Raw genomic sequence first — 115,343 nt, forward strand, 5'->3', positions numbered from 1 at the left:
GTCAACTCCTAATCTTTATCCGATTATTTTTAAAATCTTTTTTTTCAAAGACTCCCTTTGTTTATAAGGGTTTATCATCAATCAATACCAGTGTGAACGTCTGCTCTAATGCGGGTGCAAAAGTAGCACTTCTTTCCCCTTTTCCAAACTTTAAGCAACCTTTTTTTAATGTTTTTTTAACGATTTATCCTAACTCGCTGATATAACCGTTTTTGAGAACGAAAGTTTTTTACTTAAAAACTGCACCAACAAACGCTGAAATTACAAAATCCGCAAAAACACAATCTACCGTAGTTTTCATTTTGAAAAATATGTAATGTAATTCTGATTTCGATGTATTGTTTTCAAGAAACGTAAATCTCCATTTTCTACTATATAGTATCTAAAAATATCTTTTTCACTATTCAACAGATCTTTCTCACCTCATTATATAAGCACCGCTAGCCAAACCTATATATATAGCATATTGTTTTTACCGCTGTGCAACCTTATTATATTATAGCATCTTCCTTATTACTACATCTGCAATTCGGTATATCTATAATTAAAAATCTTGTGCGTAGTACTTACAGGATTTTGCATATATAATAAGGAGAGAAATCACGCCAAGTAGGGTATTTGCATTTACGGTTGTTACTTATCAAACAAAACATAAACTAACTTTTTAACGAACCCTCAAAACAAACATTATGAAAAATAGGATTTTACTCTTGTTTACGCTTTCTATGTTTTCAATTTTTACAGCATGCGATTACGAGAGACCGGAGCTACTACCCGTTCGCAACACACCTGTAACTCCCGAAGTACCCGAAACCCCCGAACCTACTGATACTCCTACCGCGCAGGAATTTGATGCACTGCACACTGCTGCGCTTGAAAACCTTAAACAGCTGTTTACGTTTGACGCTGCCGCCGGCACCGTAACGTTTACTTCTGAAAAAGGTGTTTCACTAACCTTAAATACCGGATGCCTTTCTAAAAATGGGAATCCGGTTACGGGTAGTGTACAATTAGAGTATGTAGAGCTTTTTAACCGCGGGAATATGCTTACCGCAAACAAGCCCACTATGGGACTTATGCCAAATGGCGACAAAGCACTACTGATTTCCGGCGGTGAATTTTACATTAATGCAACCCAGGACGGAACCCAACTTACTATGAGCTGTGGATTACAACTGATGGTTCCAACCAATTTAACCGGCGGACAGGATAATGACATGACGCTTTGGTACGGACTTGTTGATGAAGATGACAATATTGTTTGGGATGCCGATGCGGTAAACGAAAACCCAAACCAGGAAGCAGGCGTTGGCGCCGAGGGAGAAAACTATTACTGCTACTTTAACCACTTTGGGTGGACTAACGTGGATAAGTTTTATAGCGACCCGCGCCCAAAGACAACCATATATGTGGACGTACCTGACGGATATGACAATAATAACAGCGCTGTTTACCTTGCTTATGCAGGCGAAGGAAATGCACTTGCCCTTTTAGACACCTATGATCCGGCTACAGGATTGTTCAGTGAACATTATGGACAGATACCCATTGGCCTTGAATGCTATGTGATCTTTGTATCTGAAGATAATGGCCAATGGACTTATGCAATTAAAGCTGTCACTATAGCAGCCGACCAGATTATTACGATTACCGATGCAGATCTTGCCAGCATTACCGAAGCCCAGCTTATTGCAGCAATAGATGCACTACCATAAACTGAATTAGTTAATTGAAAGCAGAAGAGCCCCAACCAATCAAGGGGCTTTTCGTTTTTTTGCCTATCCCTAAAAAACAGGTAAAAGTACGTGGTTTTTGCAACCTTATAATGCTTACATTTCCAATCAGAAAACAGACATACTATAATATATCCCGTGTTTTTCTATTCTTTTGAAAACCAAATAACCAGTTATATTACCAACAAAGAAAAACCCCACTCAATGAGCGGGGTTTTTTCAATTTTATACAAAACCTGAAACTATAGTTCAAGTGCCTTTTTAGGATTGTTGTCCATAAGCAGTTCTACCGGATTTTCTAATCCTTCTTTTACCGCTACAAGGAAACCTACTGACTCACGTCCGTCGATGATCCTGTGATCATACGATAAAGCCACATACATCATTGGGTGAATTTCAACCTTACCGTTTACAGCAATAGGACGCTCGATGATGTTGTGCATACCAAGGATACCAGACTGCGGAGGGTTGATGATAGGTGTTGAAAGCATACTCCCGAATACACCACCATTTGTAATAGTAAATGTACCACCTGTCATATCGTCTACAGTGATCTGGCCGTCACGTGCACGGATAGCAAGACGTTTGATCTCTGCTTCAATACCACGGAAAGTTAGTCCTTCTGCATTTCTCACTACAGGAACCATAAGCCCTTTAGGCCCTGATACCGCAATAGAAACGTCTACGAAATCAAAGGCTACTTTATAGTCGCCATCCATCATTGAGTTAACATCAGGAAAAAGCTGCAGTGCTCTTACAACTGCTTTTGTAAAGAATGACATGTAACCAAGACCTACACCACCGTGTTTTGCCTTGAATGCATCTTTATACTCATTCCTTACATTGTTTACAGGCGTCATGTTTACTTCATTAAATGTAGTAAGCATTGCTGTTTCATTTTTAGCCGAAACAAGACGTTCTGCCACTTTCCTGCGAAGCATAGAAAGTTTAGTACGCTCAGATCCACGGTTACCACCAGTAGGTGTTCCCATAGATGGCACAGCGTTTACAGCATCATCTTTAGTAACTCTTCCGCCTTTACCAGTACCGGCAACGCTTGAAGAATCAATGTTTTTCTCGTCTAATATTTTTTTAGCCGCCGGAGAAGGTGTACCCGCTGCATAGCTTGCCGGAGCAGGAGCTGCTTTTGGTTCTTCTTTTTTAGGCTCTTCTTTCTTAGGTTCCTCTTTTTTCTCTTCAGCTTTTGGAGCTTCAGGAGCTTTTTCTGCAGCAGGAGCAGCAGCGCCTTCCGGTTTAGCTCCGTCAGTATCAATAAGGCAAACTACCTGCCCTACTTTTACCGCGTCACCTTCTTCTGCTTTAAGGGTAATAATACCACTTACTTCAGCAGGAAGTTCAAGGGTTGCTTTATCTGAATCAACTTCGGCAATTGCCTGGTCTTTTTCTACATAATCTCCGTCTTTTACAAGCCATGTTGCAATTTCAACTTCTGTAATAGACTCCCCCGGTGAAGGGACTTTCATTTCTAAAATCATGTCAGTATAATTTTATTGGTGTTCCTATCTTGTTTTGAATATCAAAAGTACGATAATTAATTAAATAAGTTTTTATCAAAAACCATGGCTATAGCAGCTGCATGACGTTTTTTAGAACGTGTGTAGCTACCTGCCGCAGGTGCGCTGTATGCTTTTAATGCAGCCAGTCTTAGTTTCACCTCGGTAAAGTTCATAAGCATATAGCTGTATGCACCCATATTTCTTGGTTCTTCCTGTGCCCACACATAATCATCGGCATTAGGATATTTAGCGATAACCGCCTTAAGCTGCTCTACAGGTAACGGGAACAGTTGTTCTATCCTTACAAAAGCCACATCGTCACGCTTAAGGTTTTCTCTTTCGGCCACAAGGTCGTAGTAGAATTTACCTGTAACAAATACCAGTGTTTTTACTTTTTCAGCATCAACAGCAGTATCGTCAAGCACTTCCTGGAAGCTTGCGTTTGCAAACTCATCTACGGTAGAAACTACCAATGGGTGGCGCAGTAGGCTCTTAGGTGTAAACACTATAAGCGGTTTGCGGAAGGTTGTCTTCATCTGCCTTCTTAAAAGGTGGAAGAAGTTAGCCGGCGTAGTACAGTCTGCCACATACATATTGTGGTTAGCACAAAGCTGAAGATAACGTTCCATACGGGCAGAAGAGTGCTCTGCTCCCTGGCCTTCATAACCGTGAGGCAGTAACATTACAAGTCCGTTCTGGTTGTTCCATTTATCTTCGGCAGCCGAGATGTACTGGTCAAGCATAATTTGTGCACCATTAGAAAAATCTCCAAACTGGGCTTCCCAAATGGTAAGTGTTTTAGGGCTGGCAAGGGCATAACCATAGTCAAAACCTACAACACCATATTCTGAAAGCAGCGAGTTGTAAATATGGAATTTACCTTTCTGGTCTTTCAGGTTATTTAAAAGGATTACTTCTTCTTCAGAATCTTCTACCTTAACAACAGCGTGACGGTGAGAGAAAGTACCCCTCTCTACATCCTGGCCAGACATACGTACATCATACCCTTCTACAAGCAATGAGCCGTAAGCAAGCAGTTCGGCCATAGCCCAATCCAGCTTGTCAGTATCAAAATACATTGTTTTTCTGTCGTTGATAAGCTTCTGTATCTTGTTGATGAATTTCTTATCAGTAGGAAGTTCTGTAATAACTTTAGCAATATCAGTAAGCATGTCTTTAGAGAAAGTCGTGTTTACCTTTTTAAGCATTTCGTCAGCGTCTGCCTGCGCGTAGCCTTCCCACTCATTCTGCATGAATGGCGTAATGATGGTAAGGTCTTTTTTCCTTGATGCCTCAAGGTTTTCCTCCATCACTGCTTTGTATTCTTTTTCAAGTCCGCTTACATAATCTGCCCCAATTACGCCGTCAGCAATAAGCTTTTCAGCATAAATATCTCTTGGATTTTTATGTTTAGCGATGATCTTGTATAGTTTAGGCTGTGTAAAACGAGGCTCATCACCTTCGTTGTGGCCGTATTTCCTGTATCCTAAAAGGTCAATAAATACATCAGTACCAAATTCCATCCTGTAGTCAAGTGCAAAAAGCATTGCGTGTACCACAGCTTCCGCATCATCTGCATTTACGTGAAGTACCGGAGACAGGGTTACCTTAGCAACATCTGTACAATAGGTAGACGAACGTGCGTCAAGATAGTTTGTTGTAAAACCTACCTGGTTGTTCACTACAAGGTGAATAGTACCACCTGTTTTGTATCCGTCAAGCTTAGCCATCTGAACGATCTCATAAACGATACCCTGACCTGCAACAGCGGCATCACCGTGAAGCGCGATAGGAAGCACTTTAGAGAAATCATCGGCATAGTGCCTGTCCTGTTTAGCCCTGGCAATACCCTCTATAACTGCACCTACAGTTTCAAGGTGCGAAGGATTTGGCGCAAGGTTAATGTTTATTTGTTTACCGTTCCTTGTTTTTTTATCTGCCGTAAGGCCAAGGTGGTATTTTACGTCGCCATCAAAAAGGGCATCGTCGTCGTAGTCTTTACCGTCAAACTCGCTGAAGATATCAGAGGTAGACTTTCCAAACACATTAGCAAGCACGTTAAGGCGGCCACGGTGAGCCATACCCATTACAAACTGCTCAACACCTTTATCTGCCGCAGCTTCAATAAGCGCGTCAAGTGCAGGAATAAGCGATTCGCCACCCTCAAGAGAGAAACGTTTCTGGCCTACATATTTAGTGTGAAGGAAATTTTCAAACGAAACCGCGTCATTCAGCTTACCAAGAATGTTTTTCTTCTGGTCTGCCGAGAAATCCGGCTGGTTGTTGTTAGCCGAAAGTTTATTCTGGATCCACTTTCTTACTTCCGGGTCACGGATGTACATATACTCAATACCAATATGCTGGCAGTATACCTTACGAAGGTGGTCTATTATTTGAGAAAGCGTAGCGTTTTGAAGCCCTACTTCTTTACCGGCATCAAACACAGTGTTAAGATCGGCATCAGAAAGGCCGAAGTTATCAAGGGCTAAAGAGGGTGTAAAAATCCTCCTGTCCCTTACCGGGTTTGTTTTAGTAAAAAGATGGCCGCGTGTACGGTAGCCCTCAATAAGGTTAAGCACCTTAAATTCTTTTTGAAGTTTTTCGGGAATGCCCGAATAATCAGAAACCGGCTGGGTAGCTGCTGCAGCATCCTGCCTTGGCACATCTAGAGTTTCAAATCCTGAACCGTACTCGGCAAGGCCGAAATCAAACCCCTGGAAAAAACTTCTCCAGCTTGGTTCAACACTGTCGGGATTCTCAATATATTGATCGTATAAATCTGCAAAAAAAGCAGTATGTGCTGCGTTTAAAAAGGAAAACCTGTCCATACTTATGTCTTTATGACCTTGTTTTTAAAAAATTCAATGCAAAAGTACAATAATTGTAATAATCTTTCAGTGTTTTTTATACATTTATATTTCCAACTATTTATCTTACGCGACATGAAATCAGGTATTTTCAGTTTTTTAACAAAACAGGGCCTGACAGTATGTTTTTTACTGTCAATTATGGCTGCAAATGCACAGGACGGCGATTTTTGGAGCAGGGTACGTTTTGGCGGCGGACTAGGACTTGGTTTTGGAAGCGGCTATACCGATGTTACCGTTGCACCGCAGGCCATCTACCAGTTTAACGACTATGTTGCACTGGGTGCAGGCGTACAGTTTAGCTATGTTGACCAGCGAAACTGGTATTCTGCCATGATGTATGGCCCAAACGCCATAGTGCTTTTTAACCCCATCCCACAGGTACAGCTTTCGGCAGAGGTAGAACAGCTAAGGGTTAACCTTGATGTAGATGCCGGCCGATACGGAACTGAGCAGGCATACAGCAGGGATTTCTGGAATACAGGATTGTTCCTGGGCGCAGGCTACAGCATGCAAAATGTTACAGTAGGCGTTCGTTATAACGTACTATATAATGATAATGATTTTGTATACAGCCAGGCTTGGATGCCCTTTGTAAGGGTTTATTTTTAAGACTTAGACTAACTGATAAATGTTATTATAGCTTCATTCCTTTCAGCAGCTTTTAAATAAATACCTTTGAGTACTTCGAAAGATTGGAGCACGTTTTTAAATCGACTTTCGTCCCAAACTCCCCCTGGATACACTTTTTCTTCATTCATCGCTATAGGATCAAACCGACCCATTAATTCTTTATTACTTATTTTAGCAATTTCTGCACACACTTCCTTTACCTGCTCAGGATCCAAATAATCAGCCATTTCATAATGTGAATCCGGTCCTTTAGCCGTAATTTTTTGTCCACTGAACAAAACTTTAGCCAAAGGGTGTTCATATGAATTTAAGCCACCACCTGTCAACATAAATAAGATTCCGCCCCATGATTTATCTATGTCCACCCAAGCATCATCATTTTCATTATTGAATATTGCATCCAGCTTATAGTCAAACAAAAAGGTATCACGTAAACAATCTTTAAGTTCTTCCTTAGAGACACGTACTATATTAAAAATCATCCCCATATGAACATTTTTTAATATTTATTCCTAAACCACACCTTTTGCCATTCCCTTTTTAAAACAAGAAAAGCCACCTGCTCGGCAAGCTCACCAATATCGCTGCCGTTTAAGGCTTTGATGTCTTTTTCAGGCACGTCTATAATGTACAGCAGGTTAAGGTACTCAGCAAATTTATGTTGAATAAGGTTGTAAATCTTATCTTGTACCCCAAGCTTCAAATTGATTGGCGTAATATCTGTATTGAAATCTACCGATTCATTAGCCAGCGTAAAGTCCTTGTTAAGCTGCTCTACAAGCTTAATGTACAGCAGTTCTTTTTGGGCTTCAGATAATAGAAGGTCGGTATTAAGGGGCGCTACAAACGTCATTATACATTTCTTTGCATAAGGCTTTCGCCAAAGTTCTTCAGGAGTGCTTTTTTGTCGTCGCTTATATCCAGCTTTTCCAGTGTTGCAAAAGCCTTATAGGTATATTCTTCTATCGCTTGTTTTGTTGCTGCATCGGCACCCGTATGCCTAAAAATATTCTTTACAGCCACCACTTTATCAGCATGGTCTTCCGGCTGAACCGAAAACCACTGGATAAGGTTTTGTTTTTCAAAATCATTAGAGTGTGCCAATGCCTTAAGATAAAGGTATGTTTTTTTATTCTCTATAATGTCGCCACCTATCTGTTTGCCAAAAGTAGCAGGATCACCAAAGGCATCCAGGTAATCGTCCTGAAGCTGGAAGGCAATACCAAGGTTGAGTCCGAAATCATATATCAGGTTGCAGTTCTCCTCAGATGTTTCGGCAACTATAGCACCCATTTTCATGGCTGCACCTACGAGCACCGCAGTTTTGTACTCAATCATTTTAAGATATTCGGGCTCGGTAACATCGTTACGCTGCTCAAAATCCACATCCCATTGCTGGCCTTCGCAAACCTCAAGTGCCGTTTTGCTGAACAATTTTGCCAGCGAACGGAAAATTAAAGGCTCGTACTCTTCAAAATATTGATATGCCAATATCAGCATCGCATCACCAGAAAGAATACCTGTATTAAGGTTCCATTTTTCATGCACCGTCTGGTTACCACGCCTAAGCGGGGCATCGTCCATAATATCGTCATGCACCAGCGAAAAGTTATGAAACATCTCTACCGCAATAGCTGCAGGAAGGGCTTCCCGGCAGTCGGCGCCAAAAATATCGGCAGCCATAAGTGTGAGAACCGGCCTCATGCGCTTACCGCCAAGCGATAATATATAGTGCACGGGGCGGTAAAGATTTACAGGTTCTTTTTCTATTGTGGTATTTGTAAAATAATCAGAAACGATCTGCTGGTAGTGCACTATGGGCTGCATGTAGTATTTTTTTTTGCTAAAGTACCCCTTTTCTTTTTCCTGACAAAAGTTTATTACGCCCTAAAAAGCATAAAAAAACTTTGGAAACTTTTTTGGTTTTAAAAGTTTCCTGACTTACTTTTGCTACCGATATTATGATAATGAAAGAGACAATTTTACAGAAAGCCACCGATATGTTCCTGACTTTGGGATATAAGAGTGTGACCATGGACGATATTGCCAACGAAATGGGAATATCTAAAAAAACCATTTACCTGCATTATGCCAACAAGAACGAATTAGTTGAGGCCAGTACAACCTCGCTTTTTATTACCATCGCTGAAGGCATAGATGAGATCTGCACGCTGGGATACAACTCCATCGAGGAAATTTTTATCATCAGGAAGTTTTTAATGAAACATCTTAATAACGAAACGGCATCGCCTTTCTTTCAGCTTCAGAAATTTTTTCCGCAGACATTTTCGGCACTACGCCAAAAACAATTTGAAAAGATGCATACCTGCATGACAGAAAGCATTGAAAAAGGGATAAGGGATGGACTATACAGAACAGACCTTGACGTTGATTTTACATCAAGGATATATTTTACAGGGTTAACAGGCATTAAAGATTCAGATATATTTCCTCATAGCGTATATGATATAAATGCAGTGACAAGGCAGTTTCTGGAGTATCACTTACGAGCCATTACCACAGAATCTGGCCAATCACAATTAAAAGAGGTACTGAAAAAATATTAACAAAAATTTAACATTTACCGGTTTCAAAAAGTTGCTAAATTTGCATTGACAAAAATGTCAAACAAAATAGTTAAACAAATATGTCAGCAAAATTAGCAGATCAGGATACTGAAAAACTGATTAAAGATACAGCCAAGCGATTATTTTTTGGCGAAGGCCGCTTTAACGCGACCACACAAGAGATTGCAGATGCCGCAGGAGTTAACCGTACACTGATAAATTATTATTTCAGGTCAAGGGATAAGTTATTTCAGATCGTATTTGATGATGCACAGTTAAACGAGCAGCAGTTAACAGAACAGATAGTGTTTTCTGACCTTCCGTTCAAAGAAAAAATTGCCCGCCACCTTGATGTGTTTCTTGAACAGGCCAAACAATATCCTTACCTTGAAATATACATGGTAACACAAATGAACCAGGGATGCATCTGGAAAGACCATGAAAAAATGTCGCTCCTGCTTGATAAATTCTATCTGGAGATAGGCCTTGAAATGGAGAAAGGAACAATAGACAGAATGAGGCCTGAGCAATTTTTACTGAATTTTATATCGCTGCTGTCCTTTCCGCTATCCATGAGGCCGCTGCTTCAGGAAACAATGGGAATAACAACAGAACATTACGACACACTTCTTGAGGAACGCAAAGAAATTATACTTAGAACACTTTTTAAACAATAATTAATCATCAATCAAATTAACACAGTTAGACCCATGAGGATCATACATGATTTCAGAAGCTTTTCTGCAAAGGGAATTGCAGTGCTGGTGGTGTTTTTAATGGCTTCGCGGCTACATGCACAAACAGTGCCGGCGCAGGAAGTTACTCTAAAAGACGCTATTAACTATGCCCTGCAAAATAAAGCCGATGCAAAAAAAGCACAGCTTCAGGTAGAGAACAGCCAGTACCAGATTGAAGAGGTGCGCGCCAGGGCCCTGCCTACAATTACCGCTAACGGAAGCTTAACCTACAACCCTATCTTACAACAAAATGCCATTGATGCAGGTGCGTTCTCTGGCGGGCCGTCTATGATTACACTAGTTGCCCTTGGCCAGAAATGGAATTCTGTTGCAGGTTTAAACCTTACGCAAAACCTGTTTGACCAGTCGGTTTTTACAGGGCTTAAAGCGGCAAAGACTACACGTGAGTTCTATAAGATAAACCAGCAGTTAACCGAAGAGCAGGTTATAGAGCGTGTTGCTAACAATTACTACCAGGTATATGTACAGCGCCAAAAGCTTGTGGTTATAGACAGCAACTTTGTAAACACAACAAAAATAAGGGATATCATTAAAGGCCAGTATGATAATGGCCTTGCTAAAAAGATTGACCTTGACAGGATGAACGTTAACCTGACCAACATAAGCACACAGCGCCAAACGCTTATTAACCAGGTGCAGTTACAGGAAAACACTCTTAAATTTTACATGGGTATGCCTATAGAAACGCCTATCACGCTTCCGAAAACAGATTTTCAGGTTACGCCTGTTGCTGTTAACGATGCTGTAGATGTTACTAAACACACGCAATACCTTCTGCTTAAAAAACAGGAAGAGCTGAACATTTTTAATAAGAAGGCAAAAATTGCAGAGTATTACCCTAAGCTTACGCTTACGGCGGGTTATAACTATTTAGGACAGGGGCCAACAATGCCATGGTTCAAGAAACCGGCGGACGAGGTATACTGGACAGATTATTCGGCAATAGGGCTTAACCTGAGCGTGCCTATATTCAATGGCTTTGGCACAAGGGCTAAGGTAAGACAGGCTGATGTTGACATAAGAAAAACACAGGAAGATATTAAGGATGCAAAATTATCGCTTGACATGGCATATCAAAATGCTACGATCCAGATAAAGAACAGCCTTATAACCATCAATAACCAAAAGGAAAATGCTAAGCTAGCCCAGGAAGTACTGGATGATACCCAGAACAACTACCAAAACGGCCTTGCTACCCTTACCGACCTGCTTGATGCAGAAAACTCTTATATAGAAGCACAAAACAATTATACATCTGCCCTGCTTGACTTTAAGCTTGCAGAAATACAACTGATAAAAGCAAAAGGAGAACTTAAAACCCTAACAAACTAATCATTATGAAAAAAGTATTATATATAGTAGTAGGTATTGCCGTTGTAGGACTTATCGCTTTTATACTGACAAACAATAAAAAGAAGAACGAGAACGAAACTGCACAAATATCTAAAACAAACAGTACTGTTGCAGTACGTATAGACACCGTTAAGACCGAAGTGCCTAATCTTGATTATGTGGCTAACGGTAACTTTGCACCATCTCAGGAGCTTGAATTCCCCGCTGAAAACTCAGGAAGGGTTGTAAAAGTACTTGTAGACGAAGGAAGCCCTGTGCGCATAGGTCAAACCCTTGCCATTATAAAAGGTGACCAGCTTTCTATTGAGGTGGCAAACACAAAAGCTGCTTACCAAAATGCGGTTACTAACAACCAGCGTTATGAAAACGCTTTCAAAACCGGTGGTGTTACTAAACAGCAATTAGACCAGGCTAAACTTGACCTGGTAAATGCAAAAGCAAGATTAGACCAGGCTAACATTAACTATGGCGATGCTACCATAAAATCAAGTATAAACGGTATTGTGAACAAACGTAATATTGAACCGGGAAGTGTTGTAGCTCCGGGAACTGTATTGTTTGAACTTGTTAATGTATCTACGCTTAAACTAAAGGTTAATGTAGACGAGCAGCATGTTGCAGGCCTTAAACTAGGCAATTCCATTACCGTAAAAGCAAGCGTATACCCTGATAAAGAGTTTAAAGGTAAAGTAACCTTTATCGCCCCAAAGGCAGACGGTTCCTTAAACTTTCCTGTGGAAATAGAAGTTGCAAACAACCCTGACAGCGAAATCAAAGCAGGTATGTATGGTACTGCAACCTTTGGCTCTGGCGCTGCACAAAAAACACCTATCAAAACTATACCACGCATTGCATTCGTAGGCGGTGTGGCAAGCAACCAGGTGTTTGTCGTTAAAGACAGTGTTGTAACTCTTAAGAAGATTGTTGCAGGAAGGATTCTGGGCGAGCAGGTAGAGATACTTGACGGCCTTGCAACAGGTGACATTGTTGTAACCAGCGGACAGATTAACCTAACTAACGGGTCTAAAGTAACTCCTATAAAATAAGTGCAGCATGATGTTGTAACGACATCATACTATGCTTTAAAAATATAATAATGAAAATAGCAGAAATATCCATAAAACGGCCAACACTTGTTATAGTGTTGTTCATTATACTTACGCTTGGTGGGCTTTTTAGCTACAGCAACCTGAGTTACGAGCTTATCCCTAAGTTCGAGATAAACGTGGTTACCATATCTACGGTATACCCTGGTGCTTCGCCGGGAGAGGTAGAAAATACAGTGACCAAGAAAATTGAAGATGCGGTATCGTCGCTGGAACTTGTAAAAAAGGTAGAATCTAAATCTTACGAAAGCCTTTCTGTAGTAATGGTTACGCTTCAGCCAGAAGCTGATGCCGATTACTCGCTTAACGATGCACAGCGTAAAATTAATGCCATAGAAAAAGATTTACCTGAAGACGTTGACCCGCCTTCGCTAAGTAAATTCTCCCTGAGCGACTTACCTATTATTACCATTGGTGCGACTGCAAAAATGGACGAAGTAGCTTTTTATGACCTTCTTGACAAAAAGATTGAACCTATTCTTGCTCGTGTAAACGGTGTTGCACAGGTAAACCTTGTGGGTGGTGAAGAGCGTGAAATTCAGGTAAGCCTTGACCAGGAAAAGCTTAAAGGTTACGGCCTTTCTATTCCAGAGGTTCAGTCTGCTATACTAAGTTCAAACCTTGATTTCCCTACAGGTAACATCCAGACAAGGGAAAACTCTATGCTTGTACGTCTTTCGGGTAAATACCGCGACGTTAAAGAGATGCGTAACCTGGTTATATCTAATAAAAACGGTATCCAGATACGCCTTGGCGAAATAGCCGATGTACAGGATTCACAAAAAGAAGTTGAAAAAATTTCGCGTGTAGACCGTAGGAATGCTATTGTAGTACAAATCATTAAACAGACGGATGCGAATGCAGTATCTGTAAGTGAGGAAACAAAAGCAGCCGTAGCTAAAATTGAAAAAGACTATGCAAATTACGGCCTTAAACTGGAAATTGCCGATGACAGCAGTGACTTTACACTTGAAGCTGCCGATGGTGTAATACACGATTTATTTATTGCGGTATTCCTGGTGGCATTTGTAATGTTGTTCTTCCTTCACAGTTTGCGTAATGCTCTTATTGTAATGGTATCTATACCTGCATCGCTTATTGCTACCTTTATTGGTATTTACCTTATGGGGTATACATTAAACTTAATGAGTTTACTTGGGCTTTCGCTTGTGGTAGGTATCCTTGTGGATGATGCCATTGTGGTACTTGAAAATATTTACCGCCACATGGAGATGGGTAAGAACAGGGTGCGTGCTGCATATGATGGTACTGCTGAAATTGGCTTTACCGTAACGGCGATTACCATTGTAATTATAGTGGTGTTCCTGCCTATTGCAATGAGTACGGGCCTTGTATCTAACATCATTTCGCAGTTCTGTGTTACGGTGGTAATTGCCACTGCCCTATCTCTATTATCATCATTTACCCTAATACCATGGTTGTCATCACGTTTTGGTAAACTGGAGCATTTAACAGGTAAAAATCTATTTGAAAAAGTTATCCTTTCGTTTGAAAGAGGATTAGAGAAATTTACACACTGGGTAACAGGTATCCTTAAATGGTGTCTTGGCCATAAAAGATGGACTCTACTTATTGTTGTTGCATTGTTCTTTACTTCAATAGGATTGTTAGTTGCAGGATTCATAGGTGGTGAATTCTTCCCAAAAATGGACAGGGGCCAGTTCCTTGTACAAATGGAGCTGCCTAAAGATGCCTCTGTAGAACAATCTAACCTGTTGGCTCAAAAAGCTGAAGAATACCTAAACAAAAGAAAAGAAGTTGAAGGTGTTATTACAACGGTAGGCCAAACCAGTGAAGGTATGGGGGCTACACAGTCTACCGCTTACAAAGGTGAGATAAAAGTAACGTTAGTAGACCGTGAAGAACGCGACGAAAACACATTCATATTTGCCGCAGAGGTTAAAAGGGATCTTGAAAAAATCCTTGTTGGCGCTAAAATCAAAACAGTACCGGTAAGTATTATGGGTGGTGCCGATGAAGCGCCTATCGCCTTAACGATTACCGGACCTGACTTAGACAGCGCCATGAAGTTTGCAAAAGAAGCTTCGGCAAAACTGGCTGCAATTAATGGTGCTACGGCAATCAAGCTAACATCTGAAGGTGGTAGCCCTGAGGTAAATGTTCAGGTAGACAGGGACAAAATGTCTGCTCTTGGCTTATCATTACAAACTGTGGGTATGACCATGCAGACAGCCTTTAACGGTAATACCGATGGTAAATTCCGTGCAGGAGAGTATGAATATGACATCAACATCCGTTTTAACGAGTACAACCGTTCAAGTATCAACGATGTAAAAGACCTTGTATTTATCAACGATCAGGGGCAGCAGATAAAACTATCGCAGTTTGCATCGGTAACCGAAAGTTCAGGGCCAAGCTTCCTTGAGCGTAGGGATAAAAGTGCATCTGTAACGATACAGGCTCAGGCTGCCGGTGTACCTAGTGGCACCGTGGCTGACAACTGGGAAACAGAATTCTCTAAAATGCCGCGCCCTACAGGTGTAAACTATGTATGGGGCGGTGATAAAGAAAACCAGGCAGAAGGTTTTGGTACGCTTGGTATTGCACTGCTTGCAGGTATTATATTGGTTTACCTTGTAATGGTGGGCCTTTACAACAGTTTTGTATATCCGTTTGTGGTATTGTTCTCAATTCCGCTATCGTTTATCGGGGCATTGCTTGCATTGGCACTTACTAACAATACACTGAATATATTTACCATATTAGGGGTTATCATGCTTATCGGTCTTGTGTGTAAGAATGCAATCTTACTTGTAGACTTTACCAATCACCGTAAAGAACAGGGAGAAAGCACATTTAACGCACTGGTACAGGCTAACCACGCCCGTCTCCGCCCTATTCTTATGACAACGATCGCGATGGTGTTTGGTATGCTTCCTATTGCATTAGCAACAGGTGCAGCGGCTGCCATGAATAACGGGCTTGCTTGGGTAATTATAGGTGGACTTACGAGTTCGCTTTTCCTTACCCTGATCATTGTTCCTGTAGTATATATGATATTTGACATCATCATTGCTAAAGTATCTAAAGGAACACCTGTAGATTACGAAAAAGAAATGGTTGCCGATTATGAGCACAGGGAACTGAGCGAGGATGGCTTCACTACAAAACACTAATTCGTAAATTAATCTTACTCATCTAAATCCCGCAGGCAGCTGCGGGATTTTTGGTTTTATGGCATTTTACTAAATTAAAAATACCATCATCCGATCATTTTAATAGTAAAAAGTGTATTTTCCCACTATTACATTAATTAAATTCAATATGAAAAAGCACATTAGCGTTGTTTTTATCATTATGCTCATTTCACTCTTTAATTTATGGGAGTGTTCAGGAAAACGACAGATAAGTAAAAACGAAAAACTTCTCACACACAATGACTCCTTAAAGATAAAAGCAGATTCGTTATTGCGTATTTCAAGACCGGTTTCAGGTTACCGTTTTAAGATTACAGGCGATTTTGACGGTGACCATAAACAGGATATACTGCAAGAACGCTACACCGATTCCTTGTATAAAAATGAAACAGCTAAATACTATACCAGTACTGATACCATGTTTGAGTATGGTGATGTTTCTTTCCTGAACCGTTATTATAAAAACCAATCATTTCTTGAATGGAAGGAAAAAAAACTAAAACTTGCAGGTGGACAGCTTGGATTTCACTATGTAGAAAATTGCGGGGATGTAAATGAAGATGGAAAGGATGAAATTATGCTGGTTAAACAATGGGATGATTTTTCCAGCGTAAACACAGTTTATTTTTACACCTTTAACAATGGAAAATGGGATGAAATATATACAACACCTGTATGGGAATGGCAATTTCCACCAACCCCTTCAGGAAGCATGATTCCGGGGCTTTTTGGAAATTTCGAATACGAAACCACAGAAGATAAAGATGATAATGCCGCGTTGGAAGAGCAACTAAAGGATTACAAATTCATAATTTATTATCCGGACAAATCGGTTGAGTTTAGAGGCAGAAATGCAATAGGCGTTTTTGATGACGATATCGCTTTACAGGAACTGGAAAAAATTGGCGATCGAAATTATATAAAAAAATACTTTAAAAATGTAGTGCTAAACGACTCTCTGTATTTTAGCCCTCTTAAAAATCAGTCAATCTACTATAAGGCACTTGAAGGCGCTACATTGCTGGACAGTACCTCTTACCTTTTACCGTTGGATGACGGAGCCAGTGGAGTAACCACACGTATTTTAATAAGCCATCCGAAATCACCTTTTAAAAAAGGGTTAAAGTAGCTTAAGCTTAGTTCTATTTTAGTTTGTACCGAACAAACTAATTTTATAGATTAAATCTTACTCATCTAAATCCCGCAGGCACCTGCGGGATTTTTTTATACCAAAATAAACGTAAAATGTTATAAAATTGATTTTTAGCAAAATCTTAATTATTCAAAAATATGTGTTGTAAAACAGGATTTAATTTTCATTATCCTGAAGAATAGAGCAGTAAGACTAAGCATGCATCATTTTTTGTAGGATATTATTCTTATTTAGAACAAGTAAAAATAATTTGCATAGATGGATATTGCGAATTACTTTTGCCCCCGAAAAATAACACCAAACAAAATGAACACAATTATCTTTAAAAGACTGATGCTATGCCTTCTGTTCTTAAGCTCTCTTACAATGTGGGCTCAGGAACGCGGTAAAGTAACCGGTAAAGTTACACTAAGCGGCAATACACCTGCCGAAAACATCTCTGTTGCCTTAAAGGGTACTCCTTATGGCGCAGTAACTAATGAGCAGGGCGAATATGAAATTAAAAATGTTAAACCGGGTAACTATGCGCTTCGTGTATCTGCAGTTGGTATCAAACCTGTAGAAGAAAACATTACTGTTGCTGCCGGCCAAACGGTAACAAAAGATTTTACGCTATCTGAAAGCCAGGAAGAGCTTAATGAACTTGTCATTGAATCTAACACTAATAAATTTGCCAGAAAGCAAAGTGATATTGTATCAAAACTGCCTTTAAAAGATATCGAAAACCCACAGGTTTACAATACTATAAGCAATGAGCTACTTAAAGAACAAGTAGTTACAAATTTTGACGATGCTCTTAAAAATGCACCGGGACTTACTAAACTTTGGGAGTCTACAGGTCGTGGCGGCGACGGTGCCGGCTATTTCTCACTAAGAGGATTTGCGGTACAGCCTACAATGATTAATGGTGTAGCAGGGTTAACTAATGGTAGCCCTGACCCTGCAAATGTTGAGAGAATTGATGTAATAAAAGGCCCTTCAGGAACTCTGTTTGGCAGCAGCCTTATTTCTTATGGCGGTTTAATAAACGTTACTACAAAAAGACCTTATGAAACCTTTGGAGGTACAATATCATACACTGGAGGTACTTACGGACTTAACAGATATACTGTTGATGTTAACACTCCTCTCGGCACTGAAAAGAAAGCCTTTTTTAGGCTTAATGCTGCTTATCATACGGAAGACAGCTTCCAGGATGCCGGATTTAAAAAATCACTTTTTGTAGCACCTTCGCTTTCTTATAAGGTTAACGATAATTTATCATTCCTTATCAATACAGAATTTTACAATGGAAGAAGCACAAATGCAACTATGCTATTCCTTGACAGAGATGCTCCACTAAGAGTACACAATATGCATGATCTTGGGTATGACAATAAACGTTCTTACACAAGCAATGATCTTTATGTTGACACTCCTACTTTTAACCTTCAGGGGGTAATGAACTACAAAATTTCGAACAACTGGACGTCACAGACAATCTTATCTAGATCATCTGCAAAATCTGATGGTTATTATTCATATCTCTATGAAGCAACCTCCAGAGTAGAAGCTGCTGTGGGAATGACATTTGACAAAGGAATTATACTTTTACGTTCTACAAGTAAACAGAACTCTGAAACTATAGGTACAGATATTCAGCAGAACTTTATTGGTGAGTTTAATCTTGGGTCTGTTAAAAATAAATTCATAGGAGGTCTTGACTATTTTAATAGACAACTAAAAGATAACAGCACCGGTTACGGAGCGCAAGGTTTTATAAACATAGGAGTAGACGCTGCTACTTTTAGTGCTATTGCACCACAGCTTAATGCGGCATACGGTATACCAATGGGCACAAGCTTTGGTGATGACTCCGGGGTACTTACACAAGCCGGTGCTGATGCTGGCATAGGTACACAAGGACCCTATTTTAGCGTAACAAAACAAGAAGTATTTAGTGCTTATGTATCTGATATTGCGTATGTACTACCTAATCTTTCGGTTATGGCAAGCTTAAGGGTTGACCATTTTTCTAATGACAACAACAACCAGACTGCACTTTCTCCTAAATTTGGTGCAGTATATCAGCCAATACCAGAAAAACTGTCAATATTTGCCAACTACATGAATGGCTTTACTAACACAAACCCTACAACAAACACTCTTAATGGAGCTCAGGTAGCTGTAAGTTTTGATCCGGAGCATGCTAATCAGTTTGAGGTTGGTACTAAGGTAAACTTCTTAAACAATAGAATGAGTGGATCTGTAAGCTACTACAAAACTAAAGTTAGTGATATGGTTTACACAAGAGTTGAAGATGGTTTCTTTAACAGCTATCAGGGTGGTGCACAAGAAAACAAAGGTGTAGAATTTAGCCTTACAGCTAACCCACTGCCAGGACTTAATATTATTGCAGGATATAGTTATAACGAAAGTGTACTTACTAAAGGCGATGAAAGCTTTGTAGGCAGACGTCCGGAAAGTGCAGGACCACAAAACATGGGTAATCTTTGGGCTAGTTATAAATTCACAGGTGGTAAACTAAACGGTTTTGGACTAGGCTTTGGTGGTAATACTGCCAGCACAAACAAAATTTTCAGTAGAAACCAGGTAGGAACATTTGTTGTTCCATCATACACAGTGTTAAACGCTTCTGTATTTTATAATGTAGATGCTTTTGCAATAACACTTAAAGTAGACAATCTTACAAATGTAGAATACTACAATGGATGGTCTACAATAAACCCACAAAAACCTAGACTTTTTGCTGCTAACATAGCATACAATTTCTAAAAAATACAAAAGCATCTTTTTCTTTGCCGGAAAAGATGCTTTACTTTAGCGCCCGAAAGACAAATTTGGGATACTTTACCTGAAATATATTATTTATCCGGTATCTAATGTTATCGGAAAATTTAACTTTTAATGACAAAACCTAAAAAGAAAAAGACATTTAAGCAATGGATAGGCACAGCCCATCTTTGGCTCGGACTAACATCCGGGCTTATTGTTTTATTTCTAAGCATAACAGGATGCATTTATGTGTTTAGTGAAGAAATTTTAGAATGGCAGCGATCTGAAGCTATCTATGTTCCTGAAGTTAAGCCAACCAGAATACCTTTAAGCACTGTGTGGAAAGACACTAAAAAAGCATTGGGCGATACTATTGTATTTAACGATGTGCATGTGTACAGAAACCCTAAAAAATCGCTGGAATTTCACTGTTACAAAGCTGCAGAAAATCACGAAGATGCATTTTGGTACTCTGACGCTATAGACTATTACTATAAAGTATATGTAGATCCTTACTCTGGAAAAGTACTTGCCATATATGATGAAGAAAGAGATTTCTTTAACATCATAAAAATGCTGCACTGGAGTTTTTTGATCAATCACCCTGTAGGACAGCAAATAACGGGCTGGGCAACCTTTATATTTGTTATAATGCTTATTACGGGTATTGTATTATGGTGGCCAAAAAACAAGGCGGCGCGTAAGCAGCGTTTTTGGTTCAAGTGGAAAGACAGCACAAAATGGAGGCGAAAAAACTACGACCTGCATAACATCTTTGGTTTTTATGTAGCCTCGGTAGCTATTATAATGGCTTTTACAGGAATGGTATGGGCATTTACATGGTTTCAGGCAATAGTATATGTGGCAGGTGCGCAAAGCATAACACCACCTGTACCGTTAGCAGAAAAATCTGTTGTTATACAAAGCGACAAAGACGCGGCATTTGACAAAGCATACGACTTTACAAAAGCGAGGTACAGTGATGCAGATGCATTTAGTATTGGTAAACCGGCAGATACCGCAAAGACGGGCGTTATAGATGTTTACGTACAGCAATATCCGGGCAGGTATTATGTGTACCACAGTGCGCAATTTGACCAGTATACAGGTAAATTTCTTAAAGAAAAACTGCATAAGGACAAAAACTTTGGCGAAAAGCTTATTACGGCAAACTATGATATTCATGTAGGGGCAATACTTGGCCTGCCCGGTAAGATACTGGTGTTTATAGCAAGTTTTATATGTATGCTGCTGCCAATATCAGGCTTCCTGATATGGTGGGGCCGAACCAATAAAAAGAAGGCACCTGCAAAAGCATAAATAAAAAAAGGCTGTAAGATTACTACTTACAGCCTTTTCTAAATAAAATAGTAGTGTGTACTATTTATTTACTACAACAGCATCCTGCGACCATTTTTTAACTTCAGCTACTCTGCTGTCGGCAAAATCCACTTCATTAAGAACTGCGCCTGACCAAAAAAACCATTTCCCGGTTTTTTGTCCGTTTGCATATTCTCCCTGAGATTGTTTTGTACCATTTTCGTTAAAAGCGGTCCAGCTGCCATGCAGTTTACCATCTTTGTAAAAGCCTTCTTGTTTTACATTACCATTATCATAATAATAAACAGCTTTTACTATATTGTTCTCTACTGAGAAATCGTGATCTTTAGTTTGGGCAGATAACACACCTGCTGACAACAGCAATCCGGCAAATAATATCTTTTTCATATCAGTTTTTGTGTTTTGGGTTATAGTAACTTATAATCTCTTTATCAAAAGTATAAAATTAATTTACACAAAAAACACATTTACTTAACAATTACGTAACATAACGCAAAACTTAACATTGGAAATTCTTAATATCTCACGAATCACCTTATTTTACTGGTGTTTACGCATTTGATAAAAAAAATGCATTTTTGCAAAAACAATGTTAAACCATATTGAAAGCATATCTTGACATAAAAAAACCATTCGCAAGCGAATGGTTTAGTAACATTAAGATAACATTGAAACTTACTTAAGCAATGTATCAAGCTGAGCCTGTAATGCGGGATCTGACGGACGCTTAGCATCAGCATCAATAACTTTACCGTCTGGGCCTATAAGAATAAACCTTGGTATAGAGTTAACGCCATAAGCCTGCGCAAAAGCAGAGCTCCAGTCTTTATCTGCAAATAACTGAACACCGCCAAGGGTTTTGTCAGTTACCATTTTTTTCCATTTTTCGTGGTCTTTTACCTGGTCAATAGAAATACTTACAAATTCTATCTTTTTGCCGTGGTATTTCTCCTCTACTTTTTGAAGGAAAGGAATCTCCTGACGGCATGGCCCGCACCATGTAGCCCACATATCTATGTATACATATTTACCTTTAAAATCTTCAAGCTTAGTAGTACCGCCTTTAAAGTTCTCGTAGGCAAAGGATGGAGACTGCTGCCCTATCATTTTTGCAATTTTTGCATCCTGTTCTGCCTGAGCTGCCATTTGCTGCTTTTGAGCAGCTAACTGCTGTGTAAGCACAGTACGGAAAGTTTCGTCCAAAGCAGGATCTTTAAGTCCGTTTTCTGTTTTATTAAGCAGATCATTTATCATTTTTGTTTGCTCTCCAGGATCGGTAACTTTTGCAAGTTTTTCACCAAAGGTTTCCTGCTCAAGTGCCATCTTAGCTAAAAAGTTGTTTTCTTTTTCGCCTTTACCTTTATATACTATTGTTTCATCAAACATTTTTGCATCCATTGTAAGCGCAAGGTCAAAACCGGGCTTAAGGTAAAGCGACGTAGTTTCGGCACCATCACCTAACTGGTAAAATCCAGGCTCTGCCGGAAATTCTCCTTTAAAGTTACCTTTAGCATCAGCCTTCATAACTTTAACAATAGCTCTCTGGCTTCTTATAAAAATAGAATCGGTATTACGGTTCTTAATTACAGCAGCAAATTTTACCTGCTCTGTTTGTGCATATGCTCCAGTTATAGCAATCAGGAACAGCAGTGCAAATTTTTTCATAGTTTAAGATTTATTTATCGTAAAAGTAAACTTTATTCTAATACCATAAATAGGTGCCATTTATTTTTTGAGGGTGCTTTTCTTACTTTAACACAATCATAAATTAAAACAAACCAGTTAGTATTAATGCAATTATGCTTAAATTGCTGTTTATGTGGCTAAATCTTTTTATAAACATAAATACACCGGTATGAAAACATTTTACTATTACAGATACTCAAAAACCATTTGCCTGCTGCTAACGCTTTTTCTTTTGGCATCGTGCAATAGAAATTATTCTACTGTAAACATAAAAGACCAATACCAGCTGGATGTACCGTCTAATTTTAAAAAAGTAAACGACCTTAATAAAGAAGCCTCTCTGCAATACCAGAATGATTTTGAAAAACTTTACCTGATAGTGATAGATGAACCTAAAACAGTGTTTACAAAAGCCATTATCGACAATGGCCTTCAGGACAGGTACACCGACGATCTTAAAGGATATGCCGACCTGATTACCGATGGAATGGAAAATTCTATAGCAGTAAAAGAAATGCCTCCGTTTGAGGAACTAAGTATAGGCGGTAACAAGGCTCGAGAACTCTCTTTTGATGGTGTATCATCGGGCAATCATGTGTACTGGAAACTGGCTTTTATAGAAGGGCAGAACCATTATTACCAGATCATGGTGTGGACAGAGGCTGATAATAAAGGCAAATACGAAAAGAAAATGAACACTATCGTGAACTCATTTAAAGAGACTGACAGAAGCAGTAAAAGATAGTGTCATGTTTTTGTGCTTTGTAAACATTAGTTGCTAAATTTGCATTCGTAAAAATTTATCAAGTTAAATAATGTATAGAAGCCATAATTGTGGAGAGCTCAACGCTTCACATATCAACCAGGAAGTAACATTAGCCGGATGGGTGCAAAAATCACGTAACAAAGGATTCCTTATATGGGTAGACCTTAGAGACCGTTACGGTATAACACAATTAATCTTTGATGAGGCGCGTACACAAAAAGATGTTTTTGAAAAAGCAGCTACATTAGGACGTGAATTTGTTATTCAGGTAAAAGGTACAGTTATAGAGCGCGAATCTAAAAACGCAGCTATGGCTACCGGCGATATCGAGATCCTGGTAAATGAGCTTACTATCCTTAACGCATCAATAATCCCTCCTTTCACTATAGAAGATGAAACCGATGGCGGAGAAGATATCCGTATGAAATACCGTTATCTTGATATTCGCCGTAACCCGGTTAAGAACAGCCTTATGTTTCGTCACAAAGTGGGAATGGAAGTAAGGAACTTTCTTTCTAACCAGGGATTTGTAGAGGTAGAAACTCCTGTACTTATAAAATCTACACCGGAAGGCGCACGTGACTTTGTGGTACCTTCACGTATGAACCCAGGTCAGTTTTATGCTCTTCCGCAATCACCGCAAACTTTTAAGCAGCTGCTTATGGTAGGGGGTATGGATAAATATTTCCAGATCGTAAAATGTTTTCGTGACGAAGACCTTCGTGCTGACCGCCAGCCGGAATTTACACAGATTGACTGTGAGATGGCTTTTGTAGAGCAGGAAGACATTATAGGAGTTTTTGAAGGGCTTGCCAGCCACCTGCTAAAACAGGTTAAGGGTATTGACACAGGTAAATTCCCAAGGATGACCTACGACGAAGCCATGAAAAAATATGGTAACGACAAACCGGATATCCGTTTCGGGATGGAGTTTGGCGAACTTAACGAAGTAACACAGCATAAAGAATTTGCAGTATTTAATAGCTCTGAACTTGTTGTAGGTATCGCCGTTCCGGGTGCTGCTGCCTATACACGCAAACACATCGACGAACTTATCGAGTGGGTAAAACGCCCTCAGGTAGGTGCCAGCGGTATGGTATATGCAAAATATGAAGCTGATGGTTCTATAAAATCATCGGTAGATAAATTCTACGATCAGGAAGACCTTAAGAAATGGGCAGAGATTACAGGCGCACAACCGGGCGACCTTATCTTGGTGCTTAGCGGCGATGCACACAAAACACGCACGCGCCTTAGCGCACTGCGCATGGAACTTGCAACACGCCTTGGCCTTAGAGATCCTGAAGTATTTGCCCCGTTATGGGTTGTAGATTTTCCATTATTAGAGTGGGACGAAGACAGCGAGCGTTTCCACGCGATGCACCACCCGTTCACATCGCCTAAACCGGAAGACATTGCGCTTCTTGAAACAAACCCGGGCGCTGTAAGGGCAAACGCGTATGACCTTGTACTTAATGGCAATGAAATAGGCGGAGGTTCTATCAGGATACATGACAAAGCTACACAGGCACTAATGTTTAAATATCTTGGCTTTACCGAGGAACAGGCTAAAGCACAGTTTGGCTTCCTTATGGATGCATTCCAGTTTGGCGCGCCACCACACGGCGGACTTGCCTTTGGTTTTGACAGGCTTGTAGCGATACTTGGCGGACAGGAAACCATCCGTGATTTTATTGCGTTCCCTAAAAACAATTCAGGCCGTGACGTAATGATAGATGCACCATCTGTTATTGATGACGCACAGCTTACAGAACTTAGCATAAAAACGAATGTAGCGCAATAAGCTATTTTCAGCATAACAAAAAAGGCAGCACGATGTAAAGTGCTGCCTTTTTTGTTGGATTATATTTTTTAATAAACCCACCTATGAGAAATAGTATATTTGCAGCAAACTAAATCCATCAACCAAACATGAAAAAATTACAATTATTACTAATGCTTGCATTGCCGGTATTGGTCGCCGCCCAGGACAAAGTAAAATTTGGCGTCAATGCCGGGGCAACATTATCAGACATTCGCGGCAGCGAATATGCCGACGACTTTAAATATGGAGCCAATTACCTTGTTGGCATATCTGCTGAACTACCGCTTACCGAGAGGCTTTCTTTCGCAGCAAACATTAATTATGAAAAGAAAAGCCCAACCCAAAAGATAACCTTTATGGGGCCAGACCCCCAAGTCCCTGATCCTAACGACCCGGCATTCAGGACGGGAAGCATTAGGGTTACTAATACACTTAATTATATTGCTATCCCACTAAATCTTAAGTACTACATAGGCAGTAAAAAGAACTTCTTTGCTACCGGCGGACTTTTTGCCGCATTCCTTATCGATAGCAGCTTAAGGGTTGACGGAGACAAGGTAAATGACTCAGGAAATTCAGGCTTTAAAACATTAGATTTTGGCCTTAATCTTGGCTTTGGCACAAAGATAAAAGTTACCGAAACACAAAACCTGAATATAGAGCTAAGAGACAACCTGGGCTTTGCTAATATTAGCAATAATAATTATCCTACATCTGATACGGTAAGGACAAACAGCATCAACCTTATCGCCAACTGGCAGTTTGATTTGTAGTAAAAAGCACTATACTTTCATGAAAAAAGCACTATTCCTATTTATGCTGACCCTGCCACTATTGGCTATCGCACAAAATAAAGTGAAATTTGGGATCAACACCGGAGCGGTACTCTCTGACGTAAGAGGCGAAAGCTATGCCGCTAATTTTAATTACGGGATGGGTTATCTCGTTGGTTTTTCGATGGAGACACGTCTTAGTGAACGCCTCTCCTTTAGCGCCAATATTAACTATGAAAGAAAAAACCCAACTAAAAAAGAAGACTACAGCTACATGATTATAGTAGCAGGCCAAAATGGCATGGCGCAGGAAATAATGATAGATGGAACCGCTAAAATAACTAATATACTGAATTATATCAGCATTCCTGTAAATCTTAAATACTACATTGGCAGCAACAAAGGCTACTTTGTTACTATAGGTTTATTTGCCATACACTTGATTATGGGGTTAACCTTGGTATTGGCAAAAAAATAAAGCTCAGCGATACGCAAAACCTAAATATGGAACTAAGGGATAACTTTGGCCTTTCTACGATTGCTGATGATTTTAAAGCAAAAACCAACAGCATCAATCTTATTGCCAACTGGCAGTTTGACCTGTAATCCAGTAAAATTATATATTTCTTTACCAAGACCTAATTCCCTAACAATACAAAGCAACATTATGATAATTAGAAGTTTTAATCAAAAAAATTAACGCTATATTTTGTAATATCACAATAAAGTTTATCTTTGAAATATTATTAATTATTTTTTATTACAATGCGAACAGGCAAAATTAAATTCTACATTGAGTCCAAAGGTTATGGATTCATAACAGACGATGAAACAGGAAAAGACATCTTTGTACATGCTACAGGCGTAAAAGCAGAAAACCTGCGTGAAGGCGATAGTGTTAGCTATGTAGAAGAAGAAGGAAAAAAAGGTAAAGTTGCTGCCCAGGTAGCAGCACTATAAGCTATATATATAATAAAATATTGCCATTACCTCTTATCACACAAACCGCTCCCAAAGAGCGGTTTTTTTGGTTTAAAAACAAACCTAAACACATTATTTACTTCATTTTTTTAAGAATTTGGCAACCGATAAAAACTAATTATAAAAATTATGCAGAGTTGTTAAAATTGCAAAACAGCAATTTTATTTAGAACCAATAAAAATTAACCTTTCAATCCTTTTCTCTCAAAAAAACGTTGAGTTTGTTCAGCTGTGACGTGTATATTTGTGAATTGTTTATAAATTACACACATGATATGCATACAACTCAGGTAAATTATTTTCCAATTTTGATGCAAATGATCCTTGCCGTAGGATTTGTTGCGGGTACAATCTTCGTATCAGGCAAATTGGGGCCTAAAAGAAATTCTTTGAACAAAGACAAAAACTTTGAGTGCGGTATAGAATCGGTAGGAAATGCACGTATCCCGTTTTCGGTAAAATATTTCCTTGTAGCTATCCTGTTCGTATTGTTTGACGTTGAAGTTATATTCATGTACCCATGGGCGGTAAACTTCCGTGCAATGGGTGTTGAAGGTCTTATAAAAATGGGAATCTTTATGGTTCTTCTTGTCGTAGGCTTTTTCTACGTAATGAAGAAAAAAGGTTTAGAGTGGGAATAAATGAAGGAGGACAAGGTATGGTTTTTGCAACTATATACCTGATAATCAAAAACTAAATTACAATGAGCAATTCATCAGACATAAAAATAGTTGACGCTCCTGAAGGACATTCAGGCGAAGGCTTTTTTGCAACAAAACTTGATACTGTTGTAGGTATGGCCCGTGCCAACTCACTTTGGCCACTTCCCTTTGCAACATCATGCTGCGGTATAGAATTCATGGCTACCATGGCTTCTCATTATGACGTGGCACGTTTCGGATCTGAGCGTATGAGCTTTTCTCCACGCCAGGCAGACATGCTTTTGGTTATGGGAACCATCGCTAAAAAAATGGCACCTATCTTACGCCAGGTATACGAGCAGATGGCTGAGCCACGCTGGGTTATCGCTGTAGGTGCCTGTGCTTCTTCGGGAGGTATTTTTGACACGTATTCTGTACTTCAGGGTATTGACAAAGTAATACCGGTAGACGTTTATGTACCGGGATGCCCACCAAGGCCGGAACAGATACTTGACGGTATCATGAAGCTTCAGGACATCGTAAGATCAGAATCGGTACGCAGAAGAAGCTCAGAAGAATATAGAGAACTATTGGCTTCTTATAATATTTCATAAGTTACAAATGGCTTTAGAAACAACAGTTATACAGGATAAGCTTACCGAAAAATTCGGTGACAACGTGAATGGCTTTATCCAGATCAAAGATATTTTCACTTTTGAAGCAGCTCCGGACAGCTTGTCTGAAGTTATGGGTTTCCTTAAGAACGACCCCCTGCTTCGTTTTAACTTCCTTACAGATGTATGCGGCGTGCATTATCCTGATTCTGAAAAAGACAGGCAGTTTGCTGTAGTGTACCACATGCACAACTGGTACGACAACGTGAGGATTCGTTTTAAATGTTTCCTTAACGGAGACACCCCTGAGATCGCCACTGCTACTGAGCACTTTTTGAGCGCTAACTGGCAGGAACGCGAAACGTATGACTTTTTCGGGATCATATTTAAAGGCCACCCTCAGCTTAAAAGGATTCTTAACATGGACGAGATGACCTCTTTTCCTATGCGTAAGGAATTCCCGATGGAAGATGGCGGAAGAACCGATAAGGACGACCGTTTCTTTGGCCGTACGCAGGATAACTGTTAATTAATTGAAGAACAAGGAACAAATTTTTATATAAAATGTCAGACCTGTTATTACCACCGGAGCATCGCTATGCCAAGATGATCGAGCAGAAGCAGAATGAAGATGGCAGCGAGCTTTCTATCCTTAACCTTGGGCCTACACACCCGGCTACCCACGGTATCTTCCAGAACATCCTGTTAATGGATGGCGAAAGGATACTTGATGGCGAAGGCACAGTAGGCTACATTCACCGTGCATTTGAAAAAATTGCCGAAAACAGGCCGTTTTACCAGGTAACACCACTTACTGACAGGATGAATTATTGCTCTGCCCCTATCAACAACATGGGATGGTGGATGACATTAGAAAAGGTCCTGGATATAGAAGTACCCAAGAGAGTACAGTACATGAGAGTTATCATAATGGAGCTTGCACGTATTGCAGACCACATTATATGCAACTCGGTACTGGGTGTAGATACAGGTGCACTTACAGGTTTCCTTTACGTGTTCCAGTACAGGGAGAAAATATACGAGATATATGAAGAGATATGCGGAGCGCGCCTTACAACCAACATGGGACGTATAGGTGGTTTTGAAAGAGACTGGAGCCCTGCCGCATTCAAAAAAATAAATGACTTCCTTGAGGAGTTCCCGGCGATATGGACAGAGTTTGAGAACCTGCTTACACGCAACAGGATCTTTATGGACCGTACCATAGATGTAGGACCTATCTCTGCCGAAAGAGCCATGAGCTACGGCTTTACAGGCCCTAACCTTCGTGCTGCAGGTGTAGATTACGACGTTCGCGTTATGCAGCCATACAGCTCTTACGAAGATTTTGAATTCAATATTCCTGTTGGAAAATCAGGAGACACGTATGATAGGTTCTGCGTGCGTAACGCCGAGGTTTGGGAAAGCTTGAGCATTATCAAGCAGGCGCTTGCAAAAATGCCGGAAGGCCCTTTCCACGCTAACGTTCCTGATTACTATCTTCCGCCTAAGGAAGAAGTGTACCACAACATGGAAGCGCTTATATACCACTTTAAAATTGTGATGGGCGAAGTACCGGTACCAAAAACTGAAGTATACCATGCGGTAGAAGGCGGTAACGGAGAACTTGGCTTTTACCTTATAACAGACGGAAGCCGTACTGCCTACAGGCTGCACTTCCGCAGGCCATGTTTTATTTATTACCAGGCCTTCAACGAAATGGTAAACGGACAGATGCTGTCTGATGCCATTGCAACATTATCAAGCCTGAATGTTATTGCAGGCGAATTAGACGCTTAAAAAAGAGTATTATAAATGATGAATTTTAAATTATGAATTAGCCAAGGCATTTAAAATTTATAATTCAAAATTTAAAATAGAATAAAAGAAAATGGAGATTAGCCACGCTAAACAGGTTATAAATATTGATACTGCCCTTACAGAGCGCATCGACGAGCTGCTGAGCCACTACCCTGCCGACAAACGCAAATCGGCATTGCTTCCTATACTTCATGAAGTGCAGGATGCTCACGACAACTGGCTGAGCATTGAGCTTCAGGACAAGGTTGCAGAGATAATAGGCATCAAGCCGGTAGAGGTGTATGAGGTGGTATCGTTTTATACCATGTACAACCAGAAGCCTATAGGTAAATACATGTTTGAGTTTTGCAGGACATCATGCTGCGCCATTCGCGGGGCTGAGAACCTTATGGACTATACCTGTGACAAACTGGGCATAAAAGAAGGCGAAACGACTGCAGACGGTATGTTTACCGTTGTAGGTGTTGAATGCCTTGGTGCCTGCGGCTATGCCCCTATGCTCCAGCTGGGTGATTATTACAGGGAGAACCTGACAAAAGAGAAAGTAGATGCGCTTATTGACGAGTGCAAAAACGGACAGGTTAATTTACACTAATTAGAGACCATTATACCACGTAACAATGGCTAGAAAAATATTATTAGAGCACGCAAACGTACCGGGGATAAAAACCTATGAAGTATACCGCCAGAATGGTGGTTACCGCTCTGTGGAGAAAGCGCTGAAAAGCATGACCCCGGATGAAGTTGTGGAAGAAGTTAAGACTTCAGGACTTAGAGGCCGTGGAGGAGCAGGTTTCCCTACCGGTATGAAATGGAGTTTTATCGACAAAAAATCAGGCAAGCCAAGACATTTGGTTTGCAACGCCGATGAGTCGGAGCCGGGAACGTTTAAAGACCGTTACCTTATGGAGTACATCCCTCACCTTTTGATTGAGGGAATGATTACATCCAGCTTTGCCCTTGGAGCAAACTTATCATACATCTACATCCGTGGTGAATATATGTGGGTTTTCCGCATATTAGAGAAAGCCATTAAAGAAGCGTATGCTGCCGGATGGTTAGGTAAAAACATATTAGGTTCTGGTTTCGACCTTGATCTTCACGTGCACTGTGGTGCGGGCGCTTACATTTGTGGCGAGGAAACTGCGCTTATTGAATCACTTGAAGGTAAAAGGGGTAACCCAAGGATCAAGCCGCCATTCCCTGCTGTTAGCGGATTATGGGCTAACCCTACAGTGGTTAACAACGTTGAATCTATCGCTGTTGTGCCATGGATCGTGAACAACTCCGGAGAGGAATATGCTAAAATAGGTATAGGCCGCTCTACAGGAACAAAACTTATATCAGCTTCCGGGCACATTAAAAACCCCGGGGTTTATGAAATAGAATTAGGCCTTAGCGTTGATGAGTTCATGAACTCTGACGAGTACTTAGGCGGTATGATGGACAGCAGGCCATTAAAGGCATTGGTTCCCGGTGGATCTTCGGTGCCTATACTTCCTGCGCATCTTATCTACAAAAATGCTGAAGGCGGAGACCGTTTAATGAGCTATGAATCACTTTCTGAAGGTGGTTTTGCTACTGGGTCTATGCTGGGTTCGGGTGGTTTTATTGTATATAATGATACTGCCTGCATCGTTCGCAATACATGGAACTTTTCACGCTTTTACCACCACGAGAGCTGCGGACAGTGTTCGCCTTGCCGTGAAGGTACAGGATGGATGGAAAAAGTACTGCATCGTATTGAGAACGGCCATGGCCGTGAAGAGGATATCGAACTGCTTTGGGACATTCAGCGTAAGATTGAAGGGAATACTATCTGCCCTCTTGGCGATGCAGCGGCATGGCCGGTGGCAGCAGCCATACGCCACTTTAGGGACGAGTTTGAATACCACGTTCGTTTCCCTGAAAAGGTAAAAAACAGAGACCACTTTGTAGCAGAGCCTTTTGACCAGGTTAAGCATTTAGTGGCGAAACAAACAGTTTAGGCCCCTCCCGGCCTCCCCAAAAGGGGAGGAGAATGGAGACAAAAATTCACATAATAATTAATATCCCGATTCCCCCTTGGGGGTTAGGGGGCTGAATAAAAATGAAAGTATCAATAGACGGACAGGAGATAGACGTAGAACCGGGGACCACCATCCTGCAGGCTGCGCGAATGATCGGCGGGGAATCTGTACCGCCGGCGATGTGCTACTATTCTAAACTTAAAGGAAGTGGCGGTAAATGCCGTTGCTGCCTTGTAGAGGTTTCTAAAGGAAGTGAGGCCGACCCACGCCCTATGCCAAAACTTATGGCATCTTGCGTTACCGGTGTTATGGATGGTATGGAGGTTAAGAGTATTACCTCTGAAAGGGTTATCGATGCACGTAAATCGGTTACCGAATTCCTTCTTATAAATCACCCGCTTGACTGCCCTGTATGTGACCAGGCCGGAGAGTGCGACCTGCAAAACCTTAGCTTTAAGAACGGTTCTTCTAAAACGCGTTTTATTGAAGACAAACGTACTTTTGAACCTGAGAACATAGGCGATAAGATACAGCTTCACATGAACCGTTGTATTCTTTGTTACCGCTGTGTTATGACTGCCGACCAGCTTACTGACAACCGTGTACACGGTGTTATGAACAGGGGCGACCATTCGCAGATCTCTACCTGCATCTCTAAAGCGATTGATAACGAATTCTCAGGAAACATGATTGACGTGTGTCCTGTTGGAGCGCTTACCGATAAGACTTTTAGATTCAAGCAAAGGGTATGGTTTAACAAACCCTACAATGCTCACAGGGATTGCGACAAATGCTGCGGAAAAACAACACTTTGGATGTTTGGTGAAGAGATACAAAGAGTTACTGCACGTAAAGACGTTTACCATGAGGTAGAAGAATTTATCTGCAACGAATGCCGTTTTGACCACAAGGAAACAGCGGACTGGGTTATTGAAGGGCCAAGGAAATTTGAGAAAGATTCTGTTATCAACCAGAATAACTACACCCGTAAACTGGATACTGTTACTATTGAAACAGAAAAAAATATCCTTTTAGGCCGTGACCAGGACAGGAAAAAAATCAGTATGCCGGCTATCCCGCTTAAAAAAGACGAGGTACAGGTATTTAAAGAAGGTAATATATAGCTATGGATCAGGCAATAATTATAGAAAAAGGTATTTTTATCGTAGTGATCTTTGCTATCACTATGCTTTTTGCCATGTATGAAACACTGGCAGAACGTAAAATTGCCGCATGGCTTCAGGACCGTATAGGCCCTAACCGTGCCGGTAAAGGTGGTATACTTCAGCCTCTTGCCGATGGTTTGAAACTTTTCTCTAAAGAAGAGTTCTTTCCTAATACACCAAACAAATTCCTTTTCATAGTAGGCCCTGCCATATCTATGAGTACGGCACTTATGACGAGTGCCGTAATACCATGGGGAGACAAACTGCACATTTTTGGCCGTGATGTAATCCTTCAGGCTACAGATATTGATGTTGCCATGCTTTACGTATTTGGCGTATTGTCTGTAGGTGTATATGGCATCATGATTGGCGGATGGGCATCTAATAACAAATTCTCACTGATGAGTGCCATGCGTGCTTCATCGCAGATGATATCGTATGAGGTTGCCATGGGTCTTGCACTTATTGCGCTTATTATGATGACCGAATCGTTAAGCCTTCGCGAAATTGCAGAAGGGCAGCACGGATGGAGATGGAACATCCTTTACCAGCCGGTAGGTTTCCTTATCTTCCTGGTATGTTCGTTTGCAGAAACAAACCGCACCCCGTTTGACCTTGCCGAATGTGAGGCCGAGCTTATCGGTGGCTACCATACAGAATATTCGTCTATGAAAATGGGCTTCTACCTTTTTGCAGAATATGCGAGTATGTTCATATCTTCTACAATCCTTGCCGTACTGTATTTTGGTGCATACAACTATCCGGGCATGGACTGGATGGCAGAAAATGCAGGGGCTAATGTGGCCAACATAATAGGTATATTTGTATTGTTCGGTAAAATATGTGCTTTCATCTTCTTATATATGTGGGTGCGATGGACAGTACCAAGATTCCGTTATGACCAGCTGATGAAACTGGGCTGGAAAATGCTTATTCCTCTTGCCATAGCAAACATTATTATTACAGGTATTGTAATACTGCTAAGCGACGGAAAACTATAATTAGGTAAGAAAAGAAACGCCTTAGGGCTAAAAGAATATAAAATGTCAATAGAAACCATATCATTATCAGGAAGGAAAAAGGAGGTATCTAACAAAAAGATGACCTTTTTGGAAAGCCTTTACCTTGTGGCGATAGCTAAAGGATTACTTATAACGATCCGACATTTATTTACAAGGAAAGTAACGATCAAGTATCCTGAGGAAACAAGGGAACTCAGCCCTGTATACCGCGGACAGCACATGCTTATGCGTGATGACGAAGGCCGTGAGCGCTGCACTGCTTGCGGACTTTGTGCATTGTCATGCCCTGCTGAAGCGATCACCATGAAGGCTGACGAAAGGAAACCGGATGAAAAACACCTGTACAGGGAAGAGAAATATGCTTCTATATATGAAATAAACATGCTTCGCTGCATTTTTTGCGGACTATGTGAAGAGGCTTGCCCTAAACAGGCTATTTACCTTACCAAATCAAGAGTCATGGTAAAATCAAACACCAACAGGGAAGACTTTATCTTTGGTAAAGACAAACTTGTTATGCCGCTTGATATGGCAATTAACAATACTAAACCACAAATGGCGAACTAAGATGCTTACAACTTTATTCTATATTCTATCGGCCATTACATTAGCGACAGCGTTTTTAACTATTTTCAGTAAAAACCCTATTCATAGTGCTATCTATCTTGTACTTTGCTTCTTCTCTATAGCCGGGCATTACTTAATGTTTAATGCTCAGTTTCTTGCAATTGTACATATCATCGTATACTCTGGCGCCATCATGATCCTTATGCTCTTTACCATAATGCTCATGAACCTCAATAAGGAAGACGAAAAGAACAAATCAGTACTCTCCAGGATTGCTGCAGTGGTTTCTTTTTGCCTTGTAGCGCTTGTATTGCTTGCAACATTTATCAAAGCTCAACCACAGCTTACTTACAAAGTATCAGGACAGGATTATCAGTCTATCAAAGTACTTGGACAGGTATTGCTTAATGAGTACATGGTTCCGTTTGAATTTGCATCGGTACTGCTACTTGTATCTATGATAGGTGCAGTATTGTTATCTAAAAAAGAACACATCAACAACTAATATGGAAAATATATTACAGCACATAGGTATTGATAACTACATCTATCTTTCTACATTATTGTTTTGTGTAGGTGTATTTGGTGTTCTTTTTAGAAGAAATGCCATTATCATGTTCATGTCTATAGAAATCATGCTAAATGCAGTTAACCTGCTTTTAGTGGCTTTTTCTACATACCACCAGGACGCACAGGGCCAGGTATTCGTATTCTTCTCTATGGCGGTTGCCGCTGCAGAGGTTGCGGTAGGTCTTGCGATATTGGTTGCAGTATACAGAAACCTGAACAACATTGACATTGATAATTTAAAAAATTTAAAAGGATAGCGCCTAATGGATACAAATTTGGCTTTACTATTATTATTTGCCCCGTTTGCAGGCTTCCTGCTTAATATTTTCTTCGGGAAAAAATTAGGCAAAGGTACATCGGGAACATTAGGAACTCTTGCAGTAGCTACTTCATTTGTGGTAACGCTTACTTTTTTCCTTCAGGTAATCAGCACCGGGCAGCCGATAATGATCAACCTGTGCGAGTGGCTTACACTTGCAAACTTTAAAGTTAACTTCGGCTTTCAGCTGGATCAGCTTTCTTTGTTATGGCTTATGTTTGTTACGGGTATCGGTACACTGATACACATCTACTCTATCAGCTATATGCATGATGATGAGAACCTGCACAAATTCTTTGCTTACCTAAACCTGTTCGTTTTCTTTATGATAACACTTGTAATGGGTAGCAACCTGCTAATTATGTTTATTGGCTGGGAAGGTGTTGGTCTTTGCTCTTATCTGCTTATCGGGTTTTGGTACAAGAACCAGGATTACAACGATGCCGCTAAAAAAGCATTCATCATGAACCGAATAGGTGACTTAGGTTTCCTTATCGGGATCTTTATAATCGGTTATTTATTCCACTCTGTAGATTATACGACTATCAATGCAGCACTTTCATCGGGTGCGCAGGTAGACATGGGCTGGCTGAGCCTTGCTGCGCTATGCCTTTTTATAGGTGCGTGTGGTAAGAGTGCACAGATACCATTGTACACGTGGCTGCCGGATGCGATGGCAGGGCCTACTCCTGTATCGGCACTTATCCACGCAGCAACGATGGTAACAGCGGGTATATTTATGATTACCAGGATGAACTTCCTGTTTAATCTTACACCTGATGTTCAAAATATAATTGCGATAGTTGGCGCTGTAACTTCTCTTGTGGCAGCAGCTATAGGACTTGTTCAGAATGACATCAAAAAAGTACTGGCTTACTCAACGGTATCTCAATTAGGCCTTATGTTCCTTGCTTTAGGGCTTGGCGCTTATGAGATCGCTGTATTCCACGTTATAACACACGCTTTCTTTAAGGCTTGTTTATTCCTTGGTTCAGGTTCTGTTATACACGCGCTTCACGGAGAGCAGGATATGCGTAACATGGGCGGACTTAGAAAAGTAATGAAAATCACTTTCATCACTTTCCTTATCTCTACACTCGCTATTTCAGGATTACCGCCATTCTCAGGTTTCTTCTCTAAAGACGAGATCTTAATGACGGCTTTTCACCAAAATAAAGCATTATGGGTCATTGCTTCTTTAGCATCACTAATGACAGCATTCTATATGTTCCGCCTGCTATACCTTACCTTCTACAAAGGATTCAGGGGTACAGAGGAGCAAAAACACCATCTGCACGAATCTCCGGCACTTATCACTTTCCCTTTGATCGTTTTAGCCATACTTGCACTTATAGGAGGTGTCATTAACTTCCCGGGCAGTAACTGGCTTAACCATTACCTTGCGCCTGTACTGGCCCGTCCTGCACAGCACCACCACCACCTTGACGGAACGGCATATATGCTTATGGGTATCGCTGTAGTGGGTGCACTTATAGGTATTGGTATAGCCTACGCCAAATACATCAAACAGTCTGCCGTGCCTGCACAGGACAGTGAAATTACAGGATTTGCAAAAGTTTTATATAACAAATTTTATGTAGACGAAATTTACACCGCCATAATTGTGAACCCAATATATGCAATAGGAAGCTTCTTCAGGGATGTTACCGAGGCTGTATTCTCAGGCTTTATCTTTGGCCTGGGTAAGGTAGCTAACATACTTGGCGGCGAAGGAAGGACACTACAGAACGGAAGCATAGGGTTTTATCTGTTTGCTTTTGTACTGGGTATCTGCTCAATAATTGTTTATATATTTCTGGCAAAATAATTCATAACTGATGGACATATCATTTGTACTTATTATCTTATTATTCGGGGCACTGGCCACTTACTTTGTAGGTGACAAATGGGCTTCTAAAGCGGCACTTATCTTTAGTACCGCAGCATTTGCAGCTACTGTTTATATTACCTATTTATATAATGGAGGACTTGAGCCTGTAAGTTTTATCAAAGTGTGGATTGAAGATCCTCATATCCTCATCGCTTTAGAGGCAGATGGTCTTTCGCTTACAATGCTTTTACTTACAACAGCGCTTACACCTATAATTATTCTTACTACGTTTAAGAACAAGCTGGCTAACCAAAAAGCGTTTTACGCACTTATCCTTTTCATGGCTTTTGCAATGGCAGGAACTTTTGTAAGCGTAGATGGCTTCTTATACTATATCTTCTGGGAACTTTCTTTATTACCAATCTATTTCATTGCATTGCTGTGGGGTAACGGGGATGCAGAAAGCAGAAAGAAAGCGGTTATTAAATTCTTTATTTACACGTTTGCAGGATCGCTGTTTATGCTTGCTGCATTTATCATTTTGTACCAGAGAACCGGATCTTTCCTTACAATACATTTATACAAGGCATTCTTAACACCTAACGAGCAGTTCTTTGTATTCCTTGCCTTCTTCTTAGCTTATGCTATCAAGATTCCTATTATACCTTTCCACACGTGGCAGGCAAATGTGTACCAAAAAGCACCGACCGCCGGCACGATGTTATTATCGGGTATAATGCTTAAAATGGCTATATACAGTATCATCAGGTGGCAGCTGCCAATAGCGCCAAAGCCTGCAGCCGAACTTATGTATGTATTTGTAGCGCTTTGTATTGCCGGGGTTATTTACGGTTCTATACTTGCCCTTAAGCAAACAGATCTTAAAAAGCTTCTTGCCTATTCATCGCTTGCCCACGTAGGCCTTATTGCAGCAGGATGTTACACGCTTACGCTTGACGGCCTTCGCGGTGCAGTATTGCAAATGATCGCTCACGGTTTTGTAGTGGTAGGCTTGTTCTATGCAGCAGAAATAATAAACCGCCGTTTCAATACGGGAGAAATAAGCGAGATGGGCGGCATCAGGTCGCAGTCGCCTAAATTCACCTCTATGTTCATGATACTGGTACTGGCTTCTGTAGCATTACCGGCAACATTTAACTTTGTAGGCGAGTTTGAATTACTATACAGCATGGCACAAACTAACATTTGGTTTGCTGTAATAGCAGGTACCACGATTATATTAGGTGCTTTCTATATGCTAAGGATGTTCCAGCAGGTAATGCTTGGAGAGACAAATGCAAAACCGTTTACCGATGTAACCTTTGGCGAAGGATTTGTATTTGTTACCATCATCGCAGTATTGATCATCTTTGGTTTATACCCTAAGCCAATAGTTGATTTCATTACACCAGACCTACAGGAGATTTTAGTTTCGATAAACAGAAATAATTAAGCCCAATATAAGATGTATACATTAATAGCTATTGCAGGATTAGGGATTATATGCCTTATAGCTGAAATTTTTAACTTAAGAAAAGCCATTGTACCGGTAACCCTATTAGGTTTAGCAGGTACGCTGGTTCTTACTGCGGCTGATTTTGGAAAAGTAAATGCTTTTTATAACAACATGATAATTACAGACAGCTTTTCTGCTGCCTATTCAAGTTTGTTCATACTGTTAACGATGTTTCTTGTGGCACTTTCAGGAAGTTTTCACAAAGAGCACAAAGCAAAAATATCAGATTTTGTTGCCATTAAATTATTCCTTCTTACAGGTGCAATAGCAATGGTTTCTTTTGGCAACCTGGCGATGTTCTTTTTAGGTATTGAAATCCTTTCTATCTCTCTTTACGTGCTTGCTGCAAGCAAGCCTAAAGACTTAAAAAGTAACGAGGCAGGTATGAAATACTTCCTTATGGGATCGTTTGCTTCAGGATTTATACTATTTGGTATCGCTCTTATTTATGGCGCTACAGGATCTTTTGATACGCACACTATTTATGGCGCGCTGCTTGAAGGACAAAACGTACCGGGATGGTTCTTTATAGGCGTTGTTATGCTAACAATAGGCTTACTGTTTAAAGTTGCTGCCGTTCCGTTCCATTTTTGGGCACCTGATGTTTACCAGGGATCTCCTGCACTTACAACAGCTACCATGAGTACGCTTGCTAAAGTTGCCGCAATGGCTGCTTTCTTTAAACTGATGATAAGCATAAACCGTACAGTACCGGGAAGCTACATTACAATAATCAGTATCGTGTCTATATTATCTATGACTATAGGTAACCTTACCGCTCTAGTACAAACCAATGTAAAACGAATGCTTGCATTTTCGGGAGTATCTCACGCCGGATTCATGCTTATGGTATTCTTTGACCCTCGTATGACTGCAGGTACCTTATTATACTATACTGCGGCTTACAGCCTTGCTGGTATTGCTGCATTTGCTGTTGTACTTGCTGTATGTGCTGATAAAGGCGACGAAGAAGTTTACAAATTTAACGGCCTTGGAAAAAGAAATCCGTTATTAGCAGGCATACTTACCTGTTCATTGCTATCTATGGCGGGTATCCCTATCTTTTCAGGGTTCTTTGCCAAGTTCTTCCTTTTCCACCAGGTAATCAGCTCAGGCCATATTGCCATTGTTATCATTGCGATAATAAACTCAATCATTAGTGTGGGCTATTATTTCAAACTTATCCTTGCGATGTACACACAGGAGGATATCACCGAAAAACAACCTGTACCCGCTGCTTATACCATCGTAGCAGTTCTTTCAATCGTTCTTAATATTGCTCTGGGTCTTTTCCCTTCATACGTTGTAGGCATTATATAGATATAAAACAAAAACTACACTACATAGAAAAGCCCTCATAAGAGGGCTTTTCTATTGGTATAAAATAAAGATATTTCTATCTATAAATGTTCTTCTCCTTTTTCTGCGAGCTTGCGTTCAAGTTCCGCCTGAAACTCTTCCATAACTGGCCTTACCGTACTTTCAGGAAGATCGGCGATACGAATGTACATGAGACCGTCGATAGCATTATTGAATAAAGGATCTACATTAAAGGCAATAACCCTTGCATTCTGCTTAATGTATTTCTTGATAAGTACCGGCAGCCTTAGGTTGCCCGGCTCTACCTCTTCTATAAACTTGTCAAACTTGTTAAGATCGGCTTCTGCTTCGTTAAACACAAAGTCTTTATCAGCATCTTTAAGCTTTACCTTATATTCCTTTTTAGGATGCACATATTGCGCAATGTAAGGATCGTAATAATGCGACTTCATAAACTCAATCATCAACGATTTTGAAAAGTCTGAGAACTGGTTGCTTATACTTACACCGCCAATAAGGAATTTATGGTCCGGGAATCGAAGCGTAGTGTGAACAATACCTTTCCATAACAGGAATAACGGCATTGGTTTCTGTTGATAATCTTTTACGATGAAAGCGCGGCCCATTTCGATAGACTTACTCATCATGTCATACAATTCCGGCTCAAAACGGAAAAGGTCGTGAAGGTAAAAACCGTCTATACCATATTTGTTATAAATTTCAGATCCAAGCCCCATACGGTAAGCCCCTGCAATCTGTTTTGTATCATCGTCCCAAAGGAACATATGGTGATAATATTTATCATACTGGTCAAGATCGAGTGATTCATTCGTGCCCTCTCCTACTTCCCTGAATGTAATTTCGCGAAGGCGGCCTACTTCATGGAGTATATTAGGAATCTTATCTGCCGACACAAAAAACACCTCATAATTTTTGCTTTGCAGCAATCTGAAATCTTCTTTGCGCAGGTTTGCAACCTCAGCCATGATCTTGTCATGATTGGCAGGCTTTGCGATATCTTTTGGCCCTCTTGAAGAAGAAATCTTAAGGTTTAAGTTTGATGTATCTATAAGCTTGGTTTCCTTTTCAAAAGGGTTGGCAAGCATATAGGTCTTTATCCTTATAAATTCGGTGTATGATTCCAGCGTTTCATGTTCGCCCTGTTCTGCAACAGAAATCGGTTTTCCTATCCTAACCTTGATAACACGGTCTTTTTGCGTAAGCAGTTCTGACGGAAGTTTAGCTGTCCTCAACGTATCGCTTAACTGGGAAAGGAAATAAAACAGCCTGCTGTTCTTTGCGTGAAAATAGATGGGCACTACAGGCACTTTCGCTTTTTTAATAAGCTTCATCGCACCTTCTTCCCATGGTTTGTCTACAACAAGCTTTCCATCTTTGTAGGTAGAAACCTCGCCCGCAGGAAATATGCCCAAAGGTTTACCGTCACTAAGGTGGCGTAATGCATCTTTAATTCCTGTAACGCTGGATTTTGCATCCTTATGATTCTCAAAAGGATTAACCGGCATTACATAAGGCTTAAGCGGCTCTATACGGTGAAGTAAAAAATTGGCAATAATCTTAAAGTCAGGATCCTGTTCCAGCATAAGCTTTAACAGAAGGATACCATCTATACCTCCAAGCGGGTGGTTAGACACAGTAATATAAGGTCCGGTCTTAGGAAGGCGTTTAAGGTCTTCTTCAGGGATTTCAAATTTTATCTGGAATTCATCAAGTATGGCATTCAGGAACTCAAGATCGCTGAGATGCTTGTTCCTGTCGTATATCTTATTCATTGTGGAGATCTTTAAGACCTTCATCAGAAGCCAGCCTGAAAAAGTACCTAAAAACCCGTATTTATCAGTCTTTATTGCTTTTGCAACTTCTTTAGCTGTGACTAAACTCATCTACATTTGTGTTTCGGGCGAACAACAAAGATAACAATTATAGCGAAACGTTAAGGATGATTGTTTTTTTTAATTGGCATTATTAAAAACTTAAGTATGTTATTGTTACAAAGCGCATTACACTCAATTATATTCAAAAGATTCCATTTGTTTGGTTTTTTGGTTACATTTGAAAATCAAACTACACATAATGAGGATTATTTCTTACAATGTAAACGGTATTCGCGCCGCTTTTACAAAAGGTTTTATGGACTGGCTGAAACAGGCTGATCCGGACATCATTTGTCTTCAGGAAATAAAAGCTACACAGGACCAGGTAGCAATACAGGAGATTGAAGACGCAGGCTACCCCTACCATTATTGGTTTTCGGCACAAAAAAAAGGATACAGCGGTGTAGCTGTTTTCTCTAAGCACAAACCCAACAATATTGTTTATGGAACAGGCATAGAACATATGGACTTTGAAGGCCGCAACCTAAGGCTTGACTTTGATGATTTCTCTGTAATGAGCCTATATCTGCCGTCGGGTACAAACATAGACAGGCTGGACCACAAGTTTATGTACATGCGCGATTTTAATGACTATATAGACAATCTTAAAAAAGAAATACCTAACCTCATCATTTGCGGCGATTATAACATCTGCCACGAGGCGATAGATATCCACGACCCGGTGCGTAACGCTAAGGTATCAGGTTTTTTACCAGAGGAAAGGGCATGGCTGGACACGTTTATGAAGAATGGCTTCATAGACACGTTCCGTCACTTTAATAAAGAACCCCACAACTACAGCTGGTGGAGCTACCGTGCAGGTGCACGTGGTAACAATAAAGGGTGGCGTATTGATTATGCACTGGCTACAGAGCCTATGCGTGAGCGACTTACAAGAGCCGTAATTTTACCCGAAGCCAAACACAGCGACCACTGCCCGATACTGGTTGAATTTGAGTAAATTAGCTTACCAATAAAAGAACACACACAAATTACTATACAATGAAGATGAAAACAATTTCGGCGGGCGTAATGGCCTTACTGCTAATGACCAGCTGTGTATCTAAAAAAGTTTACACCGACCTGGAGAGCAAATATGCCGACCTTAAAAAAGAGAACAGGGCTCTTTCCGATGAAAACAAGGGTATAACCAAAGACCGTAATGAGCTTGACCTTAAATCTAAAGACCTCCAGGCACAGCTGGACAAGCTAAAAGCCGAAAGAGATAAACTGTCTAAAGACTACGCATCTACAAAATCTGGCCTTGATAAAATGCAGTCGTCTTACAGCGACCTCGAAAAAACAAGCGGTGAGACCAATGCAAGCATAAGCAAAAAGAACCGCGAACTGTTAGCCGAGCTTGAGGCAAAAGAAAAAGCGCTTGCTGCCGAGCAGGACAGGCTTAATAAGATAAAAGCTGAACTTCAGGAGCGCTCCCAGCGTGTTGACGAACTTGAAGGCATGATAGCTGCCCAGGAAGCCGGACTTAAAAAGCTGAAAGAAACTTTATCTAAAGCACTAAATGGCTTTACAGGTAAAGGACTTACTGTAGAACAAAAAAATGGTAAAGTATATGTTTCTATGGAAAACAAGCTGCTTTTTGGCTCGGGAAGCTGGACTGTAGGTACCGAAGGTAAAAAAGCAGTAGTTGAAGTAGCCAAAGTTCTGGCTGCAAACCCGGATATCGCAGTACTTATTGAAGGACATACCGATAACGCCGCTTACAAAGGCTCAAACGAGATCTCAGACAACTGGGACCTTTCTACTAAACGTGCCACAGCAATCGTTCACATCCTTAAAGAAAACAAAGGGGTAGACCCTAAAAACCTTACTGCTGCAGGGCGAAGCGAATTTGCCCCAATTGCAGGTAATGACACTGCCGAAGGCAAATCTAAAAACAGGAGGATAGAAATAATCCTTACGCCTAAGCTGGATGAGCTTTCTAAAATGCTTAACGAAATCTAATATTTCCTATTATAGCAAAAACCACCGCTTGTGCGGTGGTTTCTTATTTTAATGATAGGTGTTGCCATTTAGATAGCAGTATAGCCACCATCGGCAATAATGTAGCTTCCTGTAGTAAACGACGACTTATCTGAACTAAGGAACGTAACCAGATCGGCAATTTCCTGCGGTGTTCCCAACCTGTTCATTGGGCTTTTGCGGGCTACAGCTTCCATCATGTCTTTGTTAAGGTGATCTGTAAGCAATGGTGTTTCTATATAACCCGGGCCAACGGCATTGCATCGGATGCCTTTCTCGCCATATTCGGCAGCAATGTTTTTTGTAAGCCCCACTACCCCATGTTTAGATGCGGTATAGGCCACGCTGTTTGGCGCAGCAACCGTACCGTGGATAGATGCAATGTTTACGATGCTTCCACCGCCGTTTTTAGTCATCTGTTCAATCTGGTAGCGGCAGGCATAGAACACACCGCTAAGGTTAAGGGCAATTACTTTATCCCAGCTTTCAGGCTCATATTCTCCTGTCGGTGTAGCCGGGCCGCCCATACCTGCATTGTTGCAGGCAACATCAAGTCGGCCATATTTTTTCACGATTTCTTCTACCAGCCTTTTATTATCTTCAGCCGAAGAAGAATCGGCCTTAACAAAAAAAGCCTCTCCTCCGGCTTCCTGTATTGCTTTCACGGTATGGTTACCGTGGTCTTCATTTATATCTGTAATAACAACTTTTGCACCTTCATTAGCATAAGTCTCTGCAATGGCACGCCCAATTCCGGAACCTGCTCCCGAAACTACCGCAACTTTATCTTTAAGTAATGACATGATAAATAATTTTTAAATGTCTTATAAAGTTACAAAATGAAGCAATAGAAACTTGTATGTACAACAATTATTTACACAAGATTAACAGTGCTGTTTTATTGTTCAAATGAACCTTTAAATTTCGAGTTATTGATTCTTATTTCAGCTTATTTAAAATCAATTTTTCAAACTTATCCTTAATTAATCTATCTTCTTCATCTGATAAATCGTCATTAATTGTTTTCCAATTCCCTAATTGCAGCCCTTGATTTACTGAAACCAGCCCGAAAGAAGTTGTATTTTCTTCTGAAGTTCTTAACCAAGTATAAATAATTTGGTCAGTATCCTTAAAATAGAAATAGACATGATACCAAAGATCATCTTTATAATCACTTCTGCTATCAATTAATCCTACTTGTTTTGGTACTTCAAACACACTGTTTTGTTCCTTAAAGACTTTAATTTTTTCTTCTAAATCTGATTCTTTACTATTAATCTCATAGATTTCAGCATACGGATAACTTCCCGCAGCAATATTGCATCCAGATACTATCAACATAACACCTAACAAATAAATTATCCTTTTCATTTTACTAATTCTTTTCAGTTGGAGCATATCCATTCACTTATTGACATAACATACCACATTATCATCTCGGCAATACGTACAAATTTAATTTTACAATTGACATGTGTTATAAATTAGCTTAGAAATATGCAGGCGCATTTATCACTAAAACGATAATAGTAACCTCACTTTTATTTGAACACTCTTAAACCAAAAGAATTTGACATATTTTAACCTTTAACCTCAGGTGATACGGCGTTTGTGATTTATCTTTGAGTGGCCTAAATCACACCGCACATGGATAATTTAGATGCAGCGAGAATGCAGATGGCATTCACTCTTATCTTTCACATTGTATTTGCCTGTATTGGCATGGTAATGCCCTTTTTTATGGTGATATCGCACTATAAATGGCTAAAGACCAAAAACCCAATTTTCTTAACCCTTACCAAATCCTGGCAAAAAGGTGTCGCTATCTTTTTCGTTACCGGAGCCGTATCGGGTACTGCCCTCTCGTTTGAGCTGGGGCTGCTCTGGCCGAAGTTCATGATACATGCCGGACCCATAATTGGGATGCCCTTTTCGCTGGAGGGTGCCGCCTTTTTTATAGAGGCTGTTGCCCTGGGCTTTTACCTTTACGGATGGAACAAGCTTAATGAGCGTTTCCATTTGGTTACAGGAATAATTGTAGGCGTATCAGGAATACTTTCTGGAATACTGGTCGTTTCGGCAAACAGCTGGATGAATGCCCCTTCGGGTTTTGATTACATCAACGGCGAATTCCTCAACATAGACCCTGTCAAGGCATTCCTTAACCCCGCATGGTTTACACAGGCACTGCACATGACGCTTGCCGCTTTTGCCGCCACATCGTTTGCTGTAGCAGGCATCCACGCCTGGCAGATCTACAAAACCCGAAACACACCCCTGCATAAAGAAGCTTTTAAGATCGCAATAGTATTTGGCGCTGTAGCCGCGCTACTGCAGCCTTTAAGCGGCGACCTTTCGGCAAAAGATATTGCAAAACGCCAGCCGGCAAAACTTGCCGCCCTTGAAGCGCATTACGAAACCGAAAAAGGCGCTCCTTTATATATAGGCGGTATTGTTAACGAAGAAAAAGGCGAGGTAACCCACAAGATCGAAATCCCGAAAGCCTTATCGTTTCTTTCCTTTGGCGACTTTAATGCCGAAGTAAAAGGGCTTAATGATTTCCCTAAGGAAGACCGCCCGCCGGTGGCCATTACACACTACGCCTTCCAGATGATGGTAGGCTTAGGAACGTTATTAATGTTCTCGGCCGTAATCTACCTCATCAGCCTGAAGAAGAAACACTGGCAGGACAAAAAGAGATATTGGCTGTATTTTGCATTGCTGAGTCCGGTAGGTTTTCTGGCCCTTGAGGCCGGATGGATCGTAACCGAGGTAGGCCGCCAGCCATGGATAATCCATAATGTAATGCGTACCAAAGATGCCGTTACCCCTATGCCGGGCATGATATACAGTTTTTATATGTATGTATTGCTGTATATAACGCTCACCATAGCCGTTACCTGGCTTATGGCCCGACAGATAAAAGTGCTTAACCATACTAAAATTTAAGCTATGCTATATGTAGTATTGTTGTTTACCGTATTATCCTTTTTTTTGTATGTACTGCTGGGCGGTGCAGACTTTGGTGCGGGCATACTCGAACTCTTCTCTTCTGCCGATCATAAAAAGTCTATTAAGAAGACGGTATATAGTGTTATGGGTCCGGTTTGGGAGGCAAACCATATCTGGATCATTATACTAATCGTTATTCTCTGGATTGCATTTCCAGAATTTTACAATGTCATTATCATCTACCTGCATATCCCATTAACACTGGTACTGTTAGGCATTACGCTTCGAGGCGTGGCATTTGTCTTCCGCCATTATGATGCCGTTAAAGACAAATCGCAGCAGTTGTATGACCGAATGTTTGAATTTTCGTGCCTTGTAACGCCTATTTTTTTAGGCATGAGTTTCGGCACGCTGATTAGCGGAAACATTATTATCCCTGACAATCTGGCTACAGCTAATTTTGCCGATATCTACATTCATCCTTGGTTGCAGCCTTTCCCTATTTTGGCAGGCTGTTTCTTTAGTGCATTATGTGTTTTCTTATCATCTACTTTCCTTATCGGCGAAGCTACCGAATATGAAAAACGAATGTATATGCGCAAAGCGGGCATTGCCACTTTTGTAGTGGTTATATTAGGCATGGCGGTACTTGCCGCAGGCTATCTTGAAGACATGAAATTCATAAACGACTTTCTTAATAATCCTTATGCGCTTGGTGCAGTCGCCTTATCGGGCCTATTACTGTTTCCACTTTGGCGAAGCATTAAAAAAGGCCACACTATAACCTGCCGTTTTTTTGCCGGGCTTCAGGTACTGCTTATACTCTGGGCTGCGGTAGGCACGCACTTCCCTAACCTTATTATTACCAAAACAGGCCCTATAAGCCTTCTCGAAGGACGTGCACCCCAAAGCGTTATTGACGTATTGGGCATTTCGCTTATTATCGGGGGACTGCTTATCATACCCGGATTATTTCACCTTTTAAAATCGTTCAAGATGATCAAGATACTTGAAGAAAAAGAATAATCACTTCAAAATTTTATAGCGCAGCAATTGATACGCAAGGATTACACTTACTGTGCTAAACAGTATAAATATACCAAGAAGTATAGCGTCAGCCCTTGTCATTGCAATTACAACACAAAATGACAGGAAAAGCGCAATTACTATTGCAGCCGATATATACCTGTACCTGTTCTTTGCTACTACGCCTTTAGTATTATGAAAAAGTGTAAGCGTTACAAAAACCACTGCCATTGCAGCAAGCAACGCAATTTCAGTTGGTTTAGGATCGCTGTTCCCATATCCGCCCGAACTTGCGGCGACCATCAGCAGGCCATATAGTCCAAACAGGATAAGTAGGGCAGTCCGGTAAAGTATAGACGTAAATTTCAGCATCAGTTGGATTTTAGTATCATAAACTTACAACAATCTATCATAAATATACCATTCGCGTGAGGGATTATTCCCGACCTTTATGCTTCCATAAAAAATTCTTCAATGCAGGACACCCCTATTACAAAAACACAGCTCGCGGTAATGTCGGCAGCGGCAGGCATCTGTGTCGCCAATATATATTACAACCAGCCCATACTCAAAGCCATTGCACACGACTTTGGCGTACAGGAAAGCCGTGCAGGTATCATATCGGTACTGGCACAGGCAGGTTATGGTTTGGGACTTTTCTTTATTACTCCCCTTGGCGATAAGATAAACCGCAAGAAACTGATACTCTCCTTACAGGTCGTACTTATCCTTACGCTTGTAGGCATCACCTTTGTACAGAATTTTTTCTGGATATGCGCGTTCAGCCTTCTTTTAGGATTACTGAGTGTTGCCGCCCAGGTTATCCTCCCGTTGGCGGCGAGTATGGACAGTAAGAACCGCGGACGTAATGTAGGCATCATATTTACCGGAATACTCGTAGGCATACTTGCAGCACGGGTTTTTAGCGGACTGATCGCCGACTGGCTTAATTGGCGCTACGTATATGGAATATCATCGGGTATGGTTACCCTTGGGGCAATAGCGTTGTATTTTACACTGCCCAATAATCACCAGGTCATGTTTGAAGGAAATTACATTAAACTGCTGGGTTCGTCATTACAACAACTGAAACGCTTTCCGCTATTGCGAAGGACGGCGCTACTGGGCGGACTCGCGTTTGGTATCTTCTGTTCGTTCTGGACCACGCTAACGTTTCATTTAAGCGGCGAGCCGTTCAATTATAAGTCGGATATCATTGGGTTATTCGGTTTGCTTGCTATAGGCGGTGCATTGCTGGCCCCTATTTTTGGCAAACTTGCCGATAAGGGAAGTCCCGCACGTGCACAGGTATTCTCAATACTCCTGGTGCTGGCAGGGGTGCTGCTCGTTATGGTGTTCCCATTATCGGTAACTGCATTTGTAGCCGCAGTTTTGTTGCTTGATGTTGGTGTGCAGGCTACACAGGTAACCAATGTCGCCACTATCTATTCGCTTGACGCCACCGCGCACAGCCGTATTAACACCGCTTACATGACGAGTTATTTTATAGGTGGAGCATTGGGCACATTTGTAGGCATACAATGTTGGGATGCAGGAGGCTGGGGACTGGTTACCTGGCAGATGCTGGTTTGGTGTTTGGCATGTTTAGCGCTTGCTGCGTGGGGATTGAGGAGGAAAGCTTAGCATTATTGCTTTAGGGGTTACAGCTTGATTAAAGTCTTCCTAATGTTTTGGCTGCACATTGTACATTCCCTATTTTTACACTTTTACAATAATTCAATTTTCAATGAAAAAAATATTCGCACTTACCTTTATTATAACATCTGCACTTAGTGCTCAAAACAAAAAAGCCGAACTTATTGAAGTAGCCCAGTTTGGCGATAACCAGCCGATAGGTGTGGCAGTCGCTCCGTCGTCTAACAGGGTGTTTGTTTCTTTTCCGCATAATGAGCCGTTCCTGTATGCCCTTACCGAAATAGTAAAAGGCAAACGCGTGCCCTACCCTGACGCTGAATGGAACAAATACATGCCAAAAAACAACGATACCCATTTTTATAATGTGCAGGACCTTTATGCCGATGACGACAACAATTTATGGGTTTTGGATTCCAAGCCTACAGGCAGCGCATCGGTTTTTGGGAAAGATGCTGCCAAAGAGAAGAATGCAGCAAAAGGGAAGACTGCTGCCGATGAGAGCACAGGGGGTAAATTCAAACTATTCAAAATCAACCTTGCTACCAACAAAGTAGAAAAGACCTATAATTTTGGCGGGCTGCCAAAAGACAAAAGCGGGCTGAATGATGTGCGCGTAGATACTTCTAAAAATCTTGCGTACCTATCGGATCCGGCGCTTAAAGCTATCGTAGTGCTCGACCTCAGGACGGACAAAGTGAGGATCGCACTGAAAGATGATGCTTCGACTACTGCAGAAAACGGCTATATCCTGAATATTGACCGCATTAATATGATTGATAATGAAGGGAAGCCTTTTTCGTCTAACGTTAATGGCATTGCCCTGACGAAGGATAATGAATGGTTTTATTATAAGCCCATAAATAAAGATAAACTTTACCGCATCGCGACCAAATACCTTGCAGACGATAAGCTTAACGCTGCTGAACTTTCAGCCAAGGTGGAGCCTGTTGCCGATGCCGGCGTAACCCACGGCCTGGAATGCGACGCAAAAGGCAATATTTACTTTGGGCATTCGCCGAGCCATTCCATTAAATATGTTTCTCCTGACGGCAAAGTACATACTCTTGTAAGTGACAGCCGCATCATCTGGCCTGATTCTTTTGGCGTTGGCAAAGATGGCTTTCTATATTTTAGCGCTGCACAGCTTAACCGACAGCCAAAATATAACCAGGGCAAAAGCAAAGTAGAACTTCCGTACAGGGTTTTTAAGGTTAAGATGCCTTAGAGATTATCCAGAAAACTTATTCCATATAAAAACAAAAGCCCCCGTTTTCACGGGGGCTTAAAGTGGGTTTAGGATGAGTAAACCCCGGGGAATCATTTCTCTTAATGTGTGCCATGCGTACATGGACAGTCGCTGACACCCTGGAATATGTCCAGACCTACTGTTATCATGTGAGAACCGTTGTTAGACGACAACAGCTCATTTGTCGTAACCTGGTATGAGTAGGCAAAGTAAAAGTTAGATACTTTTAACCCCACCATTGGGCCTATGTTTAATGGGTCGCCAAACTGGTCGTTAAGAAAACGGTAGTTTATACCTGCCCAGTAGTAATCGTCTCCGTTAAGGTAACGCAGCTTCATGTTGATATCTGACGTAGACCTTCCGTCTCCCTGAAAATACTGTACAAAAGCCGATGGCTCAATTTCAAACGTATCGCTGGCTTTAAATGTATAGCCTGTATATACCTGAAAGTTTCTAAGTGTTTTAGGCTCATTAGTAGCATAAAGGTCAATATCCTTATTAAGAATATTACTTGCAGTTACACTTGCATAAAACCTCTGGAATCGGTACAGCATAGCAACATCAAAGTTGTGGTTTATCGTATACCTGTTGTTCCCTACCGACTGGTCAGGTGTCTGTATCCTGTCAACATCTATCTTAAACTGGTTTAGGTTATACGATATACCAAAAGAAAGGTACTGCTCATAATACGGATCAAGTATAATATGATGGGCATAGGAAAGCCTGCCTCCATACTGCCTTGTGTAACCATTCTTGTCATTGTAAAAGAACACACCTACACCACTGTTTGCCGATATCCTTGCATCGGCAGCAAGCGACTGGTTATCGGGCGCATCTTCAATCCCTACCCATTGGGTAAGTCCGTTTGCCCTTATCTTAACGTAATCCCCTATACCCGCGTAGGCAGGAGAAATTACAAAAGGGTTGTCTGCAAGGTATTGTGTAAACGTAGGAATATTTAGCTCCTGGGCATGCAGCGACGGAAAGGCTAGTATTAATAATAACAGGCGATATATATGTTTCATTTTGTGTGCGTGTTTTAATCTAATTTTTTTGGATTTTTAATGCGGGCCGCACCATCGGGTGATGCGGCCGTTATTAATTTTTATCTGTAAATAACGAAGTGGCCTACAAATTCCCTGCCCTCAGCATCGCCAAGCTTAATCAGGTACCAGTAGTCGCCCGAAGGCATTTCGCTTCCTTCATATCTACAATCCCATGACTGGCCTTGTCTCAGTGTAGCAAGTTTTCTTCCGTAACGGTCAAAGATGTCTGTATTGATGTTAGGGTAGTTTTGCGTGTTACCCGGAGCCCAGGTGTCGTTATTTCCGTTTCCTTCAGGAGAAACAACGTCCGGTATGATGATATCTATAAATATAACATCTATAGCAACCGTCAGTTCACATCCCCTGCTGTCTCTTACCGTTACAGTATATGTTCCGCTCGCCTCGTATGTGAATGTGTTTTTAGTACCCATATCGCCATCGTTAAGCGCATACGTGTAAGGGCCTTTACCTCCTGTTACCGTAGCAGTAAACCTGTTAAGTCCGCTAGGCGAAAGTGATAGTGCCAGTGCCGGAACACTTTCTATAGTAAAGTCTACGGTATCAGAACATCCTGATGTGTGCAGTACTTCAACAGTATAAGCACCATCTTCAAGGTTAGTGAACACATTAGAAGCCTGTGGAGCCTGAGTTCCCGCAGGGCCTTCCAGCGTATACGTAAGGTCAGATGTATTAATGCCTCCTGTAGTTGTTATAGTAACTTCATTAAAGACTGTGTCGCTATCACAATGATAAACTACATTTGCTGTTGCATTGATATCCAGTGGCGCTGCCAGCGGAACATCTAACGTTGTGATACAGCCTTTTGCATCCCTTACGTAGATAGTGTATATTACACCACCGTCAAGATTAGCAAACAGTAACTGGTCGTTTACAAACGGCCCATTAGCATCAAGGCTTGTGGCATAAGGTGCCGAACCTCCTGTTATGCTGATTTCTATAGCACCGTTATCATCGTTAACACATACTTCTTCAAGAACCTCTTCTACCGTGATTACGATAGCATCAGGCTGGCCTACTGTTGCCTGAACTTCTTCATAGCATCCGTAAGCATCTTCTACCCTAATGGTATATGTGCCTGCCGCAAGGTTGTTGAATACAGGGTTAGTAACCATTACATAATCCGGAGAGATACCATATTTAAGAGCACCTGTTCCACCTGTTGCAGAAGCCGTTATGCTTCCGTTAGCTTCGCCATTACACTTAGCGTCTACAGCTGTAGCTGTTGGCACGATTGCAGGGCGTGGCTGAACGGTAAACGTTAACGCTTTCTCACAACCATTCTGGTGTCTTACCGTTACTGTATATGTACCAGGTAAAAGGTCGAATGTATTGTTTGCAGCAAAAGTATCCTGAACACCAGGTATCCTGTACTCCACATTTTGAACAACAGGGTTAAGCAGTACCGTTACCGTATTTACAGGAACGTTGTTGTTACAGCTTAGAGTTGTCTGGATGTAAGGGTTAAGGTTAACACCTTTCTCTACAACAACTGTTGTTTTAAAGTAACAGCCCCTTGCATCTCTTACAAATACATCATATGTTCCTCCAAATAATCCTGAGTAGGTAAACACATCCTGCTGGAAGTTGATTGGAGAGTTGATTGCTGTAGAATATGGCGCTGTTCCTCCTGCCGGTGTAATGGTAATTGTACCATTGTGTGAATTCACACAAACCTCAGGAGTAGACGTAGCCGTAGCACTTAGTGCCACTGCCGGTTCGTCTATTATAACATCTGTTACAGATACGACACAACCCATTGCATCTTTAACCCATACTTTATAGGTTCCTGCAAGAAGGTTGTTGAATGTATTTACCGGACCATATATTGGCGTTGGCCAGATGTTCCATGTAAGTGCATACTGCAATTGTCCTGTTCCTCCTGTTGCGCCAACCTGAATAGAACCGGAGTTCTGTCCGTGGCATGCTACCGGAGTTACCGTAATAGTTGCCGCAGAAACTACAATAGGTATTATAGGGTATACCTCGAAGTTTAATAGCGACTCACAACCATTGCTGTGAAGCACTCTTATCTCATGCTGTGCCGGCGACGGAGTAAGTCCTGTTGCCACAATAACATTAGAGCTCTGAAGTGCGCCGTCAAGGTAATATGTTACACTTGATGCAACCGCAGGGTTAACGCTTACTGTTATGGTAGCCGTGTCACAAACCTGTGCAACATTTATTGAAGCCATAAGGTCAAATCCTGGGGCGATAGTCTGCGATGGTGCTGTAAACGTACATCCGTTTGCGTCTATCACTTCAACTGTATACGTACCGTCTGCCAGTGTATTGAACACGATAGGTGCAGATGAAGCTGCGCTGTAAGCACCTCCATTAATTCTTGCACGGTATGGTGCAGTACCGTCTGTAGGCGTTACTGTAATAGTACCGTCGTTTGCATTAATACATATCTCATCGGTATGTGTTGCCGTAGCAGCAAGTGCAGCAGCTGGTTGGCCTACAGTTATTGTTGTTGATGCAAGTTCACAACCCAACTCATCTTTTGCATTGATGATGTAATCACCCTGCGCAAGACCTGTAAAGGTATTTGATGCCTGGTAAGCACTGTAAACTAATGGAAGTGCATTAGCATCTGCAATTGCATATTCTAATGTTCCTGTTCCGCCTGTAACGGTTACAGCAGCTGTTCCTGTAGCATCACCAAAACAAAGCACATCTGTCTCACTTGTACCCGCCGCAACGATTGGGATAACCGGAGCTACCGTAAACGGAAGCTGTGGAGAACTACATGTATTTGTGTGTACTACTGTTATATTATGCGTAGTTGGGGTCAGTCCGTTTGCAACAATTACATTTGACGGCTGAAGTACGCCATCAAGGTAATACGTAACATTTGCCGCTTCGGCAGGGTTAACAGTAACCGTAATTGTTGTTTCGTCACAAACCTGTACGGCATCTATAGAAACCATAAGGTCTACACCAGGGGCAATTGTCTGATCTGGTGCTGTAACTGTACATCCGTTTGCATCCCTTACATCAATAGTATACGTACCATCGGCAAGGTTGCTGATAACAATTGGTGCCGGTGCCGGTGCAGTAAACCCACCACCGTTAATGCTTACCTCATAAGGACCTGTACCATCTGTAGGCGTTACTGTAATAGTACCGTCGTTTGCATTGATACATATCTCATCGGTATGCGCAGCCGTGGCAGTAAGTGCCGCAGCTGGCTGACCAACAGTTATTGTTGTTGATGCAAGCTCACACCCCAATTCATCTGTAACATTGATGATGTAATCACCAAAGGCAAGACCTGTAAAGGTATTTGATGTTTGGTAAGCGCTGTAAACTAATGGAAGTGCATTAGCATCTGCAATGGCAAATTCTAACGTTCCTGTTCCGCCAGTAACGGTTACAGTAGCTGTTCCTGTAGCATCACCAAAACAAAGTACATCAGTCTGGCTTGTTCCTCCTGCCACAATTGGGATAACCGGCGCAACAGTAAAGTTGAACGAAGCACTGCATGTATTTGTGTGTGTTACTGTTATTGTATGGTTACCCGGAGTCAAGCTGTTTGCAACAATTACATTTGACGGCTGAAGTACGCCATCAAGGTAATACGTAACATTTGCCGCTTCGGCAGGGTTAACAGTAACCGTAATTGTTGTTTCGTCACAAACCTGTACGGCATCAATAGAAGCCATAAGGTCTACACCCGGAGCAATTGTCTGATCTGGTGCTGTAAATGTACAGCCGTTTGCATCTCTTACCTCGATAGTATATGTACCATCGGCAAGAGCTGTAAAGTCAAACGGACCGGCATCCGGTGCAGTAAATCCAGTTCCATTAAGGTTTACCTCATAAGGGCCCGTACCATCTGCAGGGGTTACGGTAATAGTACCATCGTTTGCATTGATACATATCTCATCGGTGTGTGTCACTGTAGCTGTTAAAGCTGCAGCAGGTTCGGTGATTGTGTGTGTTAATACGACCTCGCAGCTAATATCATCTGTTATCATGATGCTGTAGTTACCTACAGTAAGCCCACCAAACACTCCTGTTGTCTGAGGCGTACCGTAAGCTAACGGAAGTACATCTGCATCTGCAATAGCATACTGAAGTGTTCCTGTGCCACCATTAGCAGTTACAGTAATTTCTCCTGTGAGATCGGCGTGGCAAAGTACGTTTACAACATCTGTTATATTGGCCGTTATAGGGTCATGAACATCTATAGTAAATGGTTCTTCCTGTATACATGTTAATCCTGTTGCCGGTACTATATGTCTTGCATAAGCAATATAGTTACCCGGTGCAAGGCTGACATTTGTAAACACATTAGACGACTGGTATGCACCAGCATTAACTGCATCTATGGCATACATAACATTAGCAGTGTCTACAGTTCCCTCGATACTTATTGTTATATCACTATTTGGCGCGTTAGCTACACATGTTGGCGTAACGACTACCTGTGGATCCATGTTTACACCCGGTAATATCGGTGCTGATATAGGAGGTGAAAGGAAACATTCATTTTGGTCTTTTACATAAATGGTAGTTAAACCTGAATCAAGTCCTGTAAGAAGGTAAGATGTTGGCAATCCTACACCCGGAGAAGGTACCGGAGTAAAGTTGATATTATCTGTACTTATTACATACGTACCTGTACCACCTATTATGGTAACCTCTATCGTAGCATCACCTTCACCAAGACAGGTTTCATCTGTTACTTTTACAATTTGAGCAGTAATAGGATCAGGCATTTTAACTTCAAGCTCAAGAAGCTCAAAACATCCGTTCTCATCCTGAACAATAACATCATAAATACCTGATTCCAGATCAGTCCAATAGTGAACAGTATCAAACTGCTGCAGGGTTTGAGGTGGTGTTGCATCACGCAATGCTATTGCGTACTGTATAACACCTGTACCTCCTGTACCTGTAACGCTGATTGTACCATTAACATCTCCAAAACAAACAATATCTGTAACAACAGACGAAACCTGAAGTGGAGTTGGTTCGGTTATAACAATAGGTGCTGATGTAGTATTACAATCGCCACTGTCTACGCGAACATAATATGTACCTATTGCAAGGTTTAAGAATGTTCCGTCTGTCGTAGCAGTCCCAATAGGGTTTGATGCACCATCTAATAACTGGTACTGGTAGTTGCCCAGACCTCCTATTGCATCGGCTATGATTGCAGCATTGCTTCCGCCGGAGCAGCTAACCTCTGCAGCTGTAAGATCAAGGTTAAGATCTAACGCTGGCACTGCAAGTATCTCTACCTGGTTTGTTAAAACTGTCTCACAGTTTGCAGCATCTACTATTGTATATTCATACACTCCTGCATTCAGGCCTGTTATAAGTACAGGTGTAGCAGTAGTAAACGGAGCGCTGTATGTAGTACCACCGTCTGCACTGTATCGGTAAGGTTGTGTACCTCCCGTAGCAGATAAGCTCAATTCTCCTGTAGTAGTACAGGTTAACGACTTAACCATAGAAAGGTTACCCTGTAGTGCATCCGGTTGTGTAACCGTTACAGTAGCCGTAGTAAATGAACAGCTCCAGTTGTCGGTAACCGTAATGCTATATGTACCTGCACCAAGATTATCAAATGCGTTACTTACCTGTAAGCCCGTTGTGTCTACTATAGTAGTACCAGCAGCGTCGTAAGTGTTAAGTACATATTCATAAATACCCTGTCCTCCTGATGCGTTAGCAGATACAGTAGAAGTAGTATCGCCATTACAAACAAGTACCGAAGGCACTGCTGTAATTGTACCTGTTATAAGCGGAACTACAGGAAGGTTAACCGGGAAAGCCGCTGTTGTACATCCGCTTGAATCTCTTGCTGTAACGGTATAATCTCCTGCTGTAAGACCTGAGAATATATTGTTAGGATCAAATGCCTGAATTGTAGTTCCTGTTGTAGTATTTACAAGTTCATACTCATAATCGCCCCATCCGCCATCGGCTTCAGCAATAATTTCTCCCATGTTAAGGGCACATGTTACACTTCCTGTTTGAGAAGCAGTAACTGTAAGCGCTTCGGCAGGCGAAGCCACCGTGATGATATTTGTATCTGTAGAACAGAATGGGCTGTCTTCTGAATTAACTGTTACAAATAGGTTACCCGCAGGTAAGCCACTAATTACAAGTGGTGTGCCAGCCATTACCGGAACGGTTACCTGACGTATAGGCGTAGCATTTCCAACCTCGTATACGTCATAGGTATATGTATCGGTATAGTTAGCTATATCTATTGTAACAGTACCTGTAGCGCTTCCGAAACAGTCTACCTGTGTAGACGCTGTAGCTTCTGCCTCTATAAGCTGGTACTCAAGAATTTCATCAGCCGTTACTGTACGCGTACAATGGGTTACATTGTCGGTAACCATAAAGGTATAAGTTCCGGGCTCGGTAATTGGGAAATCCTGTGTTTGATTAACAGCACCCAATCCAGGAGCGTGTGATGGCCCTGAAGGCAGCATCTCAAAAGTGTAATCTCCTGAACCCCCGTCTATCTCTACCGTGATTGTACCAGCATTAGCACAATCAAGCGGTGTTGTAAGATCTGCCGTAGGCGTTATCATTACAGGAAGCGGTTGTAAAGTTACCGTAGCCTGAGTTGTACAGCCGTGGTCATCTTTAACGTCAATCGTTATGGGTTGGGCAACTCCTGTATCAGCCACTTCAAAAGTAGCTTCAGACTGGTAGTTGGCACCACCGTCTATACTATAAAAATATGGGCCGGTACCATCTGTAGCCGTTACTGTAATTGTAGAAACTGTCACATCATTATCGGCATCACACTCAAATGGTGTTGCAGAAGCAGAAGCAAGCAGTTCGTCTGGCTGGTCAATAATTATTCCTGTAATAGGAAGTGTACATCCTTTACCAGATGCTACGGTAACCGTGTATGTTCCTGCCTCAAGGCTTTCGAACACCGGAGTAGTTTGTATTACCGGTGTAACTACCGTACTGTTTGTCAATGTACCTGTTAAGGTATATTCGTAAGGTATATCTGTATTGCCTGCACCTAATGTTACAGTTATAGTACCATTGTCGCCTCCAAAACAGCTAACATCTGTAGCAGCTGCCGTAGTAGTTGTAGGGTCTATGGCAATAGGCTGCTCAAGTGATACTGCCACCTGTGCAGTACAATATGGCGCTGTACCTGTAACATCTGTTATGGTAACAACGAAATCACCATACGGAAGTCCTGTAAATGTACCTGATGGCTGCTGAGCTACTGTAGCATCTCCCGAAAGTGAATACCTGTAATTAACAGATCCCGAACCACCTGCACCTACTGCCACGATAGTACCGTCGCTGTTACCACATGTTGGCTGGTCTCCCGGTTCTGCAGTTACTTCTACCGGAGGGTAGATCGTTACCGCAGGAGCATCAAAAGTACATCCGTTACCATCTTTAATAGTTACGATATAAGTTCCTGAAATAAGTCCCATATATTGGAATGAATCAGGTTGAGATTCAAAAGCACTGCTTGTCGTTCCGTCATTAATGCTGTAAGTATATGGTCCGACATTGCCAGTAGCAGCAATTCTTGACACATTTATTACAAACTGGCCTTCCGTAGGATTACACTCTACATCTACAGCAGCTGCAACCTGAGGTGAAACATCTGTAGGAAGTAGTACAGCAGGGCTTGGTTTAATACAGCCATTTGCATCTTTAACATAAACTATATATGTTATTCCACCCTCTGCATTAAATACAGGAGAAGAAACACCTGCCCATGTCGCTGCCGTAGGAGCAGGAGCTGTACTTGCTAATAATTGATACTCATACGGTGATGTACCAAATTGAGCTGAACCTTCTATAATACCGGCATTAGTTCCACAGTTATCATTTTTAGTTACCGATGCAGATGCAACAACTGTTGTACCTGACTGGCTGATCTGGAAAGAAGCCGAAGCTTTAGAACAACCCACATTAGGGCCGTCTAACTCTGTAAATGAAATGTAATAATTACCTGGATCCAGCGAGCCAAAATTGTTTACCGTTACCGGACCTGACGTAAGGCCTGTAACTGTAACAGGCGAGCCAATAGGTGTATTGGTTTGTTCTGCAAAAATCTGATATCTTACAGATGTGCCTCCATAACCATTATATGTAAACGAAACGCTTCCGTCTCCCGTGCCTACACCCGCAGGATAAACAATAGGACAGGTTACATTGTGAGGAGTTGTAGTTACTGTAAGATTTGTTGGTGTAACATTTTGAATCAGTACAGAACCAAAACTATAACAATCTGTAGTACTGTCATATACTACAAAAGTATATTCTACACCCGGAGTCAAATTAGTGAATACTTTTGTATCTGTTGACGGGGCATCCGGCGGATAGAACGCCGATGAGAATGGCTCTGAAGACTGGTCAAAAATACCAAATGTATATGTTGCACTTGGTACAGAAGCATTTACTTTAACCGAAACTGTTCCTCCCGTTGCACAGTCTGTAGAAAGAACCGTAGGCGTAATTGTAAGCACACCCGGAGGAGATGCCATAATAACAGTCTCGGTATAACTACATCCTTTATCATCTATTACCTCTACATAATAGATACCGAAACTTAGGATTGTAAATGCGTATGGCGTTGAACCATCAACAGTTGTAGGCGTAGATTCATTAAAGGTAAAATTATTACTTACCTTGTATGTATAAGAGCCCGAACCTCCTGATGCTGCTGATATCGTAATAGAACCTGCAGAAATATTATTTGTTATATCATTCGGATCTACAATACACTGAATGTCCATTTTGGTCACTGTTGCTGTAACAGGAGTTCCCGGATTAATAACCGTAGTAACATCTGTAAAACAGCCATTAGCGTCAGTAAGGCGCACAGTATAATTACCCGCAGGCAGTCCTGATGTTTGGGTTCCAAAAGACGCTGTAGGTGCATCTGTCTTATTTACTGAAGTTACAAAAGGACCTGCACCAAACGCCGTATTTACATTTACTGTTATGGCTCCTGTACTTGTTCCAAAACATATAACATCTGTTGGTGTCAATGTAAATGACGGTGGTGTTATTGGCGCAATTGTAATGGTGTTGCTTTCTACCACACAACTATTGGCCGCAGTAATCCTGAATTTATATGTGCCTGCCGCAGCAGCACTATAATTTATTACTGTTCCATTTGCAGGCGTTAATGCTGTTAAAGCGCCATAGGAGCCTCCGTTAACAGAAACCTGATACTGGTAATTTAATGTCCCTCCACCTACTGTTACTTTAATTTGTGCGTTTGGTGAAGCTGTACAATCTAGCCCTTTTACAAATGTTGCCGTAGCCGTAAGCTGTGGTGCTATGCTTACTGTAGTAGTTACTGAATCTTCACAGCCGTTTGCATCTTTTACCGTGATTGTATGCGTACCTGTACCCAGTGGGCTAAAGGTAGCCGTAGTAGATGCAGTTGGAGCGCCATAAGAACCGTTGTCCAGCTTGTACTGGAATGGTGCCATTCCCGTTGCTGTAGTAATAGTAACCGTAACCGAAGTAGGCGTCGCATCTATACAGTAGTCTCCACCTGCTGATAAGTTAAGCTCAGGAGCTACAGCCGACGACATTGTAAAGGTACGTGTAATGCTGCAGCCTTTAGAATCTGTAATTACAACTGTATAGCTGCCTGCAGCAAGGTTGTTAAATGTACCTGTAGTATTAGAAGCTGCTGCTGTTGCAGGAAGTGTAATCGCATAAGTATAACCTCCCCATCCGCCTGTAGCAGCTATTACTACGCTTCCCGGCGTGTTACATGTAGCATCTGTTGGGTTTGGTGTTGCAGCAAGTGCGCTTGGCGGTGCTGCAATAGTTACTGTTTCAAAATCGGTACATCCTGTAGACGGGCTTGTAACCGTAACAGTGTAAGTGCCCGCAGCAAGGTTATTAATAACTACAGCCGCGCCAGATGTTATGCCGTTGCCCGCAGGAACAGTCGTTGGTCCACCCGTAACGGTATAGTTATAACTTGGCGTATAATTAGCCGGAGTAAATGTAAGTGATCCGTCAGATGCTCCAAAACATTTTACATCGGCAACCTTAGATGCCGTTAGCGAAATTTTTACAGCCGGATTAACAGTATATGTCTTAACTGTTGTATTAGTACATCCTTTAGCATCTGTTACGTTAAAAGTATATGTTCCGGGAGCAAGCCCTGCAAATATACCGTCAGTATTTGATGCCACTGCCGATGCAGGAGCCGTTATCTCGTAAGTATATGGCGACTGCCCTCCTACTGCCGTTGCAGTAACAGTTGTTGTGGCATTAGTACAAGTTACAGGACCTGAGTTTGTAAACGTTATGTTTGTTACCGGTGCAGGCGCTGTAATAGTTACCGAGGATGATGTTCCTGTACAACCGTTAACATCTTTTACAGTAATGGTATAAGTACCGGCTGTAAGGCCTGTAAATACTTTAGACCCTGTAAATGTTGTACCGTTTATACTATACTCATATGGCGCTGTACCTCCTGTAGGCACGCCTGTTATTTCTATAGTCGCTGTTGTTAAACAAGTATAGTCTTGTGTTTTAACAGGTGCAGGAACAATAATTGGGTTGGGTTGACCTATTGTAAAATCATACGGATATCTACACGTTGTTGTAGTTCCTGTTTGTATAACATTTACTTTATAATTACCCGGCGCAAGATTCGGGAAAATACCTGTACTGTTTGTCGCAATAACAACATTTGCACTATTAAGCAATTCATATGTTATCCCCGTTCCCGTAGCACTAACAGTAATCTTACCGTTGTTTATACCACTACACGTTGCATCTACTTTAGAACTTGTAACCGTAGGAGTAATAGTGCTTATCGTAACAGGATTAGATAATGTAACACAGCCATTAGCATCTGTGCTGGCAAAAACATACGTTCCTGCATTTGTTACATAATAGGTTTCCTCTGGTAAATAATCTCCAGGAGCCGGGTTTTGCAATACACCGTTTATGCTGTGAATAGCATAAGAGTAAGGTGCTTTACCTCCTGACGCCGCTAATTTTATAATTCCAGGATCGCAATTAATACTCTGCTGTACAGATGCTCCTAACGTAATGTTACTGTAATCAAGTATGGTTGTAGTGCTTTCATAAAGACAGCCATCCTGTGTTGTCACCTTAACATCATACGTTCCCGGATTAAGCCCTGAGAAAAGCAGGTTGTTATCAAAGTAAGGCCCGTGGGTAATAGTAACACCAGTAGTGGTATTTGTTACAGAGAAGGTATATTGCGGGTCTACATTATAAGCCTGTATCCTTATGCTGCCGTTTAAATTACAGGTTTTGTTTACTGTAATTACATTAGCAGAGATCGGCCTGTTTAAAATGGTAATATCTTTTACTGTAAATGTACAGCCAAAAGGGACACCCATCTGTTTCATCTCTATAGTGTAGGCACCCTGCGCCATAATTGGGAATACAGGGTTTGTATTTGGATAATCTACTAATACTGCACCTGTTGTCTGATTGATAAGCCTTATTTGGTAATCTGCCGAAGCGTTTACAACTTTAATTTCACCGTTTGAGGTACATACAATGTCCTTGCTTGAAATTAAAGGGTCAAAGTTATTTTTATATACATTGAAATAAAAATAAATAGGACACGCACCGGTACCGTTTGGATCATAATAGATACGATATTCACCAGCCTGTGTAACGGTATAGTTAGGCCCTGTAAACATATCTGTCCAGTTTGACGCAGGACATGCATTATGAGGACAGTTTGCAGGTACCGTGTTACAGGCAGTATTAAGCCTCTGCCATTTTACTGTACCAGAGTTAATGCCAGTAGGTATGTATTTTGAATCGTTACTGCCACACAAAAATATTTTAGGCAGCATGATACCATTATTAGGACATTGCACTGTTTCGTTAGCAACAGGTATAACAGGATTTGTCATGCTGTTATTAATGAAATCATTTACCGTAATGTTTTCTGTAATAGGAACAATACATGGTGCTATGGGAGTAGCCGTGTAATAATATTCTCCTGGAGTAACCGCTGTATAATCCTTAGTTGTTGCTAATGGCAAATCACCGTTAGGTGTTTTTAAGTACCATTGGTATGTACCGTAGCCATTTGCACCTTTAAGCAATACAGACCCGTTACAAATAACCTCTGTACGGGCATAAACGCATGCGCTTACATCTACTAAAAAGTTTGCAGGACCGTCTATAGGAATACCACATGACGTTTGTCCGGCAGCACTAGGGTCTTCAGAGATAACATTAGTATTTATAACACCTGCATAAGTAGCATACGCAAGGTTTTTTATAAGGTTAGAGCAGGCATCTGTAAGTTCGTTACAGCTTTCGGCAACCTTTACACGCAGCTTTATAGTATGCGGTACAGAAAGCTCGTCTTTTTGAACAAGGCTATTCGCGATGGTAAATGTTACCGTACGGGTCGCTGGGTTATATACATAACTTCCTTGTGCTGCTGTAATGTCACCCATATCTACCGATACAAATGTTGTATTTGCCGGAAGTATATCTTTTATAGTAAAGTTCTTAGCATCGTCGTTACCAATGTTATCAAAGGTAATTATATAATCAAGCGTTGAATTTAAGGTTACATTTTGTCCGGATATATCGGTACCGGCAGTATTTCTAACCGTTTTTACGAGCTTAATATTAGGTTCAATAATATCTACTGCAAAAGTGGCAAGAAAGGCACCATAGGTGTCATTTGATGTAGTAAGTTTTAGCGAAGCACCTGTCTCACTGTTTTTGATAATGTCTTTACTACCATTTGCAAGTGTTATCAAATCCAGGTCAAAACCTAATGTGTTACTACTATTAGGCACCCTGGATGTAACGGGTGTATTATTGTTTGTTATAGAACCATTAAAAAAGTTATTAGTAGGATTTAAGGAGTTAGTCCCACCGCCTACATTAGTATAGTTTGCTGTAAGGTTTCCTTTTACCTCAAGTTTATCGCCTTTAATATTAATATCTCCCTCAAGTGCTCCAACGCCTAGTTTTACGTTTACCGGCAGGTCAAAAGGAAGCGTTACAAATCCATTAACATTGATAGTAGCAGTTGTGGTTCCCGAAACCCCTGCATAACCATCAAATGTAGAGATGAATTTACTTGGCATTGTAGGATTTTCAAAGATAACTACCATTACCCATCCTGCGGAAGACGACCCTACCCTTCTTCCTCTTGCTGCCCTAAGATTAGCAAAAGTATATGTTCCGTTAGGATCTGCAAGTCCCTGCACCATGCTTGTTACATTTTTGTAACAAATTATAGGAGCATTTTTATAGGACTGGTTTAATGGTCCGGTACTTTTTCCATCAAAGATTATATTATCTGCTGTAATATTTGTGTAAGCAGCTGCCCCCGGCAATTTATATTTTACCTGGTTATAATCGCTGTGCCTTGTTGCGTCTGAAGCTGTCCATTCGGCATCTTTATTTGTGCTTCTTTCATACGGATAGGCCGAAGCCCAGTATAAACCGGCATAGACTACCTTAGTACAGCTCCCTGTTAATGCCAGGTCGGCACTACTGGAACTAAAGGTATTGGGATCATTATCAATATCAATATATTCCATATTGAAGTCGTTGTTATCCGACCCTCCATTATAAGGGGTATTTGCCTCTGCAGGGATTCCGATAGTTGCCTTGTTAAGCATGTTGTTACCTACAAAGACAACGTCTCCCTTAACCTTTATGTTACCACCTTGTAGCCTAGGGGCAAACGCAGGGGGTACGGGTGTTTGGGCAACTGCAGATAAACAAGACAGCAGTAATCCCAGGAGGATTACAATTCTAAACTTGTAAAATTTGATGTAGTGCATTGGGTTTTTGGTGTTTAATTGATGTTCTTGGTATGTATTTATTAATTGGTATTGATGCTCATGATCCATATAGAGTCAAAGTAAGTGTTGTCTACATTAGAATAATAAGATATCAGTGCCTCCCTCCATGTGGTGTGTTTTTTTAAGTACACGTAACTGTATCCGTTCTTGTGGAATGCTACCGGTTTAAGGCCTCTTTCTGTCATTTTGGCTACAAACTTGTCTGCGTTAGCCTGTTCAGAATATACACCGGCAATAATATAGTAGCCCGCATCCATTCCTTCTACAGAAAGCCTTTTCACCCTGCTTATAGCTTCGCGGGGCTTAGATGTTTTCTCCGAATAAAACTCCTTGATATCCTCTTCAGTTTTTAAAGCCTCCGGCTTAACATCTTTAGGCAGCTCATCAACAATCGTTTCCGGTCTTGGTTGTAATTCTGTTTCATTTTGTAAGGTTTTAGGTTTTGTGTTAGATGTATTATTATTTGTTATTTCTTCTTCAAGTTCGGGGTTAGGATTATTGTCTACATGCACTATGTAAACATTTTTCTCCTTGCCTGATGCCCGTTTTTTCTCTGCTGCATTTGCGGCATCGGTAAACGATTTGTGTTTTTCTATTTTTACGGTTTTGTCACCTTCTTTTGCATTAATGTCTTTAGAAACTACATAATAACCATCGGGTGCATGCTTAAGATCTTCCAGCGTTACCGGCTTATCTACCTTTTTATTCTGCCTTATATTTTTAAGTTCTACCGGTTTATTTTCGGTAGCATTTTCTTTTGCCTGTTTTTCCTGCTTAGCATATTCCTTAAGGTTTTTTACCTTTTCGGCAAATGCCGCCTTTTTAATCTTGGCAATAGAGTCTTCTTTTTGTAATGCTTCTACAAGATATGCGCTCTCAGGATCAAGGTCCAGTTTTAGTTTTTCAAGCTCGCCTTTGCTGTCAAATTCTGCTTCTTCTGCAGCCTTTTCCGCTGCCGCTTTTTCTGCTGCCACCCTTGCCGCCTTTTCTGCTTTAGTTTCTTTTTTAAGGCTATCTTTTTTAAGGTCTTTCGCACTTATGCTGTCATTGGCAGTAAGGCTGTCTTTTGGTTTTAGCTCATCCAGCAGATTGTCTTCGGCCTTAAGGCTGTCTTTTGCTTTTTCTTCGGCCTCTTTTTTCTGTGCCTCTTTTTTAGCCAGATTCCTGTCTTTAAAAGAGAACACCATGGTCACCTCGTGTGTAGGCCCCAGGTTAACAAGGCCTTCTTTTGTTGTTCTTTCAAACGTATAGCCTAGCGAGAGCCTTTTTGTAAAATGGAAACCCGCCCCTATCGCAATTCCGTAATAATCATCTGTACCTGTTTGCAGCCAGCCTATCCTCGGGAAGTTTACCAATAGCGAACCACCCAGACCAAAGCCGTACTGCTCACTCGTCCTTCCGCGCAGCATAAGCCTGAACTCACTGTCCTGGAAAAGGTCTTTAAGGCTGGTCATCTGGTGGGTATAGGCTAAGTGCCCCGAAAACGATTTGTTTGTAAATTCCTTTGCCATCTTATTCGACTTAAAGTCGTAATCAATAAGGTTCTCTGCATAAAAACCAAGGTCAAACTGCTTATACTCCACGTTTATACCCGGATGTATGCTGAGCAGCGAATTGTTTCTTAATGACATGATAAGCGGATCAGGCTCGCCTGTAATAGCACGTTCCTTATTCACCCCACTATTGTAATAGGCAAAGTTAAAACCCAGTGTAACATCAAACTTCTGCTTGATCTTTACATTATATGCATAGTTTGCAAGGCCGCCAAAACTGCTTATAACACCTATATTCTGCTGATAGATGCCAAAACCGAAACCTGCCCTTTCAGACAGTTTACCTGTATAGGAAAGCATGTAGACTTTTGGCGAGTCGTCATACTGCACCCATTGGTTGCGGTGGTACATCACGATATATGTGTTATCTTCTCTCACAAACGAAAATGCAGGGTTTAGCAAAAACCTGTTAAACTTAATATTGTTTTGTGGCGGCGGGCTAAAGGTTAACACAGGAGCATCCTGCGCCCTTAGTCCGTTAAGAGTGGTAATAACAACCAGTAGAAGTAATAAAATGTATTTTTTTATCATACGCCTTACTTCACAATTGTTATAGATCCTCTCTTAGTGATCACGTTCTTCTCCATTATTGTATAATAGTACACAGGGTCTTTTCTTGACCATGTAAAATCAGATTCAGGCCAGTTATTATTATAATGCGATGCCCTGAAAACTATCGCTCCGGTGGGCGAATAAATCACCACCTCTGTATCATCATTTAAATATTTAAGCGGCAGTGCCCATGTGTCGTTTACACCATCATTGTTTGGTGTAATGATATTAGGTATTGCCAGTACTTTATTTTCTACTATGGTTACAATAAATTCTCTTGTAACTTCACAGTCGCCCGCTTTACCTACCATTGTATATACACCAGGCTCTGTAACTTTTATGTTGTCATCAATAGATATTTCTTTGCCATCCTTATACCATGTATAGCTTTCTGCACCACTTGCAGTAACGATTATACTGGTACCTTCAGGCAGATCTACAGCCGTGCTAACGCTAATTGTTACCTGATCCATATCGTACGGCTCCAGCGTAACTGTGTTTGATGCTATAGTACATCCGTTATAAACTACCGATAAATAATAACTGCCCGACTGCGATACAACAACCGTTGGCTGCGTTGCGCCGGCAATTGCTGCCCCGTTGCGGAACCATGTGTATTGATAAGCCGGATTTACTGCATCGCTAAACAGTGTAACTTCTGTACCATCGGCACAAAAAACACCTTCTTTTTGTATGGTTACACTTGCCGCAAAAGCAATCTCTATAGCGAGGCCGTTTGACGTAACGATACCGAAGCCCGGTATGTTAACCTCAAGCGAGTAGATGCCTGTTTGCGTTGCCACATAAGTAACATTTGTAGCACCCGGTATAATAGCACCGTCCATATACCACTGGTAACCGTAACCAAAGTTGTTGCCTATAAGGTTTACAATACCATCGTTAGTAACCGCTTTAAACTCTGTAATAAACAAGTTAGTTTGTGTGCTTACACAGCTTGTATAATCCTGTGCACCTATGGTAAGTGCAAAACCTGATGGGTTGGCCAGATCAAACACTATCTCTTTAGACATTACACAATCCTGGGTTTGCGTAACGACTACTTTATATTCTCCTGCAAGTGTGGCTATAAGTGTAGGCGATGTAGCGCCCGGAATAAGAACCCCATTCCTGTACCATGCATAGGTAGGCTGAAGCGCAGTTGTACTCACGCCTAATTGCGTGGTATCTCCCGGAATTATGATGTCAGATAATGGGCTTGTTGCCGTAAGGCTAAAGTCGCTCATCTGGATCGTAAGCGTGTTAGATGTAGTTGTACAGCTTCCGCTGGTAACTTTTACATTGTAGCTTCCAGGCTCGCTTGCAGTGTACTGCGGACTGTTGCCGGAGCTTACCACGACGCCGTCTTTGTACCAGGCATAAGTAAATGAAGCATCGGTAACGCTGCTGCTAAACACTACCTGAGAACTTGAATCGCACAGCGCACCCGCCGACGTTATGGTTACTGTACCGATACCAAGGTTTACAACGACATTATTAGAAACTGCGTTAGGGAAACCCGGTATTGTTGCCTCTACCCTGTAAGCACCATTTTGCGACTGGCTGTTAAGTACCAGCGTTGCTCCGGTTGCTCCTGGAACGGCTACATTGTCTTTATACCACTGATACTGGTAACCTGCAGTAAGAACATTTATATTTCCGTTTTGTGCAAGTGCTACAAAGCTGGATACGCTAAGCGTTACACTTGTACTTGTGCATGCCGTGTATGATGGTCCTGCCGCAGCCGAAATCTGGAAACCTGTTGGGTAGGTAAGTGTAAATATTTTTTCCTGAGTAGCAGGACATCCTGATGTTTGTGTTACTACAACTTTATATGTTCCGTCCTGTGTTGCTGTAAGTGATGCAGAAGTTTCAGATAACAGCACAACGTTCCTGTACCATTGGTATACAGGCGCTACGGCACTTGTAGTAACTGCGAGTACCTTTGTTCCGCCCGGCAGTATAACATCGGCAGCTGCATTTGTACTGCTTACCGTTATTGCAGCAACAGCCACATTAAGTATGTTAGATTGTGTAGTACATGTACCTGCTGTTACCACAACATAATAGGCGCCGGCGCTGTCTGCTGTAAAAGTAGACGCAGTTGCATTAGCCAGTGGCGAAGCATTTTTATACCATTGATAAGTAAAAGACGCACCTGTTATATTTGACGATAACACAACTGTAGAACCGTCGCAAAGGTCTCCGTTTTGTGTAGCTGTAACCCCACCCGATGGTATTGCAATGTTAACCACAACGGCATTTGATGTTACTATTCCAAAATCAGGTATTGTAGCTATTAACGTGTAACTGCCCGACTGTGCCGCATCATTAAGCAGTAATGTAGCCGATGTAGCGCCTGTTAGCGGTACGCTGTTTTTGTACCATTGGTATGAGTATCCTAACGAAGATACATCTACACTACCCGATTGCGTTATTGCAGTAAAGCTTGAAATGCTTAGTGTTACCGGGGTAACGCCGCAAGGCGAATAGCCTGAATTGGCAGCAACTGCAAGCGAAAAAGATGTAGGGTATACTAAGGTGAATGTTCTTTCTTCAGCAATTGTACAGCCGGCCGTTTGTGTTACCACTACTTTATACATACCGTCTTGTGTGGCGGTAATGGATGCTGTAGTATCGGTGATCGGAAGGTTGTTCCTGTACCATTGGTATGTTGGCGAGACAGCATCTGTAGTAACCGAAATTACTTTAGTCTGACCCGGCAGGATAACATCGGTAACAGGATTATTGCTGTTTACCGTTATGATAGCATTTTGAAGATTGACCGTGTTAGACTGCGATGTACATGTACCGGCAGTAACAATAAGATAATAGGTGCCCGAATTTCCTGTTGTAAACGATGATGTATTAGCACCTGCCAGCTGAACGCCGTCTTTATACCACTGATATGTATATGCTGCATCTGTAATTGAAGATGAAAGCACTACAGTAGCGTTATCGCAAAGCGGGCCATTGCTGCTTATAACAACTGCACCCACAGGAAGCGTAAGGTTTACCGTGACAGTATTGCTGTTTACCGGGGCAAAATCAGGTATTGTTGCCGTTACTTTATATACCCCGTTTTGAGAAGGATTGTTAAGCGTTAATGTATTTCCTGCAGCACCGGGTACAGCTGTAACTCCCTTATACCACTGAATTGGATAGTTCAATGCCGAGGCGTCTACGTTGCCCGATGGTGTTACCGCCATAAAGCTGGTTACCGTAAGTGTTGCAGTACTGCTAACACAAGAGGTATAGGCAGCATTGGCAGCAACTGTAATGATGAATGAAGACGGGTATTGCAGGGTAAATGTAACTTCTTCTGAAGCGGCACAGCCTGATGTCTGGGTTACCACCACTTTGTAAACACCATCCTGGGTTGCAGTATACGTAGGCGTAGTTGCAGAAAGCAGCATATTGTTCCTGTACCACGCATAAGATGGCGCAACCGCATCTGTAGTAACGCTTAATATTTTATTTTGTCCAGGCAGGATAATATCCAGCGCAGGGTTTGTAGTATTTACACTTATAGATGCCGCCTGAAGGTGTATCGTGTTAGACTGCATTGTACATGTTCCGCCCGAAACGATAAGGTAGTAATCGCCTTCGGTATTGGCTGTTAGTGTTGGTGAGGTTTCACCTGTAAGGGCTATAGTATTTTTATACCATTGATAGGCGTACCCCGCATTGCTCACGTTTGCAGTTAATACTACCGATGAGCCTTCGCAGAATGCTGCCGTGTTTGTAATAACTATAGATTCAACCGCAAGGTTTATCGTTACATTGTTAGATACTATGGTTCCAAAATCAGGCACTGCAGCTTCAAGCCTGTAAGTTCCGTTTTGGGCAGCACTGTTTATTATAAATGAAGCAGATGTTGCTCCCGGTACGGCCACGTTGTTCCTGAACCACTGATAGGTATATCCCATGTTAGAAGCATCTACCGTGCCTGTAGGTACTGTAGCAGTAAATGTAATTTTGCTTACTGTAGCTATAGTGCTGCTACATGAGCTATAGGCCGAATCTGCCGCAATAGCAAGGTTAAATGCCGATGGGTAGTTTAATACAAAAGTAGTCTCAGCCGTAGCGTTGCAGCCTGCAGTTTGTGTTACTATAACTTTGTATGTACCGCTTTGTGTTGCCGCTAAGGTTGCAGTCGTTGTAGACAGTAGTACATTATTCCTGTACCAGGCATACGCAGGCGAAGCTGCGTTTGTAGTAACTGTTATATTTTTTGTCTGTCCAGGGAAGATAATATCGGAAGCCGGAACGTTTACCGATATATTTACCGCTGCTACCTGAATCTGGAGTGTATTAGATTGCGTTGTACAGGCAGCACCTGTAACCCTAACGTAATAATCGCCTGCGGTATTTACCGTTAGCGAGGCTGTGGTTTCTCCTGTAATTGCCGTGCCGTTCCTAAACCACTGATAGGTATATGCTGCGCTGTTTACATTTGCAGTAAGCGCAACAGTAGACCCTGTACAAAGGCTCGTACTGCCGCTTATGGTTATGGCCTCCATAGCCAGGTTAACCGTCACATTATTAGAAGTAACCGGCGGAAAATCAGGTACTGTTGACACCAGCTTATAAACGCCATTTTGCGATGAGCTGTTAAGCGTTAGCGTTGCCGACGTTGCCCCTGCAATTGCCACATTGTTCCTGTACCATTGGTAGGCATAGCCCATATTTGCAACGTTTATATTGCCGTTAGAGGTCTGCGCTTCAAAACTTGTTACAGACAGTGTTGCGGTTGTGCTTGTACACGATGTATATCCTGCATTTGCAGCAATGGCAAGCGTAAATCCTGTTGGGTAATTTAAAGTAAAGGTAGTTTCGGCAGTGGCGTTGCAGCCTACGGTTTGTGTTACAACCACTTTGTAAACACCATCCAGTGTAGCCGAAAGCGATGGCCCTGTTTGCGATAGTGCAACGTTATTTCTGTACCATACATACTGAGGCCCCTGTGCGGTTGTTGTTACTGTAAGTGTTTTGGTCTGTCCCGGAATGATAACATCTGTAGCTGGAGATGTTGAACTGACAGTAACGGATTCTATAGAAATATTTATTGTATTAGACTGTACCGTGCAGCTTCCCAGTGTTACCCTTAAATAATAATTCCCAGGTTGGTCTGCAGCAAGTGTAGGTGTAGAAATTGCAGGAATCATTGTGCCGTCTTTATACCACTGATAGGTAAAAGCAGCATTAGTTACGCTTGATGTAAGCGCTGCAATAGCACCTTCGCAAATACTTGTAGGCCCGGATATAGTTACAGTACCCGGAGAAAGATTTACCGCTACTGCATTAGACGTTATCTCACCAAAATTTGGAATGGTAACTTTAAGCACATAGCTTCCGTTATCTGCAGCACTGTTAATAGCGAATGATGTAGATGTTGCCCCAGATACAGCCATATTGTTTTTATACCACTGGTAGCCATATCCATAATTATTGCCTAATATACTTGTAACAGCCGCCCCCTTTACAGCATCAAACTGCGAAATGCTAAGCGTTGAAGAAGTACTCACACACGACTGATAGCCCGAAGCTGCCTGTATAGCCAGGTTAAAACTATCGGGGTACAGCAATGTAATCGTTACCTCTTTAGTTATATTACATGGAGCAAGCTCGTTTACCACCACTTTATACACTCCTGCCTGTGTGGCATTATAAGTTGCCTGCGTTGCACCCGCTATAGATGCACCATCTTTATACCATTGATATGTTGGGTTCGCAGCATCATTAATTGCCGTTAACGGAATCGTTTGCCCCGGTATTATAAGCGTTGGTACAGACGGATCAGGATCAAGGTTAAAATCTACATCTTCGAGTTCGATATCGTTAGTCTCAAAAACACAGCCACCACCTAGTATCCTTAGGTGGTAAAGTCCAGACTGGTTTGCAGTATAAGAAGGAGCTGTAGCTCCGGGAATAACGACATTGTTACGGTACCATACATACGTAAAGTTAGCCTGCTGCGTATCGGTGGTTAAGATCTTAGTGCCACCCGGGCAAAGGTTATTATTACCATCGTTTGTAGTTATATGCGGTGTTAAGATAGTTTGTATGTTAACCTGGACCGCATTAGAATATGATGTATAATCGGGAGTACATGCACCATAATATGTTTTTACGTAATAACTCCCCGATTCTGAAACAGTAAGCGACGGCCCTGTCTGCTCCGGAATCTCAACATAGTTTTTATACCACCTGTAAACCAGGAACGGATAATATGCCGGTGATGATGGCGATGTAGGATTGTCTATAGTTAATACATAAGAAGTACCTGAACAGATGTTTACCTCCCCCTGGCTGTTATTTATAGAATATATTGTTGTTTGTGGTGCATAATACGCCGGAAAAGGATTGCTTTCAAGGCCTGTAACAGCAGGATTTGTACTCCTTACCCTGATTTTATAACCTTCTCCCGCAGTTGTTACAGGCAAACTAAAGCTGCCGTTAAGGTTATTGCCTGCCGCAATAGTTAGTGTATTTACAATTGTAGGCGATGCCCAGCTGCCTGTAGGGCCCGAAAGCTCTACTATAAACTGGTTATTGGCCTGAAAAGAGGCTACTGGCGCGGCAGAAAATTTAAATGGAAATGTATTGAAGCTTTGCTTGGCACATGCCTGGGTAAAAGTATAGGTAGGCTTCGTGATGCTTTGGGCATAGCCGCACAGGCTATAGCAAAGCCATAAGCAAAAGCTAAAAATTAAATAAAGTGATTTTAAATCCTTTCTCATTTACCCATTTGATATTAGCACGAATATCTGCTTTACAGAATAAACGTATGTAAACAAATTCTTAACAAAAATTAAATTCGACAAAATGAAATAAAAATACGACCAACTCACTTTTGATATTCAAATTATAAATATTTTTCTGATGAAATTTTACAATTTAATTAACAAAGTATAATTTTTCAATTGTTATATTTATAACACTTTTTGACGAAATAACGTTAAAAATTCATTTTTTGATTATTTTTGTTATATTTTATATTTTGCGTTTTTTAGCTGAAAAACGTTAATTTATCTAATTATTAATTATACAAATCCCCGTATATTCACCTACTTTTTTACAAAAAATAAAGCAATTTTGCCATATATAACACTTACGTAAGAAGTAGTTTGTAAGTTTCCTACAGAATTGATTTTGATAGGAAAATCCTTTATTTTCAAGGTATTACACTATAAAAAAAAATGCTGCATTTGATCAATCAGGGGGACTAACTGAAAGATATTGCCTACAATTCAATATTAAATGTACAAGAAAATTCCGAATAATTAATTATTGGTACTTTTTTAAGTGCAACTCTACACCTCAAAAGTTATTGCATAACTACTTCTAAAAATTGTTGATAACTATTTTAATAGCTATTGTTTTATTAATATTTTAAATATTTTAAAATTTGCATCGTGTTCTACAAGAGCAAATATTCTGTAGTACAGATAATTGCTATAACACTCATAACTAAGACTTTGGTTTTTTATATGGTTTTTGGGAAAAATCATATTTTTCAGACAAAAAATGTTTAGTTAGAAATTATATAAAGAGAATAGCGTGACTATGGTAATAGAAAGTTTTTCACTTTTTTAACGCTGTGAATTGAAAAATGCTATACATTTGCAATCTCATGAATAAAAATGAATTACATATAACTAATATGTCACGGACAAACACAGCGGCTTCAAGCCGGATAGTGCGGTAATACTACCGCATACATTGTTTGCCCAAATATTCATTTTTATTATTTCCTGAATTGAAATCACAATCCTTTTTTATTGGGAACCCTGCACACGCAGGTACGGTTATTATTGCATCCCTTAACTTTCTTTTTAGTCCACGGTCAGTCCGGCCATAGGTCTGCATACCTATTACGATCCGTTCCGTACGGCTCAAACCTCGTTATATCCCTATTTTACAATTAATTATATATTTTTTTTGCAATGGATGTATCTATTGTGATAGCCCATGAAGGGCATTATAAATTTGCGCAGCAGATATGCGATACCATGGAAGCTTCGGCCATCATAAGGGGCACCGGCATTGCCAAAAGGAGCCCTGACTACATCGTGAAGAAGATGGAGAACAAAGATGCCGTTATCGCACTGGCAGATGGAAATTTTGCAGGCTTCTGCTACATAGAAAGCTGGTCGCACGGTAAGTTTGTGGCTAACTCAGGTCTTATTGTGCACCCTGACTACCGTAACCTTGGCCTTGCCAAAAAAATCAAAGAGCGTGTGTTTGACTACTCGCAGGAAAAGTATCCGGGCGCCAAGATATTTGGCATTACTACCGGCCTTGCTGTTATGAAGATAAACAGCGAACTGGGCTATAAGCCTGTGCCTTTCAGTGAACTTACAGATGATCCTACCTTTTGGAACGGATGCCGTGGCTGCACCAATTTTGATATCCTGGAGCGCAAGGAATACAAGATGTGCCTGTGCACAGGCATGCTGTATGACCCTGCCAACAAAAAGCAAACAGACGAACAATACACCTTTAATAAAAAAGTGCTTGCCAGGCTTAAGAGCATCAAGCAGGCGCTCTTCCTTAAAAAAGAAAAAGTATCATGAAAAAAGTAGTTTTAGCCTACAGCGGAGGCCTTGACACCTCTTACTGCCTTAAATATTTAAAGAATGACCTTGGGTATGAAGTACATACCCTGCTTATAAACACAGGCGGTTTTACCGCTGAAGAACTTTCTGCTATTGAAAAAAGGGCGTATGAACTGGGTTCTGCACAGCATACCAGCCTTAATATTATAGATAAATATTACGAGAAAGCCATCAAATACCTGGTATTTGGCAATGTGCTTAAGAACAATACTTACCCGCTTTCGGTAAGTGCCGAAAGGGTTTTCCAGGCATTGGAAAGTGTTAAGCACGCCAGGAAACTGGGTGCCGATGCCATTGCACATGGCAGCACGGGAGCAGGCAATGACCAAATACGTTTTGATCTTGTTTTCCAGACCATTGCGCCCAATATGCAGATAATTACCCCTATACGCGACCTGAAGCTTACCCGCCAGCAGGAAGTAGAATACCTTCAGCAAAACGGTGTGGAATACTCGTGGGAAAAGGCGCAGTACTCTATTAACAAAGGTATCTGGGGTACAAGCGTAGGCGGCAAGGAAACCCTTACATCAGGACAGCCGCTGCCGGAAACAGCCTACCCTTCTCCGCTGCAAAAGACAGAACACGAGAAGGTTACCCTTCATTTTGAGAAAGGCGAGCTTGTAGGCCTTAACGGATCTTTCGAAAAACCATCGCTTAACATACAAAAACTGGAAGAGCTGGCTTCGGCATTTGCCATAGGCAGGGACATTCACGTGGGCGACACCATTATAGGCATAAAGGGGCGTGTAGGCTTTGAGGCTGCTGCCCCGCTTATCATCATCAAGGCCCACCACCTGCTTGAAAAGCACGTGCTGGGCAAATGGCAGCAGTACTGGAAAGAGCAACTGGGCAACTGGTACGGCATGCTTTTTCACGAAGGCCAGTACCTTGACCCTGTGATGCGTAACATTGAAACATTTCTGGAAGATACACAGAAAACAGTAACCGGAACAGTAACTGTAACCCTGAAACCATACCATTTTTCGCTTGACGGCATAGAATCGGCACACGACCTTATGAACACCGGCTTTGGCCAATATGGCGAGGTAAATAACGCCTGGACAGCAGACGATGCTAAAGGGTTTATTAAAATAGTGGGCAATGCCCAAAACATTTACGCTCAGGTAAACGCAGAAACGTATGATTAACGCAGGCATAATAGGGGGATCAGGCTATACGGCAGGCGAACTGCTGCGATTGCTAGCAAATCATCCTCACGTAAACATAGATTTTGTGTACAGCACGACCAATGCAGGCAAGCCGGTAACATCAGTTCACCAGGATTTACTGGGCGATGTTAACATTAACTTTACTGAAAACGTGAATCCTGACGTTGATGTTGTTTTTTTATGCCTTGGCCACGGGCAATCGAAAGCCTTTTTAACGGCCCATAATTTTTCGGCGAATGCCCGAATTATCGACCTTGGGAATGACTTTAGACTTGATAAAGATGCCAATTTTGACGAAAAACAGTTCGTTTACGGGCTGCCGGAATTGAACAGGAAAGCCATAACCGAAGCCAAATATATAGCCAATCCCGGCTGTTTTGCCACAGCAATTCAGTTAGCGCTTTTGCCACTGGCACAAAAAAGGCTGCTGCAAAACGACGTGCACATTAATGCCACTACAGGGAGTACGGGCGCAGGCGTTCAGCCATCGGCTACATCGCACCATCCATGGAGGACAAACAATATGTCGCATTACAAGGCCTTTGAGCATCAGCATTTGGGCGAGATCGGCGAAAGCCTGAAGCAACTGCAAAGCGGTTTTGAGGGCGAATTGCTTTTCATTCCTAACCGCGGCGACTTTACACGAGGCATATTTGCCACGCTGTATACAAAGCTTTCGGCAGATTTTAAGGAAGTTGTTAGCTTATATAACGATTATTACAAGGATGAGCCTTTTGTAAACGTAACCACCGACAGCATAAGCCTGAAGCTGGCCGTGCAGACGAACAAATGTTTCATAAGCCTCGAGCAAAAAGGCGGTTACGTGCTGATAACATCGGTAATAGACAACCTTATAAAAGGAGCATCCGGACAAGCTATAGAAAACATGAACCTGATGTTTGAACTGGAAGAAGCAACGGGATTGAGATTGAAGCCGGCGGGGTTTTAACTGAATGACCTCACCCCTGCCCTCTCCAAAGGAGAGGGAGTTGCTACCTATTGCGTAAAAGGGGACGCCCCCTCTCCTTCGGAGAGGGGCTGGGGGTAACGCTAAAAATAAAATGGTTTAAGCACCAAACTAAAACAAATGAAATGAGCAATTTATTCGACGTATATCCAATATATAATATAACCCCGGTAAAAGCACTGGGGGCAAAAGTGTGGAACGATAAAGGCCAGGAATACCTTGACTTTTATGGCGGCCACGGTGTAATTTCGGCAGGGCATTCACACCCCGATTATGTAAAGGCAGTAAGTGAGCAGGTGGGCAAAATAGGGTTTTATTCTAACTCTATTTACAACCCAATCCAGGAGGCATTGGCAACTAAGCTAATACAGCTTTCCGGCTATCCTGACTACACGCTTTTTTTATGCAACTCAGGCGCAGAAGCCAATGAGAATGCACTAAAGCTGGCATCTTTCCACACCCAGAAAAAGAAAGTGATCGCTTTTAAAAAGGCGTTTCACGGCAGGACATCGGCAGCCGTGGCGGCGACTGATAACCCATCTATAGTAGCGCCATTAAACGCAGGGCACGAGGTGGTTTTCCTTTCGCTGAATGACAGTACCGCTTTTGATGCAGAACTTGCTAAATGTGATGCCTGTGCCGTAATCATAGAAGGCATTCAGGGTGTAGGCGGGCTTGACGAGGCAACGACCGACTTCTTTCAGCACATTGCTAAAGCCTGCAACGATAAGAATGTGGTACTGATACTGGACGAGATACAGAGCGGCTACGGGCGTTCAGGCAGGTTCTTTGCGCACCAGCACCATGATATTCAGCCGGATATTATAAGCCTTGCCAAAGGTATGGGCAACGGTTTCCCTATCGGAGGCATCCTTATTTCGCCTAAATTCAAAGCATCCCACGGACTGTTGGGTACTACCTTTGGCGGTAATCACCTGGCATCGGCGGCAGCATTATCGGTACTGGAAATCATCGAAAGAGAAAATCTTATCGCTAACGTAAACGAGGTAAGCGCCTACTTTAAGGAGTTGGCAGGACAGATTCCGCAGGTAAAGAACATCAAAGGCCGCGGGCTTATGCTGGGCCTTGAGTTCGACTTTGAGATAGGCGACCTGAGAAAGAAACTTATTTACGAGGAACACATATTTACAGGCAATGCTTCACAAAAAAACCTGCTGCGTATATTGCCGCCACTGTCTATTACAAAAGCAGATGTGGATGTGTTTTTTGCAGGATTGAAGAAGGCGCTTGAGGCAGTTTCGGCTGAAGCAGTTCCTGCAATATCTTAAAGACCTTGCAGGTATAAAACCTTATATCAAAACCCACAAGGTTTCTGAAACCTTGCAGGTTAACCCGTTGATTTTAAATTTAAAAACAATGAAAAATTTCACTTCTGTTGATGATGTCCAGGATCTCGAAGGCCTGTTGTCATTGGCAAAAATCATAAAAGCGGCTCCCTTTTCCCACCCCGAAAAAGGAAGGAACAAAACCATTGGGCTATTGTTCTTTAACCCAAGCCTGCGCACCCGATTAAGCACCCAGAAAGCGGCGCTAAACCTGGGCATGAATGCCATCGTGATGAACCTGAATACCGAAGGCTGGTCGCTGGAGTTTGAAGACGGCGCTGTAATGGACGGTACCAGCGCAGAGCACGTTAAAGAGGCCGCACAGGTGGTTTCGCAATACTGCGACATAATAGCCATACGAAGCTTTCCTACCCTGACGGACAAGGAAAAAGATGAAGAGGAGTATGTAATAAGTGCGTTTCTTAAATATGCATCGGTACCTGTTATAAGCCTTGAAGGTTCTACCGAACATCCGTTACAGGCCGTAGCCGATGCCCTTACCATTGAAGAATATAAAAAAACAGACAGGCCAAAGGTGGTGCTTACCTGGGCGCCACACCCTAAGGCCCTGCCGCATGCGGTGCCTAATTCGTTCGTAAAAATGATGAAAAAGGTCAATGTAGATTTTGTAATTGCCCATCCTGAAGGTTATTCGCTGAACCAAAAATTTATAGCCGGGGTAACTGTTACCCACAATCAGGATGAGGCTTTTGCCAATGCCGATTTTATCTATGCCAAAAACTGGAGTTCGTATGACGATTACGGCAAAATACTGAGCACAGACCCATCGTGGACAGTGACTCCCGAAAAAATGGCGCTGACCAACGACGCTAAATTCATGCACTGCCTGCCGGTAAGAAGGAACATGATCGTAACTGATGCTGTGCTGGACAGCGAGGCTTCAATAGTAATTCCGCAGGCCAATAACCGTACGTTTGCGGCACAGGCTATACTGACCAAAATACTTGACAATGAGCAATAAACCACAGCTTACCGTTGTAAAGATAGGCGGCAACGTATTAGATGATGCTATTACGCTTGACTCCTTTTTAAAGGATTTTGCCGCTATACAGGGTGCAAAAATACTGGTGCATGGTGGTGGCAAACTTGCTACCCGTACCGCAGAAAGCCTGGGCATCTCAGCTGTTTTTCACGAGGGCCGCAGGATTACCGATGCCCCTATGCTCGAGGTCGCAGTTATGACCTATGCCGGATGGATAAACAAGAGCATTACGGCTGCTCTTCAGGGTTTTGGCAGCAATGCCATGGGCTTTACGGGAGCTGATGGCAATCTTATATTGTCTAAAAAAAGAACGAATGCAGCGGTAGATTTTGGCCTTGTAGGCGATGTAGTTTCGGTGAATACCGAATTGCTTAAAACGCTTTTAGTTCAGGATGTTGTGCCCGTTTTTTGTGCTGTAACACATGATGGAAACGGTCAGCTCCTGAATACCAATGCAGACACCATTGCCAGTACATTGGCAGTGGGCTGCACTGGTTATTTTGATGCAAAACTGCTCTACTGCTTTGAGAAAAAAGGCGTATTGCTTGACGTGAATGACGAGGACTCGGTTATAAAAACGCTTACTTTTGAGGCCTATCGTAATCTTAAGGAACGGGGAGCCATACACAGCGGCATGCTGCCTAAGCTTGAAAACTGCTTTAACGCACTGAATGAGGGTGTTAAGCAAATAGGCATCGGCAGTCCGGCTATGATAAAAGGCGAAGCCCATACCCTTATCACGCCTTAACCAAAAAACACGATTATGTCCAAAAAATCCATACAAATACTTACACAAGAAGCTATTGCATTGCTAAAGCAGCTGATTGCCACCCCTTCTTTTTCATCGGAAGAGCAGGGTACCGCACTACTCATAGAAGCCTGGTTCACTGCCAACAACATACCTTTTAAACGCGAGAACAATAACATCTGGGCATTCAATAAACAGTACGATGAGGCCCTGCCTACCCTGCTGCTGAACTCCCACCATGATACCGTGAAACCCAATCAGGGTTATACCCTTGACCCGTTTGAACCTATTGTTAAGGATGGTAAACTGCATGGCTTAGGGAGCAACGATGCAGGAGGCTGTTTAGTATCGCTGATAGCCACGTTCACCTACTTTTATGAGGCCGAAAACCTGCCGTATAATGTGGTAATCGTGGCATCTGCCGAGGAAGAAAGCAGCGGCCCGGATGGCCTGAACAGCGTGCTGAAACACCTGCCGACACTGGATTGTGCCATCGTAGGTGAGCCTACAGAAATGCAACTGGCCATTGCCGAAAAAGGCCTGTTAGTACTTGATGTTATTGTAGAGGGAACACCCGGTCATGCCGCCCACCCCAATGATAACGTGTCTATTTACAACGCATTAGGTGTTGTGGAATGGTTCAGGAATTACCGCTTTGACAAGGTAAGCGAAGTGCTTGGCCCAATGAAGATGACCGTTACAGGCATCAACGCGGGCAAACAGCACAATGTTGTCCCTGCTGAATGCCATCTTGTTGTAGATGTGCGGGTTAACGACTGCTACACCAACACTCAGGTACTGGATATAATACAAAAGGAGCTTGAAGGCAAAGCAATTGTAAAAGCGCGTTCGCTGCACCTAAACTCCTCATCTATAGACAAAAACCACCCGATAGTACAAGCGGGAATTGAACTGGGCAGGACCACTTATGGCTCGCCTACACTGTCAGACCAGTCGGTGCTGTACTGCCAGTCGCTTAAGCTGGGCCCGGGCAGCTCGCCAAGGTCGCATACGGCAGACGAATTTATATACATTAACGAAATTGAAGAAGGAATTAGCCTGTATATCAACATACTGGGCAAATTCCTAAAACAGGAAATACCACCGGAAGCGCTGGCCTCCAACCTAAAAGAACAACCATGAAACTCTGGGAAAAAGGAATACCTACCGACATAAAAACCGACATCTTTACGGTAGGCAATGACCGCGAACTTGACCTGCTATTAGCTGAATATGATGTAGTTGGCTCCATGACGCATGCCAAGATGCTGGCATCTGTAGGCCTGCTTACCAATGAAGAAGCTGAAGACCTTGTAATGGCACTCGAAGACATACTCACCGACATTAAAAAAGGCGATTTTTTTATTGAGCAATCCTTTGAGGATGTGCACAGTAAGGTAGAATACCTGCTTATAGAAAAGCTGGGGGATACCGGCAAGAAGATACATACCGCACGTTCACGAAACGATCAGGTTTTAGTAGACGTACACCTGTTCTTAAAAGCAGAGCTAACCGCTATTAAACTGCAAACCAAAGAGTTATTCGACCTGCTTATGGCAAAAGCCGAAGCAACAAAAGATATATTATTGCCTGGCTATACCCATTTTCAGGTGGCTATGCCGTCATCGTTTGGCATGTGGTTCTCGGCGTATGCCGAAAGCCTTGTAGATGACGTAGTTATGCTCAATGCAGCCCTTACGGTAGCCGACCAGAATCCGCTTGGATCTGCGGCGGGATATGGCAGCTCGTTTCCTATAGACAGAACATTTACCACCCAGGAATTAGGATTCAAAACACTGAAATACAATTCGGTAGCCGCGCAAATGAGTCGTGGCAAAGCGGAGAAAACGGCTGCGTTTGCCATGGCATCTTTAGCAGGGACATTATCCAAATTAGCTATGGATGCCTGCCTGTACTTGAGCCAGAATTTTAGCTTTATCACTCTGCCACAACACCTTACAACAGGAAGCAGTATCATGCCGCACAAGAAAAACCCTGATATCTTTGAGCTTATAAGAGGAAAATGCAACAAAATTCAGGCGTTGCCGTACGAATTAACCCTGATAACCAACAATTTACCAAGCGGTTACCACCGTGACCTGCAATTGCTGAAGGAAGGATTGTTCCCTGCCATCCAGACGTTGAAATCATGCCTTGAAATGATGGCTTTCAGCATAAAGGAGGTACAGCCCAACGAGAACATCCTCGACGATAAAAAATACGATTACCTTTTCACGGTAGACGCTCTCAACGAACTGGTAACCAAAGGCGTACCCTTTAGGGATGCTTATAAAATAGTGGGTGAACAGGTTGAAAATAATTCTTTCCACTCCCCAAAGGCCACAAAACACACCCATGAAGGCAGCATTAACAATCTGTGCCTTAATGAGATAAAAGAAAAAATGGAAGCCGTTTCAGGCAGTTAATATTGCACTTTTTGTACTCCAAAACGCGGTTTTTGAGCGTAACATTACATGACACTAGAGTACTTATAATGAGATAGTTATGAAATAATGTTACGCTTTTTGCTTTTTAAACGTACCTTTAAAAAAAGCAAAAAAGAAAGGGTCTGCAAAATTGCTGACCCTCCCCACTTTCAAAAAACAAATTACCCTAACTATTATCTTTTTTACGATCGTAAATTATTTGCTTTCGTAGTAAAAACTGTTTTAAACAATTAGTTTTTACTACCGGTGCAAACTTAGTGTACCCATACTTTTATGCCGTTAAGCAGGGATTAAGGAATGATTAATTAGCGTTACTAAAAAAACAGGTGTTTTTACGGTATTTCTCACAAATAAATATATCTAATTTTACTCCACCCCATTCTTCCGCTGTAATTAAAAATGAATAGTGCGCATTGTATTGCGCAGGCTACCGCATTGTCTATCAACAAATAAAATATACATATATAAGTAAGCGTGATCCCTGCTACGCCAAAAACAGGGGGCGGTACCTGAAAAGCCAAACGAGTAAGGCCACTAAAAAAACCCAATACAATGGAAACAAAATTTACTAACGAACAGGATGGTACAGCCGTAGCAGGCAAGGCAGGCAGCTTCAGGTTCAGGACACCTGCAGGCATTACTGATTTTCAGGATGATGCGGCAAAACAGGCGGCAATGGATGCGCTGTGGAGCGCTAACCTTGATGAGTTTACCCAACAGGGAATGCTTAGTAATCCGTGGAATGCCACCAACACTCCGCCGACTACAAATTATTACGATCCGGTTCAGGACAACCCAAAAAGCAATACCTATAATGTAAAATGGTCGGCTTTTCCCGGAAGGCTTGCCTTTAACTTTCCTAATGCACAGCAAAGCCAGCTCAATGAAATGGCAGATACCGGAAATATGCCTGCATTGATAAACAATAACCCCTGCGGGACACCAACTGCCACAATACCTTATTTCCCGTATGGCCCAAGAGGCTGGCAGGATGAGTATTGCGAATGGGCAGTAACAAGGAATGCAAATAACCAGATTACACGCATAGACTTTACCTGCGAAAACCCTGAATACTGGAACAGCCTTTGGTTAATTGACCCTGCTAAAGTAGTGTCGCTATACCAGTCGATCTTAAATAAACCGCAGATTACACTTGCCGACCTCAGCCTGCAGGGCGCAGTGAATCCAGCTACCGGAGGGCCCGTTTATAATCCGCTGAACAAATGGAACAGCGGGCCGGTATCTACCGATGCTTTGGGAGGAGCAATACACTTAACGAGTACGCCAAACACGCTGCAAACAGAAATTGGCCTTGCCACTGCTGCAACGGTACAGCGCAACAATCCGTCAGGTACAACAGGTAATACACAGTGGCCTTCAAGGCTGTATAACAACCTGTTGTGCGACGCGCAGTACGGCCAAAAGAACCGTAACAGCGACCCTACCATTGGTGGCACGGTAAACAATCTTGTAAATGGTATGCTTACAGGCGGTAAACCGCAGGTGGCTACCCTGGCAGATCCTCCGGGACTGTATATACAAATGCCTAACTTTAATAACTATACCACGCCCGACGGTACAGATGCATCTGCTTTCTGGAACATAGTCAGGGGTTCTGAAAAGTTGAACGACCAGTACGGTAATCCTATGCCGGGCAACTTTATACTACATGCCGTGTTTGAAGTACCGGCGGATAAAAACTATACGGTTAGCGATATTAAGATCAGTAACCAAAACATACAATGGGGCTCTCAGATTGCCGCTACATTCCAGATGCAGATCGTTGCCAGTGCTTACGAAAGCACTACACAGCCTGCAGGTTATGATGCTGTGGGATCGCCAGATACAGCAAACACATTTGCGCAGCCGCTACAGCTTTTTTATGAGGATTATTTTACGGCCATGTACAACACTAAAGTGCCTAATCCTGTAAATAACCCTATCTCGCTGTTAAGCAACAGTACCTTTATTCCGCCTGTTATTTTTAATTCGGCAACAGGTGTAGAGATGGTGCTTATATGCGATACCTGCACGGCAAAACCAGGCGATGCCTTAACATACCCTTCGGTATCTTTTGACGATCCAAACATCAGCGCAGTTGTAAATTCGGTCCAAACAGGCATTAATTATGCCGTACCCGGCAACAGCATGCCGGGCAGCTATACTGCTCTATTTATATCGGTAAACGTTGGGGTAAATGCCTTGGCCGGGGCACATGGCGTTTTCATTACTAATACAGGCCAGGCTAAAAGCACTGCAATGCCTGCGATGTTTACAGTCGCTCCTACGACAGTACAGGCAAACGTAGGCTGGCAGAATACAGGTGTAATGGTTACGCCCGGCACCCAGGTTGCCATTATTTACACAGGAGGGCTATGGACGGCTAATCCCGGCACAAACAACGGCCAGTTATATGGCCCTGAAGGAGGGCCACAGTTTATAGCCGCTAAGCCGGGCTACACAATGCCGGGCCAAAATGAAGGCGCACTGATAGGAAAAGTGGGCGACACCCTGTTCTTAGTAGGAATAAGTGCCAAAGTACCTACGAATGTTAGCGGCGAACTGCAGCTGTGCATTAACGACGACCTCAACGGAATGTATGGTGCCGGCCTTACCGACAATAAAGGCAGCATAAAGGTTAAAATAACAGTAGATAACTTATCGTAACCTGAATATTGCGGAAGACTACCGGGCATTGCTTTACCATAACGCCCGGTTCTTTCTTCTGTCTTGTTTCAATTCATAACACCTTAACAATGAAAACAAAAACTACACTTTACAAAAAAATATTCTGGGTGGGCAGCACAGCACTTTTATTGGGTGCAATTGCTACAAAAGCGGGGATTTTAGATAAAACGGCTGATTATGCCGTTATTGATACTCCTGCCAACACCTGTAACTGCCATTCGGTAGATTCTACAAGCTATAACTTACCCATAACCTTTAACAACAATGTTCCGGGTGATCTGCAGTCTTTCAACAGTCAGGTACAGGCCGATTGTTTTGCATGGCAGGAGTTTATAGCCCTGAACTGGCCATCGGGGCCTGGTTCCACTTTCGGGAGGCCAAGGGATTATTCGTTCGTGCAATGGGAAACCTACATGCCAAGGGAGGTTATGTTTCCTGACGACGGATCTAAGCCGCCGGCCTGGGGTACATTAGTGTCTGACGAATACAGCGCGCTGTTTAAATCGCAAAAACTGCTGATGCAAAAAACGCAGACCAAGCTGCTAACGTTTGTAAGCAAGATTGAAAAAAATGGTTCTGAAGTAAGCTTTAGCCCAAATCAGGCCGCGCCTTTCAACAAGCCGAGCTGGCTGGGGGCACAAAACAATACCAATGTTTGGTATGAGATAATGCTAAACAAAGATTATTATGACTACGTGGTAAAAAAAGGTTTTTATAATGCACAGGTACAGCACGACACCGTACAGAAAAATCAACCCATTAACTTTCCGCAGGGTGTTTATAATGGTGCTGTAGGAGCTATTGAGCTTAAAGCCGCCTGGATGGAAGCGCCCGATCCTTCATCGCCTAAATGGGCAAGGTACAAACTCTCTAATGCAACAGTTTTAGACCCTATTACAAAAAAACTAAGAAAAACCGTTGTGGCACTGGTTGGCCTGCACATACTCCATAAAACGCAAAACCAGCCTACATGGGTTTGGGCTACATTTGAGCAGATAGACAATGCCCCGGATAATAGTAACCTGAACGGCCCTGCCCCATCGCAGTACGGTTATAATTTTTATAACCCTAATTGTAAGGCACAACAGGTAACCATCAAGACAAAAGCCGGAGATTCTACAAAGGTTGTTAGCTGCAATGCCAATACTTCTCCTCCATACTATCTTAACCAGGCAAACCCGGTAGCCACGCAAACGGTACGCTTAAATAGTATTGACAAAAAAGATGCAGCGCCGATAAACGCGCTTATGCAGAAAAACATCAGGAAGTTTTATCCAAATTCTGTTTGGCAGTACTATGAGCTGGTAGATGTTATCTGGTCGCAAAGCTTTCAGAAGGACCCTACAACGGCAATACAATCGCCAAGGAACATAAACATTTCATCAATGGCGAGCGGTGCAACCATAGTAGCCAACTCTACCATGGAGACATATGTACAAAACACCAACACCTGCTACAGCTGCCATGTATATAGTACAATAGCACCTTATGATAGAGATACCGTAAACAATAATGTTTTTGGCGATTTTAGTTTTGCCATCTCTTTTGCAAAATACCCTCCAAACCTTAAACAGAGAAAAATGAAGGCCAAAAAATAGGACACGGTTATTAGTTATCGTAAAACAGGCTCATGAGTTATCGTGCAGCCTGTTTTATAGTTTAAAATCAGGTGTTTTTACGTGGCTGGGTGTAAAAGGCTTGACTTATTTTTACAGTAACCAACTAACCTATTACTGTTATGTATTATAGTATACTTATTGTCCTTTCTGGACTTATGATCTGGATTGCAGGCGAATCATCCATGCTGCGCAACGCCGTCTTTAACGATGAAAATTTTGTAAAGGTTGCGCACAAGTCAAAGATCAAAAAACCTAAAGCCGCCTTTAGCCTTGGCCGTACACAGCTGGCATTCTGGACCGTGATTGTTGTCAGCTCGTTTGTATACCTGCTTATATCGCAGTCGGCATACCCTGATATCAATGTACCGGTTATGGACACCGTTAACCTTACCCTTATAAGCATTGCGGCAGGTACTACAGTAGTATCTAAGGCTATAGACATCAGCCAGAGCAATAATCAGGGAGAAGCCATCCCGCAGCAGGATTATCCGTCAGAAGGTTTTTTTATTGATATCATTTCCGACGAAGCAGGCGTAAGTATCCACAGGTTGCAAAACGTGATTTGGACGGTAATCGTTGGCGGTATTTATATCGGGTATGTATCAGGCCACACCACCCTGCCCGATGATACAGTATTAACAACAAACCTCCTGGGTTTAATGGGCATCAGTACAGCGGCTTACCTGGGGCTTAAGCTTAACGAAAACAAAAGCCAGGCTCTCAATAACGAAACGACCAATGAAGCATTTGTTTCAGATGACTCCAATACAATAACTGCTCCGGCGGCACCTGTTATAGTTCCCGTAGTTCGGCCTGTTGCTTCGGTCATTCCAGCACAGCCAGTTCCCGCAGCCGATAATCCGGCACCTGCTCAGGACAATGATTTTAATCCAACTGCCTAAATAATTTAAGCAGCTGTCCCAAAAGTATTTTATATACGCTTTGTCATTTCGATTGAAGCGCAGCGGAATAGAGAAATCTCTCAGAATTATCTGGTTGAGATTTTTCGACTGCACTTCGTTCCGCTCAAAATGACACCTTTGAGGCAGCCCCTTTTTTTTTATGTTGCCGAATACTTCTTCGGCTTCATGCCGATATGCTGTTCAAAAACCCTTGAAAAATGGCTCAGGTTAGTAAATCCAAGCTGATAGCCTACTTCAGAAACGCTAAGATGCTTTTCTTTCAATAGCCGTGCCGCTTCATGCATGCGCATGGACTGGTAATACTCAAACACGCCCTTACCAAAGGTCTGCTTAAAGAGCTTACGCAGTTTGGGTTCACTCACGCGGGCCTCTTTTGCCAGTCCCGATATATTAGGCGGTTCATCAAGGTGCGACTGCAATTGCAGCTTTACGGCATAAACAGCTTTAATATCTGCAATATGCATTCCTTTTGCAGGCACGTCGTCACGTTTTATAAGAAGTGCAAAGATGTGGCACAGCAGTTCCTCACATTTCAGTTTGCAATAGTGCCTTTCCATGCTTTCGGGTACAGGCAGGTGCTGAATTTCGCTGGCCGTTTTTACCATTTCGGGCGAAATCACTGTTTCAAAAGCAAAGTGCTCTTTAGATTCTACTATGCTCTTTACTACAGGGTGTTCTATAGTGCCAAAAAGTATTTGCAGGTACTTTCGGGACACCGCAATGCCTATACTCCTGAAAAAAGTATTGGAAGGCATGGTAAGCATCGTTGACACCGCCTGAGGGGTAATAAACACACTCGGCTGTTCTGTAAGGGGGAGGTCTTCGCCGGGAAAGGCTGACGGAAAAATGCCACTCAGCATAAAAATCACATCTTCCTGCCCTTCGTCTGGCTCATTAGTACGTTCCAGCAAAATTTCCTCATTCAGGTAATAGTTGCGCACCATCATCCGCAGTTCGCCTTCATCCCAGTTAAATCCGGTAATATAACCTTCACCCTTGTCTTTAGGGATATAGATAAATCGCCCGTCAATGGTCGCGGCTATGGCACGGGCAAACTCCCGCATTATTCCCGACCGTTGCTTATCTACAACTGTAACTTTCATTTACGACTATTTTAATACCAATAACGATTATTTTACCTGTAAATGTAGCTATAAATTTGTACAGATTAAAATGAAGATATGATAGTACGAGATAAGAAAGTTGCGGTAGTGGGGGGCGGTCCGGGCGGATTGACACTAGCACGCCTGCTTCAGCTAAAGGGTGCAGCGGTAAAAGTATATGAGAGAGATACTAACAGGAATGTAAGGGTACAGGGCGCAACGCTCGACCTGCATTATGAGTCGGGGTTAAAAGCCATTGAAGCAGCCGGACTTATGGATGCCTTTAAAGCAACTTACAGGCCGGGTAACGACAGGTATCGCGTAACCGACGAACACGCCGTTATTCATTATGATGAACACGAAAAAGAATCGACTGGAGATTTTGGCGATGAATGGTTCAGGCCAGAGATTGACCGCAGCCCGCTGCGCGATATACTATTAGACTCCCTACAGCCTGATTCCGTAGTGTGGAACAGCCATATCGTTTTACTTGAAAGATCAGGAAATGGATGGAACATTATTTTTAGGAACGGCAGTACCGCTTATGCCGATATTGTTGTGGGTGCTGATGGCGCCAACAGTAAAATACGCCCTGTTGTTACCCCGATAGCTCCGGTATATACAGGTGTCACGCTGTTAGTAGGTAATATTCCCGACGCAGAAAAGAATGTCCCTATACTCAACGCTTTAGTAAAGGGCGGAAAGATAACGGCACTCGGAAAATGCCGGTCATTATTCCTTAGCGAAAAAGGCGACGGCAGCCTTGACGTATACATTGGCTGGAAGGCAGCTTTAGATTGGGCATCGTCAAGTGGTATTGACCTTACCGATAATATGCAGGTTTTGGCATGGTTTAAAGAAGAATTTGCCGGATGGGACGAACTTTGGCTGGAATTATTTGACTGCCCAGAGGCTGAATTTACATACCGCCCCCTGCATGGCATGCCTTTAGGCCTGCATTGGGAAACACAGCCCAACATTACCCTGCTGGGCGATGCGGCGCACGTGCTTCCGCCGAATGGCGAAGGTGTAAACACAGCAATGCTGGACGCACTGAACCTTACCGAATGTTTGACAAACGGTAAGTTTACCGAACTGAAGCAGGCAATAGCCCACTACGAAAACCAAATGTTTGAACGCTTTACCGAAGAAGCTGAAACAACCGCAGCAATGATGGAATGGATGTATGCCCTAAATGCCCGTCAGGTAATGATAGATATGATGAGTGAAATGCCGGGGTAACTCCAAAATAAAATTAGTTTACAAAAAAAGGAAGCCAATGGCTTCCTTTCTGTTATACTGTATATCCTAAAAATTAATTGTTATCTAACGGAATAGAGAAACCCACTGCTGCCGCTCCTGAGAATTGTTTGGCAGAATCGGTGAAATAGTAAACGAATTTAATCTCTGTAGCGTGCCTGCGCCCTATGGCAAGGCCTAATGTTACAGGGATATGCAGCAGTACGCCGCTTTTCTTAACGTTGTTATACTGCGTAACCGTTTCAAACGAACCTATAGACATACCCAAGCCTGTCTCAAAAAATGGCGCAACATAAGGAATGGGAGCTACAAGGCGTATTTTTGCGCCAAGCAAAGCAGCGTTAGATTTTATATATTCCCTCATTACACCAGCAGGCCTGTTGTCATCGTTATCGCCCGATGCTATCACAAGTCCCGCGTATGGCCTAACACCAAACCATGTTTTAGGAGCCCATACATATTCTGCCTGTGCATAAAATCCTGATCCGTCAGTGTCCGAATCATCATCGGGTGCCACCAGGCCAATTCCCGCCGAAACATTTATAAATTCGCCTTTACGAGGCTGTGCGTATGCAGATACAGCCATTAAAACCGCGATAAAAGAAAAATAAAGTTTGCTCATGTGATTGGATTTTACGGGCGCAAACTTACAGTTTATATGCCAAATTATCTTCATAATTTTTAGCGGCAAGTCTTCTTCTGCAAAAAATTATCTTCCGTTATAGCTGCTCATGGTATTGGCAAGCCCCGAAAGCACAAAAGACTTCACCGCTTCAGACGACATATCCAGCCTTTCAGATAGTTTTGCATTTTCTTCTGCAGTCCATTCGCCAAGCACATAATCTACCTGTTTTCCTTTTTTAAATTCATCGCTAATGCCAAACCTAAACCGCGGATAATCGGCAGAGTTAAGTACCTGCTGTGTACTTTTGAGTCCGTTATGGCCACCGTCGCTGCCTTTAGCTTTAAGGCGTATGGTGCCAAAGGGCAGATTAAGGTCATCGGTAATAACCAAAAGGTTCTCCACCGGAATATTCTCTTTGTCGAGCCAGTATTTGATGGCTTTTCCGCTAAGGTTCATATAGGTATTTGGCTTAAGCAGAAAAAGTGTCCTGCCTTTAATCTTCACTTCGGCCATGGCGCCAAGCTTGGCCGTTTCAAACGAAGCCCCCTCCTGCTGCGCAATCCTGTCTACTACCTTAAAGCCTATGTTGTGGCGGGTATTTACATATTCTGCGCCTATGTTGCCAAGGCCTACTATAAGGTACTTCTTCATTGGGTCTGTATTATCCTGATTTGCTTTTATACTGAAAATTGATGTTAACCATTTCATGGGTGCAAAGATAAAGATTTTGGTTTTCTTCAGCCTTACCTCTTTTTAACAAAGCTTTAACCTCTTAAAGACACTTTTGTAAGTAAATTGGTGTTATATTATCGTTAATAATCCGCCCGTTCAACTATGAAAAAAACAATCTCAACTACCTTTCTGTTTATTTACCTATTTTCCAATGCGCAGAAAAGCAATGATGTACAGGTAGAATATCAGGCTTTTTTTGACACCAACCTACCGATGAAAATGCATACTACTCTTTATGTAAGCGGCAATGTGGCGGTGTATCATGAAAAATATAACACTAAAGAATCGTGGACCGAAAAAATAAAGCCTGACAATGAGCTGGCAAAAATGGCATTTTCTTCTCCCTTCCCCCCTGAAGATAGTTACTACAGGATAGACTGTAACAAGAAAGAGATGCTGTTCTTTGACGATATCATGAGGAATAAATTCCTCGTAAAGGATGTTTTTCCTGACCCGGAGTGGAAAATAACCGACGAAACCAAAACGGTAGCAGGATTGCAGTGCATTAAAGCTTCTGCCAGCTTTAGGGGCAGGGAGTGGACAGCATGGTTTACACCCGAGATTCCGCTTGCATTTGGACCATGGAAACTGCAGGGATTGCCGGGAATAATTCTGGAAGCTTACGACAGTACTAATAGATATACGTTTAAGGCCGTAAAGATAGAATTTAAAAAAAGCGATATTATTACTAAAAACTTTGCGAAGATATATGAAACAAAAAACAGCAAACCCGTTACCTACCAGAAGTTTTTAGACGATAAGGCAGAAGCCACAGCAAATTTTCATGCCGAAATGCAGCAGGAATTAAAAGGTAAAGGAGGATCGCTTACCATAAATACGCCGCCACGCTCGGGCGAAGAACTTCATTTTGAGTGGGAACCATAATAGAACAGATGAAAGCAACTATCTTATTTATCGCATTATTCATTATTGTTTCATGTGCCGCGCAGGGAAAGGCAGCCGGTATAGAAGTAGAAAATCTGGAAACACATCAGTCTAAAGTTATGCCTGTATATGGTGCGGGACACGCTGTACTGTATGCGATGGGCAATGCCGCAATTTATACGAATTATGATGATGCCATATATGCCGAGGGTGACGCCTTTCCCGAAAAAAGAAAACTGACCAACAATTACCTCAAAACCGACAATGCTAAAAAGGAAATGCTGCTGTTTGACATCATACAGGAGCCTTTTTTGATTAAAGATACCTATCATGAGTTTAAGTGGAATATAAGCAGTGAAACCAAAACAACAGGCGGTTACAAATGCATAAAAGCAACAACGTCTTACAGAGGCAGGCAATGGACAGCGTGGTTTACGCCGCAGGTCGCCATACCCTTTGGCCCATGGAAACTGCATGGCCTGCCCGGACTTATCGTTGAGGCCTATGATGCCGAAAACGAACATAGCTACAAGGCCTTGAAAACTGAATTTAAAACCAGTACCCTTTTTGATGCAGCTTTTGCCTCTTTGGTAAAAACAAGGAATAAAAAACCCATTACCTACCAGCAATTCCTGACAGAACGAAAGGAAATGTTTACAAACATAAATTTGGCGATGCAGGCTGAAAGCCGTACTACCGAAAGCAAAGATCTTGACATACGGCTGGGGCCGGAACTAAAATACGAATGGGAAGAATAAATGCTATAATTATGCGTACACTATCAATATTCTTTTTGCTGGTTGGTTTAAGCTGCTTTTCTCAAAAGAGTGCAGCTGTTATTGAATACAAGATATTTAATAATGGTGATACCCCAAACACGCTATATGCAAAACTGTATACAGAAAATCAAAATACCATATATATAGCGAATTATAATACTCAGGTGTACAATGACGCTAAATATGAAGCAAAAAGAACCAGGATTGATGATTATGCAGAATATTTAAAGGTAGACCACAAGAAAAAGGAGATTTTGTTTTATGAATACCTTGGGCAAAATGCTGTACTTGTTAAAGATGAGTACAATAATTTAAAATGGGATATAACCGGCGAAACAAAAACAATTGCGGGTTATGCCTGTATCAAAGCAACAACTTCTTTTAGAGGCAGGGAATGGATTGCCTGGTTTGCACCCGAAATTCCGCTGCCTTACGGGCCATGGAAACTGCATGGCCTTCCCGGTTTAATTATTGAGGTAACGGATGCAACCAATACTTATTCATGGAGTGCTGAAAAAGTAGAATACAGGAGAGATCCTGTGTTTGACAAAGATTTTAATGCTTTGCTCAAAACACGAAATAAAAAACCTATGACCCTAAAACAATATATGGACGATGATGCCGAATGGAATGCCAATTTAGATGCTAAAATGAAAATCCTGACACCCGGTATGGGCGAAGTTGTATACTATAGGGGAGGTTATGAACTTAAATACGAGTGGGAAGAATAATATGTAAGAATTTTTGCTTTATTTTATAAAAAACCAACGATTTAGGAACTACCTAGTGCTAAAAATAATATTTCCCTTTCTTTTTTTTCTGCTTGCAATTCCTGCTTTAGCACAAACACAGCTAACGGGTAAAATTACTGCGTTATCCGGCGAAACACTGCCGGGGGCTTCTGTCGTGATTAAAAACAATGAGGGCAAATTTGTGGCTTACGGCATTTCGCAGGAAAACGGCAGCTATACCCTAACCGTTAAAAAAGGTGGCGACTATACCCTTGAGGTTAATTTTTTAGGCTTTCAGAAAATAACCCAAAAAATAACCCTTACCGATGGTAAGAACCTTACCCAGAACTTTACCCTTAAAGAAAGCGAGGAACAGCTTAAGGAACTTGTTATTGAGGCCGAACAGCCCGTTCGCCTGCATGGCGACACCCTTGTGTATGATGCCAAAGCTTTAAGCACAGGCCATGAAGTGGTGGTAGAAGACCTGCTAAAAAACATTCCCGGTGTTACCGTGCAAAAAGACGGCAAGATATTTTATGGAGAAACCGAAGTAGAGAAAGTCATGGTAGATGGCGACGACCTGTTTAATCGTGGCTACAGCCTGCTTACCAAAAATATGCCTTCTAAACCCCTTGATAAGGTAGAGGTGCTGCAAAACTACTCCAACAACAAACTCCTTAAGGGAATCGAAGACTCTAAGGGCGTAGCCCTTAACCTTACCATAGACGAAAAGTATAAGAACCTTTGGTTTGGCGATGCTTCTCTGGGCTATGGAAATGACGAGCGTTACAACGTGGGCGGCAACCTCATGAACTTCAGTAAGCTTTATAAAAACTTCCTGACGGTAAACCTAAACAATGCCGGTTACGACAGGGTTGGAGATATAAATGGCATGATCTATAATTCTAACGACATGGAATCTACCGGCGGTGCAGGCAATGCCACAAGCATAATGTCGGGCAGTTTGGGTGGGCCAAGGCTGGATGAAAGCCGTTTTCGTTTTAATAATGCCGAAATGGCAACGCTGAGTACTGTTATTCCGCTGAGCCAAAAGGTAAAGCTTACCCTTAAAGGCTTTTTGGGGTTTGATGAGCTACGGGGGTGGAACAACTCCTATTCAGTAGTAGACATACCGGGCACTTTCTTTGAGAATACCCAAAGCAATAGCGCTAAGAACAAACTCAAAAAAGGGTATGTGAGTGCATACTTTAACTACGATATTTCTAAGACTAAAATGCTGCAATGGTCGTCTTCGCTAAACAAAGGCACTACCGATTACAGGAATGACCTTGTGTTTAACGGTGCTGCCACCCGCGAGGACTTGGATACCCGCAATACTTATTTTGACCAAAAACTTACTTATACCCAAAAATGGAACGAGCGCAATGTAGTGCTGCTCAAAGCCCGCTTTATGACCGACAAGCTCCCGCAGCAGTATGGCATGAACGACTACCTTTTAGGCGATCTGTTTCAGTATGATAACATAACGGACACGGGAAATAGCATTCGCAGTAAAAAGCAGTACGCAGGGCTGCAGGCCGACTTTAAGCTGAAACAAAAGAACAATGACCTTATAGAGTTTACCGTAGGATATGACGACAACAGGGACGACCTTTCTACACGGTTTAGCCTGTTTACCGATACCGGGGCGATACAGCCCGATGGTTTTCAGTCGCATTCTAAATATAATGTGGGCGACCTGTATGCAAACAGCGGTTACAAATGGGAACTGGGCAAACTGTCTATTGGCGCAAATGCCAGCATACACCAGCTATTCAACCGGTTTGAAGGCACAGAGGGAAGTACCAAAAAACAAAATCCGTTTTTTGTAAACCCAGTGGTAAATGCCTCTTTCAGGTTCAATCCGCAAAATATCCTTTCGGCCAATTACAGCTATAGGGTGAGCAACAGCAGCCTGCTACAGGTAAACGACGCTTATGTGCTTACCTCATCGCGCAGTTTCTCTAAAGGGCTGGGGTACTTTAACCAGCTTGAAAGTTCGTCGGCAGGCATAAGTTACGCTACAAAGCATTACCTAAACCGCTACAGTTTTAACTGGGGGCTTAACTACTCTAAGCAAAACGATGCCATAAGAAGCCGCACACAACTGGATCAGAACAGTTCGCTGTCAGAAGCATTTGTAATGAAGGGCGGCGACAGGTTTGCGGCCAATTTCAATTCTCACATCGTTGTCAAAAAGCTTAAAGGCAGCGTGCAGGCGGGAGTCACGGCCAGTAAATCTGTCTATTACAACATCGTGAATGAATCAGGATTGCGAAAGATCAATTCCTACATGCAAAACTATACGCTCGGGTGGCGAAGCGATTTTAAGGCAGCATTCGACTTTAATATCGGGACAGCCTGGGATTATTCGCAGACAAAAACCGAAATGACGTTTAAGAACAGTACAAAAGTGAGTTTCCTGGACCTGATGTATAAATCGGGAAAAAACTTTAACATGAAACTTACTACAGAGCATTACAACTTTGGCGGACTTGACAGGTTTAACGATTACTTCTTTTCTGATTTTGAAAGTTCGTACTCGTTTAAAGACCAGAAATATATTATTACCCTTAACGCCCGAAACCTTTTTAATACTGACACGTTTACTACCTACAGTATTTCTGACACCGGATATTCTACCTACTCTTACAGGCTGCTGCCAAGGTATGTTATGCTGTCACTAAAGTTCAGGTTTTAATAGTTGTTGATTTGATAATGCAGTTATTTGTTGATTTGAAACCTTTTGCTTATGAAATTAAGTTCAGTCTTTACAGTACTATTAACCGTAACAGGTATTTCTGTTTTTGCGCAAAGCAAAGCCGAAGGGCTTAAAGCTACTTACAAAGCATACCGCATGCTCGATATTCCGTATGAATTTCAGGCAGTGCTGTATATGGAGCAAAACATTGCGCTGTGGCAGGAATTACAAAACACCCGCGAGATAATAAAAGATAAGCCGCTTTCTGACGAAATAAAAAAAATGCCACCGATAGCGCCAAATGCGCTCAAGGTAAATGCGGCTCCCTGCATAAGGACAGACCTGCTCAAAAAAGAAATACTTTTTCATGGAGGCATATTACAAAGCTGGGTTGTGGTGAAAGATAATTTTACTGTTATAGACTGGGATATCACTAACGAGACAAAAACAGTATCGGGCTATGCCTGTGTTAAGGCTAAAGGCCGTTTTAGGGGCAGGGACTGGGCAGTATGGTTTTGTCCTGATATAGCATTGCCGTTTGGCCCCTGGAAGCTGCGAGGACTTCCCGGACTGATAATAGAAGCAGAAGACACAACAGGCACATACATCTACAAAGCCGTAAAAATTGAAAATATTGAAGACAGCACCATATTAAAAAAGGATTTTGCCTTATTGCTTCCATTCAAAAAAAGTAAACCAATCTCCTATCGTGAATTGTTGCAGCAGACAGAAGAAGCAGAGGCTAATGTAATGATGGAAATCTCCCAAAAACTTAATATCGTCATTTCTAAGACAGGAACGGCCAGAGCACGACAGGAAGAAATTACATTTGAATGGGAGCAGTGATTGAAGTACTTCCCAAGACAATCTAAAATTCATTTCATAAAAAAAGCGCTCCTTTTGGGAGCGCTTTTGGTATATCGGGAAAAATAATAAATTATTTTTTCTTTCCTTTTGCAGGTGCTTTTGCAGCTTTTGCAGCTTCCTGAGCAGCTTTCATAGCAGCACGAGAAATTCTTACCTGTGCAACAACAGTGTTGTCCGGGTGAAGTAATTTGTAGTTCTCAGTAGGAAGAGAAGTAACATAAAGTTTGTTACCCATCTGTAGTTCGCTGATGCTAGCTTCAACGAAGTCAGGAAGGTTAGCCGGTAAAGCTCTAACTTTAAGTTTACGCTGGTTAAGACGTAACACACCACCAGCCATAACACCTGGAGAATTACCTGTAACTTTAACAGGAACTTCCATAGTGATTTCTTTTTTCTCATCAAGTTCATAGAAATCGATGTGTAAAATTTTGTCAGATACCGGGTGGAACTGGATATCCTGAAGAATAGCTTTGTACGTGTTTCCAGCAAGGTCAACTACTACAGTATGTACGTTAGGAGTGTAAACCAAGTCTTTAAATGCTTTTTCTTCTGCAGTAAAGTGTACTGGCTGATTTCCTCCGTATATAACGCAAGGAACCATTCCAGCATTACGTGCCGTACGCGTTGCCGCCTTACCCACGCTTTCTCTTTCAGATCCTTTGATCGTAATTGATTTCATTTGAAATAATTAATATAGTTAATAAAAATAAATTACACGATAAACTTCCCGCTTATGGAAGTATTGTTTTGTACCATGTGCATAACATCTGCAAACAGGTCTGCACAGCTGATCACTTTAATTTTAGACGTTTCCTTCTTAAGAGGGATACTGTCTGTTACTATCAGTTCGGTAAGCTGAGAATTCTCGATCTTCTCATAAGCACCACCCGAAAGGATAGGATGCGTACAGATGGCCCTTACACTTAGCGCGCCTTTCTCCATCATAAGCTCGGCAGCTTTAGCGAGTGTCCCTCCTGTATCTATCATATCGTCAACAAGAATGATGTTCTTTCCGGTTACTTCACCAATAAGCTCCATCGTCTCAATCTTGTTAGCTTCTTTACGCTGCTTGTAGCATATAACCACATCAGAACCTAAGAATTTAGAGTAAGCATAAGCCCTCTTAGATCCTCCCATGTCAGGAGAAGCGATAGTCAGGTTATCCAGGTTAAGGCTCTTAACATAAGGTACAAAGATGGTAGAAGCAAAAAGATGATCTACCGGTTTCTCAAAGAACCCTTGTATCTGGTCAGCGTGAAGGTCCATGGTCATGATCCTTGTTGCCCCTGCAGATTCAAGCAGTTTTGCCACAAGTTTAGCCCCTATCGGTACCCTTGGCTTGTCTTTCCTGTCCTGTCTTGCCCAACCGAAGTAAGGTATTACAGCAGTGATATGCCTTGCCGATGCCCTTTTTGCAGCATCTATCATAAGCAGCAGTTCCATAAGGTTGTCTGAGCTTGGGAAGGTAGAGCACACAAGGAAAACTCTTAACCCCCTGATAGATTCTTCAAATGAAGGCTGGAATTCGCCGTCACTGTATGTTGAGAACGTAACTTTACCCAGCTCCATGCCATAGCTTTTGGCTATTTTTTCGGCCAGGTACACACTTTGAGAACATGCAAATATTTTTGCTTCAGGCTCTTGGTATGACATCTTTTAAATAGTTGTTATGTAGTTAGTTAGTCTTTAGACCTATGTACGAGGGTGCAAATTTAGGAATTTAATTGGACTCTAAAAGGAAATTGTAATCTATTTTTGGAGAAATTAAATATTTATTTTTACATTTGCACCCACAAATCAGGGCATTGCTGCCGGATTTGTACAGATTGAAAAACAATCTACAAGCCTGAATGGCGGAATTGGTAGACGCGCACGACTCAAACTCGTGTACTTAGGTGTGTGGGTTCGATTCCCACTTCAGGTACAAAGCCCATCATTATCATAATGACGGGCTTTTTTTATGGAGCGTCGGATTGTGGTTCCAAAAGCGGGGGGTTAAGAACCCCTCACTCTTTACTTCAATTTCCTTTCCCTTAAAATAGCTTCCAGTTCCTTCTTATTATAATTTGAATTATTAATCAGTTTATAGGCAAGGAATAAAGGGATCAGCGTGAAAAAACCCACACTGTTTTTCACAACGCTATAAAATACTATTCCTGCCATAAACCCAATTAATACTGCATTGATTGCAGCTGCCGTATTAAGTTTTCTTACTTCCCGTAACAGTTCCTGGTCGGTTAATTCGCTAAGTTCTTTTTTCATTGTATCGGTTTTAGTTGGTTCTCAAATATACATAATAGACCCGATTTGCAACAACCTGATATTCAAAAGAACAAATTCATCATCTCAAGTTAAAAAAGTTTGATTTTATTAACTTTGCTCCATGAAAGCAAACGAATGTACGGTAGCAGGTTTTAAAAGGTCAGACCTGCAGACGAAAGGTTTTAAAGTCCACAGGATTTCGGGCGGGTCTTACCCTCCCCTTCAGTATGGCAGGCGCGATTATTATAAAGTAGTACTGGGCACGGGCGACATGGACATCTGCTACGGCGACCAGACTATCCATATTAATGACACCTTTTTATTCTTTGCTAATCCGCACATACCGTATTCGGTAGAGCACCGCTCGCCGGGACAAAGCGGCTACGCCTGCCTTTTTACAGAGAGCTTTATTGACGGCAGGGAGCGCACCGACAGCCTGCTCAACTCCCCCATTTTCCGTTTTGAGGGCGTGCCTGTTATTCCGGTCAATACAGAACAGGCAGGATTTATTGGCGGACTTTACGAAAGGATGATCACTGCTTACGAAAGCGATTACGGCAATAAAGACGAGATGCTCCGCAGCTGTATCGACCTTATAATCCACGAAGCGCTGCGCATCCTCCCGCAAAACGAATTGAAGGAAAGAAACGCTGCTACACGCATTACCCATCTGTTCATGGAGCTGTTGGAAAAGCAATTCCCCATAGAAGACACTGCAAATCCGCTGCGATTGCGAACCGCCCAGGACTTTGCCGAAAGCCTCGCAGTACACGTAAATTACCTCAACCGATCGGTTAAAGAAGTAACAGGGAAACCGATATCGGTTCATATTGCAGAACGCATTGCCTCCGAAGCAAAAGCCCTGCTGCAACACACCAACTGGAGCGTGGCAGACATTGCCTACAGCCTGGGGTTTGAATACCCCACCTACTTTAACAACTACTTTAAAAGGGTAACGGGCAGTACACCAAATTCCTTCAGGAAAGATAAATTCAAGGTTTGAAAATCATACTTTTTGGTTTGATTATCTTTAACCCTCCATCTGATTAAACCCTGAATTTTGTAATGATAAAATAAGAAGCCAACAGAAAATGTGCTTCGCTAAAATTATATTACAATCATGGAAAATTCAAAATTCAATACGCCGTTTGGCGTGACCTCTCCGGTCATATCTGTAGCCCCTATACTATTTCCTGCATCAGAGGAACGCGGTGAAGATCTGGAAGTACGTATTTCTGCACCTGCTACAGGCGACAAGTTACCTATTATACTGTTTGCACACGGTTATGGCAAGTCGTTAGACGGTTATGCACCGCTGGTAAATTATTGGGCTGCCCATGGTTTTGTAGTCGTGCAGTGCACGTTTCTAGATTCAAGAAGGCTGGGCATACCGCCTGAAGATCCGCGTACGCCACTAATATGGAAATACCGTGTGGATGACATGAAACGAATGCTGAACGAATTAGACACTATAGAAGCCGCTATCCCCGGACTTAAAGGCCGTACCGACCGTAACCATATTGCAGCTGCCGGGCATTCATTTGGCGCACAAACCACGGGAATGCTTCTTGGAGCGAGGGTTATAGCAACTGACGGAACGTTAGGCGAAGATATGCGCGACGACCGCATTAAAGCCGGAGTGCTGTTAACCCCGGCCGGTAAAGGCGGCGCCGATCTTAGTGCATTTGCTGCCGAGCACTTTCCGTTCATGAATCCAAGTTATACTGAAATGACCACGCCAAGCCTTGTTGTAGCGGGGGATAAAGATATTTCTGCACTTACCGTTCGCGGCTGGGACTGGTTTACCGATGCATATCATCTGAGCCCCGGCGCTAATGCACTGCTGACTTTATTTGAAGCCGAACATGGTCTTGGCGGAATATCAGGATATGAGGCTGCCGAAACTACAGATGAGAATCCGGAACGCGTTGCGGCAGTACGCTACCTTACCTGGGCGTATCTAAAAACAGCCCTGTACCCGGAAGATACTGCATGGGCCGATGCTATAAAATGGCTGGCAGAAAGCGCAGCCCCATTAGGTAAAGTAGAACAGAAATAACCCTGGCAGGGTCGTAAACGAAGTGTATCAGAATGCATATTCGTTTATTGCTTCAACCGCATTAGGCAAAGCTGTTTCTGCAAGCTGTGGTATTTTAAGCCCCTCTGCACGGAAGGTAGTTACATCGGTCATCCCTAAAAAGCCAAGCAGGTTCTTTAAATACGGTACAGATGAGTCGTAAGCACTCATAGGCCCATCTGAATATACGCCACCCGATGCCACTGCAAGGAATACTTTTTTACCATTAACAAGCCCTATTGGGCCTTGCTCTCCATAGCTAAAGGTAATACCTGCCCTTGTAATATGGTCTGTCCATGCTTTAAGGGTAGACGGCACATTAAAGTTATATAATGGCACACCAATAATTACAAAGTCGGCTTCCATAAGGTCGCTTACAGCAGTGTCAGAATAATGAGCTGCTGCCTGCTGATCGGCAGTGCGTAGTTCTGCCGGTACCTGGAACGCTTCAAAATGGGCAGCTTCAAGGTGTGGCAATGGATTTTTAGCAAGGTCATACGTCTTTACCGTACTCCCCGGATATATTGCCTGAATCCTGGCAATAATAGCATCGGCCAGTTTTATGGTGTACGAGTTGGCTCCGCTTATACTAGATGTAATTGTAAGTATCTTTTTCATTTTACTTTCCTGATTATAGATTAGAAAGCAAAGTTACAGCCCCGGCTAACCGCTTTTGCGCTACTATAATTAGTGATAGCGCTATCATAGGGTATAGCGGCTAATGGTGTGGCAGGCAAAATTAAATATGAGGGCAGCTAATGTCTCATCAATAAATTTATATTTTAGCAAATAATCTTCAGCCCCCCAAATTATGAGAACGACACTAACATTACTGCTGACAATTAGCTTATCGCTGTTGGTTGCTGCCCAGAAGATAGACAAAAAAGTCCCTGCTGAAAACAAAGACCTGATAACCGCCGACTTGTATCTTAAGGAACAGAAGCATAATGAAGCTATTGACTGTTACACAAAGGTTTTGAATAATAATCCAAAAGAAAAAACAGCCCTTTACAAAAGAGCCATAAGTTATTTTTACCTTAAGGATGATGCTAAAGCCATCAAAGACCTTTCTGACCTGATTGCTATTGACGAAAACAATTGTGGCGCCTATTATCTCAGGGCGATGGCAAAATTCAACATAAATTCAAATGCAATGGAAAAGGATGAAAAAATAAGCAATGAATCGGGTTGTGACGACCTTTTCATGGCGAAACACCTGGAATGCAAAACAGATTATGAAAACTGGAAAATACTGTGCCCTAACCTGTAAAGGCATAAAACAAAAGAGGGAAGCAATGCTTCCCTCTTTTATTATTACTGAACTATTATTTTCTTAGTCACCATACTGTCACCGTCTTGTATGCTCACGAGGTAAACCCCTGCCTGCACACTGCCAAGCGATAGCGGCTGTTCTATAAGCCCGGTATTTGCAAATGACTGGCTAAGCAATTGCCTGCCTCTTATATCGTGAACTGATATCTTAATATCGTTTGCTGTAAACGATGTAAACCTCACGGTAAAATCGCCCGCATTTGGATTAGGGTATACGCTAAGCCCTTCAAATACATTTTTCTGGATACCGGCTACAGACGCTTCTGTAGTTGAGCAAAGATTAAGGCCCCAGCCTACTATCTGTCCACCATCCTGAGGATAGTTGTCAGTAACAGTCAGCGTCCATGTTCCCTGGGCCGATTGCCCGTTGAAAGCAGAAAGCGCCTGGGATGGGGCAACTGTTCCTGATATTGCAGGATTTGTACCACAGCTAATTACCGATCCGCTGTCATCAAAAACCACATCTATGTTTTGGTTGTCTTCACAAATATTGGCAAAAAGCGTAACCTGTGTTCCGGCAGGGCTTCTAAGTACTGCTCTTAGGTCGTTTACAAATGTATGATTCACCTTAAGGCTTACAGATATCTTACTTACCGTTTGCGCTGATGTTATAGCCAGCGTAGAATTTACCGTTGACGCATTGTTAGACGATATTGTAACTGGAACATTGGCCGATATAAAATCGGTACAGGTTGTTGTACCGGTTTTAAACGTGCGTGCTGTACTTGGTTCACCAGAGCATGTACCGTTAGATGCCCTTACCCTCCAGAAATAATCTGTATTGCTTTCAAGGCTCGCCGTATAGCTGGTGCCCACTACTGCTTCATTAACTACAATATTGCTAAAGGCAGCATCTTCTGCAACCTCAAGTTCATAAACTGTTGCATTGGCCGAAGTGCCCCAGCTAAAGCTTACATCCTGGCTTACACCAGTTACATTATCAGCCGGAGCTGTAATGTTAACAACACCAAAACTGTTATCAAGGATATCAAGCGTAAGTGTAACTGTTTTAGTTGTTGTGCCCGAAGTTCCTGTTACCGTAAAAGTATACGAGCCCGGCACAGCTGCTTCGCTTGTTGTTACCGTTACTGCTATAGCTGCTGTTGCCGAAGCTACAGGCGTATTAAAACTAACAGTCGTGCCCGCCGGATTACCCGCTGCCGAAAAAGTAACATTACCTGTAAAAGTGGCTGCCTTTTGGTAAGAGAGTTCATATACTGCTGTACCATCTTTACAAACCTTCCTGTTTTGGTTTCCGTTAACCGTAAGGTCAAAGGTAGAGGCAGGCGCTGTAATGGCAAAGTTGGTATTAGATATATCATAGAAGATATTGCCATATCCCCTTACCATAATTCTTTTAGTAGTTCCCACAGCATTTGGCACTGTAACAGATTCGCTGCCATCATTAGGCACCTGAGATGCCAATACCACAGGATAGGTAAGGCCGCCATCGTTAGATAATAATATATCTACAGATGCCGTGTTCACACCATTTGCAGTAGTACCTGCAACATCCCATGTTACGGTTTGTGAGCTGCCTGCCGGCCATGATATATTTGTATTAGGGGTTGTAACCAGGAAAGGTCCTGCCGTTCCTGATACCGTTACTGTCATTTCATCATATGATGTCTGTCCGCCCAGCGTATTATTGTCCCTTACGGTTAACGCAAAATTATAGTTACGCGCAACGTTAGATATTACTTCCCATGTTGGAGCAAGGTTGTTTGCCACTACAGCGCTTAATGCAGGAAAATATCGTTGCGGCACACTTGCCGGAGGAAGCGACCTGAAGTTAGGCCCCTGCGCTGCTGTTGCTACCGGAGGCTGCGTGCTTACCTGTAAATCCATTTGTTCCCAGCAATAGGTAAGGCCTGCTGCATCCTGTGCATCTGTTGCAGCACCGGTAAGCATAAATGGTGTTCCTTTAGGAATGGTATAATCTGCACCGGCATCTGCAACGGGAGCATCGTTTCCTGTCAGCACATCTTCAGAACAGGTCCCGCCGTTGATCATGAAATTAGTGATTTCTTCTATGCTTATCCTGTGGAAGTGCGCATCTGAGTGATCCTGAACACTTGGAAAACATACACCTGCGTATCCCATTATTGTGCTTCCGCTTCCTGTTTCATAAGCAGTGCCATCGTTACGGTTACCATCGCAGCTGTTGTTAAACGTATGGTTTGCCCCAAACTGGTGCCCCATTTCGTGCGCCACAAAATCTATATCATAAGGATCGCCTACAGGAGCAAAAAGCCCGGTAATACCCATTGCCTTGTAACTTGAACATGGTGCATACAGCTGTGCCACGCCGCCGCCGCCTGTACTTACAGTATGGCCTATATCGTAGTTAGCAGAACCTATAGTACTGTTTATAACCTGCTGGCTCTGGCTTAAGAGAGCATTGTTTGTATTGTTGTTATCAAAACTATCTGTAGTAATAAATATAACCTGGTCGTTGTTATCTATAAGGTTCATGGTAATGGCAAAATCCCTTTCGTATACACCGTTAACCCTTGTCATGGTAACCACCATTGCTGCAAGTACAGCCGCTTTTTTCTGGGTTGTAGTACCGTTTGTCAGCCCGGCTGCCTGAATGTGGTAGGCAGCATACTCTATGGTGCATGCCATTGCCAGCCTGTAAGTGCGCATATATCCGTCGGTAGCCGGCACGCTTAAAACAGTCGTCGCCGAAGCATCTTTCTTTTTGGCAGCTTCTGTAACCCCGCATTTAAACTCCCTTGGCGTTACGGCAGCCCTTTTGTAAACAATATAAGTGTTTAAGTCTTTAGTGTAGGGATCAATATATGATGTACCGTCTTCAGAAAACATCATGTTATGCAGGCCATACATGGTAGTACTAAAACGTATGGTTTCAGATGGCTTGTCTACCCCCTGCCCCACATACGATTTCATGTCCGGGAATTTAGCTGCAAGCCCCGGCTGCATTACCGGTGCCTCATAGATGGTAAAGCTTTTCAGCTTTCCGTCGCCGTCAGGGAACTGTACAACTACAGCAGAAACGGCATTTTGCGCACGCAGGGGTGCATTTGCAAGTTGCGCCTTAAGCGCAGTAAGGTTCAGGTTGAACAATTGGTAGCGCGATGGCACAGAAGCCCTGTCTACAAGTGCGGACGTACTGCCTTTAGAACCGGCAGCTGTCCAGATGGCGTTTTGCGAATATCCCATAGCAGAGGATAGGGCAAAAGCCATAATCAGTAATAATTTTCTTTTCATAAATCTGTTTTTTTTTGGAGGCACTAATTTAAAATAATAGGACTATATAACAGCAATTTGCATTAAAATATTGTTAATATTATTCATAATTTGATTGAGATTTCTCAAACAAACAGAAAATTCGTACCTTAGTTCTATGAAATATCCAATTTTTGTAGCATTTTTATTACTTTCGCTTACATCGTGCATTACACAAAAAAATGCAGCGGCATCATGGAGTGATTATACTATAACGAGTGAGTGCCCCGAGGATAGTTCGTGCAAACTGGAACTCCTGGAAGGAAAAAGCCTTTTAGTAAAGTCTGACGACACCGGACACCTCTATTATAACCTGGAAGATGCTCCCGGTAAAACTGTTGTGCAGTATACCTATCGCACCATTACCGATGCAGCCCTTGCCGATGCAGGCTACAGCGAAACAATAGTATTTGAGACCGACGGCAAGCCTTTTAAGTATAAAGATGCCGATATGCAAAAAGCAAAAATGCTTTTTAACGTACAGTGTTTTTGCCGCGGCAAAGCCGGAATACGCAAAATTGAGCATGGGACCGCTACTTATGACGGCAAAAACCTGCACATGGAAATACCTGGATTAGTTGACGACCAAAAAACAAAATTGGTAAACATCACCTTTAACTAAAGTCTGCCAATACCTCTTGCAGCCCAATACAGCAAATTATTCCTTAATTTTTGAGGTGTAAAATAATTTTATTGAATACAGATAGCTAAATTTGCGAAACATATAGAAGCGGTTTGAAAATTTTCAATTCAATACAGGAGTTTAGCACAGCTACAAAAACCATTATTACCCTTGGTACATTTGACGGCGTTCATAAAGGCCACAAATGCATACTGGACAAACTCATTAACAGCAGCAAGGCATCGGGCTGCGAAAGCGTTGTGCTTACTTTTTTTCCGCATCCGCGAATGGTATTGCAGCAAAACACCGACCTGAAACTGCTTAACACCATGGATGAAAAAGCTGCCCTTCTTGAAAAAGCAGGTGTAGACAACCTTATCATCCATCCTTTTGACATGGCTTTCTCAAGGCTTACCGCCGAAGAATTTGTAAAGCAGATACTTATAGACAGCCTTAACATACAGAAAATAATTATAGGCCACGATCATCGTTTTGGCCGCAACAGGACTGCAAATATTGATGACCTTATTAATTTTGGACAGGAATATGGCTTTGAGGTAGAGAAGATATCTGCGCTTGCCGTAAACGAAATATCAGTAAGCTCTACCAAAATAAGGAATGCTCTTACCGAAGGCAATCTTGACCTTGCGAACGACTTTTTAGGCTATCCCTATTTTATAAACGGCACTGTAGTACAGGGCAAACAGCTGGGCAGGACCATAAACTTCCCTACAGCAAACATTCAGCCATCTGAAAACTATAAGCTAATACCTGCAAATGGGGTATATGTTGCATCATCAGTTATAAACGGCAAAACCGTTAAGGGCATGATGAACATAGGCACCCGCCCTACCGTTAACGGCATTGGCATAACCATAGAAGTACACTATCACGATTTTAACGAAGACCTGTACGGGCAGCAGCTAAAAGTGAGCATACACCACAGGCTGCGCGACGAGGTTAAGTTTGAATCGTTTGATGCCCTTAAAGACCAGCTTGAAAAAGACAGGCAGGAATCGCTGGCCTGGTTTAATAATAACAGCTTATGATAAAGCGCCTGTTCCTACAGATAGATAACGCACCGTTAATTATTTTCAGGATCTTCTTTGGTCTCCTGCTTGCCTGCGAAACCTTTGGCGCCATACTTACAGGCTGGGTTAAAAGCAACTTTATAGACCCTAAATTCACTTTCTCTCATATTGGCATGGATTGGCTTCAGCCATTGCCGGGATACGGCATGTATGCTTATTTTGTCGTGATGGGCATAATGGGGCTACTGGTCATGGTGGGCTACAAATACCGCTGGTCACTAGGCCTGTACACCCTATTATGGGCAGGGGTATATTTTATGCAGAAGACCTCATATAACAACCATTATTACCTGTTGCTGTTGGTATGCCTTATCATGCTTTTCCTTCCGGCAGACCGTTACGCTTCTATAGATGCTAAGCAAAATCCGTCACTTCAAAAAATGACTATGCCTGCCTGGTGCTCCTGGGTTATGATCATACAGATAAGCATTGTTTACTTTTTTGCCACACTGGCAAAATTTTACCCGGGCTGGCTTACAGGCACATTTATTCATGACCTGTTAAACAGATCTGTTATTAACCCTACCCTTAACGGGATAATGACCCAAAAGTGGTTTTACCTTTTTATAACGTATGCCGGCATGGCGTTTGACCTGCTTGTTGTACCGCTTATGCTTTTTAAGCGTACCCGTACTATAGCGTTTGTAGCGTCAATCATATTCCACATCTTTAACTCGATAACTTTACAGATAGGTATCTTCCCGTTCTTTGCATTAAGCTTTGCGGTATTCTTTTACCCGCCCGATGCCATTAGGAAACTGTTCTTTAGAAAGAAGCCCATTGCCATTGATGCAGGACAACCAACAAACGAAGGCAGGAATATACTGCTGTATTTTTTTGTGCCGTACCTTATCGTCCAGGTGCTGCTGCCACTAAGGCATTATGCCATTGAGGGCGATGTGTTATGGACAGAAGAGGGCCACCGCCTGAGCTGGAGGATGATGCTGCGCACCCGCAGCGGCTACACTAACTTTACTATTGTTGACAAAAAAACAAATGCAAAACTTGTCTATAACACGTTCAACGACCTAACACCCAAACAACGTGGGGGTATGGAAACCAAACCCGACATGATTTGGCAGATGGCACAGCGCATCAAAAGACACTTTGCACAACAAGGAAAAGACGTGGCCATTTATGCCGAAACTAAAGCCTCTGTAAATGGCGGGCCATACGAAACGCTTATCGATCCCTCTACAGATCTGGCAGCTGCTAAATGGAATTACTTTACTCATTGCGACTGGATTGTTTTAACAAAAAATAAAGATTTCTCAACAAAATAATTCATTCTTCCGTTTTATCACAATCAGTTTATTAAATTTTTATTAATCTCTATCGCCGTCTCCCGTATAATCACTAAATTCGGGTATAGATAGATGTATAGTACTTCTTATACACACAAAAATTTAACCAATAAACTGTACAGCAATCTGTTAACTGAATATAAACGCAAAAAACAAAAACTATGAATTTTCAGAGAATATTAATAAACGGCTTTATCATATATATTGGTATCGCCCTGTTTTTCCTTTTAATGGAAGTACTTGGATGGTCTGACCAGATATACCTTAGGCTTGTAAACTTTATATTTGTCATTTACGGAGTGAACAGGACCCTTAAGGCAAATTCTGAAGATGGTACACCGGGTTACTTTTCTAACCTTGTGTCGGGTATATTTACTGCAGTGGTAAGTTTAGCATTAGGTATCTTAAGCTTTATCGGGTACATAGAGTATATGGGCCAGAGCCACGGCGGAAGCAACGAATACCTGCAGCGTTATGTAGGTAGCTATATCTTTGGCGGTGGTGAACCTTCATTATACCAATTTGTTATCGGCCTTACTGTAGAAGGTGTTGCGGCATCGGTAGTGGTATCGTTTGCGCTTATGCAGTACTGGAAAGATAAGGTAGAAAAAATAAACAAAGTAGACGACGTAGCGCACACTTCGCACTAATCTTTATACTAAAAAAATTAGGCTTAATTATAATTCCGGGGCTTTTCTCAGTTGAGAAAAGCCTTTGTTATTTAGTATCGGCTAATTACTTATATTTGGCGTACCCAAAAAACTGTACCCTAAATGACACCCTTTATCCATAAAAAGTTCAGCACAGCATTATATGCATTGCTTATGTGCCTTTTTATGTACAGTAACGTATCGGCAAATACCATAAAGCAATGTGACTCGCTTATTCAAGTAGGTATAGATGCCATGTGGAAAAAAGATTACGTAAAGTCATTAGAGCTCCTTACACGTGCACGCACCATTGCCGAAAAAAACCACTGGTACAGGCAGCAGTTTCTTGCCATAAACAATATTGGGGCAAACTATTATGAGATGCTGGACTATGGCGAAGCGCTCAATTACTATCTGGAAAGCTATAACCTTGCCCTGAAACACCTTGATGCAAAGCACGAAATGGTGATCCTTAACAATATTGCCATACTCTATACACAAGAGGAAAACTACGAAAAGGCAGGCGAATATTTTAAGAAAGCATACGACATTGCAAAAAAAAACAAGGACAAGATAAAAATAGGACTGTATGCCATGAACCTTGGCAGCATGGCTAACGAACGAAACAAACTGGCAGAGGCCAAAAAGTACATATTGGAATCACTGCCCTATCTTAAGGCCGACCATAATTTGTATGTACTAGGACAGATAACCCTTGCCCAGAACGACCTGCGATCTGGCAATGCGACGCAGGCTCGTGAAAAAGCCCAAAACCTTCTAAAAACTGCACAGGATCTCAATTTTAACAACATAGGCACGCAGCTTACCATGATTATTATTGAGGCTTATATTAAGGAGGGAAACTATGAACTTGCAGAAGCCGGAGCAAAACAATTTCTTACCCGGCATAAAGCTCCTGACAGGAGAAAAACAGCCTTTACTTTCCTCTCGCAGACCTATGCCAAGAGCCAGCGTTTTGAGTTAGCGCTTCAATACAAAGATTCGGTGGCCAAAGCCGAAAAGCAGCTTAACGAAATTAAGAACGGAAGACTGTTTGAGAACAACAGGGTTAAGTTTGAAATTCAGGATTATAAAAACCAGATCGTTATTAATGAAGCTAAGCTTAGCAGTGAACGCAGGCTTTTTTATTCTATCATCGGTTTTATAGCGGTGCTTGTTACTATCGTTATATTGTTCCTTAGAAATGTATCTGCCAGGCACAAACAAAAAAAGCTTATTGCAGAACGTAACCAGAAGGTAATTGCACTGGAGCTGGAAAAAGAGAAAACAGAAAACCGCGAAAAAGAGACTGCTGCCCTGCTGGAAGAAGAACGCCTTAAAAATGAGATTGAGGCGCGTAACCGTAAGCTTTCGGCAAAGGCATTATACCTTTCAGGCAGGAACCAGCTGATAGAGGAAGTGCTTTCCTCGTTATCGCAGCTGCCGGAACTCGCAAAAAACCCTTCGCTTAAAGAGCACATTAAAACCCTTAATGCCCACCTGAAAACCGGTAACGAATGGGACAGCTTTATAACCCATTTTGAGGAGGTAAACCACGGTTTTATAACACAGCTTAAAATGCTTCACCCGTCATTAACAGCAAACGATATCCGATTTATATCGTACATCTATATGAACCTGAGTACCAAGGAAATTGCCACCATGCTAAACATTACTGCCGAAGCCTGCCGCAAGCGAAAAGAACGTATTGCCGCAAAAATGAACCTGCCAGAAAATGTTTTACTGTATGATTATCTCTCCTCACTATAAAAAAACATTGTAAGATTTAGCTTATTATAATTTTAACTAATTAAATAACAGACAATTAACTTTATTTTTTATTAGTTAAATTTTAATTACCAGGTTAAACCTTTTTGTTTAGGCAAAGTCTAATAAGTGTGTTGTTATCTATTCAGTGTTTTAAGAGAATAACTGCACATTGTATTAAATTTCTATTTGCTAACTAAACTAAACAAACAAAATTACCCGGAATGAAGAAATTATACCTTGCAGCACTATTGGCTCTTGGCGGCCTTGCGGACGCTACTGCCCAGCAGGACCCACACTACACGCAGTACATGTACAACATGAACGTAATTAACCCGGCTTATGCGGGTTCAAAAGAGAACCTTTCTTTTGGATTGCTATACCGTAAGCAGTGGGTTGATATAGAAGATTCGCCAACTACAATGACCTTTTCAGGGAGCAGCCCTGTAGGTAAGAATGTAGGCCTTGGTCTTTCTGTTATCAACGATAAGATTGGTCCTGTAGAAGAAACCAATGCTTATGCAGATTTCTCGTATACGCTTAACCTTGGTGGTGAGCACCGTCTTGCTTTAGGACTTAAAGCAGGGGCAACCTTCCATAAAGTAGGGTTGTTTACAGATATCGGTGATGGAAGGGTTCCGGATATTACTGACCCTGCATTCCAGTCTAACGTTAACAACACGTTTTTTAACGTAGGGGCAGGATTCTTTTACTACACGAACAAATATTACTTTGCAGCGTCGGTTCCAAACATGCTAAAAAGCAAGCACCTTGACTATAGCCCGCCAAGTGGTGGTAAGTCGCATTTTGGATCTGAAGATTCACACTACTTTATTACGGGTGGATATGTATTCCAGCTTACCGATAATTTAAAGATGAAGCCATCGTTTATGGTTAAATCATCTTTCAATGTATCACCATCTATCGATGGATCATTAAACTTCTTATTCTTTGAACGTTTTGAGATAGGGGCAACCTACAGGCTTGATGACAGCTTTGGCGGTATGGTAAACTTTGCCATTACTCCAAACCTTAGAGTGGGTTATGCTTACGACCACATCGTATCTGACCTTAATGTAACAACACCTGCATCTCACGAGATCATACTGTTGTTTGACCTGAACTTCCCTAAAAAAGTATCACGTTCACCACGTTATTTTTAATAACCTAAGCTAAGTCACAAAATGAAAAAGATATATATTTCCTTAAGCCTGCTTATGGCAATGACCGTGGCAGCACAGAACAAAGACACAGAGTCGGCAGATAAGCTCTACGCGAAGTTTGAGTACCTGGATGCTGCAAAAGCATACGAAAAACTTGCTGCAAAAAGCAAAGACCCTTATGTATACAAACAAACTGCAGATAGTTACTATAACCTTTTTAACGCTAAAGAAGCTGTAAAATGGTATGGCAAACTTATAGATCTTAAACAGCAGGATGCCGAGACCTACTATCGTTATGCCCAGATGCTAAAGGTAGAAGGCAAGTATGAAGAAGCTAACAAGCAGATGCAGAAGTTTGCTTCGCTGGCACCACAGGATCAGAGGGCAGTATTGTTCAATCAGGACCCTGACTACCTGCCTAAGCTAAAAACGCAGACAAAACTGTATGACGAGAAGATACTG

Annotated in this window: 86 protein-coding genes and 1 tRNA gene (1 of these 87 running past the window's edge); 64 read left to right on the forward strand and 23 right to left on the reverse strand. The window is 42.0% G+C overall.

Annotated features, from left to right (window positions below; all coding sequences use genetic code 11):
* Positions 1 to 206, forward strand: a 206-nt coding sequence (locus R1T16_RS03380) for a hypothetical protein (protein ID WP_317499664.1), incomplete at its 5' end; no start/stop codon positions are given.
* Positions 207 to 689: 483 nt separating this feature from the next.
* Complete coding sequence (locus R1T16_RS03385; RefSeq protein WP_317499665.1) at positions 690 to 1,715, forward strand: hypothetical protein; 1,026 nt, start codon at positions 690 to 692, stop codon at positions 1,713 to 1,715.
* 260 nt (positions 1,716 to 1,975) lie between these two features.
* Here the strand turns inward: R1T16_RS03385 and odhB are convergent, their stop codons facing one another.
* Together odhB and R1T16_RS03395 are read right to left on the reverse strand one after the other, a co-directional pair.
* Positions 1,976 to 3,229 carry a 2-oxoglutarate dehydrogenase complex dihydrolipoyllysine-residue succinyltransferase gene (gene odhB / locus R1T16_RS03390; RefSeq protein ID WP_317499666.1) on the reverse strand — a complete coding sequence of 418 codons (1,254 nt, stop codon included), beginning with the start codon at positions 3,227 to 3,229 and terminating at the stop codon, positions 1,976 to 1,978.
* 56 nt (positions 3,230 to 3,285) lie between these two features.
* Entirely contained in the window at positions 3,286 to 6,078 is a 2,793-nt protein-coding gene (locus R1T16_RS03395; RefSeq protein ID WP_317499667.1) for a 2-oxoglutarate dehydrogenase E1 component, read from the reverse strand.
* Between the two features lie 180 nt (positions 6,079 to 6,258).
* Between R1T16_RS03395 and R1T16_RS03400 the strand changes: the two genes are divergently transcribed.
* The gene (locus R1T16_RS03400; protein ID WP_317499668.1) at positions 6,259 to 6,729 is read left to right on the forward strand and encodes a hypothetical protein; all 471 of its coding nucleotides are present in this window, start codon (positions 6,259 to 6,261) and stop codon (positions 6,727 to 6,729) included.
* 8 nt (positions 6,730 to 6,737) lie between these two features.
* Here the strand turns inward: R1T16_RS03400 and R1T16_RS03405 are convergent, their stop codons facing one another.
* Genes R1T16_RS03405 through R1T16_RS03415 form a run of 3 tightly spaced genes read right to left on the reverse strand, consistent with a single transcriptional unit; the run spans position 6,738 to position 8,577 of the window.
* Positions 6,738 to 7,238: a YfbM family protein gene (locus R1T16_RS03405; protein ID WP_317499669.1), complete on the reverse strand. Its 501-nt coding sequence runs from the start codon at positions 7,236 to 7,238 to the stop codon at positions 6,738 to 6,740.
* Positions 7,239 to 7,249: 11 nt separating this feature from the next.
* Positions 7,250 to 7,603: a hypothetical protein gene (locus tag R1T16_RS03410; RefSeq protein ID WP_317499670.1), complete on the reverse strand. Its 354-nt coding sequence runs from the start codon at positions 7,601 to 7,603 to the stop codon at positions 7,250 to 7,252.
* Positions 7,603 to 8,577, reverse strand: coding sequence for a polyprenyl synthetase family protein (locus R1T16_RS03415; protein WP_317499671.1), 975 nt, complete (start codon positions 8,575 to 8,577; stop codon positions 7,603 to 7,605). The genes R1T16_RS03410 and R1T16_RS03415 overlap by 1 nt, the downstream gene beginning before the upstream one ends.
* Positions 8,578 to 8,717: 140 nt before the next feature.
* Here R1T16_RS03415 and R1T16_RS03420 point away from each other — a divergent pair, with 140 nt between their 5' ends.
* The 8 genes from R1T16_RS03420 to R1T16_RS03455 all read left to right on the forward strand — a co-directional run bounded on the left by R1T16_RS03420 (position 8,718) and on the right by R1T16_RS03455 (position 20,961).
* Positions 8,718 to 9,317 carry a TetR/AcrR family transcriptional regulator gene (locus R1T16_RS03420; protein ID WP_317499672.1) on the forward strand — a complete coding sequence of 200 codons (600 nt, stop codon included), beginning with the start codon at positions 8,718 to 8,720 and terminating at the stop codon, positions 9,315 to 9,317.
* An 80-nt stretch (positions 9,318 to 9,397) separates the two neighbouring features.
* Positions 9,398 to 9,994, forward strand: coding sequence for a TetR/AcrR family transcriptional regulator (locus R1T16_RS03425; RefSeq protein WP_317499673.1), 597 nt, complete (start codon positions 9,398 to 9,400; stop codon positions 9,992 to 9,994).
* 33 nt (positions 9,995 to 10,027) lie between these two features.
* Positions 10,028 to 11,407 (forward strand): TolC family protein, encoded by a 1,380-nt coding sequence (locus R1T16_RS03430; RefSeq protein ID WP_411162015.1) that lies wholly within the window; start codon positions 10,028 to 10,030, stop codon positions 11,405 to 11,407.
* 5 nt (positions 11,408 to 11,412) lie between these two features.
* Positions 11,413 to 12,474 carry an efflux RND transporter periplasmic adaptor subunit gene (locus R1T16_RS03435; protein ID WP_317499674.1) on the forward strand — a complete coding sequence of 354 codons (1,062 nt, stop codon included), beginning with the start codon at positions 11,413 to 11,415 and terminating at the stop codon, positions 12,472 to 12,474.
* 50 nt (positions 12,475 to 12,524) lie between these two features.
* Positions 12,525 to 15,692 (forward strand): efflux RND transporter permease subunit, encoded by a 3,168-nt coding sequence (locus tag R1T16_RS03440; protein WP_317499675.1) that lies wholly within the window; start codon positions 12,525 to 12,527, stop codon positions 15,690 to 15,692.
* Between the two features lie 148 nt (positions 15,693 to 15,840).
* A complete protein-coding gene (locus R1T16_RS03445; protein WP_317499676.1) occupies positions 15,841 to 16,842 on the forward strand; it encodes a hypothetical protein in 1,002 nt (333 codons plus the stop codon).
* A 330-nt stretch (positions 16,843 to 17,172) separates the two neighbouring features.
* Positions 17,173 to 19,641 (forward strand): TonB-dependent receptor, encoded by a 2,469-nt coding sequence (locus tag R1T16_RS03450; RefSeq protein WP_317499677.1) that lies wholly within the window; start codon positions 17,173 to 17,175, stop codon positions 19,639 to 19,641.
* A gap of 132 nt (positions 19,642 to 19,773) precedes the next feature.
* Complete coding sequence (locus R1T16_RS03455) at positions 19,774 to 20,961, forward strand: PepSY-associated TM helix domain-containing protein (RefSeq protein WP_317499678.1); 1,188 nt, start codon at positions 19,774 to 19,776, stop codon at positions 20,959 to 20,961.
* A 60-nt stretch (positions 20,962 to 21,021) separates the two neighbouring features.
* Here the strand turns inward: R1T16_RS03455 and R1T16_RS03460 are convergent, their stop codons facing one another.
* Both R1T16_RS03460 and R1T16_RS03465 read right to left on the reverse strand, forming a co-directional pair.
* Positions 21,022 to 21,369 carry a membrane-binding protein gene (locus R1T16_RS03460; protein WP_317499679.1) on the reverse strand — a complete coding sequence of 116 codons (348 nt, stop codon included), beginning with the start codon at positions 21,367 to 21,369 and terminating at the stop codon, positions 21,022 to 21,024.
* 288 nt (positions 21,370 to 21,657) lie between these two features.
* A complete protein-coding gene (locus R1T16_RS03465) occupies positions 21,658 to 22,647 on the reverse strand; it encodes a TlpA disulfide reductase family protein (protein WP_317499680.1) in 990 nt (329 codons plus the stop codon).
* A gap of 190 nt (positions 22,648 to 22,837) precedes the next feature.
* Here R1T16_RS03465 and R1T16_RS03470 point away from each other — a divergent pair, with 190 nt between their 5' ends.
* The 19 genes from R1T16_RS03470 (at position 22,838) to R1T16_RS03560 (ending at position 40,409) form a co-directional block, all read left to right on the forward strand.
* On the forward strand, positions 22,838 to 23,413 hold the full coding sequence (locus R1T16_RS03470) for a hypothetical protein (protein WP_317499681.1): 576 nt from the start codon (positions 22,838 to 22,840) through the stop codon (positions 23,411 to 23,413).
* 70 nt (positions 23,414 to 23,483) lie between these two features.
* Complete coding sequence (gene aspS / locus R1T16_RS03475) at positions 23,484 to 25,238, forward strand: aspartate--tRNA ligase (protein WP_317499682.1); 1,755 nt, start codon at positions 23,484 to 23,486, stop codon at positions 25,236 to 25,238.
* A 128-nt stretch (positions 25,239 to 25,366) separates the two neighbouring features.
* On the forward strand, positions 25,367 to 26,032 hold the full coding sequence (locus R1T16_RS03480; protein WP_317499683.1) for a porin family protein: 666 nt from the start codon (positions 25,367 to 25,369) through the stop codon (positions 26,030 to 26,032).
* 19 nt (positions 26,033 to 26,051) lie between these two features.
* Positions 26,052 to 26,510: an outer membrane beta-barrel protein gene (locus tag R1T16_RS03485; RefSeq protein WP_317499684.1), complete on the forward strand. Its 459-nt coding sequence runs from the start codon at positions 26,052 to 26,054 to the stop codon at positions 26,508 to 26,510.
* 287 nt (positions 26,511 to 26,797) lie between these two features.
* A complete protein-coding gene (locus R1T16_RS03490; protein WP_317499685.1) occupies positions 26,798 to 26,992 on the forward strand; it encodes a cold shock domain-containing protein in 195 nt (64 codons plus the stop codon).
* A 296-nt stretch (positions 26,993 to 27,288) separates the two neighbouring features.
* Positions 27,289 to 27,654 (forward strand): NADH-quinone oxidoreductase subunit A, encoded by a 366-nt coding sequence (locus tag R1T16_RS03495; protein ID WP_317499686.1) that lies wholly within the window; start codon positions 27,289 to 27,291, stop codon positions 27,652 to 27,654.
* 62 nt (positions 27,655 to 27,716) lie between these two features.
* Positions 27,717 to 28,268 (forward strand): NADH-quinone oxidoreductase subunit B, encoded by a 552-nt coding sequence (locus R1T16_RS03500; protein WP_317499687.1) that lies wholly within the window; start codon positions 27,717 to 27,719, stop codon positions 28,266 to 28,268.
* Positions 28,269 to 28,275: 7 nt separating this feature from the next.
* The gene (locus tag R1T16_RS03505; RefSeq protein ID WP_317499688.1) at positions 28,276 to 28,797 is read left to right on the forward strand and encodes an NADH-quinone oxidoreductase subunit C; all 522 of its coding nucleotides are present in this window, start codon (positions 28,276 to 28,278) and stop codon (positions 28,795 to 28,797) included.
* 35 nt (positions 28,798 to 28,832) lie between these two features.
* Positions 28,833 to 30,068 (forward strand): NADH-quinone oxidoreductase subunit D, encoded by a 1,236-nt coding sequence (locus R1T16_RS03510; RefSeq protein ID WP_317499689.1) that lies wholly within the window; start codon positions 28,833 to 28,835, stop codon positions 30,066 to 30,068.
* A 91-nt stretch (positions 30,069 to 30,159) separates the two neighbouring features.
* Positions 30,160 to 30,684 carry an NAD(P)H-dependent oxidoreductase subunit E gene (locus tag R1T16_RS03515; protein ID WP_317499690.1) on the forward strand — a complete coding sequence of 175 codons (525 nt, stop codon included), beginning with the start codon at positions 30,160 to 30,162 and terminating at the stop codon, positions 30,682 to 30,684.
* A gap of 25 nt (positions 30,685 to 30,709) precedes the next feature.
* Positions 30,710 to 32,077 carry an NADH-quinone oxidoreductase subunit NuoF gene (nuoF, locus tag R1T16_RS03520; protein WP_317499691.1) on the forward strand — a complete coding sequence of 456 codons (1,368 nt, stop codon included), beginning with the start codon at positions 30,710 to 30,712 and terminating at the stop codon, positions 32,075 to 32,077.
* Positions 32,078 to 32,178: 101 nt separating this feature from the next.
* A complete protein-coding gene (locus R1T16_RS03525; protein ID WP_317499692.1) occupies positions 32,179 to 33,222 on the forward strand; it encodes a 2Fe-2S iron-sulfur cluster-binding protein in 1,044 nt (347 codons plus the stop codon).
* 2 nt (positions 33,223 to 33,224) lie between these two features.
* Complete coding sequence (nuoH, locus tag R1T16_RS03530) at positions 33,225 to 34,265, forward strand: NADH-quinone oxidoreductase subunit NuoH (RefSeq protein ID WP_317499693.1); 1,041 nt, start codon at positions 33,225 to 33,227, stop codon at positions 34,263 to 34,265.
* A 42-nt stretch (positions 34,266 to 34,307) separates the two neighbouring features.
* A complete protein-coding gene (nuoI, locus tag R1T16_RS03535; protein ID WP_317499694.1) occupies positions 34,308 to 34,853 on the forward strand; it encodes an NADH-quinone oxidoreductase subunit NuoI in 546 nt (181 codons plus the stop codon).
* A 1-nt stretch (position 34,854) separates the two neighbouring features.
* Positions 34,855 to 35,358 carry an NADH-quinone oxidoreductase subunit J gene (locus tag R1T16_RS03540; protein WP_317499695.1) on the forward strand — a complete coding sequence of 168 codons (504 nt, stop codon included), beginning with the start codon at positions 34,855 to 34,857 and terminating at the stop codon, positions 35,356 to 35,358.
* 1 nt (position 35,359) lies between these two features.
* A complete protein-coding gene (gene nuoK, locus R1T16_RS03545; RefSeq protein WP_317499696.1) occupies positions 35,360 to 35,680 on the forward strand; it encodes an NADH-quinone oxidoreductase subunit NuoK in 321 nt (106 codons plus the stop codon).
* A gap of 6 nt (positions 35,681 to 35,686) precedes the next feature.
* Positions 35,687 to 37,570 carry an NADH-quinone oxidoreductase subunit L gene (gene nuoL / locus R1T16_RS03550; protein ID WP_317499697.1) on the forward strand — a complete coding sequence of 628 codons (1,884 nt, stop codon included), beginning with the start codon at positions 35,687 to 35,689 and terminating at the stop codon, positions 37,568 to 37,570.
* Positions 37,571 to 37,580: 10 nt separating this feature from the next.
* Complete coding sequence (locus R1T16_RS03555; RefSeq protein ID WP_317499698.1) at positions 37,581 to 39,026, forward strand: NADH-quinone oxidoreductase subunit M; 1,446 nt, start codon at positions 37,581 to 37,583, stop codon at positions 39,024 to 39,026.
* A gap of 12 nt (positions 39,027 to 39,038) precedes the next feature.
* Positions 39,039 to 40,409 (forward strand): NADH-quinone oxidoreductase subunit N, encoded by a 1,371-nt coding sequence (locus R1T16_RS03560; RefSeq protein WP_317499699.1) that lies wholly within the window; start codon positions 39,039 to 39,041, stop codon positions 40,407 to 40,409.
* 80 nt (positions 40,410 to 40,489) lie between these two features.
* On the opposite strand, the gene R1T16_RS03565 is transcribed toward R1T16_RS03560, so the two are convergent.
* A complete protein-coding gene (locus R1T16_RS03565) occupies positions 40,490 to 42,313 on the reverse strand; it encodes a lysophospholipid acyltransferase family protein (RefSeq protein ID WP_317499700.1) in 1,824 nt (607 codons plus the stop codon).
* A gap of 190 nt (positions 42,314 to 42,503) precedes the next feature.
* Between R1T16_RS03565 and R1T16_RS03570 the strand changes: the two genes are divergently transcribed.
* Both R1T16_RS03570 and R1T16_RS03575 read left to right on the forward strand, forming a co-directional pair.
* Complete coding sequence (locus R1T16_RS03570; protein WP_317499701.1) at positions 42,504 to 43,265, forward strand: exodeoxyribonuclease III; 762 nt, start codon at positions 42,504 to 42,506, stop codon at positions 43,263 to 43,265.
* 41 nt (positions 43,266 to 43,306) lie between these two features.
* On the forward strand, positions 43,307 to 44,269 hold the full coding sequence (locus tag R1T16_RS03575) for an OmpA family protein (RefSeq protein ID WP_317499702.1): 963 nt from the start codon (positions 43,307 to 43,309) through the stop codon (positions 44,267 to 44,269).
* Positions 44,270 to 44,337: 68 nt separating this feature from the next.
* Here the strand turns inward: R1T16_RS03575 and R1T16_RS03580 are convergent, their stop codons facing one another.
* Both R1T16_RS03580 and R1T16_RS03585 read right to left on the reverse strand, forming a co-directional pair.
* Positions 44,338 to 45,090, reverse strand: a complete 753-nt coding sequence (locus R1T16_RS03580; protein ID WP_317499703.1) for a glucose 1-dehydrogenase — start codon at positions 45,088 to 45,090, stop codon at positions 44,338 to 44,340.
* Positions 45,091 to 45,226: 136 nt separating this feature from the next.
* A complete protein-coding gene (locus R1T16_RS03585; RefSeq protein ID WP_317499704.1) occupies positions 45,227 to 45,658 on the reverse strand; it encodes a membrane lipoprotein lipid attachment site-containing protein in 432 nt (143 codons plus the stop codon).
* Between the two features lie 276 nt (positions 45,659 to 45,934).
* On the opposite strand from R1T16_RS03585, the gene R1T16_RS03590 reads away from it, so the two are divergent.
* Together R1T16_RS03590 and R1T16_RS03595 are read left to right on the forward strand one after the other, a co-directional pair.
* Positions 45,935 to 47,236, forward strand: coding sequence for a cytochrome ubiquinol oxidase subunit I (locus R1T16_RS03590; protein WP_317499705.1), 1,302 nt, complete (start codon positions 45,935 to 45,937; stop codon positions 47,234 to 47,236).
* Positions 47,237 to 47,239: 3 nt separating this feature from the next.
* Entirely contained in the window at positions 47,240 to 48,265 is a 1,026-nt protein-coding gene (locus R1T16_RS03595) for a cytochrome d ubiquinol oxidase subunit II (protein WP_317499706.1), read from the forward strand.
* On the opposite strand, the gene R1T16_RS03600 is transcribed toward R1T16_RS03595, so the two are convergent.
* Positions 48,266 to 48,637: a hypothetical protein gene (locus R1T16_RS03600; protein WP_317499707.1), complete on the reverse strand. Its 372-nt coding sequence runs from the start codon at positions 48,635 to 48,637 to the stop codon at positions 48,266 to 48,268. It lies immediately after the preceding gene.
* A gap of 102 nt (positions 48,638 to 48,739) precedes the next feature.
* Between R1T16_RS03600 and R1T16_RS03605 the strand changes: the two genes are divergently transcribed.
* A complete protein-coding gene (locus R1T16_RS03605) occupies positions 48,740 to 49,909 on the forward strand; it encodes an MFS transporter (protein ID WP_317499708.1) in 1,170 nt (389 codons plus the stop codon).
* Positions 49,910 to 50,012: 103 nt separating this feature from the next.
* Positions 50,013 to 51,146: an SMP-30/gluconolactonase/LRE family protein gene (locus R1T16_RS03610; protein ID WP_317499709.1), complete on the forward strand. Its 1,134-nt coding sequence runs from the start codon at positions 50,013 to 50,015 to the stop codon at positions 51,144 to 51,146.
* Positions 51,147 to 51,247: 101 nt separating this feature from the next.
* Here the strand turns inward: R1T16_RS03610 and R1T16_RS03615 are convergent, their stop codons facing one another.
* From R1T16_RS03615 to R1T16_RS03630, 4 genes are all read right to left on the reverse strand, one after another.
* Positions 51,248 to 52,192 carry a type IX secretion system membrane protein PorP/SprF gene (locus tag R1T16_RS03615; RefSeq protein ID WP_317499710.1) on the reverse strand — a complete coding sequence of 315 codons (945 nt, stop codon included), beginning with the start codon at positions 52,190 to 52,192 and terminating at the stop codon, positions 51,248 to 51,250.
* 80 nt (positions 52,193 to 52,272) lie between these two features.
* On the reverse strand, positions 52,273 to 66,024 hold the full coding sequence (locus R1T16_RS03620) for a T9SS type B sorting domain-containing protein (RefSeq protein WP_317499711.1): 13,752 nt from the start codon (positions 66,022 to 66,024) through the stop codon (positions 52,273 to 52,275).
* A 41-nt stretch (positions 66,025 to 66,065) separates the two neighbouring features.
* Entirely contained in the window at positions 66,066 to 68,129 is a 2,064-nt protein-coding gene (locus tag R1T16_RS03625; RefSeq protein ID WP_317499712.1) for a PorP/SprF family type IX secretion system membrane protein, read from the reverse strand.
* A 5-nt stretch (positions 68,130 to 68,134) separates the two neighbouring features.
* Complete coding sequence (locus tag R1T16_RS03630; protein WP_317499713.1) at positions 68,135 to 74,890, reverse strand: gliding motility-associated C-terminal domain-containing protein; 6,756 nt, start codon at positions 74,888 to 74,890, stop codon at positions 68,135 to 68,137.
* Between the two features lie 1,206 nt (positions 74,891 to 76,096).
* Between R1T16_RS03630 and R1T16_RS03635 the strand changes: the two genes are divergently transcribed.
* From R1T16_RS03635 to R1T16_RS03685, 11 genes are all read left to right on the forward strand, one after another.
* Complete coding sequence (locus R1T16_RS03635; protein WP_317499714.1) at positions 76,097 to 76,726, forward strand: GNAT family N-acetyltransferase; 630 nt, start codon at positions 76,097 to 76,099, stop codon at positions 76,724 to 76,726.
* On the forward strand, positions 76,723 to 77,916 hold the full coding sequence (locus R1T16_RS03640; RefSeq protein WP_317499715.1) for an argininosuccinate synthase: 1,194 nt from the start codon (positions 76,723 to 76,725) through the stop codon (positions 77,914 to 77,916). The genes R1T16_RS03635 and R1T16_RS03640 overlap by 4 nt, the downstream gene beginning before the upstream one ends.
* Positions 77,909 to 78,886 carry an N-acetyl-gamma-glutamyl-phosphate reductase gene (argC, locus tag R1T16_RS03645; protein WP_317499716.1) on the forward strand — a complete coding sequence of 326 codons (978 nt, stop codon included), beginning with the start codon at positions 77,909 to 77,911 and terminating at the stop codon, positions 78,884 to 78,886. The genes R1T16_RS03640 and argC overlap by 8 nt, the downstream gene beginning before the upstream one ends.
* A 143-nt stretch (positions 78,887 to 79,029) precedes the next feature.
* Complete coding sequence (locus R1T16_RS03650; protein WP_317499717.1) at positions 79,030 to 80,193, forward strand: aspartate aminotransferase family protein; 1,164 nt, start codon at positions 79,030 to 79,032, stop codon at positions 80,191 to 80,193.
* An 88-nt stretch (positions 80,194 to 80,281) separates the two neighbouring features.
* A complete protein-coding gene (locus tag R1T16_RS03655) occupies positions 80,282 to 81,232 on the forward strand; it encodes an N-acetylornithine carbamoyltransferase (protein ID WP_317499718.1) in 951 nt (316 codons plus the stop codon).
* Positions 81,222 to 82,001, forward strand: coding sequence for an acetylglutamate kinase (gene argB, locus R1T16_RS03660; RefSeq protein ID WP_317499719.1), 780 nt, complete (start codon positions 81,222 to 81,224; stop codon positions 81,999 to 82,001). The genes R1T16_RS03655 and argB overlap by 11 nt, the downstream gene beginning before the upstream one ends.
* 15 nt (positions 82,002 to 82,016) lie before the next feature.
* Positions 82,017 to 83,144: a M20 family metallo-hydrolase gene (locus tag R1T16_RS03665; RefSeq protein WP_317499720.1), complete on the forward strand. Its 1,128-nt coding sequence runs from the start codon at positions 82,017 to 82,019 to the stop codon at positions 83,142 to 83,144.
* Entirely contained in the window at positions 83,141 to 84,427 is a 1,287-nt protein-coding gene (argH, locus tag R1T16_RS03670) for an argininosuccinate lyase (protein ID WP_317499721.1), read from the forward strand. The genes R1T16_RS03665 and argH overlap by 4 nt, the downstream gene beginning before the upstream one ends.
* A gap of 573 nt (positions 84,428 to 85,000) precedes the next feature.
* Positions 85,001 to 87,115 (forward strand): hypothetical protein, encoded by a 2,115-nt coding sequence (locus R1T16_RS03675; RefSeq protein WP_317499722.1) that lies wholly within the window; start codon positions 85,001 to 85,003, stop codon positions 87,113 to 87,115.
* 89 nt (positions 87,116 to 87,204) lie between these two features.
* On the forward strand, positions 87,205 to 88,734 hold the full coding sequence (locus R1T16_RS03680; protein WP_317499723.1) for a hypothetical protein: 1,530 nt from the start codon (positions 87,205 to 87,207) through the stop codon (positions 88,732 to 88,734).
* A 140-nt stretch (positions 88,735 to 88,874) separates the two neighbouring features.
* The gene (locus tag R1T16_RS03685) at positions 88,875 to 89,657 is read left to right on the forward strand and encodes a hypothetical protein (RefSeq protein ID WP_317499724.1); all 783 of its coding nucleotides are present in this window, start codon (positions 88,875 to 88,877) and stop codon (positions 89,655 to 89,657) included.
* Between the two features lie 158 nt (positions 89,658 to 89,815).
* Here R1T16_RS03685 and R1T16_RS03690 read toward each other — a convergent pair whose 3' ends face one another.
* Complete coding sequence (locus R1T16_RS03690) at positions 89,816 to 90,781, reverse strand: helix-turn-helix transcriptional regulator (protein WP_317499725.1); 966 nt, start codon at positions 90,779 to 90,781, stop codon at positions 89,816 to 89,818.
* 78 nt (positions 90,782 to 90,859) lie between these two features.
* Here R1T16_RS03690 and R1T16_RS03695 point away from each other — a divergent pair, with 78 nt between their 5' ends.
* Positions 90,860 to 92,023, forward strand: coding sequence for an NAD(P)/FAD-dependent oxidoreductase (locus R1T16_RS03695; RefSeq protein WP_317499726.1), 1,164 nt, complete (start codon positions 90,860 to 90,862; stop codon positions 92,021 to 92,023).
* Between the two features lie 73 nt (positions 92,024 to 92,096).
* Here R1T16_RS03695 and R1T16_RS03700 read toward each other — a convergent pair whose 3' ends face one another.
* Entirely contained in the window at positions 92,097 to 92,663 is a 567-nt protein-coding gene (locus R1T16_RS03700) for an outer membrane beta-barrel protein (protein ID WP_317499727.1), read from the reverse strand.
* A gap of 87 nt (positions 92,664 to 92,750) precedes the next feature.
* Entirely contained in the window at positions 92,751 to 93,374 is a 624-nt protein-coding gene (gene pth / locus R1T16_RS03705; protein WP_317499728.1) for an aminoacyl-tRNA hydrolase, read from the reverse strand.
* A gap of 126 nt (positions 93,375 to 93,500) precedes the next feature.
* Between pth and R1T16_RS03710 the strand changes: the two genes are divergently transcribed.
* Genes R1T16_RS03710 through R1T16_RS03730 form a run of 5 tightly spaced genes read left to right on the forward strand, consistent with a single transcriptional unit; the run spans position 93,501 to position 99,340 of the window.
* Positions 93,501 to 94,283, forward strand: coding sequence for a GLPGLI family protein (locus R1T16_RS03710; RefSeq protein WP_317499729.1), 783 nt, complete (start codon positions 93,501 to 93,503; stop codon positions 94,281 to 94,283).
* A gap of 8 nt (positions 94,284 to 94,291) precedes the next feature.
* Positions 94,292 to 95,041: a GLPGLI family protein gene (locus R1T16_RS03715; protein WP_317499730.1), complete on the forward strand. Its 750-nt coding sequence runs from the start codon at positions 94,292 to 94,294 to the stop codon at positions 95,039 to 95,041.
* Positions 95,042 to 95,052: 11 nt separating this feature from the next.
* The gene (locus tag R1T16_RS03720; RefSeq protein WP_317499731.1) at positions 95,053 to 95,793 is read left to right on the forward strand and encodes a GLPGLI family protein; all 741 of its coding nucleotides are present in this window, start codon (positions 95,053 to 95,055) and stop codon (positions 95,791 to 95,793) included.
* A gap of 55 nt (positions 95,794 to 95,848) precedes the next feature.
* The gene (locus R1T16_RS03725; protein ID WP_317499732.1) at positions 95,849 to 98,494 is read left to right on the forward strand and encodes a TonB-dependent receptor; all 2,646 of its coding nucleotides are present in this window, start codon (positions 95,849 to 95,851) and stop codon (positions 98,492 to 98,494) included.
* Between the two features lie 51 nt (positions 98,495 to 98,545).
* Complete coding sequence (locus R1T16_RS03730; RefSeq protein WP_317499733.1) at positions 98,546 to 99,340, forward strand: GLPGLI family protein; 795 nt, start codon at positions 98,546 to 98,548, stop codon at positions 99,338 to 99,340.
* A 91-nt stretch (positions 99,341 to 99,431) separates the two neighbouring features.
* On the opposite strand, the gene R1T16_RS03735 is transcribed toward R1T16_RS03730, so the two are convergent.
* Both R1T16_RS03735 and R1T16_RS03740 read right to left on the reverse strand, forming a co-directional pair.
* Complete coding sequence (locus tag R1T16_RS03735; RefSeq protein WP_317499734.1) at positions 99,432 to 100,040, reverse strand: 50S ribosomal protein L25/general stress protein Ctc; 609 nt, start codon at positions 100,038 to 100,040, stop codon at positions 99,432 to 99,434.
* A 32-nt stretch (positions 100,041 to 100,072) separates the two neighbouring features.
* The gene (locus tag R1T16_RS03740; RefSeq protein ID WP_317499735.1) at positions 100,073 to 101,014 is read right to left on the reverse strand and encodes a ribose-phosphate pyrophosphokinase; all 942 of its coding nucleotides are present in this window, start codon (positions 101,012 to 101,014) and stop codon (positions 100,073 to 100,075) included.
* 191 nt (positions 101,015 to 101,205) lie between these two features.
* Here R1T16_RS03740 and R1T16_RS03745 point away from each other — a divergent pair.
* Positions 101,206 to 101,285: transfer RNA gene (locus R1T16_RS03745), tRNA-Leu, on the forward strand.
* A gap of 89 nt (positions 101,286 to 101,374) precedes the next feature.
* Here the strand turns inward: R1T16_RS03745 and R1T16_RS03750 are convergent.
* Positions 101,375 to 101,623, reverse strand: coding sequence for an FUSC family protein (locus R1T16_RS03750; RefSeq protein ID WP_317499736.1), 249 nt, complete (start codon positions 101,621 to 101,623; stop codon positions 101,375 to 101,377).
* Positions 101,624 to 101,744: 121 nt separating this feature from the next.
* On the opposite strand from R1T16_RS03750, the gene R1T16_RS03755 reads away from it, so the two are divergent.
* Positions 101,745 to 102,626 (forward strand): helix-turn-helix domain-containing protein, encoded by an 882-nt coding sequence (locus tag R1T16_RS03755; protein WP_317499737.1) that lies wholly within the window; start codon positions 101,745 to 101,747, stop codon positions 102,624 to 102,626.
* A gap of 117 nt (positions 102,627 to 102,743) precedes the next feature.
* Entirely contained in the window at positions 102,744 to 103,682 is a 939-nt protein-coding gene (locus R1T16_RS03760; RefSeq protein WP_317499738.1) for an alpha/beta fold hydrolase, read from the forward strand.
* A 27-nt stretch (positions 103,683 to 103,709) separates the two neighbouring features.
* On the opposite strand, the gene R1T16_RS03765 is transcribed toward R1T16_RS03760, so the two are convergent.
* Positions 103,710 to 104,318 carry an FMN-dependent NADH-azoreductase gene (locus R1T16_RS03765; protein WP_317499739.1) on the reverse strand — a complete coding sequence of 203 codons (609 nt, stop codon included), beginning with the start codon at positions 104,316 to 104,318 and terminating at the stop codon, positions 103,710 to 103,712.
* A gap of 193 nt (positions 104,319 to 104,511) precedes the next feature.
* Here R1T16_RS03765 and R1T16_RS03770 point away from each other — a divergent pair, with 193 nt between their 5' ends.
* Positions 104,512 to 104,970 carry a tetratricopeptide repeat protein gene (locus R1T16_RS03770; RefSeq protein ID WP_317499740.1) on the forward strand — a complete coding sequence of 153 codons (459 nt, stop codon included), beginning with the start codon at positions 104,512 to 104,514 and terminating at the stop codon, positions 104,968 to 104,970.
* A 44-nt stretch (positions 104,971 to 105,014) separates the two neighbouring features.
* Here the strand turns inward: R1T16_RS03770 and R1T16_RS03775 are convergent, their stop codons facing one another.
* Entirely contained in the window at positions 105,015 to 108,266 is a 3,252-nt protein-coding gene (locus R1T16_RS03775) for a reprolysin-like metallopeptidase (RefSeq protein ID WP_317499741.1), read from the reverse strand.
* A 136-nt stretch (positions 108,267 to 108,402) separates the two neighbouring features.
* On the opposite strand from R1T16_RS03775, the gene R1T16_RS03780 reads away from it, so the two are divergent.
* The 7 genes from R1T16_RS03780 to R1T16_RS03810 all read left to right on the forward strand — a co-directional run.
* The gene (locus tag R1T16_RS03780; RefSeq protein ID WP_317499742.1) at positions 108,403 to 108,906 is read left to right on the forward strand and encodes a hypothetical protein; all 504 of its coding nucleotides are present in this window, start codon (positions 108,403 to 108,405) and stop codon (positions 108,904 to 108,906) included.
* 113 nt (positions 108,907 to 109,019) lie between these two features.
* The gene (locus R1T16_RS03785) at positions 109,020 to 109,955 is read left to right on the forward strand and encodes a bifunctional riboflavin kinase/FAD synthetase (protein WP_317499743.1); all 936 of its coding nucleotides are present in this window, start codon (positions 109,020 to 109,022) and stop codon (positions 109,953 to 109,955) included.
* A complete protein-coding gene (locus tag R1T16_RS03790; protein WP_317499744.1) occupies positions 109,952 to 111,280 on the forward strand; it encodes an HTTM domain-containing protein in 1,329 nt (442 codons plus the stop codon). Before R1T16_RS03785 ends, R1T16_RS03790 begins: the two co-directional genes overlap by 4 nt.
* Positions 111,281 to 111,462: 182 nt before the next feature.
* A complete protein-coding gene (locus R1T16_RS03795; RefSeq protein WP_317499745.1) occupies positions 111,463 to 111,951 on the forward strand; it encodes a hypothetical protein in 489 nt (162 codons plus the stop codon).
* 123 nt (positions 111,952 to 112,074) lie between these two features.
* Positions 112,075 to 113,721, forward strand: a complete 1,647-nt coding sequence (locus tag R1T16_RS03800) for a tetratricopeptide repeat protein (protein WP_317499746.1) — start codon at positions 112,075 to 112,077, stop codon at positions 113,719 to 113,721.
* A 221-nt stretch (positions 113,722 to 113,942) separates the two neighbouring features.
* Positions 113,943 to 114,881: a type IX secretion system membrane protein PorP/SprF gene (locus R1T16_RS03805; protein ID WP_317499747.1), complete on the forward strand. Its 939-nt coding sequence runs from the start codon at positions 113,943 to 113,945 to the stop codon at positions 114,879 to 114,881.
* A gap of 21 nt (positions 114,882 to 114,902) precedes the next feature.
* A protein-coding gene (locus tag R1T16_RS03810) for an OmpA family protein (RefSeq protein ID WP_317499748.1) crosses the window boundary here: on the forward strand, positions 114,903 to 115,343 show its beginning. Its footprint extends 1,428 nt past the window's final position; the window shows 441 of its 1,869 coding nt (coding positions 1–441); the start codon lies at positions 114,903 to 114,905; its stop codon lies off the right edge, out of view.

Source organism: Flavobacterium sp. DG1-102-2, assembly GCF_033042555.1.
GTDB lineage: Bacteria > Bacteroidota > Bacteroidia > Flavobacteriales > Flavobacteriaceae > Flavobacterium.

Bases quoted from the DNA above. Each gene is read 5' to 3' on its own strand.
- R1T16_RS03625 (WP_317499712.1), bottom strand. From the start codon at position 68,129: ATGATAAAAAAATACATTTTATTACTTCTACTGGTTGTTATTACCACT.
- R1T16_RS03430 (WP_411162015.1), top strand. From the start codon at position 10,028: ATGAGGATCATACATGATTTCAGAAGCTTTTCTGCAAAGGGAATTGCA.
- odhB (WP_317499666.1), bottom strand. From the start codon at position 3,229: ATGATTTTAGAAATGAAAGTCCCTTCACCGGGGGAGTCTATTACAGAA.
- R1T16_RS03415 (WP_317499671.1), bottom strand. From the start codon at position 8,577: ATGCAGCCCATAGTGCACTACCAGCAGATCGTTTCTGATTATTTTACA.
- R1T16_RS03490 (WP_317499685.1), top strand. From the start codon at position 26,798: ATGCGAACAGGCAAAATTAAATTCTACATTGAGTCCAAAGGTTATGGA.
- R1T16_RS03585 (WP_317499704.1), bottom strand. From the start codon at position 45,658: ATGAAAAGGATAATTTATTTGTTAGGTGTTATGTTGATAGTATCTGGA.
- R1T16_RS03580 (WP_317499703.1), bottom strand. From the start codon at position 45,090: ATGTCATTACTTAAAGATAAAGTTGCGGTAGTTTCGGGAGCAGGTTCC.
- R1T16_RS03665 (WP_317499720.1), top strand. From the start codon at position 82,017: ATGTCCAAAAAATCCATACAAATACTTACACAAGAAGCTATTGCATTG.
- R1T16_RS03605 (WP_317499708.1), top strand. From the start codon at position 48,740: ATGCAGGACACCCCTATTACAAAAACACAGCTCGCGGTAATGTCGGCA.
- R1T16_RS03590 (WP_317499705.1), top strand. From the start codon at position 45,935: ATGGATAATTTAGATGCAGCGAGAATGCAGATGGCATTCACTCTTATC.
- R1T16_RS03710 (WP_317499729.1), top strand. From the start codon at position 93,501: ATGAAAAAAACAATCTCAACTACCTTTCTGTTTATTTACCTATTTTCC.
- R1T16_RS03565 (WP_317499700.1), bottom strand. From the start codon at position 42,313: ATGAGTTTAGTCACAGCTAAAGAAGTTGCAAAAGCAATAAAGACTGAT.
- argH (WP_317499721.1), top strand. From the start codon at position 83,141: ATGAAACTCTGGGAAAAAGGAATACCTACCGACATAAAAACCGACATC.
- R1T16_RS03795 (WP_317499745.1), top strand. From the start codon at position 111,463: ATGAATTTTCAGAGAATATTAATAAACGGCTTTATCATATATATTGGT.
- R1T16_RS03420 (WP_317499672.1), top strand. From the start codon at position 8,718: ATGAAAGAGACAATTTTACAGAAAGCCACCGATATGTTCCTGACTTTG.
- R1T16_RS03695 (WP_317499726.1), top strand. From the start codon at position 90,860: ATGATAGTACGAGATAAGAAAGTTGCGGTAGTGGGGGGCGGTCCGGGC.
- aspS (WP_317499682.1), top strand. From the start codon at position 23,484: ATGTATAGAAGCCATAATTGTGGAGAGCTCAACGCTTCACATATCAAC.
- R1T16_RS03610 (WP_317499709.1), top strand. From the start codon at position 50,013: ATGAAAAAAATATTCGCACTTACCTTTATTATAACATCTGCACTTAGT.
- R1T16_RS03435 (WP_317499674.1), top strand. From the start codon at position 11,413: ATGAAAAAAGTATTATATATAGTAGTAGGTATTGCCGTTGTAGGACTT.
- R1T16_RS03620 (WP_317499711.1), bottom strand. From the start codon at position 66,024: ATGCACTACATCAAATTTTACAAGTTTAGAATTGTAATCCTCCTGGGA.
- R1T16_RS03465 (WP_317499680.1), bottom strand. From the start codon at position 22,647: ATGAAAAAATTTGCACTGCTGTTCCTGATTGCTATAACTGGAGCATAT.
- R1T16_RS03600 (WP_317499707.1), bottom strand. From the start codon at position 48,637: ATGCTGAAATTTACGTCTATACTTTACCGGACTGCCCTACTTATCCTG.
- R1T16_RS03525 (WP_317499692.1), top strand. From the start codon at position 32,179: ATGAAAGTATCAATAGACGGACAGGAGATAGACGTAGAACCGGGGACC.
- argB (WP_317499719.1), top strand. From the start codon at position 81,222: ATGAGCAATAAACCACAGCTTACCGTTGTAAAGATAGGCGGCAACGTA.
- R1T16_RS03805 (WP_317499747.1), top strand. From the start codon at position 113,943: ATGAAGAAATTATACCTTGCAGCACTATTGGCTCTTGGCGGCCTTGCG.
- R1T16_RS03440 (WP_317499675.1), top strand. From the start codon at position 12,525: ATGAAAATAGCAGAAATATCCATAAAACGGCCAACACTTGTTATAGTG.
- R1T16_RS03715 (WP_317499730.1), top strand. From the start codon at position 94,292: ATGAAAGCAACTATCTTATTTATCGCATTATTCATTATTGTTTCATGT.
- R1T16_RS03675 (WP_317499722.1), top strand. From the start codon at position 85,001: ATGGAAACAAAATTTACTAACGAACAGGATGGTACAGCCGTAGCAGGC.
- R1T16_RS03470 (WP_317499681.1), top strand. From the start codon at position 22,838: ATGAAAACATTTTACTATTACAGATACTCAAAAACCATTTGCCTGCTG.
- nuoI (WP_317499694.1), top strand. From the start codon at position 34,308: ATGTCAATAGAAACCATATCATTATCAGGAAGGAAAAAGGAGGTATCT.
- R1T16_RS03740 (WP_317499735.1), bottom strand. From the start codon at position 101,014: ATGTCATACCAAGAGCCTGAAGCAAAAATATTTGCATGTTCTCAAAGT.
- R1T16_RS03540 (WP_317499695.1), top strand. From the start codon at position 34,855: ATGCTTACAACTTTATTCTATATTCTATCGGCCATTACATTAGCGACA.
- R1T16_RS03635 (WP_317499714.1), top strand. From the start codon at position 76,097: ATGGATGTATCTATTGTGATAGCCCATGAAGGGCATTATAAATTTGCG.
- R1T16_RS03690 (WP_317499725.1), bottom strand. From the start codon at position 90,781: ATGAAAGTTACAGTTGTAGATAAGCAACGGTCGGGAATAATGCGGGAG.
- R1T16_RS03640 (WP_317499715.1), top strand. From the start codon at position 76,723: ATGAAAAAAGTAGTTTTAGCCTACAGCGGAGGCCTTGACACCTCTTAC.
- R1T16_RS03480 (WP_317499683.1), top strand. From the start codon at position 25,367: ATGAAAAAATTACAATTATTACTAATGCTTGCATTGCCGGTATTGGTC.
- R1T16_RS03685 (WP_317499724.1), top strand. From the start codon at position 88,875: ATGTATTATAGTATACTTATTGTCCTTTCTGGACTTATGATCTGGATT.
- R1T16_RS03515 (WP_317499690.1), top strand. From the start codon at position 30,160: ATGGAGATTAGCCACGCTAAACAGGTTATAAATATTGATACTGCCCTT.
- R1T16_RS03760 (WP_317499738.1), top strand. From the start codon at position 102,744: ATGGAAAATTCAAAATTCAATACGCCGTTTGGCGTGACCTCTCCGGTC.
- R1T16_RS03570 (WP_317499701.1), top strand. From the start codon at position 42,504: ATGAGGATTATTTCTTACAATGTAAACGGTATTCGCGCCGCTTTTACA.
- R1T16_RS03750 (WP_317499736.1), bottom strand. From the start codon at position 101,623: ATGAAAAAAGAACTTAGCGAATTAACCGACCAGGAACTGTTACGGGAA.
- R1T16_RS03385 (WP_317499665.1), top strand. From the start codon at position 690: ATGAAAAATAGGATTTTACTCTTGTTTACGCTTTCTATGTTTTCAATT.
- nuoH (WP_317499693.1), top strand. From the start codon at position 33,225: ATGGATCAGGCAATAATTATAGAAAAAGGTATTTTTATCGTAGTGATC.
- nuoF (WP_317499691.1), top strand. From the start codon at position 30,710: ATGGCTAGAAAAATATTATTAGAGCACGCAAACGTACCGGGGATAAAA.
- R1T16_RS03780 (WP_317499742.1), top strand. From the start codon at position 108,403: ATGAAATATCCAATTTTTGTAGCATTTTTATTACTTTCGCTTACATCG.
- pth (WP_317499728.1), bottom strand. From the start codon at position 93,374: ATGAAATGGTTAACATCAATTTTCAGTATAAAAGCAAATCAGGATAAT.
- R1T16_RS03405 (WP_317499669.1), bottom strand. From the start codon at position 7,238: ATGGGGATGATTTTTAATATAGTACGTGTCTCTAAGGAAGAACTTAAA.
- R1T16_RS03775 (WP_317499741.1), bottom strand. From the start codon at position 108,266: ATGAAAAGAAAATTATTACTGATTATGGCTTTTGCCCTATCCTCTGCT.
- R1T16_RS03700 (WP_317499727.1), bottom strand. From the start codon at position 92,663: ATGAGCAAACTTTATTTTTCTTTTATCGCGGTTTTAATGGCTGTATCT.
- R1T16_RS03510 (WP_317499689.1), top strand. From the start codon at position 28,833: ATGTCAGACCTGTTATTACCACCGGAGCATCGCTATGCCAAGATGATC.
- R1T16_RS03400 (WP_317499668.1), top strand. From the start codon at position 6,259: ATGGCTGCAAATGCACAGGACGGCGATTTTTGGAGCAGGGTACGTTTT.
- R1T16_RS03800 (WP_317499746.1), top strand. From the start codon at position 112,075: ATGACACCCTTTATCCATAAAAAGTTCAGCACAGCATTATATGCATTG.
- R1T16_RS03770 (WP_317499740.1), top strand. From the start codon at position 104,512: ATGAGAACGACACTAACATTACTGCTGACAATTAGCTTATCGCTGTTG.
- R1T16_RS03575 (WP_317499702.1), top strand. From the start codon at position 43,307: ATGAAGATGAAAACAATTTCGGCGGGCGTAATGGCCTTACTGCTAATG.
- R1T16_RS03500 (WP_317499687.1), top strand. From the start codon at position 27,717: ATGAGCAATTCATCAGACATAAAAATAGTTGACGCTCCTGAAGGACAT.
- R1T16_RS03730 (WP_317499733.1), top strand. From the start codon at position 98,546: ATGAAATTAAGTTCAGTCTTTACAGTACTATTAACCGTAACAGGTATT.
- R1T16_RS03595 (WP_317499706.1), top strand. From the start codon at position 47,240: ATGCTATATGTAGTATTGTTGTTTACCGTATTATCCTTTTTTTTGTAT.
- R1T16_RS03555 (WP_317499698.1), top strand. From the start codon at position 37,581: ATGGACATATCATTTGTACTTATTATCTTATTATTCGGGGCACTGGCC.
- argC (WP_317499716.1), top strand. From the start codon at position 77,909: ATGATTAACGCAGGCATAATAGGGGGATCAGGCTATACGGCAGGCGAA.
- R1T16_RS03425 (WP_317499673.1), top strand. From the start codon at position 9,398: ATGTCAGCAAAATTAGCAGATCAGGATACTGAAAAACTGATTAAAGAT.
- R1T16_RS03485 (WP_317499684.1), top strand. From the start codon at position 26,052: ATGAAAAAAGCACTATTCCTATTTATGCTGACCCTGCCACTATTGGCT.
- nuoK (WP_317499696.1), top strand. From the start codon at position 35,360: ATGGAAAATATATTACAGCACATAGGTATTGATAACTACATCTATCTT.
- nuoL (WP_317499697.1), top strand. From the start codon at position 35,687: ATGGATACAAATTTGGCTTTACTATTATTATTTGCCCCGTTTGCAGGC.
- R1T16_RS03410 (WP_317499670.1), bottom strand. From the start codon at position 7,603: ATGACGTTTGTAGCGCCCCTTAATACCGACCTTCTATTATCTGAAGCC.
- R1T16_RS03455 (WP_317499678.1), top strand. From the start codon at position 19,774: ATGACAAAACCTAAAAAGAAAAAGACATTTAAGCAATGGATAGGCACA.
- R1T16_RS03655 (WP_317499718.1), top strand. From the start codon at position 80,282: ATGAAAAATTTCACTTCTGTTGATGATGTCCAGGATCTCGAAGGCCTG.
- R1T16_RS03615 (WP_317499710.1), bottom strand. From the start codon at position 52,192: ATGAAACATATATATCGCCTGTTATTATTAATACTAGCCTTTCCGTCG.
- R1T16_RS03445 (WP_317499676.1), top strand. From the start codon at position 15,841: ATGAAAAAGCACATTAGCGTTGTTTTTATCATTATGCTCATTTCACTC.
- R1T16_RS03395 (WP_317499667.1), bottom strand. From the start codon at position 6,078: ATGGACAGGTTTTCCTTTTTAAACGCAGCACATACTGCTTTTTTTGCA.
- R1T16_RS03450 (WP_317499677.1), top strand. From the start codon at position 17,173: ATGAACACAATTATCTTTAAAAGACTGATGCTATGCCTTCTGTTCTTA.
- R1T16_RS03680 (WP_317499723.1), top strand. From the start codon at position 87,205: ATGAAAACAAAAACTACACTTTACAAAAAAATATTCTGGGTGGGCAGC.
- R1T16_RS03560 (WP_317499699.1), top strand. From the start codon at position 39,039: ATGTATACATTAATAGCTATTGCAGGATTAGGGATTATATGCCTTATA.
- R1T16_RS03765 (WP_317499739.1), bottom strand. From the start codon at position 104,318: ATGAAAAAGATACTTACAATTACATCTAGTATAAGCGGAGCCAACTCG.
- R1T16_RS03460 (WP_317499679.1), bottom strand. From the start codon at position 21,369: ATGAAAAAGATATTATTTGCCGGATTGCTGTTGTCAGCAGGTGTGTTA.
- R1T16_RS03755 (WP_317499737.1), top strand. From the start codon at position 101,745: ATGAAAGCAAACGAATGTACGGTAGCAGGTTTTAAAAGGTCAGACCTG.
- R1T16_RS03505 (WP_317499688.1), top strand. From the start codon at position 28,276: ATGGCTTTAGAAACAACAGTTATACAGGATAAGCTTACCGAAAAATTC.
- R1T16_RS03790 (WP_317499744.1), top strand. From the start codon at position 109,952: ATGATAAAGCGCCTGTTCCTACAGATAGATAACGCACCGTTAATTATT.
- R1T16_RS03720 (WP_317499731.1), top strand. From the start codon at position 95,053: ATGCGTACACTATCAATATTCTTTTTGCTGGTTGGTTTAAGCTGCTTT.
- R1T16_RS03650 (WP_317499717.1), top strand. From the start codon at position 79,030: ATGAGCAATTTATTCGACGTATATCCAATATATAATATAACCCCGGTA.
- R1T16_RS03735 (WP_317499734.1), bottom strand. From the start codon at position 100,040: ATGAAATCAATTACGATCAAAGGATCTGAAAGAGAAAGCGTGGGTAAG.
- R1T16_RS03630 (WP_317499713.1), bottom strand. From the start codon at position 74,890: ATGAGAAAGGATTTAAAATCACTTTATTTAATTTTTAGCTTTTGCTTA.
- R1T16_RS03495 (WP_317499686.1), top strand. From the start codon at position 27,289: ATGCATACAACTCAGGTAAATTATTTTCCAATTTTGATGCAAATGATC.